Source organism: Sphingomonas sp. NIC1 (genome assembly GCF_001638925.1).
GTDB lineage: Bacteria > Pseudomonadota > Alphaproteobacteria > Sphingomonadales > Sphingomonadaceae > Sphingomonas > Sphingomonas aquatilis.
The window spans coordinates 2,034,076-2,149,418 of the sequence record NZ_CP015521.1 but is presented as its reverse complement, the minus strand read 5'-3'; the positions used below and the strand labels follow the sequence as shown (position 1 = coordinate 2,149,418).

The window sequence follows — 115,343 nt, the reverse complement described above, 5'->3', positions numbered from 1 at the left end:
AGCAGCACGACGATGCGCGGGTCCTGCAACTGGAACGCCCAGCCGACCGCCGATCCACCCGCGCGCAGCGCCAGGATCAGCGCCCCCAGTCCGACGCACATCAGCACCGTGCCCAGCATATAGCCCAAGGCATCGATCCGCGCCGCACGCTCGTCCGATCCGCCGCGCGCCAGATGCAGCGCCTTCAGGCTCAGAATCGGGAAGACGCACGGCATCACGTTCAGGATCAGCCCGCCCAGCACCGCGCCGGCAAAGGCGAGCAGCGCCGCCATCCAGCCACTACGATCGTCGGGCGACGCCACCACGCCGGGCTTGGCGGTTACGCTCAGCCCCAGATCACGGCCGATGCGCAGCACGCCCGCAATGTCGCCCTTCGGCGCGCCCTCGGTGGTCAGCAGCAACCGATCGCCGTCGCGCGTCACGCTCTGCGGCGCGGCATATTTCACCATGTCAGGGCCATAGGGGAAGAAGGCGACGTCAGAGACTTTGGCCGCGGCGGGCAGCGGCACCGCCATCACCAGCTTGCCGTCCTTCACCTGATAGGTCGCGGCGGCATCCAGCGGCTTGGGGATCGCCGCACGCCAGCGGTCGAAGTCGGCGCCATGCGACGGTGCGCCATCCCCGATCGTGAGGTCCAGGCTCAGCGCCTGCGCCTCGGGCACGCAGATCGTGTCGGTGCAGACGAGATAGTTGATCGCCAGCCGCACCGGCAGCTTGGTGCCCTTGGCCAGCCCCGCCGGCACTCGCAGCGTCGCGAGCGGCGCATAGGGCGCCTCGTACACGTAATTCATCAGCCCCGCGACGACGAGCGTCGAGGGCACCGGCCATTGCAGGTCGAGCGCGGCGGTCACGCCCTTGGGCAGCGTCCATTGCAGCGCGGGCGCGAACCCCGCATCGCCCGGATTGCGCCAATAGCCGTGCCAGCCCTTTTCAGGCTGCGTCGCGATCGCGATCGTCAGCGCCTGCCCAGCCCGCGGGCTGTCGCTCTCCGGCACCAGCTGCATGGCCAGGTGCGGCGCACCGCCCGCGGGGGCGAGGTCCGCCGTCGCCGGCACCGCCCACAGGCTCGCCAGAATCGTCATCAGCGCGCAACACAGTGCGCGCATCGCCACCACCGCCGTTCGCGGCTTGCCCATTCTTGCCCGATCCATCGCCGCCCGTCATAGCGGCGGCGGTTTCGTAACACGAGTACCCTCGATGAAAGCGCTGATCGCCGCCGCCCTGTTCGCCACCGCCGCCGCGCCGGCGATCGCCCAAACCGCGCCCGCGCCGGGCTTTCGCCCCGAACCGAGCCCCGCGCCCCGCATCCCGACATCCACCCCGGCTCCCGGCGCGACCAGCACCGCGCTAAAGACGCCGCCAAAGCTGATCGTCGCCATCTCGGTCGATCAATTCTCCGCCGACCTGTTCCAGCAATATCGCAACCACTTCACCGAAGGCTTTGCGCGCCTGCTGACCGGCGTCGTCTTCCCGTCGGGCTATCAGAGCCATGCCGCGACCGAGACGTGCCCCGGCCATTCGACGATCCTCACCGGCATGCGCCCGGCGCACACCGGCATCGTCGCCAACAACTGGGTCGAGCAAAACATCGCCCGCGCCGACAAGATCGTCTATTGCACCGAGGACGAAACCGTCCCCGGCACCGACCACGAACATTATGTCGTTAGCGACAAGCATCTGAAGGTGCCGACGCTGGGCGAGATGATGAAGGCCGCCGATCCGCGCACTCGCGTCGTCTCGGTCGCGGGCAAGGATCGCGCCGCGGTGATGATGGGCGGCCACAAGGTCGACGAACTCTGGTGGTGGGACGGCAAGACCTATTCCAGCTACGCTGGACGGCCCGTGCCCCGCGCCGTCCAGCGCGGCCGCGACGCTGTGGCGGCGCTGGTCGCCAAGCCCCAGGAACCGCTGCCGCTGCCCTCTTATTGCGAGGCACTCGACCGGCCGATCACGGTGGCGGGCAAGGTCTACGGCCAGGGCCGCTTCGCGCGCGCGGCGGGTGACCTCAAAGGCTTCCGCGTCTCGCCCGCCAGCGATGCCGCAGTGTTCGCGATCGCCGCGGGGCTGATCCAGGACATGGGCCTCGGCAAGGGGCCGCAGACCGACATCATCGATATCGGCGCGTCGGCGACCGACTATATCGGCCATGCGCTCGGCACGCAGGGCACCGAAATGTGCATCCAGATGGACCAGCTCGATCACACCTTGGGCAGTTTCCTCAACACGCTCGACAGCTGGGGCATCGATTACGAGGTCGTGCTGACCGCCGATCACGGCGCGCACGACATGACCGAACGCCAGCAGCAGCATGCGATGCCGATGGAGGAGCATGTCTCCGGCGACGCCTCGATCAAGGTGGTGAATGCCGCGCTGATGCGCGAGTTCGGCCTCACCGTCCCTGCGCTGGTCGGCGCGGAGGGCGACGTCTATCTCGGCAAGGACCTGCCCGCCGCGCTGCGCCCGCGCGTGCTGGCAGAGGCGCAGAAGCGCTTCGCCGCCATGCCGCAGGTCGCCGGCGCCTTCACCCGCGCACAGATCGCCGCCACGCCCTTCGCCACCACGCCGCCTGAAAACTGGACGCTGCTGGAACGCGCGCGCGCCTCGTTCAACCCGGACGTGTCGGGCGACCTGCTCGTCCTGCTCAAACCGCGCGTGACGACGATCGAGGAGCCGAAGGAAGGCTATATCGAAACGCATGGGTCTCCCTGGGATTACGACCGCCGCGTGCCGATCCTGTTCTGGCGCAAGGGCATCGCCGGCTTCGAACAGCCGCTGTCGGTGGAAACGGTCGACATCGCGCCCACGCTCGCGGCGACGATCCATCTGCCGGTAAAGGGCCTCGACGGCCGCTGCCTGGACCTCGACCCCGGCACCGGCGATACCTGCGCACGATGACGACCCCGCGTTTGCCCCTCCACTCGCCCGAAATCCTCCGTCACCCCGGACTTGTTCCGGGGTCCACCCAGCCGCGGGGGCAGCGTCCGAGCCTCCAGCCATTCCCCTCGCCCCACACCCCTCGTCACCCCGGACTCGGTCCGGGGTCCACCCAGCCGCGGGGGCAGCGTCCGAGCCTCCAGCCATCCCCCTCACCGCAGAGTGGACCCCGGACCAAGTCCGGGGTGACGAAGTGGGTTGGATGGCTGGCGCTCGTCATCACAGCCGCCGCTACGCCTGCACTGGCGCAGTCCCCCATCCTGCAATCGCAGTTCATCGACCCCGCCCCGCCCTACCCACAGGCGCACGCCTCGACGATCGTCGAGCTCCCCGACGGCCAGCTCGCCGCCGCCTGGTTCGGCGGCAGCGGCGAAAGCCGGCCGGACGTGAAGATCTGGTTCGCCCGCCACAGCGCCAAGGGCTGGGACAAACCCGTCGCGGTCGCCGATGGCCGCGGCGCGGATGGCAAGCTCTACCCCACGTGGAACCCGGTGCTGTTCCAGCCCGCGGGCCATCCGCTCCATCTGTTCTAGAAGGTCGGCCCCAACCCCCGCGACTGGTGGGGCATGGTCATCACCTCCACCGACGGCGGCCGCCACTGGAGCCAGCCGACGCGCCTGCCCGATGGCATCCTGGGCCCGATCAAGAACAAGATGTTCGTGACGCGCGACGGCAGCTGGCTCGCGCCATCCAGCCGCGAAGTCGGCACGCCCGAAAAGAACCGCTGGTTCCTCAAGATGGAACGCTCCACCGATCGCGGCAAGACGTGGCAGGCGGAGGCGGAAATCCCCTCGCCGATGAATATCGAGGCGATCCAGCCGAGCGTGCTGAGCTTCCGCGACGGCCGCCTCGAACTGATCGCCCGCACCCGGCAGGGCGCGCTGGCGATGAGCTGGTCGAAAGACGACGGCAAGAGCTGGTCGCCGCTCGCCGCAATCGACCTGCCCAATCCCAATGCCGGCACCGATGCGGTGACGCTGCAGGATGGGCGCCAGCTCATCATCTACAACCACGCCGCGCACCGCCCCGACACGCCGGGCGACGGCCCGCGCTGGCCGCTCAACATCGGCCTGTCCGCCGATGGCGTCGACTGGCACAAGGCGCTGACGCTGGAATCGAAGCCGATGCCCGATGGCTACGCCTATCCCGCGGTCATCCAGACCCGCGACGGCCTGGTCCACATCACCTACACCTGGAACCGCACGCGCATCCGCTACGTCGTGGTGGACCCCAAGCAGCTGCAATAGCGCCCACCCGCCGTTCGGCCTGGGCCTGTCGAAGGGCACCTTTCCACACGGGCGACGGTGCGCGGGGATACCCGCCCTTCGACAGGCTCAGGGCGAACGGGAGGGGCTTCCTCCCTCACCGCGTCTCGAACATCCGAATCCCCGGCCCCAGCCGGTTCGCCCCCACCGCCAGTCGCTCGTGGCTCAGGTCCGCGACGAACGCCGGGTTGGTCGGCGCCCCCGGTGCCAGCCGCGCGTCATTGCCCTCGATGCGCAGCCCGGCGGACGGATAGGTCTTGGCCTCCGCCGCGACGACGATCAGGCCGCTGTGATTCTCCTTGGCGCGGCCCTGCACGAAGGTGTTGCGCGTGATCAGCCCCCGCGCGCCCTCCGGCAGGTCGATCATGTAATTGGTCTTCTGCCCCGCCGTGTCGTCGAAGCTGTTGTCGCTGATCGTCACATTGGGCACGCGCAGCTTGACGTAATGCCCGCCGCGCCCGCGCTCGAACCGCGAATTGGTGATCGTCACCTGCCCGCGATTGGCGAGGTAGATGCTGTGCGCGCAATCGGGCGTCTCGTCGCACTGGCCGAGGCCGGAAAAGGTCGCATGGTCGATCCGGATGCGCTGCCCGGTCGGCTCGCCGCCCAAGATGCCTTCCTGGCTGTCGAGGAACATGGAGTTGGTAACCGTCAGGTCGCCCATTTCGGTGCGGATCCCTGCGCCATTGCCGTCCGGCACGCGATAGCCGCGGAACACGAGGCCATCGACCGTCGATCCCTGTCCGCGCAGCACCAGCCCGGCCTTGTCCTCGCACGCGGTCTTTTCGAAGATCGCGGTGCCCGGCTGCGCGGCGCGGAAGGTGATGCGCCCGCCCTGCTGCACCGCGCATTGCCGGTATACGCCGGGCGCGATGCGGATCGTTCCCGTCCCCATGCGGATCGACGACACCGCCTCCTGCAGATCGGTGAAACCCTGCCCCGTCTCGACGACGGTGAACGGCGCCTGCTGCTGGGCAAAGGCGGGGCTGGCGACGAGGGCGAGCGCGATCAGGGTACGGGTCATGGCCGCAATCCTGCCGCCCGCCCGCGCGCCGCGCCAGCGCCAATCGCGGTTAATGGATCGCCCCGTTCTTTCATGGGGTTAGCGGACACAGAACGTGTCCCAGCGCGGGTCAGAAAAAGCATTGCGGACGCGGATGGGAGGGGGCAACAAACATGCCGCAGCGCGTCGGGGGGACACGCCGCACCGGGGATATTGTCCAATCATGCACGCGATGTCGGCGACCGAGGTGTTCCTCCTCGCCATCCTGATCATCTTCACCCTGCCCTATGCCGTGTGGCGGCTGGGGCGGACCGATTATTGGGCGCCGCTGGTCGTCGTGCAGATCATCGGCGGCATCCTGCTCGGGCCAGGCATCCTCGGCGCGATCTTCCCCGATTATTACGCCTTCGTCTTCGCGCCCGCGACGATGGGGGCGCTGAACGGCATCGCCTGGTGGTCGGTGATGCTGTTCGTCTGGGTGGCGGGCCTGGAGCTCGACGTCGGCGAGGCGTGGCGGCGGCGGCGCGAAACGGGCGTCACCGCCGGCCTCGCCTTGGGCGTGCCGCTAATCGCGGGCAGCCTCGCCGCGCTCGTCATCCTGCGCTATCCCGGCTGGCGCGGGCCGAGCGGTGCGAACTGGCAGGTGGTGCTCGGCATCGGCATGGCCTGCGCCGTCACCGCGCTCCCCATCCTCGTGCTGCTGATGGAAAAGCTCGCCATCCTGCGCGCGCCACTGGGCCAGCGCGTGCTGCGCTACGCCAGCCTCGACGATATCGCGATCTGGGGCGTGCTCGCGCTGATCCTGCTCGACTGGGAGCGCGTCGGGCGGCAGGCGGGCTTCCTGATCGGCTTCGCCGTCGCGACCTGGGCGGTCCGCAAGCTGCTGCGAGCGCTGCCGGAAAACGATCGCTGGTACGTCGGTCTGATCTGGCTCGCCCTTTGCGCCTTCGCCGCCGACTGGGCCGGCCTGCACTTCATGGTCGGCGCGTTTCTGGCCGGCGCGGTGCTCGACGCGCATTGGTTCGGCGAGGCGCGAATGGACCGGTTCCGCGGCACGATCCTGCTCGCGGTGATGCCCGTCTATTTCCTGTCGACCGGCCTCAAGACGCAATGGGGCATGGGCGGCGCATCGGTGTTCGCGGTCGCCGCGCTGCTGCTCGCCGCGTCGGTGGGCGGCAAGCTCGCCGGCATTCACCTGGCGGGCCGCATCCTCAAATGGCCGAAGGGCGATGCCAGCGCGATCGGCTGGCTGCTCCAGACCAAGGCGCTGATCATGATCATCTTCGTCAACATCCTGTTGGACAAGAAGATCATCACCAGCGAAACCTTCACCGCGCTGCTGCTGATGGCGGTCGCCAGCACGATGCTGACCATCCCCGTCGTCGCCCCGCAACTCCGCCGTAATCCCGGCCTCGCAAAACGCGGATTCTAGCGCCCCCGTCATCCCGGCCCTGAGCCGGGATCCCGCTTCTGCTCGGGCAAACGAAAGCGGGACCCCGGATCACGTCCGGGGTGACGGAAGAATTGTTGGCGTCCCTCACCGGTTCGGCGGGAAATCCCGGAACGCGTCGTTGGGCCAGATGAAATTGTGATAGGTCAGCATGGCGCTGAACGACAGCGCCTCGACCTGGTGCCACCAGCCCACCGGCATGAACAGCGCATCGCCGGGGTGGATATCGACATGATAGCAGCGCGCCGAGAGCACCTCGGGATATTGCGCCACCTTGTCGTCGCTCATGATGTCGTGGACGTCGCTGAACACGAAGTCATTGTTGGCGAGCTTCGACGTCTCGTCGGGCGGCAGCAGGAACAGGCGCTTGGTGCCCATCAGCTGCACCAGCAGATTGTTGTTGAGGTCGTGATGCAGCGGCGTGAACGTGCCCTTCGGCCCGATCCAGATGCTGCCGATCCGTTCGTCCAGGAACGGCACCGGCCCGAAATCGCCCATCAGCGGCTGTAGCGCCACCGTATTGGCGACGTTGTTATAGGCGGTGATATAGGCGTCGTTGCCGGTGTCGGCGCTCGTCACCATGTCGATATAGGCGTCGAACGGCATGGTCCGCGTATGGCGCGTCTTGGCGATCTCGAAATCGGGGGCGCTGTTGCGGCCACCCTGATAGGTGATCTCCGCCGACCCCACCTTGCGCGCCAGCTTCTTGGTCGTCCACTGGCGCACCGCCGGCCATTTCGCCGCCAGCCCTTCGATCACCACCGGAATGCCCGGCGCGTAGAACAGGTCGAGGAACGTCTCCGCCGACACCGGCCCGCGGATGCGCGGCACCGCGGTCAGCACCGGGCTCAGCGCCTGCTGGCGCTGGCGCGTCCGCACCCGCCACGCATCGCGCTCCGCGGCGACCGAGGCGAAGCCCGGCAGCGCGACACTGCCCGGCACGGGTGGAAGCTGGAGGCACATATGGCAACGTCCCTTGGCGTATACGGGCACGCCCTGCGGCACGCCCTTCCTCGCCGCTGCCTATCGGGAAGTGGTTAACAATCCGGTAGCCATAGGCAACCGCAATTCCTCCCCCGCCAGGGCGCATCGGGATGAACGGCCCCCGGCCGTTCAAGATCATGCCGGGGGCATGATCGACCCGATGCGGTGGCGCCGCCGAAGGCGGTGACGGAGGGGGCGGACAGGCACGTCTCCGATAATCGGGCGCGCCCTTGCCTCCCCCTCCGTCATGCCTACGGCATGCCACCTCCCCCTGGCGGGGGAGGAATTAACATACCGCACTCGCCGCCGACCTCGCCTCAATCCAAATTCGGCCGCAGCCAGCGCGTCGCCTGCTCCACCGACACGCCGCGCCGCGTGGCGTAATCCGCCACCTGATCCTCGCCGATCCGCGCCACGCCGAAATATTCCGCCTGCGCATGGCCGAAGTAGAAGCCGCTCACCGCCGCGGTCGGCAGCATCGCGAAGCTGTCGGTCAGCTCCAGCCCGGCATTGCCCTGCGCGTCGAGCATCTCGAACAGCGTCACCTTCAGCGAATGTTCGGGGCACGCCGGATAGCCCGGTGCCGGCCGGATGCCGCGATACTGTTCGCGGACCAGCGCCTCGTTGGTCAGCTGCTCGCCCGGCGCATAGCCCCACAAGTCGGTGCGGACATGCGCGTGCAGCCGCTCCGCGAACGCCTCGGCCAGACGATCCGCCAGCGCTTTGAGCAGGATGTCGTTGTAATCGTCGTTGTCCGCCTTGAACCGCGCCAGATGCGGCTCGATGCCGTGGATGCCGACCGCAAAGCCGCCCATCCAGTCGCCCGCCGGATCGATGAAATCGGCGAGGCACATGTTGGCGCGGCCCTCACGCTTGGCGATCTGCTGGCGCAGGAACGGCAGCCGCACGCTTGCTTCCTGCGTGCGGTCGAGGTTCGGGATCTGGAAGCCTTCGGGAATGGCCGCGCCATCGGGGCTGCGATGCGCCTCGCGATGCTGCGTATAGACCCACACGTCGTCGTCATGACGATGGCACGCCCACAGCCCCGCGACGCCGCGCGCGGTCAGCCACTTCTCCGCGACGATCCGGTCGAGCATCGCCTGCGCATCGGCATACAGGCTGCTCGCGCTCTCGCCGACCACCTCGTCGGTCAGGATCGCCGGGAAGTTGCCGGCAAGCTCCCACGCGCGGAAGAACGGCGTCCAGTCGATATACGCCCGCAGGTCGGCGAGGTCCCAGTCGTCGAACACATGCACGCCCGGCTGCGCCGCCGCCGGCGCCTTCAACGCCATGTCGACGCTGAGCCCCCGCGCCCGCGCCTCGGACAGCGGCAGCAGGTCGTTCTGCCCCTTGTTGGCGCGCGCGATCCGCACCTTCTCATAATCCTCGGCAACGCCGGCGACATAGGCATCGCGCTGCGTATCGCTGACCAGCGTCGTCGCGACGCCGACCGCGCGGCTGGCGTCGAGCACATGGACGATCGGCCCGTCATAGGCCGGCGAGATGCGCAGCGCGGTATGCACCTTCGACGTCGTCGCGCCGCCGATCAGCAGCGGCATCGACATGCCGGCGCGCTTCATCTCTTCGGCCACCGTCACCATTTCGTCGAGCGACGGCGTGATGAGGCCGCTGAGGCCGATCATATCGGCGTCATTCTCGTTCGCCGCCTCGAGGATCTTCGACCACGGCACCATCACGCCCAGGTCGACCACCTCGAAGCCGTTGCACTGGAGCACGACGCCGACGATGTTCTTGCCGATATCGTGGACGTCGCCCTTCACGGTCGCGAGCACGATCTTGCCCTTGCCCTTGGCGCCGGGCTCCTTCGCCGCCTCGATGAAGGGCAGCAGGTGCGCCACCGCCTTCTTCATCACGCGCGCGGACTTCACCACCTGCGGCAGGAACATCTTGCCCGATCCGAACAGGTCGCCGACGACGTTCATCCCGTCCATCAGCGGGCCTTCGATCACCTCGATGGGGCGCGCGAACGCCTGGCGGCATTCCTCGGTATCGTCGACGACATGCGCGTCGATGCCCTTCACCAGCGCATATTCCAGCCGCTTGACGACCGGCAGGCTGCGCCATTCCGCCGCCGCCTTCTCCGCCACCGCATCGGTGCCGCGGAATCGCTCGGCCAGCGCGACCAGCCGGTCGCCCGCCTCGGGATCGCGGTTGAGGATGACGTCCTCGCACGCGGTGCGCAGTTCGGGATCGATCGTGTCGTACACGTCGAGCTGCCCGGCGTTGACGATGCCCATGTCCATGCCCGCGGGGATCGCGTGGTACAGGAACACCGAATGCATCGCGCGGCGCACCGGCTCGTTACCGCGGAAGCTGAACGACAGGTTGGAGAGCCCGCCCGAGATATGGACGTGCGGGCAGCGCGCCTTGATTGCCTTGCACGCCTCGATGAAGTCGACGCCGTAATTGTTATGCTCCTCGATCCCAGTCGCCACCGCGAAGATGTTGGGATCGAAGATGATGTCTTCGGGCGGGAAACCGATGCCCATCAACAGGTCATAGGCGCGCGCGCAGATCTCAACCTTGCGGTCTTTGGTGTCCGCCTGGCCCACCTCGTCGAACGCCATCACGACCACCGCGGCGCCATAGGCCATGCAGCGCTTGGCATAGTGAAGGAACGACGCCTCGCCCTCCTTCATGCTGATCGAATTGACGATCGGCTTGCCGCTGACGCACTTCAGCCCCGCCTCGATCACGCTCCATTTGGAGCTGTCGATCATGATCGGCACGCGCGCGATATCGGGTTCGGCGGCGATCAGCTTCAGGAAGGTCGTCATGGCATGCTCGGCGTCGAGCAGGCCTTCGTCCATGTTGACGTCGACCACCTGCGCGCCATTTTCGACCTGCTGGCGCGCAACCTCGACCGCGCGCGTATAGTCGCCCGCCATAATCATCTTCTTGAACGCCGCCGATCCGGTGACGTTGGTGCGCTCGCCGATATTGACGAACTGGGCAGAGGAATTGGTCATCGTCTTTTCTTCCAATCCTCCCCGCTCGCGGGGAGGGGGACCGCTCGGCGAAGCCGAGGGGTGGAGGGGGCTCTCCACCAGCGATATCGTGTGTGGAGAACCCCCTCCACCATACTGCGCATGGTCCCCCTCCCCGCAGGCGGGGAGGATTGGGATCACGCTGCCATCGTAAACGGCTCCAGGCCCGCCAGCCGCGTCCGCACCGGCGGCGTCGGGATCGTGCGCGGCGCAACGCCGCGCGCCATGTCCGCGATCGCCTTGATATGCGCCGGCGTCGATCCACAGCAGCCGCCCAGCACGTTGACCTGCCCCGCGCTCGCCCATTCGCCGACCAGCCCCGCGGTCGTCGACGGCGCCTCGTCATACGCGCCCAGCTCGTTGGGCAAGCCCGCATTGGGATAGACCATGATCAACGTGTCGCACGTCTCGCTCAGCGTCTTCACGTGCGGTCGCAGCTGCTCCGCGCCGAACGAACAGTTCAGCCCGATCGTCACGGGCTTGGCATGCCGCACCGCATGCCAGAACGCCTCGACCGTATGGCCCGACAGGTTGCGCCCCGACAAATCGGTCAGCGTCATCGACAGCATCAGCGGCAGGTCGCGCCCCAGCGCCTCGGCCGCGTCCAGCGTCGCCATGATCCCCGCCTTGGCGTTCAACGTGTCGAACACCGTCTCGATCAGGATGAAGTCCGCGCCGCCCTCGACCAGCGCATCGATCTGCTCGCGATACACCTCCTTCAGGTAATCGAAGTCGATCTCGCGATAGCCGGGATCGTTGACGTCGGGGCTCAGCGACAGCGTCTTGTTGGTCGGCCCAATCGCGCCGGCAACGAAGCGCGGGCGGCCATCCTTCGCCTGGAATTCGTCGGCGATGCGACGGGCGAGCTTCGCGCTCTCGACGTTGATCTCGCGCACCAGATGCTCGGCGCCATAATCGGCCTGGCTGATCCGGTTCGCCGAGAAGGTGTTCGTCTCCGCGATATCCGCTCCCGCCTCGAAATAGGCGCGATGGATCGCCTCCGGCACCTCGGGCTTGGTCAGCGCCAGGATGTCATTGTTGCCCTTCTGGTCGTGGGACAGCCCCAAAGTGCCGGCATAATCGGCCTCCGAAAGCTTCCAGTTCTGGATTTCGGTGCCGAACGCCCCATCGGTGATCAGGATGCGCTTGGCGGCTTCGCCCAGGAAGGTGTCGCGTATGGTCATCAAAGTCCGTCCTAAAACTAGTCCTCCCCCGCCAGGAGGAGGTGGCGCCGCGAAGCGGTGACGGAGGGGGCGGTAAGCGGGAGACCCGTCATCCAGTCCGCCGCTTGCCGCCCCCTCCACCATTCGGCTGGCGCCGAATGGTCTCCCTCCCCCTGCCGGGGGAGGACTTTCCTTCACGCCGCCGCCGCGTCCTGCATCGGCTTCGCCCGCACGCCCAGCAGGTGGCAGATCGCGAACGACAGCTCCGCCTTGTTGAGCGTGTAGAAGTGCAGCGACTTGCAGCCACCCGCGTACAATTTGCGGCTCAGCTCCGCCGCCAGCGTCGCTGCCACCAGCTGCCGCGCGGCGGGATGATCCTCCAGCCCGTCGAACAGCCGCGCCAGCCACGCCGGCACCTCGGTGCCGCACATCTTGCTCATGCGCACGACGCTGGCGAAGTTGGTGACCGGCATGATCCCCGGCACGATCTCCGCGGTGATCCCGGCGGCGGCCACCTTGTCGCGATAGCGGAAGAAGGTTTCGGGCTCGTGGAAGAATTGCGTGATCGCGCGCGTCGCACCCGCATCGATCTTGGCCTTCAGATTGTCCAGATCCGCCGCGACGCTCACCGAATCCGGATGGCATTCGGGATAGGCCGCCACCGAAATCTCGAACGGATGCAGCCGCTTCAGCCCCGCGACCAGCGCGGCGGCATTCTCATAGCCGCCCGGATGGCTCTCGAACTTCGCGCCCGCCGCGGGCGGATCGCCGCGCAGCGCGACGATGTGGCGCACGCCCGCCGCCCAATAATCCTCGGCGACCTGATCGATCTCCGCCCTGGTCGCCTCGACGCAGGTCAAATGCGCCGCCGCCGCCAGGCTCGTCTCGCGCTGGATGCGCGCGACGGTGGCGTGCGTGCGCTCGCGCGTCGAGCCGCCCGCGCCATAGGTGACGGACACGAAGCTGGGGCCGAGCGGCTCCAGCGTGCGCACCGCTTCCCACAATTGCTCGTCCATCTTCTCCGTCTTGGGCGGGAAGAATTCGAACGACACGTCCAGATGGCCGCCCACGTCCGCGTACAGCGGTGCCTTCAGCGCGATCTGCGCCTCTTCCAGCTGGTTCACCGAAATCGTCATGCCGCTCTTACCTCACGCAGGCTGGCGCCGGACTTGCGCCCCAGCCATAAAGTCACCGTCAATTCGCCGCCGCCCAGCGTCTCCGTCCGGGCGAGGGCGAGCCCCGCATTGCCGAACCAGCCCGCGATCTGATCGTCCGCAAAGCCCAGCCGCGTATGCGCGTTGCGCGTGCGCAGCTCCTCGCGGTCGTGCGGCGCGAAATCGACGATCAGCAGCCGCCCGCCCGGCCCCAGCACGCGCGCCGCCTCGGCGATCGCCGCGCCCGGTTGCTGCGCGAAATGGAGCACGTGGTGCAGGATCGCGACATCCGCCGCGCCATCCGCCATCGGCAGCGCATACAGGTCCGCCTGGCGCAATTCGGTGTTGGGCCGGTCGTGCAGCTTCGCCCGCGCCAGCCGCAGCATCTCCGACGACCGGTCGATGCCCAGCGCGCTGTCCGCCTGGTCGCCGAACAGCTCCAGCATCCGCCCTGTGCCCGTACCGATATCGATCAGGCTGCCGAGCGGCCCGGTGCCCAGCACCGCCGCCATCGCCGCCTCGACCTCGCTCTCGGCGACGTGGAGCGATCGGATCGCGTCCCATTCGCCGGCATGCCCCTCGAACCACGCCGCTGCGCTCGACGCGCGATCGGCGCGCACCGCGGCCAGGCGCGCGGCATCCGCCACCGCCCAATGATCGGGCTCATATTGCGTCCAGGCGTCGATCGCGCCCGCGACCGGCTGCGTCGCCGCCGCCTCGCCCAGCGCCACGAAGACCCAGCTGCCCTCCTTGCGCCGTTCGGCAAGGCCCGCATCGCACAGGATTTTCACGTGCCGGCTGACCCGCGGCTGGCTCTGCCCCAGCACCTGTGCCAGTTCGCCCACCGACAGCTCCATCGTGCGCAGCAGAGAGAAGATGCGCAGCCGCGTCGCGTCGGCAAGGGCACGGAAGATGTCGAGTGCATGGGCCATGATCGCATCAACATATAAAGATATCTTTATATGCGGTCAACGCGGACCGAAACGGTCGCAAAGGCGTTTGCGGCGGGTTAGACGTTTTCCCTGGGAGACCCGATTCATGAAGCGCCTGCTGATCCTCGCCGCCCCGCTCGCCCTTGGCGTCGCCGCCTGCAGCCAGAATGCGCAGGACCAGACCGCCGAAGCCGGCAATGCGATCGCCGCTGACGCCGCCGCGACCACGCGCAACGCGGTCAGCGATGTCGACGCCGCCACCGACGAAGCCTTCGGCTCGGCCGAACGCCACCTCGATAACGCGGGCAACGCGATCGATCGCGCCGCCGACCGTGCCGACGCACGCGCTGATCGTGCTGGCGAAAACATCGACCGCGGGCTCGACCGCGCCGGCCGGTCGATCAGCAACGCCGCCGATCGCGCCGCTGACGCCACCGGCAACACACTGGAACGCGCCGGCCGCGCGCTGAAGGACTAAGGCGAAGCGCCAAGCGTGTCAGTCCTCCCCCGCCAGGGGGAGGTGGCGCCGCGGAGCGGTGACGGAGGGGGCGGTAAGCGAAACATTGGTTGGCGTTTCCTCCTCCTCCGTCATGCCTTTGGCATGCCACCTCCCCCTGGCGGGGGAGGAATGAATATCAACCGCATCAACACACCGGGGGAATTGAGCGCCACATGTCGAACCGGATCGCCACTGCGCTCATCCCCCTGTTGCTCTCCGCATCGCTCGCCGCCTGTTCGGGCGGCAGCGACGATCCCCGCACGGTGACGCCCGATGAAGCCGCGCAACTGAACGACGCCGCCGCGATGCTCGACGCCAACAGCATCGATCTCGACGCGGTCAGCGACGACGCCGCGAACGACACCCAGCCCGCCGCCAACCCGCCCGCCGCCAACCAAATGGACGCCTCATGACCCAGCAGCGCCGCCTCGGCTCCACCGACCTCCGCATTGCGCCGCTGGTGCTCGGCGGCAATGTCTTCGGCTGGACCGCCGACCGGGACGCCAGCTTCGCCGTCCTCGACGCCTTCGTCGCGGGCGGCGGCACGATGATCGACACCGCCGACGTCTATTCGGCCTGGATCGACGGCCACAAAGGCGGCGAATCGGAAAGCATGATCGGCGACTGGCTGCGCCACAGCGGCAAGCGCGACGACGTGCTGATCGCAACCAAGGTCGGCATGATGCCCGGCGAAGGCGGCGAAAAGCTCGCCCCCGCCCGCATCGTCGCCGCCGCCGAAGCCTCGCTCAAGCGCCTCGGCACCGACCGCATCGACCTCTATTACGCGCACCAGGACGACGACACAGTCCCGCAGGAGGCGGTGCTCGAAGCCTTCGGCACGCTGATCGACGCCGGCAAGGTCCGCGTCCTCGGTGCCTCCAACTTCCACGCCGCGCGCCTCAAGTCGGCGGTCGACCTCGCCAAGGCCAGCGACCTGCCCCGCTACCACGTGCTCCAGCCCGAATATAACCTCGTCAGCCGCCACAAATTCGAAGGCGAGTTGCAGGATTACTGCGTCACCGAAAACATCGGCGTCCTCCCCTATTACGGCCTCGCCTCCGGCTTCCTCACCGGCAAGTACCGCACCAAGGACGACCTCACCCAAAGCGTCCGCGGCGGCCGCATGGGCGAATTGCTGGAGGGCAAAGGCGCCGCCGTCCTAGCCGCAATGGACCAGGTGGCCGACGAAACCGGCGCCACCCACGCCCAGATCGCGCTGGCGTGGCTGATCGCGCAAGAAGGCGTAACGGCCCCCATCGCCAGCGCGACCAGCGTGAAGCAGCTGGAGGATTTGCTGCCGGCGATGGAGCTGGACCTGAGCAAGGAGCAGCTGGAACGACTGACCGACGCGGGGGCGTAACCTCGCCCACCGCGGCGCCTTTCAATGCCCCCCCTAAAGTGTGCCGCTTTTGTTTGTTCCGACCCGGACCGTTGTCTCGCGACGACGAATATACCTTGCGACGCAATATGTCGGGTTCGCCCGAACCCGCGGTGTATCATGAGCAATACTATTGCGTCAGGTCATGGCTGGTTCGCAACCGACGTCATAACCGCGATGCGATCCTTTGCGACTGTGACCGTGGTTGGCCGATCGACATGAAGTGTTAGGCCTTCGGTGGATAAGTTGAGGCTGTCGAGCGAGTGGGTTCCGGGCGTCAAAGCGTCCAGCGTCGGGAGCTTCACCTGCGGATTGAGGGAAATGGTGTACGTCGTGACGAGCGGCTCTCCAGGTTTCGATGGCGCTCTCTCAGACATCACGGAGTAGCCCTTAAGCGCAAGCTTTATACCCGGCTGCTCAACCTGAAAGTTATTGACATCCAGAAATGCCATGGCCGACTTTCCGACGGCTATCATCTGCTTCGTGCTGCTAAACTCCTGACCATCCGCCAATCGACTACGGGGAATCGATATAGAAAGAACGAGATGACGCGAGCCTAAACGCATGAAATCTGCCGGACTCTCCAATGTTTTCGGCGCCGCGGCCAATGCCGCTTTCATGTCGAGCAAAATCTGTCCGGCGCCATAAGTCGTCTGCGCTGTCTGAGCGAGGCGCGTTCTTTCGTCACCGTCTGTGAAGCCCACGGTCTTTTCGAGCAGCATATCGAGCGGCTCCCCGCTTTGAACGCGTGCTTTCCAGTCCGTTGAGCCGAGTCGATCGAGTAGCAGGGCGATTGCTCCACCAACGTCATAAGCGCGCGTGCGAAACCAGTTACCGCTGTACGACCCCTTCGCATTGGCGAACAAGTTGCGACGCAAACCGGTCGCCAGCTGAGTAGCGACGCTACCATCTTTTCCGGTCAGCACAATGGCGGCAGCTTTGAAGCCCACGTACTGGGCCGTTCCTTCTAGGCGTTCGAAGTACCGTTCTTTGCCGACGATTGCTTCTCCCAACGTGGTCTCCCGGATTCGCCTGAGGGCCACATACTGTCGTGACAGCTCCGTCCGCTTCGCAGCCGTTTGCGCAAGGATAGCATCAGCCAGCACGCGCCTTTCCAGTTCAGCGGCTGCGGTAAAGCTGGCCCGATCCGTGATCTCTGTCAGATCAACATAGTCCCCTCCGTATCGCCGATCTTTCTTGTCGAAAGCGTCGTGCTGGAAGTCATGGAACTGTTCATGGAACAGCGTCTCGACAGCTAGTGGCCAATCGTTCTTGACCGTCATCATCATCATATTCGGTGTGCCCGCGGGATAGTCGAACACGAAGTCCGAATCCGCTCCCGGCAGCTTGCCGGCGCGATAGGTCACATTGCGTGGTTGCCCATCGGCGCCGACCAAAACGGCGCCGGAGGACGGGTCGTAGAGGATGAAGCCCTGATTTTCAGGCCAATACCCAGGCCATATCCGCGAAAGCTCCCCGGAATGATCGAGTATGAGGCTGGCCTTGCTACGTAAATCAGCTGGCGGATTGCGAACATCGCTCTGAAAAGCCATGATAAACGGCACCATCAGAGTTGCCGCCATCCATCCGTACCGGTTCCGAGCCCGCATGTTTCCCCCGATGTGGCGTGGGGATACAATTTATCATGACGACCTAATCGGTCAACACAAGAATACGATCCTTTCAGAAATCATACCGCCGATAAATTGTTTTGCACAGTGCACGTAATTGACACTTAATCCATTTTTATCCGTCAGGTCTATGACACGGTAATAGTTAGCTGCATCTCCGCCCGTTGGTTAGGCATCATATAATCGAGCCGAAAGTGGCAACATGATCGATCTTGGATATTCTTCGATGAATCGGTCGGTGATGACCGCGGTTGTGTCTCACTTCGCTCGAACGGCAAATCAGATAGCACGGCGAAGCTCTTTTCTACACGGAACAAATGTGAAGCACTCAACCCCGCACCGACTCGGCGCACCGCTCTTTCTCTCCCCACCCGCGGGGATCGCATACACAAAACCGCCCGCCGGATGACCCGGTCGGGCGGTGATAGAGGCGCCATCCGGCGCACGCGCCGGGGAAGGCATCCGGGACGTTACATACCGTCCACTTCGTCCACTTCCACGAGGCAAAACGGCCCCCGCACCGTCGGGCACGGAGGCCGCGGGGGTTACGCCGCGAATTGGTTCATCGTGTTGTGGACGCCGCCGGCCTTCAGCGCGGCCTCGCCGGCGAAATATTCCTTATGGTCGTCGCCGATGTCGCTGCCCGACATGTTCTGGTGCTTCACACAGGCGATGCCTTCGCGGATTTCGCGGCGCTGCACGCCCTTGACGTAGCCGAGCATGCCCTCGTCGCCGAAATAGGCCTTGGCGAGGTTGTCGGTGCTCAGCGCCGCGGTGTGATAGGTCGGCAGCGTGATCAGGTGGTGGAAGATACCCGCCCGCGCCGCCGCATCCTTCTGGAAGGTGCGGATACGCTCGTCGGCCTCGTCCGCCAGCGGCGTACCGTCGTAATCGACGCTCATCAGCCGCGCGCGGTCGTACGCCGACACGTCCTTGCCCGCTTGCGTCCAGGCGTCGAACACCTGCTGTCGGAAATTGAGCGTCCAGTTGAAGCTGGGGCTGTTGTTGTAGACTAGCTTGGCGTTCGGCACGACCTCGCGGATGCGGTCGACCATCGACGCGATCTGTTCGATGTGCGGCTTCTCCGTCTCGATCCACAGCAGGTCGGCGCCGTTCTGGAGCGACGTGATGCAGTCGAGCACGCAGCGGTCCGCCCCCGTCCCCTCGCGGAACTGGAACAGGTTCGACGGCAGGCGCTTGGGCCGCAGCAGCTTGCCCTCGCGCGTGATCACGACGTCGCCGTTGCCGACCTGGGTCACGTCGATCTCGTCGCAGTCGAGGAAGGCGTTATACTGGTCGCCGATGTCGCCTGGCTCCTTGCTGAACGCGATCTGCTTGGTCAGGCCCGCGCCCAGCGAGTCGGTGCGCGTCACGATGATGCCGTCGTCGACGCCCAGCTCCAGGAAGGCGTAGCGGCAGGCGCGCACCTTCGCCAGGAAGTCCTCGTGCGGCACGGTGACCTTGCCGTCCTGGTGGCCGCACTGCTTCTCGTCGCTGACCTGGTTTTCGATCTGCAGCGCGCAGGCGCCCGCCTCGATCATCTTCTTGGCGAGCAGATACGTCGCCTCGGCATTGCCGAAGCCCGCATCGATATCGGCGATGATCGGCACGACATGCGTCTGGTGGTTGTCGATCGCCTGGGTCAGCCGCTGCGCCTCCACCTCGTTGCCGCTCTCGCGCGCCTTGTCGAGCTCGCGGAACAACAGACTCAGCTCGCGCGCATCGGCCTGGCGGAGGAAGGTGTACAGTTCCTCGATCAGCGCGGGCACGCTGGTCTTTTCGTGCATCGACTGGTCGGGCAGCGGGCCGAACTCGCTGCGCAGCGCCGCGACCATCCAGCCGGACAGGTACAGGTAACGCCGGTCGGTGGTGCCGAAATGCTTCTTGATGCTGATGATCTTCTGCTGCCCGATGAACCCATGCCAGCAGCCGAGCGACTGGGTGTAGGCCGCGGGGTCGGCATCGTACGCCGCCATGTCACGCCGCATGATTGCAGCGGTATAGCGGGCAATATCGAGGCCGGTCTGGAAGCGGTTCTGCAACCGCATGCGCGCGACCGATTCGGCATCGATCCCGCCCCAGGTGGCGTGGCCGCCGATCGTCTGGCGGGCGGTGCCGATCTGCTGCTGGTAGGTCATGTCGCATATCCCTCGCTGTCTGGATGCGAGAATGTGTACAGACATTGACACGGCATTTGGAGGGAAATGCGCCGCAAATCGCGTGCAAACGTCACGCCATCAGCGTTAATGCCTGTAACTTTGTATGATTATTTTCAATCAGTCTCCCGTGAAGGTGAACCCCGACACGCCCCGATCCCGCTCGTTGATTAGCAGCGCCCGCCCCGCCGGCGGCGCCGACCGCTGCGGGCAATCGGTCCGCTGGCACGCCCGGCACCCCAGGCCGATCGGCGTCGCATCGCCCTTCAGGTCGATGCCCCGCGCCACCGCCAGCGCCCCGCCCAGCTCCGCCGCCACACCGATGCCGACCGCGAACTCGGCCAGCACGCCGCCATAGCGCCGCCGCTGCGGCGTCACCGTCCGCGCAATCGTCAGCCACCGCGCCCGATCCTCGAGCTCCACCAGCTGCACCGCAAGGCTGCCCGGCCGATCGAACGCCTGGTGCAACCGCCACAGCGGGCAGCGCCCCTCCGCCTCGGCGAGCGGCGACCCACTCGCCCCGGAAAAGCGCTTCGAACACTGCCCGGCGCGATCGATGCGAATGAGAAAGAACGGCAACCCCCGGGCCCCGACACGGTGCAGCGTCGTCAGCCGGTGCGCCACCTGCTCGAACCCCGCCCCGAACCGCCGCTGCAACAGCTCCAGGTCATACCCCGTGCTCTCGCAAGCCCGCAGGAACCGGGCATAGGGCATCATCACCGCCGCCGCGAAATAGCTGGCAAGGTGCCGCCGGAACAATCGCTCCGCCGAACGGTCCGCGAACCCCGCCCCCTTGGCGAGCGCATCGATCTCCGCCCGCGCCTCGATCTGCGCCAGCTGATACGCCGCGGCAAAGGTCCGCGACGCCGAATCGAGCACTTCGCTCAGCTGCAACTGCCGAGCATGCAGGTCGAGTCGGCGCAGCAGATCGGGCATCACGTCGACGGGCAGGATGCGGATCGTCAGCTGGTGCTTGACGCGCAACCGCTCGGCGATCGCGCCGTACAGGTCGCCTGCGCCCAGCCGCAATTCGTCCGCCAGCGCCTCGGCCAGACCGTCGAGGTCCGCGAAATGCCCGCGCCACCGCTCGATCTCGCGCCGCACTTCCGCGACGGGGTCGGCGGCATCGCCGTCACGCGCCGCCCCTGCACCCAGCCGGTCGTACGCCCGCGCAAACGCCTCCGCCCCGCCCGGCGCCCCGGCGAGCCATTCGGCGATCTCGTTGCGGTCGATCTCCAGGTCGGCGAACAGCGGATCGGCCAGCCGCCGCCGCATCGCCGCTTCGCCACCCCCCGGCTCGCCCGCGGTCAGCGCGCGCGGATCGAAGTCATACGACTCGGCCAGGCGGACGAGCAGCGCCGCCGACAGAGGCCGCTGGTTGCGCTCGACGAGGTTGAGATAGCTCGGCGAAATGCCCAGCACCTCGGCCATCGCCGCCTGCGTCAGCGCCGCTTGCCGCCGGAGCCGCCGCACCGCATGCCCCGCAAACAATTTACGCTCGGCCACGCCCCACTCCCCCACGCCACACCTGCGCTACGGGATCGCAACCCCGTGCGCTTGTCATTTTGTTACAGCATGACGCGCCCGCTTGTCCATGTGGTGGACACCATGACCCCGCTGCGCATCCGGCCCCTCTCGCCGCACCCGCCCCCACCTAGCTAACGGAATTCTCGAAAGTTTCCTGGGGAGGAAAGGTGGCCGCCGGCATCTCGTATGCCGGCGGCCATTCCCGTTCAGGGGTCAGGCGATGTGGCCGCGAAACCAGTCCGCGAGCGCCACTCCTCCATCTGCCCCGACGCCAGCGCCAGCACGCCCGCAGGCAGGATGACGCCCTGCGCGCCATCGATGGCGACGACGCGCAATGCTCTCGCGGCTTGGAGTCGGTCGGCTTGTTCTTCGCCCAATTCATACCCTAGCCTCGGGAGCCGATTTACACGCTCGCGCGTACCATGCCCGCGCCATGCGGCGGCGCAACAGGGAGCGACAATGGCAGACGGGCTGACCGCGCGGATCCGCGAGAATATCGTGCTGTACGGGGCGCTCGCCGCCAATCTCGGGATCGGCGTCGCCAAGTTCGTCGCCGCGGGCATCACCGGCTCGTCGTCGATGCTGACCGAGGGCGTCCACAGCTGCGTCGACAGCGGCAATCAGGTGCTACTGCTCTACGGCCAGCATCGCGCCAAGCGCGCGCCCGACGCCGTCCACCCCTTCGGCTACGGGCGCGAGCTGTATTTCTGGGCGTTCGTCGTCGCGATCCTGATCTTCGCGGTCGGCGCAGGCGTGTCGATATATGAGGGCTATCGCCACATCATCACGCCCGAACCGTTGCTCGATCCGCTGGTCAATTACATCGTGCTCGGCATTGCGATGGCGATGGAGGGCGCGTCCTGGTTCATCGCGATGCGCGAATTCTCGAAGGCGAAGGGCAAGGCCGGCTGGTGGCGCGCGATCCGCCAGAGCAAGGACCCGGCGGGTTTCATCGTGCTGTTCGAGGATTCGGCTGCGCTCGCCGGCCTAGTCATCGCCGGCGTCGGCGTGTGGGCGAGCCATTATTTCGTCGATCCGCGTATCGACGGCGTCGCATCGATCCTGATCGGTCTGATCCTCGGCCTCGTCGCCGTACTGCTCGCGCGCGAAGCCAAGGGCCTGCTGATCGGCGAGCGCGCCGACCCGCAGGTGGTAGAGACGGTGCGCGACATCATCGCGCGCCATCCCGCCGTCACCGCCGTCAACCACGTCCGCACCATCCACACCGCGCCCGATGCGATCTTCGTCGCTGCCAGCGTCGATTTCGACGATGCCCTTACGATGGGCGCAGCCGAGACGCTGATCGAGGAGCTGGAGGACGAATTGCGCGCCGCCGTCCCGCGGCTCAGCTCGATCTATATCCGCCCCGAAAAGCGCGAGAATGCCGCGACGCTCGCGCATCCCGTCCAGGCTTAGGGGCGCGAAAATACCACGCCGCCTCAGTGTGATCTCCGTTGCCCAAGCCCCGCCGCCGCCTGTATCATCCGCGCATGGTTCGCTCCCTCCTCCGCCCGCTGCTCGCCACCGCGCTGCTGCTGTCCTCGCTGTTCGGCGCGGCGCCCGCCTGGGCGGCGGTGACGATCACCTTCTGGAGCCACGAACTCGGCAACAGCTTCCCGCACGCCTTCTTCACGTTGCGCGGGGTGCCGGATGCGGGCGGCGCGCCGGTCGACGCCAATTACGGCTTCACCGCCAAATCGGTGTCGCCCAAATTGCTGATGGGCACCGTGGCCGGGCGGCTCGACATTTCGAAGCCCTTCTACATCGCCGGCAGCGACGCGCAGTTCTCGGTCGTCCTCACCGACGCGCAATATAACGCCGTGCTCGGGCTGGTCGCGGCGTGGGACGAAAAGACCGGCGACGCGCATTACAACCTCAACCAGCGCAACTGCGTTCATTTCGTCAAGGAAGCCGCCCGCATCGCCGGCCTGACCGACCTCGACCGTCCGAAGCTGATGAAGAAGCCGCGATCCTACCTTCAGTCGATCGCCGAGGCGAATGCCGGGCGGGTCACGTTGGTGAAGATGCACGGCAAGGCCTATCTCGCGACGCTGCCGCCACTCACGACGACGCCCGTCGTGGCGATGCCGGTAGCGGCCACGGCTACCGCGACGACGCCGGTGACGACCGCACCATAAGCCCAAACCACCCCGTCACCCCGGACTTGGTCCGGGGTCCACTCTGCGGCGAGGGGAATGGCAAGAGGCTCCAGCCGTCCCCGTGCTGCCCGGTGGACCCCGGACCAAGTCCGGGGTGACGTCGGGGGCTGGCGCGGGGGACGGCAAGAGGCTCCAGCCTCGCCCCCGCGGCCCGGTGGACCCCGGACCAAGTCCGGGGTGACGGCGGGGGGAGGAAAGCCTGCTACGCCGGCACGATCTCCATCACATCCAGCGTCGATTGAAACCCCGGAAACGGCAGCACCAGCCGCCAGCGCGCCTCGCCGATCCGCTCGACGAAGCCCGCCATGTCGCGCCGCAGATCGCGGCCGTACGGCATCGGCCGCGCCTCGTCGCCGAGCGCCAGCGTGCCGAGGAAGATCGTCCGCGAATCGGTGCTGTCGAACAGCACGCCGCTCGCCCGCTGCACGCCATCGGTGGCGAACTGGCGCTTGGGCCCGTCCCCTTCGACCCGGCACGCCGTCCAGGCGCCGCTCAGCAGCGCGCGCGGCGGCGGCGCGGTGCCGGCGAGCCGCTCGGCACCATTGCCGCCCAGCCGATAGGTGCGGCAGCGATAGGCCCCGGGCTTCAGCATCTCGCCGCGGATCACCTGATCGGGATTGAACAGCGCCGGGTCCGCCGACAGCACCGCTGCGCCCGCCGGATCGGCACGCGCCTCTGCCAGCGCCTTCACCCAGGCATCGCGCCATTCGCGCAGGCGCTGCCGGTCCTCCACCGTCGCCACCGCGCGCCAATCGACCGCGGCCGTATCGGGGTCGCGCGCATGCGCCAGCGCCGCGCCCGCCAGCACCGTTGCGACCAGCGCCGTCGCCGTGCCCAGCCACAGGCCCCTCATGCGGCCGTCCAGCCGCCGTCGACCGACAGGTTGGCGCCGGTGATCGCCTTCGCCTCGTCGCGGCACAGGAAGACGGCGAGCGCCGCAACCTGTTCGGGCGTCACGAATTCCTTGGTGGGCTGCGCGGCGAGCAGCACGTCGTTCATCACCTGCTCGCGCGTCAGCCCGCGCGCCTTCATCGTATCGGGGATCTGCGCCTCGACCAGCGGCGTCCAGACATAGCCCGGCGAGATGCAATTGACCGTGATACCGTGCGTCGCCGTCTCCAGCGCCAGCGTCTTGGTGAGGCCCGCGATCCCGTGCTTCGCCATCACATAGGCCGACTTGTTGGGGCTCGCGACCAGGCTGTGCGCGGAGGCGGTGGTGATGATCCGCCCCCAGCCCTGCCGCTTCATGTGCGGCACCGCCGCCTTGGCGACATACCAGGCCGATAGCAGGTTGATGCGGATGATCGCTTCCATCTTGTCGTCGGGAAAGTCCTCGATCGGCGACACGTGCTGGATGCCGGCATTGTTGATCGCAATGTCGATCCGCCCCGTCTCGGCGACCGCGCGGTCGATCAGCGCCGCGATCTCGTCGGGCTTGGTCATGTCGGCCGCGTCGTACAGCGCGGTCGCGCCGCTGGTGGCCGCCAGTTCGGCGCAGATCGCCTCGATGGCATCCGCATCGCCAAAGCCATTGATGACGAGGCTCGCGCCCTCTGCCGCCAGCGCCTTCGCATAGGCGAGGCCGATGCCGGAGGTGGAGCCGGTGATGACCGCGGTCTTGCCCTGAAGGATCATGCTACTCTCCTGATAACACGCCTGTCGTGGCGCCAAGCGCAGCCGGTTGCAACCGGGGGACGGGTTCGGGCATTCGTTACACACGCTAAACGGAGCCTGCCATGCGCCTCGACGATTTCGATCCCAATATTGACGTCGAGGACCAGGGTAACACCGGCGGTGGTGGCTTCGGCGGAGGCGGTGGCGGCGGACTGCTGTTCGGCCTGTTGCCACTGATCGGCAGCCGCTTCGGCTGCGGCGGCATCGTCGTCGTATTGCTGTTGTTCGCCGTGTTCGGCGGGCTTGGCAATCTCGGCAGTCTCGTGGGCGGCGGAGGCGGCAGCGGCACGCAGGTTACCCGCAGCGCCCCGTCCGAAGGCCGCGGCGCGACCGCGGTCTGTTCGTCCGATCCCGACAAGCGCGCTGCCTGCAACGCGTTCAGCTCGGCGGAAAATACCTGGGAAAAGATCTTTGCGCAAAGCGGCGAGCGCTTCCGCGCCCCGGGCCTGTCCTTCTTCAACCAGAACGGCCGTTCGGGCTGCGGCGCCGCGCAATCGGCGATGGGCCCATTCTACTGCCCGACCGACCAGCGCATCTATCTGGACACCAGCTTCTTCAACGAACTGGCCAATCGCTTCGGCGCCAAGGGTGACTTCGCGCAGGATTACGTGATCGCCCACGAATTCGGCCATCACATCCAGAACCTGCTCGGCACGTCGGACAAGGTGCAGCAGATCCAGCGCAGCAGTTCGGAGCGAGAGGGCAATGCCGCCTCGGTCCGCCTCGAGCTGCAGGCCGATTGCTACGCCGGCGTCTGGGCCGCGCAGAACCGCAGCCGCATGGAGCCGGGCGATCTGGAGGAGGGCCTGACCGCCGCCGGCGCAATCGGCGACGACACGCTGCAAAAGGAAAGCCAGGGCCGCGTCGTCCCCGACAGCTTCACCCACGGCACCTCCGCCCAGCGCCAGACCTGGCTGCGCCGCGGTATCGAAACCGGCGATCCGGCGGCGTGCGACACCTTCTCGGGCACGATCTGACGGAGATTTTGAACGGCGGTGAACGCCGCCCCACCCGCCCCGTCATCCCCGCGCAGGCGGGGATCCAGACGCGCTACCGTAGCGGCTCCATTATCGACGGTGGCGGTTATGGATCCCCGCCTGCGCGGGAATGTCGGACCGTCGGGAAAGCCCTACCGGCTCGCCATCTGCCGCGCGAAATGCACCTCGACCGCCTTGGTCACGCTTTCCGCGATCTTCTCGCGCCCCTCACTGCTGTCGAGGAAGGCGGCATCGCGCGGGTTGGAGATATAGCCCGTCTCGAACAGGATCGACGGCATGTCGGGCGCCTTCAGCACCATCAGTGACGCCATGCGATGGAACACCGGCTTGGTCGGGATCAGCGGCTTGGCCTCGCGTCCCAGCAGCCGCGCGAAGTTCGCGGACGTGTTCATCGTCTCGCGCTGCGCCAGGTCGATCAGGATCGACGTCACGTCCGCACCCGCATCGCCCAGGTTCACGCCGGAGATCACGTCCGCCTTGTTTTCGCGCGCCGCCAGCCGCGCCGCTTCCTTGTCGGACGCGACTTCGGACAAGGTGTAGACCGACGCACCGCTCGCCTCCCCGCTGCCCACGCTGTCGCAATGGATCGAGATGAACAGATTGGCCTTCAGCCGCCGTGCGATGCCATAGCGTTCGCGCAGCACCAGAAAGCGGTCGTCGTCACGGGTCAGCGCCACGCGCACCCGCCCGGTGGCGAGCAACTGGTCGCGAATCGTCCGGGCGATGCGCAGCGTCACGTCCTTTTCGCGCAGCCCGGTCACCGGGTTGATCGCGCCCGGATCGACGCCGCCATGCCCCGCATCGATCACCACCAGCGGCCGGTTGTCGTCGCCGCGCACCCTGGGCAGCGGCAGGCCGCGCGCCGGGGGCGGCACCGGCACCGATACCTTGTACTTGGGTCGCGCCGCCCAGCCGCCGATGTCGAAGGACAGGAAATTCAGCGGCCCGGCCGCCCCCGCCGCCGCAAAGCGCGCCGCGCTCGCCGGCTCGATCGACAGCACCAGGCTGCGCCCGTCCTGCTCGAACGACGCATCGCCGATGATCGCGGGCCGCGCGAGGTCGAACAGCAGCCGCGTGCCCGCACCTTGCCGCAGCTGCGTGACGCCGCTTACCGGCCCGCCGCCGCGCGCGCGCGCGCCGGGCACGGCATCGGCGATGTCGACGGCGATCTGGCGGCTGGCGGACAGAATCTCGCCGCTCGCATCCGCGACCGGGCCATCGAAGCGGATGACGATCCGCCCGTCCTGCACCGCGACACTACGGATCATCGTCGCCGCCCAGGCGGGCGCGCTCGTGAACCATCCCGCAATCAGGGCGAACAGCGTCAGCACACGGCGTCCTTGCCGCGACAGGCGTACGCGGGTCCAGCGAAAAGCCATACACAACCCCTCGGGCGATTCTGAACGCGATCGCCACGGGGCCGTTGTGACGCACAGGGTGCCAACAGGGGGTTGCCCGGCAAGGTTAATCCGGAATTCGGCACGATTTTGCCGGCCGATACGGCAAGTTCCTGCCAGTTGCGGTTCGCGCAGGCCGATGCTACCAACGGACTGCACCCGTGCGTCGCCCGTGAATACAGATCGGCGATGCGCCGGTTCTCGCGCCGTCCTGGCGCGGTCTTAACCAGGTTGACGCTCGCATGACGCACTTTTCCACCGTTCGACACCGCCCGGCCTCGGCCGGCGGCGTGTCGGGCGTGCGGGAGGGCCGTGCCCCCCGATGTGCCGGGCGAGCAGACGCATCTTTGCCACAAACCCGCGCCGGTCCGCCCGGCGCCACCTATCAACGCGCATGCGCGCCCTGCCGCCCGGTCCGTCACGGACCCGCCGCCGGAGCGCCACGCGCGCGGAGACTATTCAATGACCACGCGTATGCTGATCGACGCACGCCACCGGGAAGAAACCCGCGTCGCCGTCGTCAAGAATAACCGGATTGAAGAGTTCGATTTCGAATCCGCCGAACGCAAGCAGCTCAAGGGCAACATCTATCTCGCCAAGGTGACGCGCGTCGAGCCGTCGCTGCAGGCGGCGTTCGTCGATTACGGCGGCAATCGCCACGGCTTCCTCGCCTTCAGCGAAATCCACCCCGATTATTATCAGATTCCCAAGGAAGACCGCGACGCGCTGCTGCGCGAAGAGGCGGAGCATGCGGCGGAAGAAGCCGCGCTACGCGCCGAGCATGACGACGACGATCATGACGACGATGCGCACGACGATCGCGATCACGACGATTACGACGACGCCGATCATCACGACGACGACGATGCCGATCACGACGACGCCGAGGGCGGCGAAGGCGCCCCCGCGAAGAAGCCGCGCAATGGCAACGACGATCAGGTCGAGGCGCTGCGCCAGCGCCGCATGAACCTGCGCCGCCGCTACAAGATCCAGGACGTCATCCGCCGCCGTCAGGTGCTGCTGGTGCAGGTCGTCAAGGAAGAACGTGGCAATAAGGGCGCGGCGCTGACGACGTATCTGTCGCTCGCCGGCCGCTATTGCGTGCTGATGCCCAACACGTCGCACGGCGGCGGGATCAGCCGCAAGATCAGCAACGCCGCCGATCGCAAGCGCCTCAAGTCGATCATGGCCGACATGCAGCTGCCCAGCTCGATGGGCTGCATCGTCCGCACCGCCGGCCTGCAGCGCACCAAGGTCGAGATCAAGCGCGACTTCGATTATCTCGCGCGTCTGTGGGACGGCATCCGCGAAGCGACGCTCGGCTCGTCGGCGCCAGCGCTGATCTACGGCGACAGCGACCTCATCAAGCGCGCGATCCGCGACATCTACAATAAGGACATCGACGAAGTGATCGTCGAGGGCGAAGAGGGCTATCGCCACGCCAAGGAGTTCATGCGGCTCCTGATGCCCAGCCACGCCCGCCGCGTGAAGCAATATGCCGACGCCGTGCCGCTGTTCCAGCGCGCGCATGTCGAAGATCAGCTCGCCGCCATGTACCATCCGGTCGTGCAGCTGAAGTCGGGTGGCTATCTGGTGATCAACCCGACCGAGGCGCTCGTCTCGATCGACATCAACTCCGGCCGGTCGACGCGCGAACACAATATCGAACAGACCGCGACCGCGACCAACCTCGAAGCCGCCAAGGAAATCGCCCGCCAGCTGCGCCTGCGCGACATGGCCGGCCTCGTCGTCATCGACTTCATCGACATGGACAACAATTCCAATGTCCGGAAGGTCGAGAAGGCGATGAAGGAGGCGCTGAAGGACGATCGCGCCCGCATCCAGGTGGGCCGCATCTCGTCGTTCGGCCTGATGGAAATGAGCCGCCAGCGCCTGCGCACCGGCGTGCTCGAAGCCTCGACGCGTCCCTGCCCGCATTGCGAAGGCACCGGCCTCGTCCGCACCGCCTCGTCGGCGGGCCTCAGCGCGCTGCGTCTCATCGAGGACGAAGCGGCCCGCGGCCGCGGTTCGGTGCTCACCCTGCGCGCCAGCCAGGAAGCGACGATCTACGTCCTCAACAAGAAGCGCGCGGACATCGCCGAGATCGAGGATCGCTATGGCGTGATCGTCGAGATCGTCCCCGATCGCGAAGAGGAAGGCGCGCGCATGTCGGTCGAGGCCAGCGGCCCGCCGCCCGCGCACCCGCCCAAGATCGAGGCGCTGGTCGAGGAAGACTATGACGACGTCCCCGACGATATCGAGGACGAGGAAGAGGAAGACGAGGTCGTCGAGGCCGTCGAGGAAGAGCCGCGGCGTGAGCGCGAGCGCGAGGAACGTGGCGAGGGCGAAGGCCGTGGCCGCCGCCGCCGCCGTCGCGGTCGCCGCGGTCGCAACCGCGAGGACGAGGCTGGCGACACCGCGTCGGACGATACCGCCGAAGCACCGGTCGACGCGACCGACGCCGAGGATGCCGACACCGACGTCGAATCGGTCGCAGGCGACGAGGCCGAGACCGTCGAGGCCAACGGCGAGCAGCCGCAGGGCGAAGGCCGTCGCCGTCGCGGGCGTCGCGGTCGCCGTGGCGGTCGCCGCCATGCCGAAGGCACGCCGGCCGAGGGCTCGGACGCCGCGGTCGACAGCGCCGACGCCGATGGCGACGCGCCGGCGGCCAACGAACCGATCGTCGAGGCGGGCGATGCCGGCCCGGTGACGACCGGTCTCGACGCCCCGGCCCCCGCAAAGGTCGAGGACGCCGAGCCCGTCGAGGCGCCGCGCACCCGCCGCCGCCCGCGCGCCCGCAAGGTCGCCGACGCGGCGCCGGTCGAGGCCCCCGCCGCGGCCGAAGCGGAGCCCGCCGTCGCCGAAGCGCCGGTCGCCGCCCCGGCCGCCGACGCCGAACCGGCGCCCAAGCCCAAGCGCACCCGCAAGAAGGCCACCCCGGCACTCACTGCCGAGGAGGCTCCGGCCGCCGAGGCGCCCGCCGCGGAGGAAAAGCCCAAGCGTCGCCGCACGCGTAAAGCCGCCACGACCGATGCCGCCCCTGCCGACACGGTGACCGCTCCGGAACCCGCCGCCCCGGCCGAGCCCGAGGACGCGGAAACCCCGGCGACCGACGCCGCCACCGACACCGGCGAACAACCCCGCCGCGGCTGGTGGCAGCGCACCTTCGGCGCCTGATCGCCCACGCCCACAGCGGCCAATAAAAAACGCCCTCTTCCTCACGGAAGGGGGCGTTTTTTTATGGGGAGGAAACGGCCGATCCACACACGACCCCGCCTGCCCCAACGTCATCCCAGCGAAGGCTGGGATCTCCAGGTGACAGGACGCGACAAGAGCTGCAAAAGGTCCCAGCGTTCGCTGGGACGACGTCGGTTATGAAGCGTGCGCTGCAAACGGCGAGATCGCAGACCAAAGACCCCGCGCCGCCATGCCGGCACACTCAGCACTCGGCAGGTAGGTCACGAGACACCCGCCCCAAACGCCCCGTCATGCCGGACTAGTTCCGGCATCCACCGCGCCGCGCATGGGCAAACGTTGTGTCACGCAACGACGACCACCAGCACAACGGTCGCCGCCAGCGCCCCAAACCTGATCCCAGCCGCGCTCAAACCACCATCATTCCCGCGAAGGCGGGAATCCAGACTGGCAAACCTCACGGCGCCTGCCGCAACGGTAGCGGTTCTGGATTCCCGCCTCCGCGGGAATGTCGAAAAAGAGGGAGGGGAACGGCCCTGCAATAGACCGGTCGAACACACCGGTCCCAAACCACCCCCCTCATCCTCAGCGCAGCTTCTCGGACCCGTTCTTCAGCGCCGCCTTCTGCTCTTCGGTCATCGCCTGCGCATTCACGTCGGCGTCGTCGATCGCATCGGCCTGCTGTTCGCCGCTCTTGCGGATTTCCTTGGCCTGGTCCTTCAGATTGTCCGCGGCCTGCTCCATCGCATCGGCGCGGTTGTCGTAGGACTTCTCGACCTCGGAGCCGAGCTTGTCGTCGCCCTTGCCGCCGCACGCGCTCAGCGAAAGCGCCATCGCCACCAGCGTCGCGCCGGCCAGAATCGTCTTCTTCATGTGTCGTCCCCTGTTGTTGTCCAAGCGAAAGGGCCGCCCCGCGATGCGAGACGACCCTGTCGGTTACGCGAACTGATATATTGGATCAGATCTTGTCGCCGAGCGCGCCCTTGACGCTGCCCTTGACGTCCTGACCGGTGCCCTTGGCCTGCTGCGCTTCGCCTTCGGCCACCAGACGGTCATTGTCGGTCGCCTTGCCGACAGCTTCCTTGACGTTGCCGGCGATCTTGTTGCCGGCCGCTGCGACCTTATCGGTGAATTCGCCCATCGATCGTCTCCTGCGATTGACTGCGACCCGCCAGCCGGGCCGCTTGATCTATCGCAAGAACAACGGGCCGAAGTCGGACCGGTTCCGTGACAAAAACTTTAGCTTCTGGTGCGGAACCAATGCGATATCAGATCAAACCGGCGAGTGGACTGGAGGGATCGGCATAGCGCCGCTGCCCCATGCGTCCGGCGCGATAGGCCATCCGCCCCGCCTCGACCGCACGCCGCATCGCGCCCGCCATCAGGATCGGGTCCTTGGCCTCGGCGATCGCGGTGTTCATCAGCACGCCGTCGCAGCCCAGCTCCATCGCCACCGCCGCGTCCGACGCGGTGCCGACGCCCGCATCGACCAGCACCGGCACGCCCGCACCCTCGACGATCAGCCGGATCGTCACGCGGTTCTGGATGCCGAGCCCGGACCCGATCGGCGCGCCCAAGGGCATGATCGCGACCGCACCGGCATTCTCCAGCCGCTTCGCCGCGATCGGATCGTCGACGCAATAGACCATCGGCTTGAAGCCTTCGTTCGCCAGCACCTCGGTCGCGCGCAGCGTTTCGTGCATGTCGGGGTAGAGCGTCTTCGCCTCGCCCAGCACTTCCAGCTTCACGAGGTCCCAACCGCCCGCCTCGCGCGCCAGCCGCAGCGTGCGGATCGCACTCTCCGCGTCAAAACAACCCGCGGTGTTGGGCAGGTAGGTGACCTTCTTGGGATCGATATAGTCGGTCAGCATCGGCGCATTGCGATCGCTGACGTTCACCCGCCGCACCGCGACCGTGACGATCTCCGCCCCGCTCGCTTCGAGCGCCGCGGCGTTCTGCGCGAAGTCCTTGTACTTGCCCGTCCCGACGATCAGCCGCGACCGGAACGTCTTTCCGGCGACGCGCCACGTGTCATCGACGATCGGCGCCTGATGGTCGCCACCACCGACGAAATGCACGATCTCGATATCGTCGCCATCCTCGACGCACACGTCCTTCAACGTCGATCGCGGCACGACCTCCAGGTTCCGCTCCACCGCGACCTTCTCGGGCACCAGCCCAAGCTCGTTCGCCAGATCGGCGAGGCTGAGACCGGCAGCGACGCGCTTATGCTCGCCGTTCACGGTGATCGATACGGTGCCGTCGCTATGGGCCATGACGCGTCAAACTCCTTATGCGTGCCCCATCTAGGCGCGTGACGCCGCGTGTCCACCGTTGCTGGTTTGATTCACGCGAAGCCGCGACGCCGCGAAGAGGCAAACGAAGGTGAGGTCACGCGGAGACGCGGAGACGCGGAGGTGGCTCGCCCGCGGCAGCGGGCTTTCTCTTATCGCCAGCGAAATTGAGGCCGCTTCGCGGTGGAGCGGGGTTGTCGTCGCGTGCCCAACCCTCCGCGTCTCCGCGTCTCCGCGTGCCCCCCCTTCTTCTTCGCGTCTTCGCGTCTTCGCGTGTAAACCCCTTCTTTGCGCCGCCCGCGAAACGACGATACACCTGCGCCCATGACCGACACGATCTACGTCCTCAACGGCCCGAACCTGAACCTGCTCGGCACGCGCGAGCCGGAGATCTACGGCCACGACACGCTCGACGACATCGCCGGCCAGCTCGAAGATCGCGCCCGCGAACTCGACCTCGACATCGACATGCGCCAGTCCAACCACGAAGGGCACCTCGTCGACTGGCTGCACGAGGCGCAGGCGCGCGGCGCGAAGGCGGTGATCCTCAACGCCGGCGCCTTCACGCACACGTCCGTCGCGGTGCACGACGCGATCAAGGGTATCCGCACGCCGGTGATCGAGGTCCACCTCTCCAACCCGCACACCCGCGAGGACTTCCGCCACGTCAGTTTCGTCGGGCGTGCCGCAAAAGGCACGATCGCCGGCTTTGGCGCCCTCTCCTACATGCTCGCGCTTGAAGCCGCGGCGCGCTTCTGACAGGAGGCCTTCCCATGACCGACCAGACCAACCAGGGTGCCATGCAGGTAGACGTGAACCTCGTGCGCCAGCTCGCCGAACTGCTCGACGCCACCCATCTGACCGAGATCGAGGTGGAAGAGGGCGACCGCAAGATCCGCGTCGCGCGCAAGGCCGCCCCCCAGGCCGCGCCCGTCCATTACGCCCCCGCGCCCGTCGCCGCAGCGCCTGCCGCCCCCGCGGCCGCCGCGCCGGCCGAAGCCGGTGCGATGGCCCCGAGCGTGTCGGCCAATGCGGTGAAGTCGCCGATGGTCGGCACTGCCTATCTCGCCGCCGAACCCGGCGCGAAGCCCTTCGTCAGCGTCGGCCAGAGCGTCTCGGCCGGCGACACGCTGCTGATCGTCGAGGCGATGAAGGTCATGAACCCGATTGTCGCCGCCACCGCCGGCACCGTTCGCCAGATCCTGATCGAAAACGGCCAGCCGGTCGAATTCGACCAGCCGCTCGTGGTCGTCGAGTAACCACGCGTGACCGCTGCTCCCCGTCAGATCAAGAAGCTGCTGATCGCCAACCGTGGCGAAATCGCGCTGCGCATCCACCGCGCCTGCCGCGAGATGGGCATCCGCACCGTCGCGGTCCATTCCACCGCCGATGCCGACGCGATGCACGTCCGCCTCGCCGACGAGGCGATCTGCATTGGGCCGCCCGCCGCGGTCGACAGCTATCTCAATATCCCCAACATCATCTCGGCGGCGGAGATCAGCGGCGCCGACGCGATCCACCCGGGCTATGGTTTCCTGAGCGAAAACGCGCGGTTCGCCGAGATCGTCGAGCTGCATAACCTGATCTTCGTCGGGCCGAAGCCCGAACATATCCGCACGATGGGCGACAAGATCGAGGCGAAGCGCACCGCCGGCGCGCTCGGCCTGCCGCTCGTCCCCGGATCGGACGGCGCGATCAGCGACGTCGCCGAGGCGAAGGCGATCGCGGCGAAAGCGGGCTATCCCGTCATCATCAAGGCGGCGTCGGGTGGCGGCGGCCGCGGCATGAAGGTGTGCCATTCCGAGGACGAACTCGAAACGCTGATGCAGCAGGCCGGCAGCGAGGCGAAGGCCGCGTTCGGCGACGCCACGGTGTATCTCGAAAAGTATCTCGGCAACCCGCGTCATATCGAGATTCAGGTCTTCGGCGACGGCAACGGCAATGCGATCCACTTAGGGGAACGCGACTGCTCGCTCCAGCGCCGCCACCAGAAGGTGCTGGAGGAAGCGCCCTCGCCCGTGCTCGCCCAAGCCGATCGCGAACGCATCGGCGGCGTCTGCGCGAAGGCGATGGCCGACATGGGCTATCGCGGCGCCGGCACGATCGAATTCCTGTGGGAAGACGGCGAATTCTACTTCATCGAGATGAACACCCGTTTGCAGGTGGAACATCCGGTGACGGAGATGATCACCGGTCTCGACCTCGTCCGCGAACAGATCCGCGTCGCCGAAGGCCATCCGCTGACGCTGCGTCAGGAGGACGTGCAGTTCCGCGGCCATGCGATCGAATGCCGCATCAATGCCGAGGACCCGCGCACCTTCGCCCCCTCGCCGGGTCTGGTGAAGCAGTTCCACGCGCCGGGCGGCATGCACGTACGCGTCGATAGCGGCCTCTACGCCGGCTATAAGGTGCCGCCCTATTACGACAGCATGATCGCCAAGCTGATCGTCTACGGCACCACCCGCGAAGGGGCGCTGCGCCGCCTGCGCCGCGCGCTGGAGGAATTCGTCATCGACGGTCCGACGACGACGATCCCGCTCCATCAGGCGCTGCTCGACGATCCCGAATTCCAGCGCGGCGACTATACGATCAAGTGGCTGGAAGAGTGGCTCGCAAAGCAGGGATGACGGCGGCCGTCCCTGGGACGGCCTCCTCCTGACACGCCAGCCCCGATCGTCCCCCGCCCATAACGTCCTCCCGGCGAAGGCTGGGATCTCCCGGCAAGCGCTGCGAGAGGTTCCAGCTTTCGCCAGGACGACGGATCACGCGCCCACGCCGCACAAATCCCTGCCGCGCAACAACAATTCTTGAATACACCGGCATCGCGATAACAGTCGTTGCTGACGCCCAAGTAACGTCATCATGAATTTGCCGTTAGAATGAAACCGATATGGACATACCGGCATTTTACCAGCGCCTCTAAGGAAGGGAGACTGGAACAATGACCCGGATGTTTGGCACGATCGCCGCCTGTGCGCTTCTCGCCGTTTCCTCGACTGCCGTTGCAGCGCCGCTGCAGGTGCAGGAAAAGGCGACCATTCCCAGCCGCAGCGGCGAAGTCCGCCACGTCGACCTGCTCAAGCAGGGCAAGCATCTCGAAACCGTGACCTGCGGCGACTTCGGCCTGCTCGACGAAAGCTTCCGCCCGCAGGCGGTCGTCTATGCCGCCAATTACGGCCCGAAGGGCAAGGCGCACCCGACCGTGACGCTCGACGGCGTCGAGAATGTCGTGCCGATCGTCGTGCAGCAGTGCAAGGCCCAGCCCGGCAACCATTTCCTCACCGCCGTACGCAACGCCATGAAGGCCGCGCGTACCAAGGGCTGATCGCCTCACTCGGCCCGGTGCAGGGGGCGGCGCATCGCACATGCGCCGCCCTTTTGCCGTTCGGGCGACCAGACCCCGCCCGGCCCCGCACGCCCTCCCGCATCCCGCCGAACCGCGATATACCGCCCGCCATGCACGCCACCATCTATCACAACCCGCGCTGCGGCACCTCGCGCAGCACCCTCGCCATCCTCGAAGAGGCCGGCGCCGACGTCACCGTCATCGAATATCTCAAGCACCCGCCGACCGTCGCGGAGCTTTCGCGCCTCTATGCCGCCGCGGGCCTCACTCCACGCGAGGGGCTGCGGATGACCGAACCCGATGCCAAGGCGCTGGCCGACTCCGACGATCCGACGATCCTCGAAGCGATGACGATCAATCCGATCATCATCCAGCGTCCCCTCGTCGAAACCGACAAGGGCGTCGTCCTCGCCCGCCCCGCCGAGAAAGTGCGCGACATCCTCTAAGGCGAGACCGCCGCCCCCTCCCCGTCATTCCCGCGAAGGCGGGAATCCATCACCTCTGACGTTTCGGCTCGAGCCGCACGGCCTGCCAGTCTGGATTCCCGCCACCGCGGGAATGACGAAATTGCTTTTCGGCCCCCACCCCGTCGCCCCGCTGTCCTACACGCTCCCGCTCTGCTACACTCGCCGCCATGCCGTTCCTGCCGCCTCGCGCCACCCGTTGCCCATCGGCACCGGGCCGGGGGCGTTTTCGGACGATACGTATCGTCCACTTCGTCCACTTCCGCGCGTCGGATCGCTGCTCGCGACTCGGGCAACGGGGCACGAAATGCCCGTTTTGCAGGCAGCAAAATCGGCCGAATCCCGGTTGCCCCTCGGGCGCGGGACTGGCACGTTTGGTGCAATACCCGCGCTCGGGGCGAGGGTTTCAGTCAAGGGGCGTGGTCCGGTGAAGAAGGTCGAAGCCATCATCAAGCCGTTCAAGCTGGATGAGGTGAAGGAAGCACTGCACGAGATCGGTGTGTCCGGCATCACCGTCACCGAAGCCAAGGGCTTCGGGCGGCAGAAGGGCCACACCGAACTCTATCGCGGTGCCGAATATGTCGTCGACTTCCTGCCCAAGGTGAAGCTGGAGGTCGTTGTCGACGACGCGCTTGCTGAACGCGTGGTGGAGGCGATCGCCGCCGCGGCGCAAACGGGCCGGATCGGCGACGGCAAGATCTTCGTCATTCCGGTCGAAACCGCGCTGCGTATCCGCACCGGCGAACGCGACGAGGCTGCGATCTAGTCACCGCCTGACATCTTCGTCATTTGACGCGGCGCAACAATCTGTGTGATTGGCACGCCCGCGACGCAACATCCTTCCGGTCCCGGCCGGGTCATTACCAGAGCAAAGGGCTTTCCATGGCGACCGCCAACGACATCCTGAACAAGATCAAGGACGAGGAGATCGAGTGGGTCGATCTGCGCTTCACCGACCCCAAGGGCAAGTGGCAGCACCTCACCATGGTCGCGAGCGTCATGGGCGAAGATGAATTCACCGACGGCCTGATGTTCGACGGCTCCTCGATCGAGGGCTGGAAGGCGATCAACGAGTCGGACATGGTCCTGAAGCCCGATCTCGACGCGATCTACACCGATCCGTTCTCGGCCACCCCGATGCTGATCGTGTTCTGCGACGTCGTCGAACCCTCGACCGGCGAACTCTACGCCCGCGATCCGCGCTCGACCGCGAAGCGCGCCGAGGCCTATCTGAAGACCACCGGCGTCGGCGACACCGTATACGTCGGCCCGGAAGCCGAATTCTTCATGTTCGACAACGTGCAGTTCGACACGAACTACGCCGAATCCTACTTCAAGATCGACGATATCGAGCTGCCGACCAACACCGGCCGCGAATATGAAGGCGGCAACCTCGGCCATCGTCCGCGCGCCAAGGGCGGCTATTTCCCCGTCGCGCCGGTCGACTCGGCGGTCGACATCCGTGGCGAAATGGTCTCGACGATGCTCGAAATGGGCCTGCCCTGCGACAAGCATCACCACGAAGTCGCAGCCGCGCAGCACGAACTGGGCCTGACCTTCGGCACGCTGACGCAGACCGCCGACCGCATGCAGATCTACAAGTACGTCGTGCATCAGGTCGCGCATGCCTATGGCAAGTCGGCCACCTTCATGCCGAAGCCGATCAAGGAAGATAACGGCTCGGGCATGCACACCCACTTCTCGATCTGGAGCGGCAAGACCCCGCTGTTCGCGGGCGAAGGCTATGCCGGCCTCAGCGAGATGTGCCTGTACTTCATCGGCGGCATCATCAAGCACGCCAAGGCGGTCAACGCCTTTACCAATCCGACCACCAACAGCTACAAGCGTCTGGTGCCGGGTTACGAAGCGCCGGTGCTGCTCGCCTATTCGGCACGCAACCGCTCGGCGTCGTGCCGCATTCCGTATGGCACCGGCCCCAAGGCGAAGCGCGTCGAAGTCCGCTTCCCGGACGCGATGGCCAACCCCTATCTCGCTTATGCGGCGCTGATGATGGCGGGCATGGACGGCATCCAGAACAAGATCCATCCGGGCGAGGCGATGGATAAGAACCTGTACGACCTGCCGCCGGCAGAGCTCGCCCAGGTCCCGACCGTCTGCGGTTCGCTCCGCGAGGCGCTCGACAGCCTGGCCGCCGACCACGACTTCCTGCTGAAGGGCGACGTGTTCTCGAAGGACCAGATCGAAGCCTATATCGAGATCAAGCGCGGCGAAGTCGCGCGCTGGGAAATGACCCCCAGCCCGGTCGAATACGACATGTACTACAGCGCCTGAGGTGCGGCCACGACCGCACCGGTGCGCGCAAGCGCACAGGCGTTGTCGGCCAGCCTCGCACCGCGAGGACTGACGGCGTGGCTCCGCCACGCCGCCGCTAATGACGGAGGGGGCGCCGGACCAGATCCGGCGCCCCCTCTCTCGTTCTAGTTGGACGCCCGCCCCGCCAACCCGCTGACAACGCTCACAAAACCCAAAGCCCCTGTCCTACACGCCCCGGCTTCGCTACCGCCGACGCCACCGCAACCCGACCCTCCGCCGGTCGTGGCAACGCAAGGACGACGACGATGGCCAAACGCTTCTGGGCACAGCTGATCGAGATGGATGAGCCGATGACGCCGGCCAGCATCCCCGGCGCGACCGACCACGAGTCCGCGGCGGAAAACCTCGTCGCGGATTTCGTCGGTGCGATGGGGGGAGAGATCACCAGTGGCGCCGTGCGCGTCTGGATCGACGGCGGCCTCGCGAAAATCTACGACTGGAGCGCCGAGTTCGAGATGCCCGATACATCCGACCTGTCGGATGACGAGGAGATCGAGGTCGAGGGCGAGATCGTCCTGACCGAACGGGTGCGGCGCCCGGACTGACCGGGCCCGCCGCACCCCGCGGTTAAGTTACTTCTGGCAGGCGACGATCGCGGTGATGACCGAGATCGTCTCTTCCGGATCGCGGACGCGCACCGTGTCCAGCCCCAGTTCCTTCGCCGGATAATCGTTGCCGCCGGGGAAGATCGCGTCGCCGATGAACATCATCGCGTCGAGCGGGATACCGCTCTCGTCGCGCAGCTTCTTCAGGCCGTACGCCTTGTCGACGCCTTCCTGCGTGATGTCGATCGAGGTCGCGCCGCCCATGTTGATCGACAGGCCCGGCAGGCGCTGCTTCAGATCGGCCTGGATGACCTTGCGCTTCTCGAACTTGGGGTCCCAATGTTCCTTTTCGGCAACCGGCGCTTCCTGGCCCAGCGCGGAGAAGGTGATCTGGCTGCCGCGATCCTCGATCCGCTCGCCCCAGGTCTTTTCGGGAACGAAGCCCGTCGCTTCCAACGACTCGTCGAACGCCTTCAGGATCTTCGCCTTGGTCGCATCGTCGAACAGCTCGGCATAGACCGTCTGCCATGCGCCATCGCGGTGGACGTACAGCTTGGTGCCCGTCGTCGGCATCAGCCACAGCTTGGACAGGTCGGCGCGGGCCGGCAGGCGGCTCGCCACCTGCTTCTGGAACTGCGGCCAGTCACCGCCCGAAATAACCGCGACATGCGCCACGCCGAGCAGGTCGGCGAGCGCTTCGCCCATCGGTTCCTGCAAGGGCTGCTTGCTCTCGGCCAGCGTTCCGTCGAGGTCGAAGGCAATCAGCTGTTTCATTCGGTAGCTCCGGCACGGGGAAGGATGATGGTCTCGATGGCATGGGCGACGCCATCGGCGTCGTTGGCGGTGGTGACGTGATCGGCACGCGCCTTCACCGGATCTGGGGCGTTGCCCATCGCGATCGACAGGCCGGCGCGCTCCAGCATCGGCACGTCGTTGAACTGGTCGCCAAGTGCGGCGATCGCATCCAGCGGCTGATCGAACGCGGCGGCCAGCGCGATCAGGCCGTCGCCCTTGTTGGCCGCCAGCGCGGTCACGTCGAGGTAATAGACCTGGCTCTGCACGATCGTCGCATCCTCGCCATGGGCCGCCTTGCAGCGGTCGGCGAGGTCGCTGAGCATCGGCGCGTCGTCGCTGACGAAGGTGATCTTGTCGGCGCGGGCCAGCAGATCGCCGAAATCGTCGGTGACGATCGGGTCCTGGTTCGACGCCAGCCGCTCGTGTTCCACATGCTCACCCTGGTCGGTCGAGGCGTACCAGCGGTCGTCGGCAAAGACCCACAGGTCGACGGGGCTCTCCGCCGCGATGGCCATCACGCCCTTCGCGACGCTCTCGTCGATGACGTGATGCTCGGTGATCGTGCCATCGCGCTTGAACAGAATGCCGCCGTTGAACGCTGCCATCGGCCCGTCGAGCCCCAGCGTCTCGACGATCGGCAGGATGCCGGAGATCGGCCGCGCGCTGATGACGGTGAACCCGACGCCCGCCGCTTCCAAGCGCGAGACCGCCGCGGTGGTCGCGGCGGTCAGTTTCTTCTGCTTGTCGACCAGCGTGCCGTCGATGTCGGACACGACCAGGGCGATGGGCTTTACGCCATCGCTCACTGCGGCATCTCGACGTGCCCGCCGAAGCCGAACCGCATCGCGGAGAGGACTTTGTCGCCATAGGTATGTTCAATGCGGCTGCGATAGCGCGCGAACAGCGAGGCGGTGAGCACGTTGGCGGGCACCTTTTCCTCCATCGCGGCGTCGATCGTCCACTGGCCCTCGCCCGAATCAGCGACGCTGCCGGAGAAGCCGTTCAGTTCGCCGTCCTTGGCCAGCGCGATAGCCGTCAGGTCGAGCAGCCACGACGAGATGACGCTGCCACGGCGCCAGACCTCGGCGATGTCGGTCATGTTGAGGTCGAAGCGCTCGTCCTCGGGAAGCTTGTCGCTGTTCTTCGACTTCAGGATGTCGAAGCCTTCGGCATAGGCCTGCATCAGGCCATATTCGATGCCGTTGTGGACCATCTTGACGAAGTGCCCGGCGCCCGCGGGTCCGGCATGGATATAGCCCTTTTCGGCGCGCGGATCGGCCTGGCCCGCGATGCGGCCCGGCGTACGCTCGATCGTGCCAAGGCCGGGGGCGAGCGCGTCGAAAATTGGATCGAGCATCGTGACGGTGTCATCGTCGCCGCCGATCATCATGCAATAGCCGCGCTCGAGGCCCCAGACACCGCCCGAGGTGCCGACGTCGACATAGTGGACGCCCTTGTCCGCCAGGCCCTTCGCGCGGCGGATGTCGTCCTTGTAGAAGGTGTTGCCGCCGTCGATGACGACGTCGCCGGCCTTCGCGCCCTCGCCGATCGCGGCGATCGTATCCTCGGTCGGGCCGCCGGCGGGGAGCATGACCCACCAGATGGCGGGCGTGTCGAGCTTGCCGCGGACGTCGTCCAGCGAACTGGCGGAAATTGCACCCTCGCCTGCGAGCTTCTCCACCGCCTCTGCGCTGCGGTCGTAGACGACGACCTGATGGCCCGCCTTCATCAGCCGTCGCGCGATGTTGCCGCCCATACGGCCGAGGCCGATCAGTCCGATCTTCATGTCTGCTGCCTTACGGATGGTTGGATGTCGAAGGGTAGAACCCGGAGCAGGCCGAGTTGTTGCGGGACCGGTTCGATTTGGTGCGGGGTGGGGCCAGACAGTCAGCCCTCTCCCATCGTCATGCCGGACTTGATCCGGCATCCCGCTTCTTCCTGCCGGTCGTAGCTGGGCAAGAAGCGGGACCCCGGCTCAAGGCCGGGGTGACGGAAGGGAGTAGGTCAGACCTCGGCCGGCTGCTTCGCGGCGATCGAGCCCAGCAGGTCGTCGAACGCCTTGGCGAAGGAGGCGACGCCCTCCAGCACCAGCGTGTCGGTGACGCCCGTCAGGTTCAGCCCCAGACGCTCGGCATCGGCGAGCACCTTGCGCGCGCCATCGACGTCCTGGGTCAGCGTCTCGGCGACGGTGCCGCGTTCGCGGAAGGCATCCATCGTCGCGGGCGGCATGGTGTTGACCGTGTCGCGGCCGATCAGCGTGTCGACGTAGAGCGTGTCCGGATACGCCTTGTCCTTCACGCCGGTCGACGCCCACAGCAGGCGCTGCGGCTGCGCACCCTTGGCAGCGAGCGCCTGCCAGCGGTCCGACTTCTCGAAGTCGAGGAACCACTGATAGGCCATCTTGGCGTTGGCGATCGCGACCTTGCCGCGCAGGCCCTTCAGCGTCTCGGCTTCGGGATCGCCCTCGGCCACGCGACGGTCGATTTCCTTGTCGATCACCGTATCGATACGGCTGACGAAGAAGCTGGCGACACTGGCGATATGGTCGATCGGCTGGCCCTGGCGGACGCGCTCCTCGAGGCCGGTGGCATAGGCTTCGGCCACGCGGATATAGGCATCGAGCGCAAATAGCAGGGTGACGTTGACGTTGATGCCCTTGGCGATCGTCGCGCTGATCGCCGGCGCGCCCGCGACCGTGCCGGGGATCTTGATCATCAGGTTCTTGTGGCCGACCGCGTGCCACAGCTTTTCGGCCTCGGCGATCGTCGCATCGGTGTCGTCGGCGATGTACGGCGACACTTCCAGGCTGACGTAACCGTCCTTGCCGTCGAGGCGATCGTAGACCGGCTGCAATGTTTCCGCCGCGGCCTTGATGTCCTGGATCGCGAGATGTTCGTAACGGTCGATCGTCGCCGCGCCGGGGTTCGCCTTGTCGAAGGCGGCGAGCGTCGCGTCATAGGCGTCGCCATGGCCCATCGCCTTTTCGAAGATCGACGGGTTGGAGGTGACGCCGGTCAGGCCGTCCTCGTTCACCAGCTTTTCGAGGCCCTTGGCTTCGAGGAACTTGCGATCGACGAAGTCGAGCCACACCGCGGTGCCCGCGGCGGAAAGGTCGCTCAGCTTGCTCATCACTTGGTCTCCAGCATCTCGCGCGCCACCTTGACGACATTGTCGACGGTGAAGCCGTATTTGTCCTGCAGCTTGGATATGGGGGCGGAGGCACCGAACGTCGACATGGTGATCGTGCGGCCTTCCAGACCGACGAAGCGATGCCAGCCGATCTCGCCCGCCTGCTCGACCGCGAGGCGCGCGGTGACGCCCTTGGGCAGCACGCTTTCCTTGTAGGCGTCGGACTGGAGTTCGTAGCGATACCAGCTCGGCAGCGAGACGACGCGGCTCTTCACGCCGTCGGCGGTCAGCTTTTCGTGCGCCTCGACGACGAGGTGCAGCTCGCTGCCCGTCGCGATCAGGATCACGTCGGGCGTGCCGTCGCAATCGGCGAGGACATAGCCGCCCTTCATCACGCCCTCGGCCGAGGCGTATTTCGACCGATCGAGCGTCGGCATCGCCTGGCGCGAGAAGATCAGCGCGGTCGGGCGGCTGGCGTCCTCCAGCGCGGCGCGCCACGCATACCCGACCTCGTTGGCGTCACCGGGGCGGATCGTGTCGAGGCCGGGGATCGCGCGCAGCGTGGCGAGATGCTCGATCGGCTGGTGCGTCGGGCCATCCTCGCCGACGCCGATCGAATCGTGGGTGAACACCCAGACCGCGGCCAACTCCATGATCGCCGACAGGCGGATAGGCGCGCGCATGTAATCGGCGAAAACGAGGAAGGTCGAACCATAGCTGCGCAGATGCGACAGCGCCATGCCGTTGACCACACCGCCCATGCCGTGTTCGCGCACGCCAAAGTGGAAGTTCTGGCCGCCATAGTTCGACGCTTCGAACGAGGCCTTGCCCTTGATGTCGGTCTTGGTCGACGGCGCGAGATCGGCGGAGCCGCCGATCAGCCACGGCACCTTCGCGGCGAGCGCGTTGAGCACCTTACCGCCCGAATCGCGGGTCGCGAGCCCCTTTTCGTCGGCCGGGAATTCGGGAACGTCGGCGTCCCAGCCCTCAGGCAGCGTATCCTTGAGCATCAGGTCGAGCTCGGCGGCGAGATCGGGCTGCGCCTCGCGATACTTGGAAAAAGTCGCGTCCCATTCCTCGCGCAGCTTCGTGCCGCGGTCGGCGATCGCATCATGGAAGTGTTCGGCGACGCCATCGGGGATGTAGAAGCTCTTGTCCTCGGGCCAGCCATAGGCCTTCTTGGTCGCGCGGATGTTATCCTCGCCGAGCGGCTCGCCATGCGCCTTCTCGCTGCCCGCCTTGGGGCTGCCCCAGCCGATCACCGAATGGACGACGATGAAGGTGGGCTTGTCGTTCGTCGCCTTGAACGTCTCGATCGCAGACGCAAACGCCTTGGTGTCGTTGGCATCGTCGATGTGGATGACGTTCCAGCCATAGGCCTCGAACCGCTTGCCGACGTCTTCGTCGAACGCAAGATCGGTGCCGCCCTCGATCGAGATGTGGTTGCTGTCGTAGATCCAGCACAGGTTGCTGAGCTTGAGGTGGCCGGCAAGGCTCGCCGCCTCGGACGCGACGCCTTCCATCATGTCGCCGTCGCCGCACAGCGTATAGACGTCATGATCGAACAGCGTGAAGCCGCCCTGGTTGTAGCGCGCCGCGAGCCAGCGCTCCGCAATCGCCATGCCGACGGAGTTGGAGCACCCCGCGCCGAGCGGTCCGGTCGTCGTCTCGACGCCCGTGGTGTGGCGATATTCGGGGTGGCCCGGCGTGCGCGAGGCAAGCTGGCGGAAGCCCTTCAGATCGTCGAGGCTGAGCGCGGGACGGCCGGTCTTGTTACCATCCGCATCGATTTCCTCGATGCCGGCGAGGTGGATCAGGCTGTACAGCAGCATCGACGCATGCCCGACCGACAGCACGAAGCGGTCGCGGTTGGGCCAGTCGGGCTTGGACGGATCGTAGCGCAGGAATTGCGACCAGAGCGTATAGCCGACGGGCGCCAGTGCCATCGGCGTACCGGGGTGGCCGGAATTGGCTTTTTGCACCGCGTCCATCGACAGCGTGCGGATCGTGTCGATCGTCAGGCGTTCCAGCGATCCGTCCTCGTGGAGCGCAGTCGTCGTATCGGTCATGGAATAGGGCCCTTGCTCTTACGCTGCATCGAACGCCTGCACGCCCGATCCGTTGCGGTCGAGGGCAGCCTTTAACGGGAGGGCGCGTCCCGTTCCAGTCGCGAAACGACGCCGCCGTGCGCGATATAGGCGCCATCCACCTCGCGCAGGAACAGCCCGTGGCCGAGCGCGCCGGGCAAGGCATCCAGCCACGCTGCGGTGGCAAGAGCATCGGCAAGGTCGAGGCGACAGTCCGCAATCCAATTACCGTTGTCGGTGACATAGGGGTCGCCCTCGCGCAGGCGCAGCGTTGCGCCGTCCCCCAAAGCGGCCAGCACCGACGCGCGGGCGAAGGGCAGGATTTCGACCGGCACCGGCACCCCGCCGATGCGCGGACAATGCTTCGATCCGTCGGCGATCACCACCATCCGGTCCGACGCCGCGGCCACCACCTTCTCGCGCAGCATCGCCCCACCGGCGCCCTTCACCGCATATAATCGGTCATCGATCGCGTCGGCGCCGTCGATCGTCAGGTCGACGCGTGGCACATCGGCAAAGTCGAGCATCGCGATGCCGAGGCTGCGGCCCAGCGCTTCGCTGGCGCGCGACGTCGCGACGGCCCGGATCGTCAGGCCGTCCTGCGCAATGCGTTCGGCGAGCCGGTGGATGGCGTGGGTCGCGGTGGATCCGGTGCCCAAGCCGACGAGCATGCCGTCGCGCACCTCCTCCACCGCCGCCGCCGCGGCAGCCGCCTTGTCGGCGTCCTGCCGCACCTTGTCGCATGTCTCCGTCATGGCACTCCTTTTCCGCACTGCGACAATTTGCGACATTAATAACGGTCAACTTGACTTGCATTTCCCCGTCGATCGCCGTCTTTGCATCGCGACGAGCAACCAACCACCGCGCCGCGCATTGACGCGCAGGTCGCGGCTGCGCGAGCCGAGATTAGCGGGTGACATACTTGACCACAGCATCGATTCGTCGCCGACGGCACCTTGCCGGGGCCGCCACTGTCGCCCTCGCCCTCACCCTGACCGCCTGTGGCGGTGGTACGCATGACAAGGAAAAGGCCGGCGGCCGCGGCGCGAATCGCGGGCCGACCACGGTCGGTTATGTTGTGATGCAACCGACCAGTGCCGCGATGGTCACCGAACTGCCGGGCCGGACCAGCGCCTATGAAAGCTCCGACGTCCGCCCGCAGGTGAACGGTGTCATCCGCCGCCGCTTCTTTACCGAAGGCTCGCTGGTGCGTCGTGGCCAGCCGCTCTACGAAATCGATCCGCGCCTGTATCGCGCCGCCGTCAACCAGGCGCAGGCGAACCTCGCCAGCGCGCGGGCCAATCAGGAAGCGCTGACGATCCAGGCGGACCGCTACAAGCCGCTCGCCGCGATCGAGGCGGTGTCGAAGCAGGAATATACCAACGCCATCGCCTCCGCACGGCAGGCGACCGCCTCCGTCGCGCAGACGCGGGCGGCGCTGGATACGGCGCGCGTGAACCTGCAATTCACGACGGTGCCTGCGCCGATCAGCGGCCGGATCGGCCGGTCGCTGTTCACCGTCGGCGCGCTCGTTTCGGCGAGCCAGACCGATCCCCTGGCGCAGATCCAGCGGCTCGATCCCATCTTCGTCGATATCCAGCAATCCGCCGCGGACCTGCTGTCGCTGCGCCGCAAGCTGATGCAGGGCGGCGTCGCCCCGACCCGGGCCGAGGTGAAGCTGCTGCTCGAGGACGGCAGCGATTACGGCTATACCGGCACGGTCGAATTCGCCGAGGCGCTGGTCAATCAGGAAACCGGCACCGTCACGATGCGCGCGCGCTTCCCCAATGCTCAGGGGTTGCTGCTGCCGGGCATGTTCGTGCGGGCGCGCTTCGCGCAGGCGATCAACGAGCGCGCCTTCCTGGTGCCCGAACCTGCGCTGTCGCGCGATGCCAAGGGCAATGCGAGCGTGATGATCCTCGGCGCGAACAACAAGGTTGTCAGCCGCCGCGTCACCGCCGCCCGCACGCAGGGGCAATATTGGGTGGTGACCCAGGGGCTGAACCCCGGCGACAAGGTGATCACGCAGGGCCTCAACAATTTGCGCCCCGGCGCGCAGGTGAAGGCGGTGCCGGCGAACAGCGCGCAGGTGATCGCGCCGCCGAAACAGGGCGAAGGCAAAGGCGACGGCAAGCAGCAGGGTAACGCCCAAAGCAAGGCGGGCTGATCCGCGATGATCTCCCGCATCTTCATCGACCGCCCGATCTTCGCCTGGGTGCTCGCCATCATCGTGATGCTGGCGGGCGTCGGCGCGATCCTGAGCCTGCCGATCGCGCAATATCCCGACGTCGCGCCGCCGCAGGTATCGATCCGCGCGACCTTCCCCGGCGCGAACGCACAGACGCTGCAGAATTCGGTGACGCAGGTCATCGAACAGCAGCTGACCGGCATCGACGGCCTGCTGTATTTCAGCTCCTCGTCGTCGAGCCGCGGCTCGGTGTCGATCACCGCGACGTTCGAAAAGGGCACCGATCCCGACATCGCGCAGGTGCAGGTGCAGAACCAGGTGCAGCAGGGCGTCGCGCGTCTGCCGCAACAGGTGCAGCAGCAGGGCCTCGTCGTCCGCAAATCGAACCCGGACAACCTGCTGATCGTCGGTGTCTATGACGAAACCGATCAGAAGACGAACCAGGACGTCAGCGACTATCTCGTCTCCAACCTGCAGGACCCGCTGGGCCGCGTGCAGGGCGTGGGCGACGTCAACGTGTTCGGATCGCAATATGCGATGCGCATCTGGCTGAACCCGGCACGCCTCGCCAGCTATCAGCTGATCCCGTCGGACATCACCACCGCGATCCAGAACCAGAATACCGAAGTCGCGGCGGGCGAGGTGGGCGGCGTGCCGTCCAGTCCGGAGCAGATGCTGAACGCGACCGTCACCGCACAGTCGCACCTGCAAACGCCCGAGCAGTTCCGCCAGATCATCGTCAAGACGCTGCCGTCGGGCGCGACCGTGCGCCTGTCGGACGTCGCCCGGATCGAGCTGGGCGCGGAAAGCTACGCCGCCTTCAGCCGCATCAACCGGCATCCCGGCGCGGGCATCGCGGTGCTGCTGGCACCGGGCGCCGACGCACTGAAGACCGCCGAGCTGGTCAAGGCCGAGGTTGCGCGCGTCGCCAAAAGCTTTCCGCCGGGCCTGAAGGTCGCCTACGCCAACGACACGACCGCGTTCATCAAACTGTCGATCGACGAGGTGGTGAAGACTTTGCTCGAGGCGATCGTGCTGGTCGTCATCGTGATGTTCGTGTTCCTGCAAAGCTGGCGCGCGACGCTGGTGCCCGCCATCGCGGTGCCGGTGGTGCTGCTCGGCACCTTCGCGATCTTCCACTTCGCCGGCTTCTCGATCAACACGATGACGCTGTTTGGCCTCGTCCTCGCCATCGGCCTGCTTGTCGACGACGCGATCGTCGTCGTCGAGAACGTCGAGCGGTTGATGGAAGAAGACCCCGAGATGACGCCGCGTCAGGCGACGATCGAGTCGATGAACGAGATCAGCGTCGCGCTGATCGCCATTGCGCTCGTCCTGTCGGCGGTGTTCCTGCCGATGGCGTTCTTCGGCGGATCGACCGGCGTCATCTATCGCCAGTTCTCGCTGACCATCGTGTCGGCGATGGTGCTGTCGGTGCTGGTCGCGCTGATCCTCAGCCCCGCGCTAACCGCCTCGCTGCTGAAGCAGAAGTCGCAGGAGGAGCGGGAGAGCAAGGGCATCAAGAAGCACCTCGGCAAGGTCGCCGAATGGGGCGAGGCCGCGGGCAATTGGTTCAACCGCACGTTCGAAAAGACGGTGACGCGCTACACCGGTGCCGTGCAGACGGTGGTGGATCGCAAGTGGCAGTTCCTGCTGATCTACGTCGGCGTCGTCGCGCTGCTCGCCATGCTGTTCCTGCGCCTGCCCACCGGCTTCCTGCCGACCGAGGACCAGGGTGCGGCGATCGTCCAGTTCCGCCTGCCCCCCGGTGCGACGATCGCGCGAACGCAGCAGGTGCAGCGGCAGGTCGAAAACTATTTCGCCCAATATGAGCCCAAGAACACCTCCGTCCTGTTCACCGTCGCGGGCGGCGGTGGCGGCGGTGTCAGCGGCCAGAACACCGGCCAGGGCTTCCTCAACTTCGTCGACTGGAAGGACCGGAGCGGCAAGGAGAATACCGCCGATGCGATCACGCAGCGCGCATCCGGCGCGTTCCGCGGGCTTCGCGACGCGCAGGTCTTCGCGCTGGTGCCGCCGGCGATCCGCGGCCTCGGTTCGTCGGACGGCTTCACGATGGAGCTGCAGAATACCGGCGGCCTGACGCAGGAACAGTTCGGCGCCGCGCGCGACAAATTGCTGGCGATGGCCAATGCCGATCCGAAGCTCGCATCGGTGCGCCTGACCGAACTGCCCGACATCGCGACGCTGCGTATCGACATGGACCAGCAGAAGCTGGCGGCCTTGGGCCTGACGCAGAGCGCGGCGAATAATACGCTGACCACCGCCTGGGGTGGCCAGTATGTCAACGACTTCATCGACCGCGGTCGTGTGAAGCGCGTCTACGTGCAGGGCGACGCGCCCTATCGCGCCGCGCCGGACGATCTGAAGCAATGGTTCGTGCGCGGATCGAACGGCCAGATGGTGCCCTTCTCGTCCTTCGCGACTACCGGCTGGTCGACCGCCCCCACCACGCTATCGCGCTTCAATGGCATATCCTCGTTCGAATTCTCGGGGTCGGGCGCACCGGGTGTCAGCTCGGGCGATGCCATGGCGCGGATCAGCGAGCTCGCGGCACAGATCCCCGGCACGTCGATCGCCTGGTCGGGCCTCAGCTATCAGGAACGCCTGTCGTCGGGTCAGGCGCCGTTGCTGTACGGCCTGTCGATCCTGGTCGTCTTCCTGTGCCTTGCGGCGCTGTACGAAAGCTGGTCGATCCCGTTCGCGGTGCTGATGATCATCCCGCTCGGGCTGATCGGCGCGATCGCCTTCGTGACGCTGCGCGGCCTCACCAACGACGTCTATCTGCAGATCGGCCTGCTGACGACGATGGGCCTCGCCGCGAAGAACGCCATCCTGATGATCGAATTCGCCGAACAGGCCGAACGCAAGGGCGCGCGCGTCATCGACGCGGCGCTGGAGGCGGCCAAGATCCGTCTGCGGCCGATCCTGATGACCAGCTTCGCCTTCATCTTCGGCGTGCTGCCGCTGGCGATCTCGACCGGTGCGGGCGCGAACAGCCGCATCGCGATCGGCACGGCGGTGATCGGCGGCATGCTGTCGGCGACCTTCCTGGCGATCTTCTACATCCCGCTCTTCTTCGTCCTCGTGCGCCGCGGCGTGCGCGATGGTCTTGCCAAGCTTAGGGGCAAGCCGACCGGGCACCAGAGCCATCACGACGACACGCCCCCTGCCCCGCCGATGCCGCCCGCCGCCGATCCGGAGCCTGCGCGATGACCCGTTCGATCCTCGCCATCGCGCTCGGCGCCACGATGCTCGCCGGCTGTTCGATGGAGCCGAAATACGTCCGCCCCGACACGCCGGTGCCGACGTCGTGGCCGGTCGGCGACGCCTACCTTCGCCAAAGCGAGGCACGGCTGCCCGCGATCACCTATCGCGACGTGTTCAAGGACGCGCGGCTGCAACGGCTGATCGACCAAGCGCTCGCCAACAACCGCGACCTGCGCGTCGCCGCCGCCAATATCGCCGCGGCGCGCGCGCAATATGGCATCCAGCGTGCCAACCTGCTCCCCGCAATCAACGCCACCGGCCGCTACACTTATTCGGACGGTGGCAACGGCACGCGCGGCATCGCGAACAGCGGCAACACCGGAACGGGCACTGGCGGCACTGGAACGGGTGGAACGGGCACCGGCGGCACGGGCACGGGCACGGGCGGAACCGGCACGGGCACGGGCACCGGCGTCGATACGGGCAACGGCACGGGGACGGGCGCGGTCCTCAACACCGGCGGCGGCAACAGCGCCTTCTCCGCGCAGATCGGCACGACGGCGTTCGAGATCGACCTGTTCGGCCGCCTGCGCTCGCTGTCGCGCGCCGCGCTCGACCGCTATTTCGCCACCGAAGCCGGCGCCCGCGCGACGCGGCTGACGCTGGTGGGCGAGGTCGCAAGCGGCTGGCTGACCTACGCCGCCGACCGCAGCCTGCTGAAGGTCGCGGAGGATACCGCCAAGAGCGCCGCGGTCAGCGTGCGCCTCACCCGCGCCCGGCTGGAGGGCGGGATCAGCGCCCGCACCGACCTGCGGCAGGCGGAGCAGATCCTCGAAACCGCGAATGCCGATCTCGCCGAGCAGAAGACGCTGGTCGCGCAGGACGTCAACGCGCTGCAACTGCTGGTCGGGGCGCCAATCGATCCCGCGCTTCTGCCGGAGTCGATCGACGTCGCCGCGCCGACGATCGCCAGCCTGCCCGCCGGGCTCGACAGCGGCATCCTGCTGCGCCGGCCCGACGTCGTGCAGGCCGAATATACGCTGCAAAGCTACAATGCGCAGATCGGCGCGGCGCGCGCAGCGCTGTTCCCGCGTATCTCACTGACCGGGCTGGTCGGCTTCGCCAGCAACGCGCTCTCGACGCTCTTCACCGGCGGGGCGTTCAACTATTCGGTGGCGCCGTCGGTCAGCTATCCGATCTTCCAGGCCGGCGCCGGCCGCGCCAACGTCCGCTATACCGAGGCGCAGCGCGATGCCGCGCTCGCGACGTATGAAAAGACGATCCAGACCGCGTTCCAGGAGGTCGCCGACGCACTCGCCCGTCAGGGGACGATCGCCGACCAGTTGCGCGCACAGGCGAATTTCCGCGATGCCGCCGCCGATACGCTGCGGCTGGTCAATGCGCGCTATCAGGGGGGACTCGATACCTTCCTGTCCAGCCTCGACGCGCAGCGCAGCTATTACTCGGCGCAGCGCACGCTGATCGGCACGCAGCTGACCGCGGCCAGCAATCGCGGGACGCTCTACCGGGTGCTGGGCGGCGATTCGTCGCTCGAGGTGACGCCCGACGGTCCGCAACCCGTCTCCCCCAGCGGCGCGCCGCGCCGGGACTGAGCCTTGGCGCGGGTTGACGCCGGCCAAGTGACTGCCGATGTACCGGCCCCATACGTACGGTAGCAGACGGGCCAGGAGCGATCATGAGCCACACCATCCGCCGGTTCCGGCCGACCGACGACGACGCCGTCCTCGCCTTCACCGCGACGCTGCCCGCACATGACCTGCTGTTTTCCGGCCGCGACCTGCGCCATCCGCGGGTGATCGAGGCGTGGCAGCAGGCGGTCGGCGAAGGCTGGATCGACAGTCTGGTCGCCGAGGACGACGGCCGCATCGTCGCCACCGCGGCGCTGATCCGCGATCCCTTGGGGTGGAGCGGGCATGTCGGCGAAATCCGGCTGCTCGTGGCCCCCGACAGGCGTGGCCAGGGTCTGGGCAGCGACCTGTTGCAGGCGTTGCTCGCCATCGCGCACGCGCACGGCCTCGCCAAGCTGACCGCGACGATGACGCCGGATGCCGCAGCGTCGGTGGCGCTGTTCGAGCGGCTGGCCTTCACGCAGGAGGCGCGGCTCGCCGGTCATGTCCGGGCGAGCGACGGCGTCGCGCACGACCTGCTGATGCTGGCACGCGCGACGCCGTTCGGCTGAGGAACGGGCGGCCCCTCGCCACCCGCCCCTCGCGCGCGTCAGTCGCCCGATTTGGGCGGCGTCACCGCGTCGCGGCCGAAGCGCAGGATCATCTCGCCGATCTCGCGCGCCTGCTCCATCGAGCGTTCGCCCTGCCGGCGCAGGTAATTGCCCTGAATGCGCAGCACGTCGGTGACGTCGCGGGCCTGTGCCGCCTCGCGCATCGCCTCGAAGGCATCATGCGAATTGCGTTCGGCCTGCTCGATGATCTTGAGGCCAAGCGCCGCGCTGCCGTCGGCCACCTTCTGGCCGGATGCGCGCATCGCCTCGCCGGCGCGGCGGGCGGGATCCATCACATGATCGGTGAAGGCGCCGCGCATCGCCTCGCTCGCGCCGCGCATGGTGTCGCTCGCACGCTGCGCGGCATCGTGCATGGGGTTGCCGCCGGTTTTCGCGGCATCGTCGGTGGGATGGGTGTCGTCCGCCATTGCGCCTCTCCTGTCATGACGTCTGGATCGTATGGGACAAACGTGCTGCCCCGGTTTTTTGCTCCGCTACCCGCTTGCGCGGACGCGGGGGGTGGTTAGAGATCAAGGCGATGATGACGCCTGAGGACCAGAAGCAACGCCGCATCCGCGGCGAGCTGCTGCACCGCGCGGTGGCGCTCGGCGAAGAGCTGATGCGGCTGGCCGACGATCTCGACATGACGGTTGCGGGACTCCACGTCTGCCAGGGTGTCGAGATGATGCGCGAGGAGGCGGAGCGGCTGGTCGGCCCGACGCACTGACGCGCCGGCCCGCAGCGCCCTTGCCATCACGCGCCGCCGATGCAGCGCAGCACCAGCGCCAGCCCGTCGTCGGTCAATGCCAGTGGCGTCGCCGGATCGAGCGTGCCCGTCTTATGCACGGCACCGCGGATCAGCGCGCGTCGGGCCAGCAGGTCCAGCCAGCGGGCCAGCACCGCCGGGCGTAGCGACAGCAGGGCGCCGAGCGCCTCGCCCGTCACCGGCCGCGCCTCTTCATAGGCGACGAACAGCGTCAGCAGGATATCCCAGCCCGGCTCGCCGAACAGCTCGATCAGGTCGCCCGCCATGGCGTCGCGCTGACGGCGCTGAGCCAACAGGGTGCGCGCGCGATCGGCATCGCTCGGCTCTTCGGGGCCGGCGGGCACGGGGGCGACGATCTCGCCCCGGCTGCGCGCGGCGGAGGCCCGCACGCGTTCCAGCGCCGACACCAGCCGTTCGTATTCTTCGCGATCGCGTTCGGGCCAGCGCAGCAACCGTATGTCGGCAGTCATGATGAAGGGATGTCCGGTTGGCGCAGGGGCGACCAGTCGCGGTCGCTCCCGAACTGGGCCTTGCGCTGGCGGTGGCGCAGCGCGCCGATCGCCAGCATCAGCAGCATGGGATAGGCGATCTTGCCGCTCGCACCCGCGTACATCCACGGCACCAGCGACGGCTGAATGGCCTTCACGCCATGGATCGCCAGCGTGATCAGATGGAGCGCGCTGACGTACAGCGGCCAATAGCGGTCCGCGCGCAGCGCCACGCCCAGCAGGCCGAGCAGGATCGCGACGTCGATCGCGAGCAGGATCGGCTCGACCTGATGATAGGGGCCCGACGGATAGAAGTCCGGCACCGCAAACGTGGCCAGAGCCCCCGTGACGAACAGGATCGCCGTCCATCGTTCGGGTGCGCCGCCGGCGAACAGCGCGTAACCGCATGTCGCCAGCAGGACCAGGTTGAAGACGAGGATGTGTGTCATGGCCTGACCTGTCAAAGGAGCAGTTCGACGGTCAAGCCATGACACCTCAGGCAGCGACGCGCAGATGACTGACGTCGGCACCTGTCGGGGCGAATTCGGGCTTCGGACGTTCGTCGCCGAAGCTCGTTTCATACCCGATCTGCTTACCGATTTTTTCGATGACGCGATGGCCCGCGACGGTGTGGCCGCGTGCGGCGCCGATCGCCATGATCGCCTGGCCCAGCACTTCGAACGCCTGTTGCCCGGCGATCGCCGGCAGGTTGGCGGCGTGGCGGGCACGGGGCAGCGCCGCGAGCAACTCACCGCCGGTCGAGAAAGCCTCGTCGAGCTGCGTCTCGAGCTTCCAGAGCAACTGTGCGACGGCATCGGCCGCGGCCTTGGTATCCACAGACGACGCAGCGACCGGAGCGGTGCGCGATGCGATGATTGACGACATGATGGCGACCCTTTCCACCCCGAGCGGGGCGCTTTCGCTGACGATCAGGAAAGGTTGCGGGTCAGCGCCTCGATCAAATGGGTCAGTGCCTGGAGGCCGCTCATCAACATGCCGAAACCGACGATGGTGCCGAATGCGATGGCCTGTATCCAGATCAACCGATCCCCGACCGTCAGGTCGTTGCCCCGTTGTCCTTTCCGCCGGAAGGGCAGCCGGATCGGGAACGCCGATGACCTGAAAGGCCGGGCGCCGCCGCTGTCCGCTGCCATGACGATGGTCTCGTCCGGCACCACCGGCAGTGGCGGATCGGCGGCGAGCGGGGATAGCCGCGCAGAATGACCCCCGATTTTATCGGGGTCCCCGGCTTCGGGAATAATCGTTGTAAATTCGGCGCTTGGCTCAGCAGCCTGATCTTCATACGCCGCCCAGCGCAGCGCCGCATCGCGTCGATTGCGCGCGCCGAGCAGCTTCACCGCCTCGGTCAGATAGCTGTCGACGGTCGATTTTTCGATGCCGAGCTCCTCGGCGATCTCCTTGGAGCCCTTGAGCGCGCGCACCCCGCGCAGGCATTCGCGATGGCGGCGCGACAGGCGGTCGAACGCTGCGGCGGGATCGGGTGCCGGGCTCGCCACGGCACGCGTGCGGACGGCGCCGCCATCGCGCAGCGACGCGGCGATACCGTTCGATCCGTTCCGCCCGGTGTCGTCGCGCGCCTTCATCGTCGTCCCATGCCCAGGGCGGGTCTAGCACGGCTGGCGCGCATCACCAGCGCTTCCGCCAATCTGGGTCTATTTTGCGGCCACCTTGCGATGTTTAGCGCCCGATGCCGCCTTGCGTACCGTCGCACGCTTGCCGCGCCGCTTGGGCACCGGCGTCGCGCGGCCGCGCAGCAACGGCACGGCGAGCGCTGCGGCGGCCCCGACGACGAGCGTACCGCCGATCGCCAGCCATGCCGGCAGGCCCAGCCCCTGGCCGTTTTCCGCCCGATTCGGCTTGACAGGCCGGGCCTCCGGCGCGGGGTCGTGATGGACGGGGCCGGCATGCTTCATCGCGGAATTGGGGATATGGGACACGGCATCGCTCCTTTTTGGTCTTTTCGCTCAACCGGATAGGGCCGGACAATGTTCCTGTTTCCGGGGTCCTGTTTCCGGCTTCCCGTTCCGGTTGCGTGGGCGGTTACCGGAAGGTTGACGGGCCCCCGCTCCGTACCGCCACGGCACACCGCGATTTGCCGACTCGCATTGCCCGCGAAACGCGCCCATCCTCGCCGCTTCGTACATCGTTTCCGGAACATGCATCGTGGTTGCCCGTCGCCAGGCCATTGCGGCCAGACTGATCCTTGCCGGCGCCGTCATCGGAGTCGCTGCGATTGCCGCGGTGGCACCGCATGGGACGGCATCGGTCGCCGGACCGACATCCGCCCGGACGCCCACCGAGCAGCGCGTCACCCTCCCCTCGCCCCCGACCCATATCACCACGCCCGCCGCAGCCACCGCCAAGCCGACGCCGGCCGCCCTCTCCACGCCCACGCCCGCGCCGGAGAACATGCAGGTCAAGCGCATCCTCGATATCGGCCCGATCAAGTTCGGCGATTACGCCTGGGATACCAAGGGCGTGCCAGATGGTCCGCTGATCATCACCGTCGATCTCGCCGCGCAGACACTCTCCGTCTTCCGCGACGGCTATGAGATCGGCGCCGCCGCCATCCTGTACGGCGCCGACGAAAAGCCGACGCCACTCGGCACCTTTCCGATCCTGATGAAGGACGCGACGCACGTATCGCGCACCTATGACAATGCGCCGATGCCGTACACACTGCGCCTGACCGGCGATGGCGTCGCGATCCACGGATCGAAGGTCGAATGGGGCTATGCGACGCATGGCTGCATCGGCGTTCCCGTCGCCTTTGCCAAATTGCTGTTCGCGCAGGCGAAGGTCGGCGACCGCGTCATCATCACCCGCGGCAAGACGCTGGCGACGGGACAGGCGATCCTCCCCGCACCCACGACCTGAGCCGCCAAGCGAACGCACGCGCAGCATAGGCGCTTCCCCAACCGTAAACCCCTTGCTAAGGCCGCGGCGACATACGCTTTCGCAGCGCTCATCGCGCGCCCGCGCGGCTTTCCCGCCGCCTCCCCGAGCGCCCTCGAGCCAAATTGAAGGGACCATAATGACCGCCATCGGCCAGGACAGCCTGAAGACCCGCACGACGCTCGACGTCGCGGGCAAGACCTACGATTACTACAGCCTTGCGAAGGCGGCGGAAAAGTACGGCGACATCAGCCGCCTGCCCTTCTCGATGAAGGTGCTGCTCGAAAACATGCTCCGCTTCGAAGACGGCAAGACCGTCACCGAAGAGGACGTGAAGGCGATCGTCGACTGGCAGAATGAGCGCCGCAGCGACCGCGAAATCCAGTATCGCCCCGCGCGCGTGCTGATGCAGGATTTCACCGGCGTGCCGTGCGTGGTCGACCTCGCCGCGATGCGCGATGCGATCACCAAGCTCGGCGGCGACGCGGCCAAGATCAACCCGCAGGTCCCCGTCCACCTCGTCATCGACCATTCGGTCATGGTCGACGAATTCGGCACGCCGCAGGCGTTCGAGGATAACGTCGACCTCGAATATCAGCGCAACGGCGAGCGCTACGAATTCCTGAAGTGGGGCTCCAAGGCGCTCGACAACTTCCAGGTCGTGCCGCCGGGCACCGGCATCTGCCACCAGGTGAACCTGGAATATGTCAGCCAGGCGATCTGGTCGTCGACCGAAATGGGCGATCATGCCAGCGGTTCGGCGGCGATCGCCTACCCGGACACGCTCGTCGGCACCGACAGCCACACCACGATGGTCAACGGCCTTGGCGTGCTCGGCTGGGGCGTCGGCGGCATCGAAGCGGAAGCGGCGATGCTCGGCCAGCCGGTGTCGATGCTGATCCCCGAAGTCGTCGGCTTCAAGCTGACCGGCGCGCTGAAGGAAGGCATCACCGCCACCGACCTCGTGCTCACCGTCACGCAGATGCTGCGCGCCAAGGGCGTCGTCGGCCGCTTCGTCGAATTCTACGGCCCGGGCCTCAGCTCGATGACCCTCGCCGACCGCGCGACGATCGCCAACATGGCGCCCGAATATGGCGCGACCTGCGGTTTCTTCCCGATCGACGACAAGACGATCGAATACATGCGCCTCACCGCGCGCCCCGAAGAAACGATCGCGCTGACCGAAGCCTATGCCAAGGCGAACGGCTTCTGGCGCCACGACGATGCCGCGGACCCCGTGTTCACCGACACGCTGGAGCTCGACATGGGCACCGTCACCGCCAGCCTCGCCGGCCCGAAGCGTCCGCAGGATCGCGTCAGCCTCGGCAATGTCGACGACGTGTTCAACGGCGACCTCAGCAAGCTGTACAGCAAGACCAGCCCGAAGCGTGTCGCCGTCGCCGAGCGCGGCCATGACATCGGCGACGGCGACGTCGTGATCGCGGCGATCACCAGCTGCACCAACACCTCGAACCCGTCGGTGCTGGTCGCTGCCGGCCTCGTCGCGCGCAAGGCGAATGCGCTCGGCCTGAAGCCCAAGCCCTGGGTCAAGACCTCGCTGGCGCCGGGTTCGCAGGTCGTCACCGACTACCTCAATAAGGCCGGCCTCACCGCCGATCTCGACGCGATCGGCTTCAACCTCGTCGGTTACGGATGCACCACCTGCATCGGCAATTCGGGTCCGCTGCCGGGTCCGATCTCGACCGCGATCAACGAAAACGACCTCGTTGCCGCCTCGGTGCTGTCGGGCAACCGCAACTTCGAAGGCCGCGTCTCGCCCGACGTGCGCGCCAACTTCCTCGCCTCGCCGCCGCTCGTCGTCGCTTATGCGCTGAAGGGCACCGTGACCGAGGACATGGTCGAAACCCCGCTCGGCAAGGGCAAGGACGGCCAGGACGTGTTCCTGAAGGACGTGTGGCCGACCAACCAGGAAGTCGCCGACACGATGGCGGCGAACATCGACGACGAGATGTTCCGCAGCCGCTACGGCAACGTCTATGCCGGCGACGCCAAGTGGCGTGAGATCGACGTGACCGGCTCGGCCACCTACGCCTGGCCGGCGGCGTCGACCTATGTCGCCAACCCGCCGTATTTCGAGGGCATGGAAATGACCCCGAAGCCGGTTCACGACATCATCGAGGCCAAGCCGCTCGCGATCCTGGGCGATTCGATCACGACCGACCACATCAGCCCGGCGGGTTCGATCAAGGCGGACAGCCCGGCCGGCCAGTGGCTGACCGAGCGTCAGGTCGCGCGCAAGGACTTCAACAGCTACGGCGCGCGCCGCGGCAACGACCATGTCATGGTCCGCGGCACCTTCGCCAACATCCGCATCAAGAACGAAATGGTGCCGGGCGTCGAAGGCGGCATGACCCAGTATGACGGCGAAGTGATGCCGATCTACGACGCCGCGATGCGCCACAAGGCGGACGGCACACCGCTCGTCGTCGTCGCGGGCAAGGAATATGGCACCGGCTCGTCGCGCGACTGGGCGGCGAAGGGCACCAACCTGCTGGGCGTCCGCGCGGTCATCACCGAAAGCTTCGAGCGTATCCACCGTTCGAACCTGGTCGGCATGGGCGTCCTTCCGCTGCAATTCGCCGACGGCGTGACCCGCCAGACGCTGAAGCTGGACGGCACCGAGGCGTTCACGATCACCGGCGTCGCCGACCTGCGCCCGCGTCAGACCGTCGAAGTGACGCTGAAGCGCGCCGACGGCAGCACCGAGACGTTCGAGACGCGTTGCCGCATCGATACCGTCAACGAGCTGGAATATTTCCTCAATGGCGGCATCCTCCAGTACGTGCTGCGCAAGCTGGCCGCGTAAGGGGGCTCGTTTCCCGGAATAGGAAAGGGGAGGCGCCGCAAGGCCCCTCCCCTTTTTGTTGGGCGAGCGGATCGCCCCAATCTCGCCGTCAACCCGGACTTGGTCCAGGGTCCACTCTGCGGCGAGGGGGATGGCCAGTGTCTCTTGCCGTCCCCGCGCGGCCCGGTGGACCCCGGACCAAGTCCGGGGTGACGCAGTGGGTTAGGCGAGCGCCCGCCCCGCCACCGCGTCCAGCTTCGCCACCAGCGCCGGATCGCGCGCGCCCTTCGCGGTGATGATCGCCGCATCCAGGCACGTATCGATCGGCGACGCCGCCCGCTCGGCCGGCAACCCGCGCAGCAGCGCCAGCACCATGCTTCGCGCCTTCGCCGCATTGGCGGACAGCTGCGCCAGCACCTGCGCCACATCGACCGCCGCCTCGTCCTCGCGCCAGCAGTCGTAATCCGTCACCATGCCGACCAGCGCATAGGGAAGCTCCGCCTCACGGGCGAGCTTGGCCTCGGGCATCGCGGTCATGCCGATCACATGGCAGCCCCATTGCCGGTAGAGCAGGCTTTCCGCCCGCGTCGAGAATTGCGGCCCCTCCATCGCGAGATAGGTGCCGCCGCGATCCACGCCCGCTCCCGCCGCGTCCGCGACCAGCGCCGACAGCCGCGGGCAGACCGGATCGGCCATCGAGACATGCACGACGCAGCCGGTGCCGAAGAAGCTCGACACGCGGCCCTTCGTCCGGTCGATGAACTGGTCGACGATGGTGAAGCTACCCGGTGGCCGCTCCTCGACCAGCGAACCGACCGACGACACCGCCAGCACGTCGGTGACGCCCAGCCGCTTCAACGCGTCGATATTGGCGCGGGCGTTGAGGGCGTCGGGGCTGATCCGATGCCCGCGGCCATGGCGCGGCAGGAACGACACGCGCGCCGCGCCGATGCGCCCGGTGAAGATCGCATCCGACGGCGGCCCCCAAGGCGTCGCCACCTCGACCCAGCGGCCATCCTCGATCCCCGCGACGTCGTACAGTCCCGATCCGCCGATGATGCCGATATGCCAGCCGCTCACGCGATCTGCGCCCGACCGCGCGCATAGAGGAAGTAGACGAGCAGACCGAAAGCGTTCCAGCCGAGGAAGGCGATCTGCGTCACCACCTGCAGGCTGGTGAACAGATAACAGCAGCCCAGGATCGCAAGCGGCGCAACGATCCAGGCGAGCGGCGTGCGAAACGGCCGGCGCGCGGCGGGGTCGCGGCGGCGCAGCACCAGCACGCAGGCGGCGACCGCGACGAAGGCGCACAAAGTCCCCGCATTGGCGAGGCTGGCGATGACGTCGAGCGGCGCCAGACCGGCGATTGCGGCGACGAACACCGCGGTCATCGCGGTGATGCGCGCCGGCGTTCCGCGCTTCGATACCTTCGCCAGGCTCTGCGGCAGGAAGCCGTCGCGCGCCATGACCAGGAAGATGCGGCTCTGCCCGTACAGGAAGGCGAGCAACACCGTGGGCAGCGCGATCGCCGCCGCCGCTGCAACGATCGTCGCGATACCGCCCTGATCGATCTCCCGCAGGATCAGCGCCAGCGGTTCCGGGCTGGAGCCGAAGCGCGTGTAGCTGAGCGCCCCCACCGCCACGGCGGCGACGATCATATAGATGGCGGTGCAGGCAATCATCGATCCGACGATGCCGATCGCCAGATCGCGCTCGGGGTTCTTCGCCTCTTCGGCGGCGGTCGAGATGGCGTCGAAGCCGTAGAAGGCGAAGAAGATGATCGCCGCGGCGCCCATCACGCCATATTTCACGCCGTTGGCATGTTCCGGGCTGCCATAGCCGAACGGTGCGAACGGATGCAGGTTGGCCACCTCGAAGTGCGGCAGCGCCACCGCGACGAACAGCGCGAGCGTCACGATCTTCAGCACGACCAGCGCAGTGTTGATCCGCGCGCTTTCCCGCGTGCCGAGCATCAGCAGCCCCGCGACCACCGCAATGATCCCCACCGCGGGCAGGTTGACCACGCCGCCCAGGCCCGGCCCGTTGGCGAGCGCATTGGGCACGACGATGCCGAGCCCCTTCAGGAACCCGACCGCATAGCCCGACCAGCCGACCGCGACGGTCGAGACCACCAGCGAATATTCGAGGATCAGGCTCCAGCCGACGACCCAGGCGATCACCTCACCCAGCACCGCATAGCTATAGGTATAGGCCGACCCCGACGCGGGGATCATCGTCGCCATCTCGGCATAGCAGAGCGCCGCGCAGGCGCAGATCGCGCCGGCGACGACGAACGACAGGATCACCGCCGGCCCCGCCCGATCCGCGCCGACGCCGATCAGCGTCAGGATGCCGGTGCCGACGATCGCGCCGACGCCCAGCGCCACCAGATGCGGCCAGCCCAGCGTGCGCGCGAGCTGTTGGCCCGGCGGCTGTGGCTGGATCGTCTTGCGGCGGAACAGGCTCATGTCTTCCCCTTTGTCGTTATCGGACCGGGGTATAGGCGCTTGGTCGGGGCGTGGGTAGGTCGCTTCCCCCCGTCATCCCGGCCTTGAGCCGGGATCCCGCTTCTTGTGCGGTCGACGATAGCGAGCCACGGGTCACGTCCGGGGTGACGCAGCGAAGCTACGATCGCAGGACGTCAATCGACTTCAGAATCGCCGGGCCACGCCCGCGATCAGCTGCACGTCCGGCGTGTCGCGATTGAGCCCGGCGATCGCCGACGTGTCGAGCTGCCAATCGTCCTTCGGCTGCCACGCCAGCGTCATCGCGGCGCGTGCGCGCGTCGTGTGATCGCGCGGGTCCTGGTCGCGCGCGAGCGACGCGTCCGCGCCGACCGACACCGCCTCGCTGAGCTTCACCGTCACGCCCGCCGCGGCGCCATAGCGCACGTGCTGGCCGCCCGCGTCCTCGTTCGCCAATGCCCGGATAGCCGGCGTGACGGCGATCTCGACCGTGTCGGACACATCGTACGACAGCGGCAGCAGCAGGCTCGGCTGCGCGCGGCCTGCGCCGATCGGCTGCCGCCCGACCGGTAGCGTCACCGATGGCAGGATCGCGATCGACAGGCCCTTGCCGTCGGGATGCAGCAGCGATGCCTTCAGCCCGATCACCGCGTCACCGACGCGTTTCGCCCGGTCGATATCGCCGGTCGCGACATCGCGCGTCCGCTCATGGCCGAACGGCTGCCAGCCTGCGCGCACCTCCAGCCGATCGGTCACGCCGACGCGGACCAGCGTGTCGCCGACTAGGATCGTATCGGTCACGCCATCGCTCTGCCGATCGCGTGTCCAGTCGATCAGGCTCGATTCGATGGTCACGCGCCCGCGATCGACGATGCAGGCCTGCGTTTCCAGCCCCGGTCGCTCCGGGCAGAATTCGCGGTCCTGTGCCGCGGCCGGCGTCGCGGCGGCGAGCGCGAGCAGCGCCGCCGCGCTGCGCCTCACGACAGTCGTACCCAGGTGGGTGCGTGATCGCTCGCCTTTTCCCGGCCGCGATAGTCCTTGTCGACGCCGGCGTCCTGCAACCGGTCCGCCGCCTGCGGGCTGAGCAGCAGGTGATCGATCCGGAATCCTGCGTCGCGCTGCCAGGCCCCGGCCTGGTAATCCCAGAAGGTCCACACCCCGCCCTTGGGCTGGCGCGTGCGCAACGCATCCGTCCACCCCTGCGCCAGCAACCGGCGGTAGGCGGCGCGGCTTTCGGGCTGCATCAGCGCATCGTTCGCCATCGCGCGGACCGAGAAGGTGTCGTCGTCATTGGGGATGACGTTGTAATCACCCATCAGCACCGTCGGCACCTCGGCCTCCAGCAGCGCGCGCGCGCGGCTGGCGAGCCGCTCCATCCAGCGCAATTTATAGTCGAACTTCGGTCCCGGCTGCGGATTGCCGTTGGGCAGATAGATCGACGCGACGATCAGGCCATCGACGGCGCATTCCAGGTAACGGCTGTGCTCGTCCTCGGGTTCGCCCTCAAGGCCGCGCTGCGTTTCGATCGGAGTCTGCCCCTTGGCAAGCACCGCGACGCCGTTGAACCCCTTCTGCCCGTGCCACACCGCGCCATAACCGGCCGCCTCGATATCGGCGATCGGGAAGGTGTCGTCGGTCGTCTTCAGCTCCTGCAAGCAGACGACGTCGGGCTGCTGTTCGGTCAGATACTCGATCAGCCGCGGCAGCCGCGCCTTGATGCCGTTGACGTTATAGGTGACGAGCTTCACCGCCTCAGACCGCGAAGCTGGAGCCGCAGCCGCAGCCGGACGCCGCATTGGGATTGTCGACGCGGAACGCCGCACCGCCCAGCGATTCGACGTAATCGACCTGACAGCCGCGCACGAGGTCCAGGCTGATGCTGTCGACGACCAGACGGACGCCATCCGTCTCCGCGATCGTGTCGTCCCCTTCGGGCGCGTCGGCGAAGCCGAACTTGTACTGGAACCCCGAACAGCCGCCGCCATCGACCGACAGGCGCAGGATGGCAGGCTTGTTCTGCTTGCCCGCAATCGCCGCGACGCGCGCGGCGGCAGCGGGGGTGAGGGCGATGTCGGGCTGGGTCATGCCGCCGAGATAGGCGCGGCGGGCGAGTGGGGCAACCGGTTAGCCCCTCGCCCCTGCGCCATCATCCGTGCGAGGGACGGGATTCACGGACACGGGCGGCTCGGGGCTAACCTACCCCGTACGTCCGTCATTCCCGCGCAGGCGGGAATCCATAACCACGACGCTGCTGAATCCCGCTGGCGGTAGCGCGTCTGGATCCCCGCCTGCGCGGGGATGACGCCGTGGGAGGGACGGCGCCGCCCTCCCAAACCTTTAGTCCTGCGCGGCGGGGCCGTCGGTCGACACCGGGATCGCATGGACCGCACGGTCCTGCGCGGCGAGCAGGTAATCGGCGGTGGTCAGGAACGGCACCGGGTTCACCGCATGGCCGTCGATACGGACTTCATAATGCAGGTGCGGGCCGGTCGAGCGGCCGGTCGACCCCATCAGCGCGATCAGCTGGCCGCGCGTCACGCGCGCGCCATCGGCGACGAGGATCTTCGACAGGTGGCCGTAGCGGGTCGCGATGCCCTTGCCGTGGTTGATCTCGACCAGATTGCCGTAACCGCCCTGGCGGCCGGCGTGATCGACGATACCATCGGCGGTGGCATAGATCGGCGTGCCGACCGGACCGGGGATGTCGACGCCCGCGTGCATCGCCGCGGTGCCGCGGAACGGGTCGGAGCGGATACCGAAGTTGCTGGTGAACTGCAGGTGCTGCACCGGCTGCACCGACGGAATGGCGATCGCCCCCTGCTGCAGCGTGTCGAGCTTCTTCCAGCTCTGGAACAGCGTGCGGAACTGCGCATCGGCCTTCAGGTCCGCCTGCGCTTCCGCGCCATTGGCCTCCAGCATCGGGCCGCCCATCGCCTTGGCATTCACGCGGCTGGCGACACCGAGCGTCTTCAGCGTCGCATTCGCCTTGGCGAGGCGCTGGTCCACCACCTTCTGCGCCGCGTCGGCGAGCTGGGCCTGGCGCCCTTCCACCTTCACCAGCGGCTTGACGACATCGGTGGCGAGGCGATCGGCGGTGGGATCGATCGCGAGCGTCGCGAGCGCCAGTTCGGCCTCGTCGCCCTTGCCGGTCAGCGCCGCGGTGATCAGCGCCTGGCGCTGTTCGATCCGCTCGGCATGCAGGCGGGCGACGTCACGGATGTGCGACACGCGGGCCTGCATCGCGTCGAGCCGATGCTCCATGCCCGCAACGCGCGTATCATGCGCGGGGGCGACGACCAGCTGCGCAGCCTGTGCCGCGCCATAGCCCGAAAATCCCAGGGTCAGCGTCGCCGCGGCGGCGAGCGTCGCCTGACGACGGCCGGTCAGGCTGACGCGGCGCAGCGCGTTGCCATCGTGAAACAGGACGTCGCGTGCGACGAACAGCGAACGGATGCGGTTACCGAGTCGAGCGCTCATGGAAACGAAGCTGTTCATCAGACCCCAGTGCGATGCGCCGCAACCCGGGAGACCGGGTCCGGCCGTAATCCAATCGTCGTGATTCGCAGCCCCACCGCGCCCCAGACGCGCAGTCTCTGCCTGCAATCGATGCGCATCCACAACCCATAGGGCATGGCTCCCGCGATCAACCGGCTGACGCGCGCGCCGAGCCGATGATATGAGGTTACGCGGCCGTTCATCATGACCGTGCGATCGCCGTCGATCCCCCGCCGTTCGCACCATGACAGTCGCGTGACATGCGGGCGTGACGCGGTCGGCGCGGCGTCCTATATCGCTCGCCTGATCAAACGGATGGCCCTTATGCTCGACACCCCAACCGCGCTGGACGCACAGGTTCCGACGCTCAGCCTCGCCGACCAGGCGCGCGACCCCGACGGCTTCGCCAAGGCGTTCGGCGAATCGTTCGAACGATTCGGCTTCGCGATCGTCGCCGACCACGGCATCCCGCAGGACCTGATCGACCGTGCCTGGTCCGAAACCGAGGCATTGTTCGCGCTGCCCGAGGCGGAAAAGCGCGACTATTTCGTCGCGGGCGGTGGCGGCGCACGCGGCTATACCCCGTTCAAGACGGAAATCGCCAAGGACGCCAAGCACGTCGACCTCAAGGAATTCTGGCACATCGGGCGCAATCTGCCGGAGGGCCATCGCTACGCCGACAGCATGGCGCCCAATATCTGGCCGGCGCGCCCCGAAGGGTTCAAGGACACGTTCCTCGAACTGTTCACCGCCTTCGATCGCGCTGGCGACAAATTGCTCTCCGCGATCGCGCGCCATCTGGGCCTTGCCCCCGACTGGTTCGATCCGGCGGTGAAGGACGGCAACAGCGTGCTGCGCCTGCTCCACTATCCTCCCATCCCCGCCGATGCGGAGGGCGTGCGCGCCGGCGCACATGAGGACATCAACCTCATCACCCTGCTGCTCGGCGCCGAGGAAGCGGGCCTCGAACTGCTCGACAAGAACACCGGCGACTGGCTGGCGATCAAGCCGCCCGAAGGCGCGATGGTCGTCAACGTCGGCGACATGCTGCAGCGCCTGACCAACCACGTCCTGCCCTCGACCACGCACCGCGTCGTCAACCCGCCGGTCGAACGCCGCGGCCATTCGCGCTATTCGATGCCCTTCTTCCTGCACCCCGCGCCCGATTTCCTGATCGAGACGCTACCGCAGACGATCACCGCAGACCGGCCGAATCGTTACCCCACGCCGATCAGCGCGCACGATTACCTGCACGAACGCCTAGTCGAGATCGGGTTGATCAAGAAGTGACCGCGTGAGGGGTGGCCACACCCACCTCGTCACCCCGGACTTGATCCGGGGTCCCGCTGTTTCGCTAGGGCCGGACAGAAGCGGGACCCCGGCTCTTCGGCCGGGGTGACGGGCTAAGCTAAGGGCGTGCCTGCCCCCCGCTCAATCGAACCCGTTCTCCAGGAAGCGCGTCGCGATCGCGCAGTGCATCGCCACGCCCTTCGCCATCACCGATTCCTCGATCGTCATCCGCGTGTTGTGCAGCGGCGGATTGGTCGCGGGATCGCTGCCCACCGGCGCGACGCCGATGAAGGCGAACGCACCGGGCGTCTTGCGCAGCACGTACGAGAAATCCTCCGCGCCCATCATCGGTTGCGGCATCGTCGCGAACGGCTGGCCGAGCGTGCCCGCCACGCCCTCGATCAGCGCCGCACCGCGCGGGTCGTTGACCGTCACCGGATAGCCCGCCTCGATCCGCGTCTCCGCGGTCGCGCCATGCGCGGCGGCGATATGCTCCGCAATCCGCTGGAACGCCGCCTGCATCGTCGCCCGCGTGCCCTCCGACAGGGTGCGCAGCGTACCGAGCATCGTCACCTCGCCGGGCACGATATTGTGCGCCGACCCCGCCTCGATCTTCGTCACCGACAGTACCGCCGGATCGGTGACGGGAATACGGCGCGCGATGAAGGTCTGGAGCGCGGTGACGATCTCGCAGGCGACGGGGATCGGATCGATGCAATCGTGCGGCATCGCGGCATGGCCGCCGGCACCACGGATCGTCGCGTGGATCGTATCCGCCGACGCCATGATCGGCCCGCCGCGCGTCACGACGACACCCGCTGGCGCATTGGGCGTGATGTGCAGCGCGAACGCCGCATCGGGCTTGGCGATGGCGAGCAGCCCGTCGTCGATCATGAAGCGGGCGCCGTGATAGCCCTCCTCGCCCGGCTGGAACATGAAGACGATCGTGCCCGGCAGGCTCTCGCGGCGCGCGCACAGCGCCTTGGCCGCGCCGACCAGCATCGCGGTGTGCGAATCGTGCCCGCACGCGTGCATGCGGCCGGGGATGGTGCTGGCGAAGGGCAGCCCCGTCTCCTCCTGCATCGGCAGCGCGTCCATGTCGCCGCGCAGCAGCACGGTGCGACCGTTATCGCCCGCCTGCCCCTTCAGGATGGCGATAAAGCCGGTGGTGGACGTGCTGTCGTGGATCTCCAGCGGCAGGCCGGCGAGCGCCGCCTTGATCTTCGCGGTGGTCAGTGGGCAGTGCAGCCCGACCTCCGGCTCGGCATGGATCGCGCGGCGCAATGCGATCGTATCGTCCAGCCCCGCTTCGCCCGCAGCGGCCCAGTCGGTGGCAAACGTCTCGTCTAGGGACATGAATAGGCTCCGTTACTTGAGGCACATCGTGCGCCTCGGGAGCCGTTTTGTCGAGGTGTGGGGCGGCACGGCGCGCGGCGGAACCGCCCCCGGAGACCTCAGCCGATCTGCCCGAACACCCAGCGCAGCACCGCCTTTTGCGCGTGCAGCCGGTTTTCCGCCTCACGCCAGATCAGCGACTGCGGCCCGTCGATCACCGCATCGACCACTTCCTCGCCGCGATGCGCGGGCAGGCAGTGGAGGAAGCGCGCGTCGGGCTTGGCGCGCGCCATCAGCGCCTCATCGACCTGGAAGGGCATCATCGCGGCGAGCTTGGTGTCGGCATGCGCCTGGCCCATCGAGATCCAGGTGTCGGTGACGATCACGTCCGCGCCTTCGACCGCCTCCGCCGCGGTACCGACGACGCGCGCGCGGCCCTTACCCAGCGCGGCGTCCGCTTCGGACGGCTGATAGCCCTGCGGACAGGCCGCGACGACGTCGAACTGCATCAGCCCCGCCGCCTCCATGATCGAGGCAAGCACGTTGTTGCCATCGCCCAGCCACGCCACCTTCAACCCGGGCAGCGCCTTGCCGTCCTCCAGGATCGTCTGCAGGTCGGCCATGATTTGGCAGGGGTGCGACGCGTCGGTCAGGCCGTTGATCACCGGCACGCTGGCATGGCGCGCCATATCCTCGACCTTGGCATGATCGTCGGTGCGGATCATGATCGCATCGACATAGCCCGACAGAACGCGCGCGGTATCCGCGATGCTCTCACCGCGGCCGAGCTGCATGCTGCCGGCATCCATCACGATCGACGTGCCGCCCAGCTGGCGGATCGCCATGTCGAAGCTGACCCGCGTGCGCGTCGAATTCTTTTCGAAGATCATCGCCAGCACGTGACCGGCCAGCGGTGCATCGGCATCGACGCGGCCCTTCGGCCAGCCGGCCCGCGCCGCCTTGCGGGTCAGGGCATCGTCGAGCATCGCAGCGACGCCATCGGCGCCGGCATCGGTGAGATTCAGGAAATGACGCATGTGAAAAGTCCTCCCTCGCGCAGCGGGGGAGGGGGACCGCGGCCGTCAGGCCGTGGTGGAGGGGGCGCTTCCCCAAACGCAGCCCCCGCCGTCCTCCCCCTCCGTCACCGCATGCGCGGTGCCACCTCCCCCTGACGGGGGAGGAATCATCAATCGTCGCTCGCCGGTGCGAACACCCGCGCCGCCGCGCTCAGCTTGTCGATGCACTCGGCGACATGCGCATCCTCGATCACCAGCGGCGGCAGCATGCGCACGACATTCTCGCCGGCCGCGACCAGCAGCAGGTTGTGATTGTCGCGGGCATGCGCGACGAATTCGCGCGGCTCGACCCCAGCCTTCAGCTTCAGGCCGAGCATCAGCCCCTTGCCGCGCACGCCTTCGAAGACGTGGTCGTGGTTGGGGATCATCTGCTCCAGCGCACCGCGCAGCCGCTCGCCCATCACCGTGACGTTCTCGAGGAAGCCGTCCTCCAGCATCACGTCGAGCACCGCCTGCCCCGCCGCCATGGCGAGCGGGTTGCCGCCATAGGTCGACCCGTGCGTGCCGATCACCATGCCCTTCGCCGCCTCTTCGGTGGCGAGGCACGCGCCGAGCGGGAAGCCGCCGCCGATACCCTTGGCGACCGACATGATATCGGGCTCGATGCCGTAATGCTCATAGGCCCACATCTTGCCGGTCCGGCCATAGCCGCACTGCACCTCGTCCAGGATCAGCAGCAGGCCGTGTTCGTCGCACGCCTTGCGCAGGCCCTGGATGAATTCGGGCGTGCTCACCGACACGCCGCCCTCGCCCTGGATCGTCTCGACCATGAAGCCGGCGGTGTTCTCGTCGACCAGCGCGAGCGCCGCCTCCAGGTCGTTGAAGGGCGCATAGGCGAAGCCGGGCAGCAACGGCTCGAACCCGTCGCGCATCTTGGGCTGATTGGTCGCCGAAATCGCCCCCATCGTCCGCCCGTGGAAGGCGTTGTTGAAGGTGATGATCGTGTGCCGCTGCGGATTGCCGTTGGCGAAGTGATAGCGCCGCGCGGTCTTGATCGCGCACTCCACCGCCTCGGTGCCCGAATTGGTGAAGAACACCGTATCGGCAAAGCTGTGCGCGACGATCCGCTCGGCTAGCGCCTCGCCCTGGGGGCTGCCGTAGAGGTTGCTGACGTGCATCAGCGTCGCCGCCTGCTCGGCGATCGCCTTGACCAGATGCGGGTGGCCATGCCCCAGCGCATTGACCGCGATCCCCGCCGCCATATCCAGATAGCGGTCACCATTCTCGGAGATCAGATAGCACCCCTCCCCTCGGACCGGACGCACCCCGCACCGTGGGTAAACGGGCATGAGCGGCGTAATGGTCACGAGAGGTCTCCTCTTCTCTTCAACGAGAAAGGGCGGCCTGTGGTGGCCGCCCTTGTCGTTCATACGAGGAGCCTACCCGGCGGGTCAACCACGCCAGCGGCCTTCACAGGATCACGATCGATACAAAGGCGTCATGTCCATCGTATCAATTTCTCCTATCCGCGCGCGCACCGGCATGTGCGTGCCGATCGTCGACTGCACCACATGAACCAACGAATAGCGCTCGACACGATAAAGGCCCCGCGCCCCGACGGAGCCTTGCAACGGCGCGTATCGCCGGCCGCTAACGGCCTTCAACTTTTCGCCGAGCCACGAACCCGGCCGGGCTTCCGACTGACGAACGACGGCAAGATCGGCAACCGAACCGTCTGGCCGCACCCAGAAACCTACGTCGGCCCACTCGGGCACGCCTTCACGCGCCATTCCACCCGCGAGTTGCTGGTCGTCTGGAAGTACTTGAAGCTTCGGCTCGTCGAGCAGGATCGCAGCGTTGCCGTCGGCCGGTTGCGCAGCCGAATAGATGGCAGCCCGATCTTGAGGCTTCGCCGCCAGCGCGGCCAGTTTGGTACGGAGCAGCGACAATCCGCTGCGCATCTCGACGAATTCGGGCTCAGTCCGGTGCGTAATACGATCAGCCCATTCCTGCGCGGAATTGCGATACACCGGGTCAAGGCTGGCAAGGGTCGCATAGAGAACCGCGCCGTCGAACAGCGCCTGAGCCTCCACCGCATATTGCCCACGCTGACGGGCCTTATCGGCCACATCGTTGTAGATTTGCGTCGCTCCGATGATCCGACCCTCGCGGGCGAGCTGGCTGGCGCTGAACAGGCGCTGGCTTAGGATGGTGGGGTCACCTGAGGGGAGGCCTGCACGCAATGCGTCAGTGGCATCCACGGCTGACAGACGTGCAGAGTCGCGCCAACCATCGAGCGTCGACAAGCGGGTCAGCGCGCGATGAAGATCGGACACTTGGAGGGGATAGGTCTTGTCGAATGCCGCGTTGCGATGACGCGCGTTGAGCAACGTCTGCCGTGCTGCAGGGTAATCGCCGTCCAACATCTGCCGCGTTGCATAGACCAATGACGCCTTGATCTCCTTGTCTGGCGTACAGCGGTCCGCAATGCATGCCTCGAGAATACGCTTGGCCTCCGCAGTCGTTTTACCACTGACGATGATGTCGGGATCCGGCGTGGGTGCCGGGCCGGATGCCATCTGCGCAACCTGAAGAAGAACAGCGACTGCAATCATGGCGTGTCTCCCTATCTCGTATCGAAGACAACGCTATCCTTGCCGTTAGGTGTCGTCCAGCAAAGATATTTCACGCATCGATCGCCTCTTCGTCCATCCGCGCCGCATTTTCCTGAATGAACGCAAAGCGGTGTGCCGGATTGTTGCCCATCAGCCGATCGACCAAGTCCTTCACCCCTGCGCGTTCTTCATATTCCTGCGGCAGCGTCACGCGGATCAGGCTGCGCGTGTTGGGGTCCATCGTCGTTTCGCGCAGCTGGCCGGGGTTCATTTCCCCAAGCCCCTTGAAGCGCGCGACGTCGACCTTCTTGCCCTTGAACGCGGTGCGCTCCAACTCGGCGCGGTGGGCGTCGTCGCGAGCGTACAGGGACTTGGCGCCGACCGTCAGGCGATAGAGCGGCGGCTGCGCGAGATACAGATGCCCGCGTCGCACCAGATCCGGCATTTCCTGGAAGAAGAACGTCATCAGCAGCGTCGCGATATGCGCGCCGTCGACGTCCGCGTCGGTCATGATGACGATGCGTTCGTAGCGCAGCTGGCTGGCGTCGCAGTCCTTGCGCGTGCCGCAGCCAAGCGCCTGGATCAGATCGGCGATTTCCTGGTTCGCGACGATCTTCGCACTCGTCGCGCTGGCAACGTTCAGGATCTTGCCGCGGATCGGCAGGATCGCCTGCGTCTTGCGATCACGCGCCTGCTTGGCCGAGCCGCCGGCCGAGTCGCCTTCGACGATGAACAGCTCGGTGCCTTCCGGCGAGTCGGCGGCGCAGTCGGTCAGTTTGCCGGGCAGGCGCAATTTGCGTGCGCTGGTCGCGGTCTTGCGCTTGACCTCGCGCTCCGCCTTGCGGCGCAGGCGCTCGTCCATCCGGTCCAGGACATAGCCCAGCAGCGCCTTGCCCCGCTCCATATTGTGGCCCAGCCAATGATCGAAATGATCGCGCACCGCCTTTTCGACGAGGCCGGCCGCCTCCGGCGACGTAAGGCGATCCTTGGTCTGGCTCTGGAATTGCGGATCGCGGATGAAGACGCTGAGCATCAGCTCGCTGCCGACCATCACGTCGTCGGCGGTGATGTCCTTGGCCTTCTTCTGGTTCACCAGCTCGCCGAACGCGCGCAAGCCCCGGACCAGCGCCTGGCGCAGGCCCTGTTCATGCGTGCCGCCGTCGGGCGTCGGGATCGTGTTGCAATACCAGCTATAGCTGCCGTCGCTCCACAGCGGCCAGGCGACCGCCCATTCGACGCGCCCCGCCTCGCCCGGAAAATCCTGCCGCCCCGCAAAGAAATCGGCCGTCGCGCATTCGCGGCCGCCGATCTGTTCGCGCAGATGATCGGCTAGGCCGCCGGGGAATTGGAACACCGCCTCGGCCGGCGTATCGCTGCCCTCGACCAGTTCGGGCGCGCAATGCCAGCGGATTTCGACGCCCGCGAACAAATAGGCCTTGGAGCGGACGAGCTGGTGCAGCCGCTTGGGCTTGAAGCCGAGCTCGGGTCCGAAAATCTCGACATCCGGCGTGAACGCGACCGAGGTGCCGCGGCGATTGGGCGCCGCACCGACATGCTCCAGCGGCCCCAGCGTCTGCCCGCGGCTGAACCGCTGGCGGTACAGCTGGCGGTCGCGCGCCACCTCGACCACCGTATCGCTCGACAACGCGTTGACCACCGAGACGCCGACGCCGTGCAGGCCGCCGCTGGTCGCATAGGCCTTGCCGGCGAACTTGCCGCCCGAATGCAGCGTCGACAGGATAACCTCCAGCGCGCTCTTGTCGGGAAACTTGGGATGCGGGTCGACGGGAATGCCGCGACCATTGTCGACGATGGTCAGCCGATTGCCCGGCTCCAGCGTCACCTCGATCCGCGTCGCATGCCCCGCGACCGCCTCGTCCATCGCATTGTCGAGCACTTCGGTGGCGAGGTGGTGCAACGCGCGTTCGTCCGTACCGCCGACATACATGCCGGGGCGGCGGCGAACCGGCTCCAGCCCCTCCAGCACCTCGATCGACGAGGCGTCATAGCTGTTGGCGGGGGTAGCGGACGAAGCGAACAAATCCTGGGCCATCAGGCGGAACCATAAGGGAACATCGCGGGCGATACCAGTATGGCGCGAACGGCACATGTTGCTCGAATATTTCTACGCTGGTGCATAAAAGCCACACTGCCGCGATTTGGTTGATCTGACGCATATTTTCCGCCGGAGCGGACGTTCCTTGCCCGACTGTCACGTCTGTCGGGAGAGACATATGCGTTCTATTCTGGTCGCCGGCGCGCTTGCCGCGGCATCCTTCACCACCGCCGCGCAGGCGCAGGAGATGACCGACGATACGCCGTTCAGCGGCATCTACATCGGCGCTGCCGGCGGCTATGACGTCCAGCCGAACGACGTCGGCTCGCGCATCCTGTTCGATCGCGGGTCGAACGGCAGCTTCGGCGATACGGTGTCGACCGCGGCGGGCGCCAACGCCTTCTCGCCCGGCTTCTGCAACGGCCGTGCGCGCGGCGCGACGCCGACGCCCGGCGGCTGTGCCAACGATCGCGACGGCTGGTCGTATTATGGGCGGATCGGCATGGACTCGCAGCGCGGCAATATCGTGATCGGCGCGGTCGGCGAATTCGGCAAGAGCGAGATCACCGACAGCGTCAGCGCCTTTTCGACGACGCCCGCCAATTACGTCATGACCCGCAAGCTGGATTGGGAAGCGAGCATTCGCGGCCGCGTCGGCTACGCACCGGGCACGACGCTATTCTACGGCACGTTCGGACCGGGCTATGCGCGGATCGATCGCGAATTCACAACGACCAACACCGCCAATGCCTTCAGCCAGTTCGGCAAGCGCAACCAGTGGGGCATCGTCGGCGGCGGCGGTATCGAACAGAAGCTCGGCAAGAACTTCTCGATCGGCATGGAATACACCTATCACCAGTATCGCGACGACGATGCGCGCGTGCGAGTGACGCAAGGTGCCGCGCCGACGACGAATCCGTTCGTGCTGGGCGGAACGACGACGGACTTCCGCCGCTCGGACACGCAGTTCCGCTGGCATTCGCTGCGCGCAACGGCGGCGTTCCGCTTCTAAGGCGCAGGGCGGCCTGAGCCATGCCCGGCATGGCTCAGGACTCGCCCAAGCCCGGCCAGCGTGCCGCGCCAGCGGAGACGACTGACGACGCGGCTTCGCCGCGGCGGGCCGTTCCCACCTCCGTTCGTGCTGAGCTTGTCGAAGCACAGCTTTCCAGATGCGAGGCCATCACTCGGGGCGCCCCGCCCTTCGACAGGCTCGGGGCGAACGGGTGTGGGGTAGACGGGAGAGCATTAAACCAGGCCCGTCATGGGCAAAGCCCATGACGTCGGACGCGGCTGTCGGCCGCGCCGGCCGGGCGGACCGGGTTCGCTGGCGCTACGCGCCTAGCGGACCCTGGGTCCGCCGAACGGCATCGGCGGCGGCGGGCGGCGATCACGCCGCGGCAGCTGCGCCTGATAGGCATGGCCGCAATGTTCGACGCAATAAGGGAAGCCCGGGTTCACCTTCTCGCCGCAGAAGTGGAAATCCGGTTCGCCCGGATGGCCCAGCGGCCACTTGCAGATGCGGTCGTTGAGGTCGAGCAGCGTCGTCTTGCCCGCGATCTCGGGCGAAGGCTTGGCCGGCACCAGCCGGCGCGGCGGCGCGGGCGTGGCGGGGGGCTGCTGCTCGCCGGGCGACTGGCGCACGAAGCCACCGGGGCCGACCGACCGCAGGATCGGCTGCGGCTCGCGACGCGGCGCGGCGACGACGGCATCCGTGTCGTCGTCATCCTCGTCTTCGTCGTCGCGCACATCCGCGGCGGCGACCACCGGCTCGGGCGCCGGCGTCGGCTTCGGCGCGGGGGGCGGCGGAGCGGGCGGCGCCGCGACGACGGGTTCCGGCTCGGGGGCGGCCGGCACCGGTGCGGGGGCCGCAGCGGGCTCGTTCGGCTTCACCGGCGACGGGCGCGACTGCAACCCCAGGCGATGCGCCTTGCCGATCACGGCGTTGCGGCTGACGCCACCCAGCGCCTCGGCGATCTGGCTGGCGGTCTGGCCCGCTTCCCACATCGTCTTGAGCGTGTCGATCCGCTCGTCGGTCCAGGACATTCGTACTTCCCTATATTCTCACAGCCGGGTTGCGGGCGGCTGCGCAGGCGATTACCCGCTTCGCTCATGAGCAGCCAGCCCCCAATCGGCGAAATCCAATCGGCGATCCGGTCCGCACCCGGCGTGCCGGTGATCCGGAACGTGAATTGGGGCGGCCTGAAGACCCTCTATGTGAAGGAGGTGCGCCGGTTCTTCAAGGTGCAGCTCCAGACGGTGTGGGCGCCCGCGATCACGACCTTGCTGTTCCTGATCGTCTTTACCATCGCGACGGGCGCGAAAAGCCCGGTCCAGGTCGGCGGCACCATCGTCCCCTTCGCCGATTTCATCGCGCCCGGCCTCATCATCAGCCAAGGGATGATGGGCCCCGCCTTCGCCAATGCCAGCTTCTCGCTGCTGGTCGGCAAGATCCAGGGGACGATCGTTGATTATTTGCAACCGCCGCTGTCAACCGCGGAGCTGCTCGCGGCGCTCGTCGGCGGCGCGATGACGCGCGCGTTCCTCGTCGGCTTCATCTGCTGGTGCGCAATGGCGCTGTATCCGGGTGTCCATGTGACGCCGGCGCACCCGCTCGCGATCCTGTGGTTCGGCTTCCTCGGCGCGGCCTTCCTGTCGTTCCTCGGCGTGCTGACGTCGATCTGGGCGGAGAAGTTCGACCATGCCGCCGCGGTCACCAATTTCGTGATCGCGCCGCTGTCGCTGCTGTCGGGCACCTTCTACTCGGTCGATCGCCTGGCCCCCGCGTTCCGCGCGTTCAGCCATGCCAACCCCTTCTTCTATATCATTTCGGGCTTCCGATACGGCTTCCTCGGCACCGCCGATTCGCCCATCATGGTCGGCAGCATCGCGATATTGGCGGTGGACGTCGTGCTGGGGGTGACATGCTACGTGCTCTTACGAAAAGGCTGGAAGCTCAAGAACTGATCGCCGCGCTGGCGCTGGGCTGCCTCGCGCCCGTCACGGCGAGCGCCCAGACGCCGCCGCCCGCCGCGGCTCCCGTCGCGGCTGACGCCGATCCGGCGCTGCGCGCGCAGGCGGAGGCGCTGCTGCCCGTGCTGAACGGCGGTCCGGGATACGACACCTTGTTCGCCCCCGCCTTTCGTCAGGCCGTGCCGCTGGGTCAGTGGCAGGGGCTCACCGCGCAGTTGCGCGACTCGCTGGGGGCCCCGCAGCGGATCGCGATGCTGACCCCGAAAGGTCGCTATGCCGCGCAACTGCTGGTCGGCTACGAACGCGGCACCGCGACGATGCTGATCGCGATCGATCCCGCCGCGCCCCACGCGATCACCGGGTTGCGCATCACCGGCACGACCCGCAGCGACGACAGCGCGGCGACGATCGAAAAGGACCTGTCGGCGCTGCCCGGCACGACACGGCTCGGCATCTACGCACTGGACGGCGCGACGCCGACGCCCGTGCTGGCGATCCGCGACGCCCAGCCCGCCCCGCTCGGCTCCGCGTTCAAATTGTGGGTGCTCGCCGAAACCGCGCGGCAGGTCGCCGCGGGTAGGCATCGCTGGGACGAGGTGGTGCCAATTGCCGCGCCGTCCCTTCCCTCCGGCATCCTGCAAGCCTGGCCGGCAGGGACGCCGGTAACGCTCCAAGCGCTGGCGACGCTGATGATCTCGATCAGCGACAACACGGCCGCCGACACGTTGATCGGCGTGCTGGGGCGCAAAGAGGTCGACGCCATGGCCGCGCGCTTCGGCGCCACCGGGCCGGTGCTGACGACGCGCGAGGCCTTCGCGATCAAGGCCGATCCTACGCGCATCGCCGCATGGAAGGGCGCTGACGCCGCCGGCCGTCGCGCCCTCCTCGCCGCGCAGGCCTCTGCAATCGCGACCCAGCGCATCGACCCGATGATGTTCTCTTCGGGTCCGATCGCCAACGACAGCGTCGAATGGTTCGCATCGCCGCGCGACATGGCGCGCCTGCTTGCCCACCTGCGCGACGCGGGACCGGTGGTGCGCAGCATCATGGGCATCAATCCGGGCATCGACCCCGCCACCGCGGCGCGCTTCCGCTATGTCGGGTTCAAGGGCGGGTCGGAGCCGGGGGTGATCACGCTCAACCTGCTGGCGCAGGCACGGGACGGGCGCTGGTATGCGGTGGTCGGCGACTGGCATCGCCCCGACGCAGGCGTCGACGATGCCGCCTTCGTCGCGTTGGTGTCGCGCGCGCTGGCGCTGGTCGCTACGCCCGCCACTCGTCCCTGAGCAGGCCGTAGATCAGCGTATCGCGTACGCCGATATGCGTCTCCCACTCGGCACGCAGGCGGCCCTCCAGCACGAAGCCCAGCCGCTCGACGAGGCCGATCGACGGCGCGTTGTCGGGGTCGATGTCGGCAAACACCCGCCGCTGCCCCTCGGCGAACAGGTGCGTCAGCAGCGCGGTCAGTGCCTCCCGCGCAACGCCCTGCCCCCAGGTTTCGCGCGCGAACAGATAGCCGATCTCCGACACGCCAGTCCGGCGCTGGCCCGCCGCTACGAAGCCGATCGCCCGATCCTCGCCGCGCCACGTTACCGCCCACGCCCGCCAGTCAGGATGTGCCTTGCCGAAATGCGCGCGCAGATCCTCGACCTGCGTGAACGGCGGATAGGACCACCAGCGCATTGCCTCGGCATCCGCCATGGTCGGGAACAGCGCCTCGGCATCGTCCGCCACGCGCGGCCTGAGCGTCAGCCGCGCGCTATGCAGGATCGGCGTCACGCGGTCAGCGCGTCAACCAGCGCCTTCACCTTGGCCTGCCGCCACTGCGGCAGCGGCGCGACCAGCCAATAGCCCATACGCGACGGCTGTGCCTCGCCGATCGTCACCAATTGCCCCGCCGCGATCCCCCGCGCCGCCAGCAGTTCGGGCACCGTCGCGCGCCCCAGTCCCGCCACCGCCGCATCGATCGCGAGCCCTGCATCGGCGACCTTCACCAATGCCGCAGCGTCGCCGCCCGGCGCGCCCGGCCAGCCGATCGCCGCGTCCCCGCCGCCCGGCGCCGCCACCGTCACCATACCCTCCGACTCGAGCGCCTCGCCCTCATGCTCGCCCGGCCCCTCGCCCCAGCGGATCGCCAGGTCGAGGTTCGCCTCGGTGAAATCGCCGGTATCGTCGGCGGCGAGCAATACGAAGCGCAGCTCTGCATCCGCCTGCGCCACTTCGGCAAGGCGCGGCATCAGCCATTTCTCGGTCAGGTCGCGCGGCGCGGCGATGGTCAGCGACTTGGACGATTGCCCCGCCTGCATCGCGCGCACCGCTTCCTCGAATTGTAGGAAGCCGTCACGCAGCGCCGGCAACCCCGCCTCCGCCTCCGGCGTCAGCTCCAGTCCGCGGGTCGTGCGACGGAACAGCACCACGCCCAGCGTATCCTCCAGCGCACGGATCTGCTGGCCGACGGCCGCCGGCGTCACCGCTAGTTCGTCCGCCGCGCGCGTGAAGCTCAGGTGCCGCGCCGCCGCATCCAGCACACGCAGGCCGTTAAGGGGAAGGTGGGTGCGCTTCATCGGGCCGCCCTCACCCTTCCCACGCCGCTGCGCGTCGCGGGCCCCTTCCCTCTCCCGACGGGCGCATCGGGTGCGCAGCGCCCCGCGCTGCGCAGGACATGCCGGGGGCATGTCCGACCCGATGCGGGAGGGAGCGCCGAAGGCGCGGAAGGGTGAGGGTCATGATCTCCACCCCTCACGTCTCGACCGCCGGCGCCAGCAGCGCAAACCGGGGGATCGACGCGTCGAACGCCTGCCCGGCCTCGTCGATCAGCCGGTAGCTTCCCTGCATCGCGCCGCTCGGCGTCTGCAGCGGGCAACCCGACACGTAATCGAAGCTCCCGCCCGGTGCGATCACCGGCTGTTCGCCGACGACGCCCTCGCCCTCCACCGAATGGCGCGCGCCGCGCCCGTCGGTGATGATCCAGTGGCGCGTCAGCAACTGGATCGTCCGGTCCGACTCATTCTCGATCCGGATATGATAGGCCCAGAACCAGCGCCCCCGCTGCGGCTCCGATTGTTCGGGCAGATAGCTGACCGCGACGCGCACGGTCACGCCATCGGTTGTCGCGGCATGGGGGAACAGCTGCTTCACGGCCGCCCTACAGCCCGACCGCGCGCAGCGCCTGGTCGAGGTCGTCGATCAGGTCCTGCGGGTCTTCGAGGCCGACGTTCAGCCGCAGCATGCCCTCGGTCACGCCCATCTCGGCACGCGTCTCCGCCGACACGCCGGCATGCGTGGTGGAGGCCGGGTGCGTCATCAGCGAGCGCGAATCGCCGATGTTGTTGGAGATGTCGATCAGCGCCAGCGCGTCGAGCAGCCCGTGCGCCTGCGCGCGGTCCGCGACCTCGAACGCGAAGATCGGGCCGGTCGCGCGCATCTGGCTCATCGCGAGCGCGTGCTGCGGATGGCTCGGCAGGCCCGGGTGCAGGATCTTCGGCACGCGGGCTTCCAGGAAGCGGCCGACCGTCAGCGCGCTCTCCGCCTGCCGTGTGATGCGCAGGTCCAGTGTCTCCAGACCCTTCAACACCACCCAGGCGTTGAACGCCGACAGCGTCGGGCCGGTGTTGCGCGTGAAGGGCAGCAGCGTGTTGGTGATGAAATCCTCGGTCCCGCACACCGCGCCGGCGAGCACGCGGCCCTGCCCGTCCATCATCTTGGTCGCGGAATAGGCGGTGACATCCGCGCCCATGTCCATCGGGCGCTGCAACGCGGGCGTGGCGAAGGCATTGTCGACCACGGTCGTGATGCCGCGTTCCCGCGCGATCGCGCAGACGGCACGAATGTCGACCACGTCCATCGTCGGATTCGCCGGGGTTTCGAAGAAGAAGACCTTCGTCTCTGGCCGCACCGCGTCGAGGAATTGCTGCGGATCGCGTGCATCGACGATCGTGGTCTGGATGCCGAACTTGGGCAGCAACGTATCGGTCAGCCAGCGGCACGATCCGAACGCGGCGCGCCCGCCGACCAGATGATCGCCCGCCTGCAACTGGCACAGCAGCACCGCGGTCATCGCCGCCATGCCCGATGCCATCGTCCGGCACGCCTCGGCCCCTTCCAGCAACGCGATCCGCTGTTCCAGCATCTCGACCGTCGGGTTCTGCAGGCGGGAATAGGTCATCCCCTCCTGCTCACCCGCGAACCGCGCCGCGGCGTCGCCCGCCTTGTCGTACGTATAGCCAGAGGTGAGGAACAGCGCCTCGCTCGTCTCGCCATATTCGCTGCGGGCCGTGCCGCCACGGACGGCCAGCGTCGCGGGGCGCCAATTGGCGGTGATCGAACGGTCCTGACCTGCCTTGCGCTTCATGCCGCCCGCTTTGCCGGACACGGACGGGGGGTGCAAGGGCAGGGTACGGTTGCGCGACACGGCCGCCCCGCCCCCCCCGTCACCCCGGACTCGTTCCGGGGTCCACCGGACCACAAGGGGACGACCGGAGCCTCTGGCGCCCCCTCGCCGCGAAGTGGACCCCGGAACACGTCCGGGGTGACGGGCGGACACGGACAGCACCCGCTTGCCAACCCGCCCACTTGCCCCGACAAGCCCCCGGTGCGCCTGTTCCACCGCCCCCTGCCCGCCGCGCTCGGCCTCGGCCTGATCGCGCAACTGCTGTTCAGCTGGCGGCTCACCACGCCGCACACGTTGGTGTTCGACGAGGTGCATTACGTCCCCGCCGCGCGCATGCTGCGCGACCTCGGCGGGCCGGTGAACATCGAACACCCGCTGCTCGGCAAGACGCTGATCGCCGCCGGCATGGCGCTGTTCGGCGACGATCCGCTCGGCTGGCGGATCGGTTCGACGCTGGCGGCGACCGCGGTAGTCATCGGCGTCTTCGCGATCCTGTATCTACTGTTCGGGCGCGTCCGCACCGCCGGCATCGGGGCGACGCTGGCCATCCTCAACTTCACCGTCTTCGTGCAGGCGCGCACCGCGATGCTCGACGGCTATATGGCCGCCTTCGTCGTCACCGGCGTCGCGACCTTGCTCTGGGCGATGCAGGCACAGACGCGCGGGCAGGCCTGGCGGCGCTGGATCGCCGGCGCGGTACTGCTCGGCCTGGCGCTGGGCACGAAATGGACCGCGCTGCCCTATATCGGCTTTGCAGGCCTCGCCTTCCTGCTCGCGCACCGCACGCAACCGCGCCTCCACCCGCTCGCAGCCCTCGCCGCGCTCGGCGTGGTCGCCGCGCTCACCTACGCGCTCACCTTCTGGCCGGCGTTCCTCTACCGCACCCAGCCGCTCACGCTGTCGACGCTGCTCCCCTTCCAGCTCGACATGTACGCGCGCCAGACACAGGTTCTACCGCCCCACCCCTATCAGTCTGCCTGGTGGACGTGGGCGTTCGACTGGCGGCCGGTCTGGTATCTGTACGAGCCCGTCGACGGCGCGCAGCGCGGTATCCTGCTGCTCGGCAATCCCGTGGTGATGTGGGGCGGGCTGATCGCCGTCCTTGCCTGCCTGTACGCCTGGGTGCGCGGCAACGTCCGCGCTGGCGGCGTCGCGCTGCTGTGGGTCGCCAGCGTCGCGATGTGGGCGCTGATCCCCAAGTCGCTGGGTTTCTTCTATTATTACTATTTATCGAGCATCTGGCTGTGCGTCGCTATCGCCGCCGCCTTCGACCATTGGCGCGCGCGCCTGCGCTATTGGGACGAGGCCTTTCTCGCCGCCGCCGCGGTGCTGTTCGTCCACTTCTACCCCATCCTCGCCGCGACGCCGCTCAAAGGCCCGGACTCGTTTCACGGCTGGATGTGGCTGAAGAGCTGGATCTAATAGCGGCCCCAGACGAACTTCGACGACAGCGCGTAATTCCACACCGCGCCCACCAAGATGCCGATCAGCGCCGACGCCGCCGCGCCGCCGTTGCGGAAATCATGGACGAAGGCAGCGATGCCGACATTCGCCACCAGCCCCACCGAACAGACGACGCAGAACGACACCCAGCCGTCGAGCAGCTGGCGGAATCCCTTCAACCGCCGATCGCGATAGGTCAGCGCATTGTTGAGCGCGAAGTTGAACGTCATCGCCGCCACCGCGCCCAGGATCTGCGCGAACAGGAAGTCGGCGCCGGCCAGCATGGCGACGCCCAGCACGCTCATATGCACGCCCACGCCGAGCACGCCGATGCCCGAAAACATCGCGAAGCGCACCGGCACGAACCGGCCGAACATGCGGTCGTACAGCGCGATCAGATATTCCATGGCGACGACGTGATCGAGCTTCGATTCGCCCTCCGTTCGCACCCGGAACGTATAGGGCAGCTCGGCGAAGTTCAGCGGCCGCGTGCTCGTCGTCATCAGGTCGAGCAGGATCTTGAAACCGATCGCGGACAGGTCGGGCACCAGTTCGCGCACCACCGCGGTGCGGATCGCGAAGAACCCGCTCATCGGATCGCTGAGGTCGCCCTTCAGCACCCGGCGCGACAGCTTGGTCGCAAAGGCCGACTTGGCGACGCGATCGCGGTCCCAGTCGCCCGTGCCGCCGCCGTCGACGAAGCGCGATCCGACCACCACGTCGAGCGCCTCGTCCGCCTGCAACAGGTCGAGCATCTTGGGCAGCAGCGTCTCGTCATGCTGCAAATCGCCGTCGATCACCGCGACCACCGGCGCCGCCGTCGCGCACATCCCCTCGATACACGCCGACGACAGGCCGCGCCGACCGATGCGGTGTATCACCCGCACGCGCGGATCGATCCGCGCCAGCTCGCGCGCCACGTCGGCGGTGCCGTCCGGGCTATCGTCGTCAACGAAGATCGCCTCCCAGCGCCGCCCGGCCAGCGCCTGGTCGAGCCGCGCGATCAGCGTCGGCACGTTGGCGCGCTCGTTGAAGGTCGGGATGACGACCGCGATCTCGAGGAGCGTGCTCATGCGCGTCGCTTACAGTGCGGCGAGGACCGCGTCGCCCATCGCGGCGGTGCTCATCGTGCCGCCCAGGTCCGCGGTGCGCGCGCCGTCGCGGATCGCCCGCGCTACCGCCGCCTCGATCCGGTCCGCCGCGGCGGGTTCGCTGAGCGAATGGCGCAGCATCATCGCCGCCGACAGGATCGCCGCGCATGGATTGGCCTTGCCCTGCCCCGCGATATCGGGCGCCGAGCCGTGGATCGGCTCGTACAGCCCCTTGCCCGCGTCATCCAGGCTGGCCGAGGGCAGCATGCCGATCGACCCAGCACACATCGACGCCTGATCCGACAGGATGTCGCCGAACAGATTGCCGGTGACGATCACGTCGAACTGCCCCGGATTGCGCACCAGCTGCATCGCGGCGTTGTCGACGTACATATGGGTGAGCTGCACGTCGAGGTATTCGGCCGATACCTCGATTACCACGTCGCGCCACAATTGCGAGGTTTCGAGCACGTTCGCCTTGTCGACCGAGCACAATTGCCCACGCCGCTTCGCCGCCGCCTGGAAGCCGACATGCGCGATGCGGCGCACTTCGGTTTCGTCGTACGACATGATGTCATAGCCTTCGCGCGCGCCGTTCTTGCCCGCGCGCCGGCCCTTCTCCCCGAAATAGACGTCGCCGTTCAGCTCGCGCACGATCAGCAGGTCGATCGCCTTCGCCACCTCCGGCTTCAGCGCGCTCGCATCCTCCAGCCCCTCGAACAGGGTCGCGGGCCGCAGGTTGGAAAACAGGCCCAGATGCTTGCGCAGGCCCAGGATCGCCTGTTCGGGCCGCAGGCCGCGTTCGAGGCTGTCGCACGTCGGATCGCCGACCGCACCGAACAACAAGGCATCCGCGCGCCGCGCCACGTCCAGCGTCGCCTCCGGCAGCGGGTGACCCGCCTGATGATAGGCGACGCCGCCGACCAGCGCCTCTTCATAGGTAAGGTCCAGATCGAGCGCGTCGAGCACGCGGCGCGCCTGTGCGACGACTTCGGGACCGATGCCGTCACCGGCGAGGAGAGCGATCATTGCCATGGCCGCTGCCTAGCCGCGCGGGCCTTGCTCACGCAACGGCCCTTTTCAGCATGGCGACCAGCCGTGCGCGTGCCGCGAGCGGATCGGCGTGTCGGTCGGTCAGCACGTCGCGGCTGAGGAAATGGCCGGTGATTGCCAGCCCGGCAAAGATATCCGGCCACTCCGCCGCCCCGCCGGCATGCAGAAACGCCGGCAAAGCGAACAATTTCTCCTCATAGCCATAGGCCGCACCGCGCGACACCGCCCCCCCGCTACGCGGCGAGACATAGGCCAGATCCACATCGCCGCCCGTCACCACGCACCGGCCAAGGTCCAGCCCGAACCCCAGTTCCGCCAGCAGCAGCAGCTCGTACCGCACCAGCACGCTCGCCCAGCCACGCGCGGACGGCGCCGCCTCCACCGCATCGAGCACCGCGCCCAAACCATCGTACAGGTGCGGATAGGGCTGCGCCTCAGGCAAAGCCGCCGCGGTCAGCGCCGTCACCCAGGCGAGCGCCGCCGCCGCGAGCGGCTCGCCGTGCAAAGCGGCGCGGCTGTGCAGCGGCTCGATGGTCAGCGCCGGCAATTGCTCCCCCGTCCGCGCCCGCCATTCCCCCTGGATCGCGTTGGCCGGTTGCAGGATCGGCCGCATCTGCCGCGACCGGCCGCCTCGGACATAGCCCGGCTGCACGCCATTGTCGCGCGTCAACGCCCGCACCACCGCCCCATGCTCGCCATGCGCCCGAACGGCGAGAACGATGGCAGGCGTGCGCAGATGCATGGCCGGGATATAGGCACGCGAAGAGGAGAAGTCGCGGGGCGCTTCGAACGCGACGCTCGCCCAAAATACCCCGTCACCCCGGCCTTGAGCCGGGGTCCCGCTTCTTCAACCGCCGAGGTAGCGGGACCCCGGATCAAGTCCGGGGTGACGACGCGGGGCAAACCTTACAGCAACACTGCCCACACCAAACCGACAACCGACGACGGCCGCATCGCCCCCACAAGCCCCCCACGTCACCCCGGACTCGTTCCGGGGTCCACTTCGCTGCGAGGGGGACGGTCAGAGGCTCAAACCACGCCCCCGCGGCCCGGTGGACCCCGGACCAAGTCCGGGGTACGCGGTGGATGGGGCGACCGGAGCCCCCCCTCACCGCCGCATTAAATTCCCCAGCACGCTGCGCAGCACCGTCCCCACCAGGCCGCCGGACGACGATGACCGCCGCGATCCCGTGCCGAACACCTGCTTGCCGATCTCGTTCGCCACCTGCCGCCCGATCGACGAACTCGCCGCCCGCGTCGCCGACGTCACCGCCTTCGCCCAAGGGCTGTTCGCCGCCTCGCGTTCCGCCGCCCGCTGCGCCTGCGCCTCGGCCTTCGCCTGCGCCGCTGCGGCCCGCGCCGCTTCCTTCGCAGCCTGCGCGTCCTGCTTGGCCTGCACCGCCGCCGCCTTTTCCGCATCGTCGGCCGCCCGTGCCGCCGCCGCGGACGCCGCCGCCTCCTGCGTCTTGGCGGCGAGGATTTCCTCGGCCGACTCGCGATCCACCGCCGTGTCGTATTTGTCGCCGATCGCGTCGGTCTGAATCATCACGCCGCGCTCCTGCGGGGTCACCGGGCCGACGCGGCTCGCGGGCGGCTTGATCAGCGTGCGTTCGACCGGCGACGGCGCCCCATCGGGCTGGAGCAGCGACACCAAAGCCTCGCCGACCTTCAACTCGGTGATTGCGGTCGCCACATCAACGCCGGGATTGGCGCGGAACGTCTCGGCGGCACTGCGCACCGCCGCCTGATCGCGCGGCGTGAAGGCGCGCAACGCATGCTGCACGCGATTGCCCAGCTGCCCCGCCACCGTATCGGGAATATCGATCGGGTTCTGCGTGATGAAATAGATGCCGACGCCCTTCGAGCGGATCAGCCGCACGACCTGTTCGATCTTGTCGAGCAGCGCCTTGGGCGCATCGTCGAACAGCAGATGCGCCTCGTCGAAGAAGAAGACGAGCTTGGGCTTATCGGGATCCCCCACCTCGGGCAGATGCTCGAACAACTCGCTCATCAGCCACAGCAGGAAGGTGCTGTAGAGCTTGGGCGCCGCCATCAATTTGTCGGCGGCGAGTATGTTGACGATGCCCCGCCCCTTGTCGTCGATACGGAGGAAATCGTCCATTTCCAGCGCCGGCTCGCCGAAGAAATGCTCGCCCCCCTGCGTGCGCAGCTGGAGCAGCGACCGCTGGATCGCGCCGATCGACTGCTTCGAGACGTTGCCGTAGGTCGTCGTCAGCTCGTCCGCCCGCTCCGCGCAATGCGCGAGCATCGCCTGCAAATCGTCGAGGTCGAGCAGCAGCAGCCCTTCCTTGTCGGCGACGTGGAAGGCGATCGTCATAACGCCCTCCTGCACCTCGTTGAGGTCGAGCAGCCGGCTGAGCAACAGCGGCCCCATCTCGCTGACGGTGGTGCGGATCGGATGGCCCTGTTCGCCATACAGGTCCCAGAATTGCACGGGCGTGTCGGCATAGGCCCAGTCGCTCTCGCCAATCTCGGCGGCACGCGCGGCGAAGGCGGCGTGGGTCTTGGCGGTCGGCGATCCCGCCATGGCGAGGCCGGACAGGTCGCCCTTCACGTCGGCAACGAAGCTCGGCACCCCGATCTTCGAAAAGCCTTCGATGATCCCCTGCACCGTCACCGTCTTGCCGGTGCCGGTCGCCCCCGCGATCAGCCCGTGACGGTTGGCGCGCTTGAGGTCGAGCATCTGCGGTTTGCCGCCCTCGCCTTCGCCGGCCCCGATGAAGATCCCGTCCGCCATGCCTCGCGCTCCTGCTTGTTCTCGGCGGCAGACGTAGCGCGGCGGGCGGCCAAAGGAAAAGGGCCGCCGCCCTGAAAGAGCAGCGACCCTTTTCCCGTCACCCCAGGCTCAACCCGGGGTCTCGCTTTTCAAGCCGCCCGGCAAAGCGGGACCCCGGCTCTTCGGCCGGGGTGACGGCGTGCTGTCGTACCGGTCGCGATCACTTGACCTTGAGCGGCAGGAAGCGCGGCGCGCCACGCCCGCGCTGGACGAGCAACAGCACCTGCGGACGGCCCGCCGCCTTCGCCTGCGCCACGACCCGCGCGACATCCGCCGCAGTGCGCACCGGCACGCCGTTGATGCCCTGAATCACATCGGTCCGCTTCAGCTTGCCGGCGGCGTCGCTGCTCGGATCGACGGCGGCGATCACGACACCCTGCGTCGTCGGATCGACGTTGATCGCGCGGGCGATACCCGGCGTCAGCGGCTGCACCAGTAGGCCGAGCGGAGCATTGGTGCCCTGCGTCGTGCCATCGTCCGACCCGTCGTCGTCACCCTGGCCGTCGTTCGGCCCGAAGCCGCCGGAATCCTCGCCGCCGTTGGCGCGCGCCTGCAACTGCTCGTTCGACGGACGCGTCGCGACGGCGATGTTGATCGTCATCGGCTTGCCGCCGCGCAGGATATCGAAGCGCGCGGTCGTGCCCGGCTGCAGGTTGGAGACAAGGTAGGTCAGCGTCTGGTTCGGATTGACGTCCTGGCCGTTGATCCGCGTCACCACGTCGCCCGAGCGCAGGCCCGCCTTCGCCGACGGCCCCGTCGGTTCGACCCCGGCGATCAGCTCGCCCTGGTTCTTGGGGATGCCGAGTGCCGCCGCCGCATCGTCGTCCACCGCGCCGCCGATCGTCACGCCGATGTAGCCGCGTGTGATCTTGCCGCCCTTCATGAACGTCTCGATGATCGGCTTGGCGGTCGCCGCGGGGATCGCGAAGCCGATGCCGATATTGCCGCCCGACTGGCTGAAGATCTGCGAATTGACGCCGATCACATTGCCATTGAGGTCGAACATCGGGCCGCCCGAATTGCCCTGGTTGATCGAGGCGTCGGTCTGGATGAAGCGGTCGTACGCGCCGCCCTGTCCGGTCACGCGGTTGATCGCCGAGATGATACCCGCGGTCACCGTGCCACCCAGGCCGAAGGGCTCGCCGATCGCCAGCACCCAGTCGCCGACGCGCGCCTTGCTGCTGTCGCCCCACTTCACATAGGGCAGGTTGGTCGCGTCGATCTTGAGCAGCGCCAGGTCCGAATCCTGGTCCTTGCCGATGACCTTGGCGGTATATTCCTTGTTGTTGTTCAGCGTGACGGTGATCGAATTGACCGTCGCGCCCTGCGCGCCCGGCGCGATGACGTGGTTGTTGGTCACGACATAGCCGTCCGGCGAGATCAGGAAGCCCGAGCCCAGCGACGCGCCCTCACGCTTCACCGGCGCGCCCTGCCCGCCCATGCCCATGCCGCCGAACAGGTCGCCGAAGGGCGTGCCCGAGAACGGGTTCGCCTGCTGGCGCTGCACGATCGTCTGCTTGGTCGAGATGTTGACGACCGCCGGCTGCAGCTTGGCGACCATGTCGGCAAAGCTCATCGGCGCGCCCGAGCGCGGCACGCTCGCCTGAATGGCACCCGGTTCGTTCTGGGCCTGCTGGGCAACGCTCGGCTGCAGCGCGAGCGTGGCGGTCGCACCGCCGAGGAGAAGCGCACTGGTGATGGCGTAGGCGTAGCGCACTAGGGGGAAATCCTCTTCTTGAATGGCGTCCCGGAGCGGGGCCGTACTGGCCCCGAACGCCTGAACGCCGCTTGAATGTTCACGGCCCCGAAAGCTGGGAATGATCAGCTGGGGAGCGGGGCGCCGACAATCAACGCCCCACTGGCCTCCCCGTTACCGACCACGCCCTTCGAACTCGCGCAAGTAACTGTTGTTCGGCGACAGGATGATGTTCGTCGACCCGCTGGGCGCCGGGCCGCCGTCTGCCCCGAACGTGTGACGATACGACTGCATCGCGCGGTAGAAGTCGTAGAAGTCGGCGTCCTTAGTGAAGCTTTCGGCATAGATGCGCGCGGCCTGCGCATCGGCTTTGCCGCGGATGATCTGCGCGTCCTTCTGTCCCTGTGCGCGGATCGTGATCGCCTGCTGCTGGCGCGCCGTCGCCATCCGCGCGAGCGCCCGGTCGAGCGGGCTGCCGTCGGGCAGGTCGGCATGCTTGATCCGCACGTCGACGATCTGCACGCCATATTGGCTGGCGAGCCGCTGGAGGCGCGCCTGGATATTGTCCATCACCTGGTCACGCTCAGGGCTGAGCAATGTCGCGAACGGCTGGTTGCCGAGCTCGTTGCGGATCGAGCTGCCGAGCAGCGGCCGCAGCGCATCGGTGATCGCGCTCTCGGTCTGCGACGTGCTGCCGGTCGCGTTCACCGCCTTCAGCGGATTGATGATGCGGAAGCGCGCATAGGCATCGACCTCGAGCCGCAGCTGGTCGGACGAGAGCACCTGCTGGTTGTCGTAATCGACGTCCAGCACGCGCTTGTTCAGCCATACCAGCCGGTCGACGAACGGAATGCGCAGGATCGGCCCCGCGCCGGTCCGCCCGAACTGTTCGTTCGGCTTCCACGCATTCACCGTGCGCACCGGCTGTTCGAAGCGCAGGATCACCACCTGCTGCGTCTCGGGCACGATCACGATCGTCGCGGCGAGCAGGATGACGAGGACCAGCGCCGCCATGCCGAGCGCGATCGGGTGTCGCCAAAGCCCCTTCACTGGCCGCCTCCCGTCGTGGTGACGGGCTGGGTCGGCGTTACCGCAGCGGGTGCCGCAGGCACGCTGTCGGGCAGGCGGCGCGCGCCCTGCGACTGCAGATAGGGCACGACGTTCGACGGCTCGACGATCGTCTTGTCGGACTTGGCCAGCACGGCCTCCATGGTCTCGTAATACATGCGGCGACGGGTGACGGCGGGGGCGAGCTTATACTGCTCGTACACCTTGTCGAACTGCGACGCCTCGCCCTCGGCGCGCGCGATCACCTGCTTGGCATAGGATTGCGCTTGGTTGCGCACGCCCTGCGCGTCCTGCTGCGCGGCGGTCACGTCCTTGAACGCATCGTTGACGCGCGCGGGCGGATCGGCCTGCTTGATGCCGACGCCGACGACGACGATGCCCGACTTGTAATCGTCCAGCACCTTCTGCATCCGCTCCTGCGCCTGGTTCTCCATCTGCGCGCGGCCCGGCCCGAGCGCCGCGTCAAGCGTCTGGTTGGCCACCACTTCGCGCATCACGCTTTCCGCCGTCGCGCGCACCGTCTCGCGCGGCTTGTCGATCTGGAACACGTAATCCTGCGGGTTCGCGATCTTCCACCGCACCGCATAGGCGAGGTCGATGATGTTCTGATCGCGCGTCAGCATCAAATTTTCCGAGCCGGTCTCGGGGAAATTCTCGATGCGGATATTCTGCACGTCCACCTTCACCACGCGCGCGATCGGCGCGGGCATCGTCATCGCGATGCCGGAATCGAGCGTCCCCGAATAGCGGCCGAGATAGGTCACCACGCCGCGTTCCTGCGGCGCGATCGGGTGGATCGAGGTGTAGAGGATCCAGACGAGCAGGATGATCCCCGCCCCGATCAGCCACAGCGCGCGCGGATTGGGCGACACGGGCAGGCCGCCGAAGCCGCCGCCCCCGCCATTGCCGCCGCCGCCACCGCCGCGCGCCTTCTTTAGGAATTCGTCGAGCGCCGTCGGCTTGTTGGCGGGCTTGCGACCGCCCGGCGGCAGCGCCCAGGGGTTGCGCGGGCCACCGCCCTGATCGTCATCGCCCGATCCCCACGGGCTCTTCGGCGGTTCGGCGGCGAGAATGGGAGGGCGATTGGTGTTGCCCGGCAGGATCGTCATGCCCTCTGTTATAGGAGGGTGTTTGCGGAAAAACAGTGCCAAGCCGCAGCCGGGCCCCTATCTGCGCGCCCATGACACAAGACGTTACGATCGCCGCCGTCCGCGCCGCCGCCGGCAGCCGCGCCACCTTGCGCTTCGAAGGCGACCGCGCTGGCATCGTCCTCGACGCCACTGGCCTGTCGGCGCGCGCGCGCGCGGCGCTGGAGGCGGAGGTCCGCGCCGCCGCCGAACGCAGCTGGGCCGGCGAGGTCCGCCTCGTCGTCACCGCCGAGCGCGTGGCGCGCCGGTTGATCGCGGTGGCGAGCGGCAAGGGCGGCGTTGGCAAGTCGACGCTCGCCGCCAACCTCGCCATAGCCCTGAAGCAGAGCGGCCGCCGCGTCGGGCTGGTCGATGCCGACATCTACGGCCCCTCGCAGCCGCGGCTGATGGCCGCCGAGGGCCAGCGCCCGACCGCAAAGGACAAGGTGCTCGATCCCGTCCCCACGCCTTATGGCGTGCCGATGCTGTCGATGGGGCAATTGGTCGAGGACGGCCGCGCACTCGCCTGGCGCGGGCCGATGGTCGCCGGCGCGCTGACGCAGCTGGTCGAGGCCGACTGGGGCGCGACCGACACGCTGGTGCTCGACCTGCCGCCCGGCACCGGCGATGTGCAGCTGACGATGGTCCAGAAGCACAAGCCCGCGGGCGCCGTGATCGTCTCGACCCCCCAGGACCTCGCGCTGATCGACGCCACCCGCGCGATCGACCTGTTCGACAAGGCCGGCGTGCCGGTGATCGGCCTCGTCGAAAATATGGCGGGCTATGCCTGCCCGCATTGCGGCGCAATCTCCGACCCCTTCGGTCAGGGCGGCGCCGAAGCCACCGCCCAGCGCCTCGGCCTGCCCTTCCTCGGCCGCGTGCCGCTGGCGATCGACATCCGCACCGCCTCCGACGCCGGCCGCCCGCCCGCCGCAGACCCGAACGACACGATCTTCGCCCCCATCGCCGCGCGCGTCGCGGAATGGCTCGCCACACACTAACACCCCCCGCCCACCTCACCCCACCACACCCGTCACCCCGGCCTCGAGCCGGGGTCCCGCTTCTTCTTCGAACCTCGCCGATCAGCGGGACCCCGGATCACGTTCGGGGTGACGAGAAGAAAGCTGCGGAACGCCAACACCTCCGACCCGCCCCCAAGGAACCACCGCCCCCGGCAACGGTATAGCTCCCACCCAGCCGGAGACGCACCGATGCCCCTCACCGACGATGCCGCGATCAAGACGCTGCTCGAAACCGCCCGCACGATCGCGCTGGTCGGTGCGTCCGATCGGCCCGATCGCCCGTCGTACCGCGTCATGGCGACGCTCCAGACCCACGGCTATCGCGTCATTCCGGTCAATCCGCAGATCACCGGCGAACATCTGCACGGCGAGTTCGTCTTCCGCGACCTCGACCAATTGGGCGACCCGATCGACATCGTCGATATCTTCCGCCGCTCCGATGCGGTCGGCCCGATCGTCGATCAGGCGATCGCGATCGGCGCGAAGGCGGTGTGGATGCAATTGGGCGTGATCGACGAGGCCGCCGCCGCCCGTGCCGAGGCCGCCGGATTGCAGGTCGTAATGGACCGCTGCCCCGCGATCGAAATCCCCCGCCTGCAGGTCGCCCCGGTTAGCGCTTGATCGTCGCGCCGTTTCGGCCAACATTCGTTCCCACCAAAGCCGTTCGGGAGTACCCGTCCCATGTTCGCGCTGCTGTTGCTGATACCGTCCGCCGCCAACGACACCGTCGCGGGGTTCAAGCTGACGCCTTCCAAACCGACGCTTGGCTGCATCAGCGGCGCCTGCACGCCGCCGCCGCGGCAGGAGGATTATCGCGTTCCCTACGAACCCGATCCGCTCGCCCGCAATTCGAAGGACCGCGCCTTCGCCAATGACGGCACGAAATGTCAGGTGGTCGGCGACAAATTCTGCACCAGCCGCGGCCGCACGATCTTCAAGACCGATTTCGACGACTGACCGGGGGCGACTGACCGGAGACGATTGACCGAACGCGATCGACCCGCGACGATAGGCCCTGCCCGCATGAGGGGGATACATGATCTGGATGATGCTGCTGGCCGTACAGGCGGGGGACGATGCGCAGGGGCTGATCGGGCGATCGCGCGACGTGATCGCCGGCGAACGCTGCGTCGCCGATCCCAACACAACCGACATCACCGTCTGCGGCCGCCGCCGCGCCGACCGCTTCCGCGTGCCGCTAATCGTCCACGATGCCGGCGATCCGCGCTACGAAGCGGTCGCCGTCGAGCGCGACCGCCTGCTCCACCGCACCAACCCGGTCGAGGAACTCTCGCCCTTCAAGGTCGGCGGCGGCATGGCCGGCGTCACGATGAGCAGTCGCAACGGCCTGACCGGCACCACCGACCGGCCGCTCGCACCATGATCCTGCTCGCTTTCGCTCTGCAGGCCACGGCCGCGACGCAGCCGGCCACCGCCTCACAGCCGGCCGCCCCCCAATCCGCCGCCACCTCACCGCAGCGCTTCTCGATCCTCGCCAAGCAATGCGGCCAGCCCGACGACAAGGGCACGATCGTCGTCTGCGGCAATGGCGACACCGGCAATCGCCTGCCCCTGCCCGACGAGCGCGACCCCGCTCCCGGCCGCGGCGCCAACCCCGAACTGTCGAGCGTCCGCGCGCTGGAGTTGCAGGGAACGCCCTGCGCGGCGCGCCAGGGCGGTTGCACGGTTGGCTTCGGGCCGCCGATCGTGCCGATGGCGATCGCTGCGGCCAAAGCACTCAAATCCGCCTTCGCCCGGAAGCCCGACAAACGCGGCCGCATCGCCATCCCGCTCGACGACCCGCCGCCCACGGGCACCGTCACGGTCAAGCCGTAGGCGGCACGTCCTCCCATTCGCCGGGATGACGAAAATGGCGGTAGCAACACGCGCCAACGATGAGCCGTGGGACACTGCCCCTAACGATAACCCCCGAACGTTTCGGTTCAGGTGTTCCTGTCGTCCATCTTCCTCGAAACGGCGGACGTCACCCCAGGATCGGCATCCATAGTGGCTGGCCGGCAAGGCTCTGCGATCCGCGCAGCTTCTCCAGCGCATGCGCGACGCTGCGTTCCGGTCCTTCGTGCGTCACGATCGCGACGATGACGCTGCCGTCGGCGGCGACGCCGCGCTGGATCAGGCTTTCGATCGACACGCCGGCATCGCGCATCGCCGCAGCGATCTCGGCGAGCACGCCCACCTTGTCCTCGACCGTGAAGCGCAGATAGGCGCGGGCACGGCGTTCGCCGCTCTCCGCCTTGGGCTCCGCGGTCAGCGAGGCGGCGGGCATCGCATAGGGCGGGCCGAACTCGCCGCGCGCGATATCGATAAGGTCGGCGACCACCGCGCTCGCGGTCGGCCCTTCGCCCGCGCCGGCGCCCTGGAAGAAAAGCCGGCCGACGAAATTGCCCTCCGCCACCACCGCATTGAGCGACCCGGTGACATGGGCAAGCGGATGGTCGATCGGCACCAGATGCGGATGGACGCGCTGGAACAGCCCGTTCGCGCCGGATTCGGCGACCCCGACCAGCCGCACCTTATACCCCAGCGCCGCCGCCTCTGCGATGTCCGCCGCGATCACATGGCGCACGCCCGTCGCCGCCACGTCCGCGAACGCCGGCCGCGTGCCGAAGGCGATGCTCGCCAGGATCGACAGTTTGTGTGCGGCATCGACGCCGTCGATATCGAAGCTCGGATCCGCCTCGGCATAGCCCAGCGCCTGCGCCTCGGCGAGCACCTCGGCGAAATCGCGGCCCTCGGCCTCCATCTTCGACAGGATGAAATTGCACGTGCCGTTGAGGATGCCGTACACCCGGCCGATCGCATTAGCAGCGGCCCCTTCGCGCAACCCCTTGATGACCGGGATGCCGCCCGCGACCGCCGCCTCGAACTTCAGCGGCACGCCCGCCGCCTCCGCCGCGCTGGCCAGTTCCAGGCCATGGTGCGCCAGCATCGCCTTGTTCGCGGTGACGAAACCCTTGCCCGCCGCCAGCGTCGAGCGGGCGAGGGTCAGCGCCGGGCCGTCGGAGCCGCCGATCAGCTCCACCACCACATCCGCCTGCGGGTGCGACGCCAGCTCGCGCGTGTCGTCCACCCAGTCGAAACGGGTCAGGTCGATCCCACGGTCCTTGCTGCGATCGCGGGCGGACACCGCCACCACCTCGATCCCGCGGCCCGCGCGCCGGGTGATGAGGTCGCGGTTCGCATCGAGCAGGCGGATGACGCCGCCGCCGACCGTACCGAGACCGGACAAGGCGACGCGCAAGGGTGTGTTCGTGGTCATGGCCGCCGCCTAGCGGAAAGCAGCGTCCGCTGTCGAGATAGCGCAAGCTTATGTCGCACGGGACACCCGCCATTGCCGATCCGCCATGCAACGTGCAGAACCACGCGACACCTCCCCTTGCCGACGAGCGCCCCGATCCATGGCCACCGCCCCCTACCCCCGGTCCGACCGCACGACGCCCGTCGCCGAACTCACCGTTCGCGGTATCCTGCTCGGCGGGCTCATCACCTTGCTGTTCACCGCGGCGAACGTGTATCTCGGGCTGAAGGTCGGCCTCACCTTCGCAACGTCGATCCCCGCCGCGGTCATCTCGATGGCGATCCTGCGCTATCTGCCGGGCGCGACGATCCTCGAAAACAACATCGTACAGACGGTCGCGTCGGCGGCGGGCACGTTGGCGGCGATCATCTTCGTGCTCCCCGGCCTCGTGATGATCGGCTGGTGGCAGGGCTTCCCCTATTTGCTCACCGCCGGAATCACGATGACCGGCGGCATCCTCGGCGTCATGTTCTCGGTGCCGCTGCGCCGCGCGCTCGTGGTCGACACCGACCTGCCCTATCCCGAAGGCCGCGCCGCCGCCGAGGTGCTGATGGTCGGCGCCGGCAGCCGGGCGGGCGAAGCGGAAAGCGGCAAGGGCCTCAAGCTCATCGTCGTCAACGCGATCGTCTCGGCCGGCTTCGCGCTGCTCACGCAGACGAAGCTGGTCGTTGCAGAGGCGGCACAATTCTTCCGCGTCGGCAGCGGTGCGACCGCGATCTCGGGCGGCCTGTCGTTCGCGCTGATCGGTGCCGGGCATCTCGTCGGCCTGTCGGTCGGCCTCGCGATGTTCGCCGGCGTCGTCATCGGCTGGTGGGTCGCCCTGCCGATCCTGACGGGCCTGTCGCCTGCCGCCGCGGGCGTCGGCCTCGAAGATTGGGTCGGCGGCGTATTCCGCACCGACGTGCGCTTCCTGGGCGCGGGCGTCATCGGCGTCGCGGCGATCTGGACCTTGCTCAAGATCATCGGGCCGGTGATCGCCGGCATCCGCTCGTCGATCGCGGCCAGCGCAGCCAAGCGCAGCGGCGCGACGCTGGCGCTGGGCGAGCGCGATCTGCCGATCGGCATCGTCGCGATCGTCAGCCTTGCGACTTTGGTGCCGATCGCGGGCCTGCTCTGGTCGGTGATCGCAGGGGGCCCGCTGGCGGGATCGGCGGTCGTGCTGATCGCCGGCGCCTTGGTGTTCGTACTCGTCCTCGGCCTCGTGATCGCGGCGGTGTGCGGCTATATGGCGGGTCTGATCGGCGCGTCGAACAGCCCGGTGTCGGGGATCGGCATCCTCTCCGTCCTCGCCGCCTCGCTGATGCTGGTCGGCCTGTTCGGGCGCGGTGCGGGCGCGGACACGACGCAGGCGCTCGTCGCCTATGCGCTGATCGTCACCGGCATCGTCTTCGGCGTCGCGACCATCTCCAACGACAACCTCCAGGACCTCAAGACCGGCCAACTGGTCGGCGCAACGCCCTGGAAGCAGCAGGTCGCGCTGATCTTCGGCGTCATCTTCGGCAGTCTGGTCGTGCCGCCGGTGCTCGAACTGCTCGCCACGACCCTCGGGTTCCAGGGCGCGCCGGGCGCCGGGCCCAATGCGCTCGCCGCCCCGCAGGCAGCGCTGATCTCCGCGCTGGCGAAGGGCGTGCTCGGCGGCAACCTCAATTGGGCGATGATCGGTTACGGCGCGCTCATCGGCGTCGGCGTGATCGCGCTTGACGAGACGCTGGGCCGCACCGGCAAGCTCCGCCTGCCGCCGCTCGGCGTCGGCCTCGGCGTCTATCTGCCGATGGCGGTGACGCTGCCGGTCGTGCTCGGCGCGGTGATCGGCGCGGTGTACGACCGCTGGGCGGACCGCACGCCCGACGTCGAATTCGCCAAGCGCATGGGCGTGCTCACCGCGACCGGCATGATCGTCGGCGAAAGCCTGTGGGGCGTCGCCTTCGCCGTCATCGTCTATGTCACCGGGTCCGACGCCCCACTGGCGATCGCGCCTGCTGGATTCGATACGATCGCGCTGATCGGCGGTACGATCGCCTTCCTGGCGCTGGTCGCGGGCCTCTATCGCCTGACACGCCGATCGGTAACGCAGCCCTGATCCCAAAAAGCGACGAACCGTTCGTCGCGTCGGGAACCCTTATCGATGCACGCCGTTATGCCCTCAGAACCCGGTGATCGCCCAGCCATCCCCCCCCCCGGCCGGCGATCGCCGGGTTTGCCGTATGCGTCATTTGGGGTCAGTCGTGACATCGTCAGCACAGCAGCATCGCGATCGGTTCAGCACCGTTGGCCGTACGCTGCGTCGTAGCATGCCCGTGCCGACCGACACGTTCATCACCGATGACATTCCGTTGCTGCTGACTAAATTGTCGCAGATCCCCGCCACGCGCGACTCCCGCGACGCGCGCTAGAGCATGATGACATGGCGTTAATCCCCCTTCTCCGTTCGCCCTGAGCCTGTCGAAGGGCGGGGTGCCACAAGCGAGGTCGGCACTTGCGGGCACCTGTGCTTCGACAAGCGCAGCACGAACGGTTCTCGGTCATGGCATCCGGCTCTAGGGCGACGACGGCGCACCGCCGCCACGCTGAGAGACTCTATCCAAGCTGGGCCGGGACGACGGTGACAGTGCCGAAACTCGCCCCCCTCACACCATCGCGGCGAGCAGGTCCTTGATCGCCACGAAGGCAAAGCCCACCGAACTGTCGGCGATCCCATAAGGCAGGAACAGCGTGTCGCCGTGGCGGATCGCGCCGCAGCTGTAGACGACGTTCGGAACGTAGCCCTCGCGGTCCTGATCCTTCGCCGCGAGGATGGGTTCGCGCGTGCGGCCCAGCACCTTCGACGGATCGTTCTTGTCGAGCAGCGCCGCGCCGATCGAATATTTGCGCATCGCGCCGACGCCATGGGTCAGCAGCAGCCAGCCTTCGTCCAGCTCGATGGGCGGACCGCAATTGCCGATTTGCACCAGTTCCCACGGAAAGACGGGGGTCAGGATCTTCTCGCCCTCGTCCCAATGCTCCAGGCTGTCCGACTTCAGCAGGAACAGATTCTCGCCGTCCTGTCGGCCGATCATCATATACTGATCGCCGACCTTGCGCGGGAACAGGCCCATGCCCTTGTTCCGCGCCGCAGAGCCCGACATCGGCACGAGGTCGAAGCTGCGGAAATCGCGCGTGCGCATCAGCTCCGACTGGATCACCGACCCGTTATAGGCGGTGTAGGTGCCGATCCATTCGAAGCTGCCGTCGTCATGCTGGAAGTGGCTGATGCGCAGGTCTTCCAGCCCCTTGGACTGCGCCTGGGTGATCGGGAAGATCACCGTGCCCGACAGCGTCGAATCGCGATGGCGCCAGACCGTGACCGGCCCCGCCGGCATTTCTTCCTCGCCGCCGATCACGTCGGTGGCGGTGGCAAAGGGCGGCTCCGGGGCCAGTTCCAGTTCGTGGCCGTTCGAGATGATGCCTTCGCGGAACGCGACCGAGGAGATGTGCCCCTCGCCGACCGAGCGCAAGCTCATCAGGATGCGCATCGATCCTTCGGGCATGCCTGACTGGTCGAAATGCGGCACCGCACTGGGGTTCATCAGCGCCGCGGCGGCATAGCTGTATTCGTGGCAGAAATAGGCGCCGATCAGCTGGCGCTTTTCATCGCTGATCTCGGTGCCGTCGAGGCCGAGCAGCTCCTCGATTTCGTCGTAGCGCGTCATGAAAACACGCCGCGTCTGCCAGTGGCGCGCCTCAAAATCCTTCAGCACGGCCTCGAGCTGGTCGCGTGCTTCTTCCGTCGACATGGCAAGCACTTCGCCGACCAGGCGTTCGGTCCGGTTGGGTGCGCCGCCCTTGCCGCCCCACGCGATGTGGAACGGGCGGACGACGACGCGGGACGGATCGGCATGCAGCCGCAACCCGTGATTGAACAGATCCATCGCGCTTCAGAACCCTCGTCGACCGGTCGTTATGACGTCGTCACCCGATCGTATCAGGCGACGGCGCGCGATGTCCCTGCCACGCCTTGGGTCGCCTTTGAAACCAGATCCGCCGCGCGGTCTTCGCGCGCGTGCCGCTCCCCGCGGCCGCGCCGAACACCCCGGCCGGTCCCGCGGTCGGTGCGATGCTTCCCCAAGTCTCCGGGAACGTCGCGCCGGCCGCGCCAGGGGCGGCGGTCCCGACCGCTTCGCCGTTCGGGCCTGCGCCGGTCTCGCCGGTCGAGGCGACGGTCACCCAGTCCGCGCCGGGAGGGGTCGATGGCAGCGGCAACTGAGGCGCTGGCGCGGGTCGGTCATGCGGCTCCCACGGCGGTTGACGTCGCCGGGGACCGCGCGGCCCGCAAGGCGCTGATCGTCAAGCGGGTCCGCCAGTGGAGCGCGGTCGCGCTGCTCGGGATCGTGTGGGGCGGCTACAACTCGATCGCCGCGTGGCGCGAGACGCACGCCTTCATGATAAACGCGAGCGAGAGTCTCCCCAACTGGGCGTTCTTCATCCAGCGCGGCCGCGTGCCCGCCAAGGGCGACTATGTGTTCTTCGCGCCGCCCGAGGGCGAGCTGGTGCGCCGCCACTTCGGACCGGATTCGGGACCGTTCGGCAAGCGCGTGATCGGCGAGGCCGGGGCGCTGGTCGAGCATCGCGGGAAATGGGTCTATGTCGACGGCGTCCGCGTCGCGCACATGAAGCCGCGCTCGCGCTTCGGCGAGGTGCTGACGCCGGGACCGGTCGGGCGCGTTCCCGAGGGCTGCTATTATCCTGCATTCCCCAAGTGGCGTGGCGTTTGAGGTGAAGATCGCCTGTATCCGAGCGCTAGACAAGGATTTTCTGCCGCAAGCGGCACCTGCGGTCGCGCAGACTGCTGGATCTGGACGGATCAGACCGCGAAGCCGCTGTTTCCTTGCCCAGGGGCGGCGTTTTTCAGCGCAGCGGACAGATCTGTCCAGCCGCTTTCGTTCAGTTTGAGCGTGGATCGCGATCATGCGCATAGCGGTGGCGCTCGCAATCGGCGGATAGCGGCGAGGATGGCGCGTACCATCGTGCCGGTGACAGCGACCTCGGCCAGCTGGAAGGTGATGGTGCGGGCGTGACGGACCACACGTGCCCCGATCTTGATCAGCTTCAGTTGCAGGCTGGTCAACGACCAGTCGGCCATGGCCTCGGGCAGCTCGATGCAGCGCAAGAAGGTGGCCAGGTTGTACGCCAGGGCGTGCAGTTGCAGCCGCACCTCATTGTCGCGGAACTTCCGGCACGACAGCCGCGTCCAGCGAAAGGCGTATTTGCCCTCTTTGATGTGCTGCTCGGCGGTGCCGCGCTGGTTGTAGAACCGCACCACCCAGTCCGGCTCCATCGGCAGGTTGGTGACGATGAAGCCGACACGCGGGAACAGTTCGCCCGGATGCCATTCGATCTTGGCGATCACCCGGCGTTCCTTGTCCCAGGACGCCGCCTGATACTCGAATTCCTCGAAGAACCGCTTGACCTTGGTCAGTGACGGCCGCCCGACAGGGCGCGTTAGCCGATGCGCGATCTTGTCCTTGAGGACCGCGTTTGCGGGCAGCCGGATGGCGTAGAAGAACCGCGCTTCTTCCAATCGCTCATAGATCGCCGGGATCGCGTAGGCAGCATCGGCCCGGAAGAACCTGCCACCAAGGTCGCGCTCCGCGTAGCGCGCAATGACGGGGTCGAGAACATCACGCCAGCCATCGGCGCTGTGGACGTTGCCATGGCGCAGGGCGCAGCGTTCCAGCATCCCGAACTGGTTGAACAGAAAGTTGGGGTGATAGCAGCTACAGTCGAAATGGCCATTCCAGGCGGACCCTTCCTGGTCGCCATGGGTCGGGCTGACCGAGCTGTCCATGTCCAGAACGATGTACTTCAGCCCGTTACGGTCATGGAACCGGTCGATCCATTGCCCGTTCAGGTCGGCCAGCGCGGCACGGTTCCCGGCCAGAGCCAGCGTCTCGGTCTCGAACCGTCCCATCTGCGATGCCGAGGCCGCTTGTGCATCGACCGCTCTGCCGCCGACAACTTGGCGCATGACCGGATCGCAGGCGAGACGGTTGGCGTCGTTGACATCCTCGTATCCGGCCAGCCGCCCAAAGACTGATTGCCGGAACAGGCCGTCGAGCCGATGGACCGTGTTCTTGCCAGAGCGAGTATCGCGCAGCGCCGCTGACGCCAAATCGGACAACCCGAGCGCGTCATCAAGCTCGCGCATCACCAGAAGGCCGCCGTCGGAACTGAGCTGCGTGCCGCGAAATTCCAGCCGCACGCGAGGGTCGAAATCCACCCGATCTGCCCGTTGCAAGCCCGCACCCTCTGGGTGATCCATGAAACGCGCCCCTCGCAGCCTTCAACACCATGTTTTATATAGGAAATATAATGGTCAGGACAGCGAAATCAGCGCCTTACTTGGGAAATGTGGGTTGAAAGCCCCGAAATCGCACAACTTGCCAGCTGCAGCGCCAGGATCGACTCCGCGCCCTGATTGCGATTGAGCCCGGTCGGCATCAGGCCATCGAAACAGCCGCCGTCCGCCGCCGTCGCCAATGGCAGGTCGAGGTCGTTGTGGCCCAGATACCAGCCATACGCCCGCTCCGCCTCGGCAACCCAGCGCGCGTCGCCCGTGGCACGCCATGCGGCCAGACACGCATCGACCGTCGCCTGCGCCTCCAGCGGCTGCTGATCGAACTGCAACGGATCGGCATAGGGTCGATGGAAGCTCTCCGTGCCCACCGCGCGGAAGCGACCCTCCGGCGACGTCTGCTTGGCGACGATCCAGTCGAGCGTCTCCAGCCCGCAATCGATCAGGTCCTGTCGCCCCAGCGCCTGACCGGCAACGACCAGCGCCTGCGGCAGGCGCGCGTTGTCATAGGCCAGCACGATCTCGAACCAGCGCCATTCCGGTCGGCGCGCCGCCGCCAGCAGGGCAAGGTGATCGTCCGGGAAGCGTTGGAGGATCGATCGCGCAAGCTCATGCCCCGGCGACGTCTCCAGCATCGCTGCGGCACCCAGCATCGCGAACGATTGCGCGCGCAGCGACCCCAGCTCCAGCGCCAGACTGGCGGTGCGATCGAACATCGTCCGCGCCCAGTCGCGATGCTTGGCGTCCTTGCCGTCGCGCGCGGTGACGCCAAGCGCCCAGATCGCGCGGCCGTTCGAATCCTCAGACCCCACGTCTTCGCACCAGGTCCGGTCGAAGTTCATGAAGTTGCGGAACCGTCGCGCCTCCGGATTCCAGGCGTATTGAATGAACGAGGCATAGATCGTCGTCCATTTGTCCCGCGCGACGGGATCAAGGTCGTCCATCGCGCTCATCAGCATTAGCGCGCGGGCATTATCGTCGATGCAATAGCCGTGGCGGCGATCGGGCACCGAATAGATGGAATGCTGGAGCATGCCGGTCGCGTCACTCATTCGCTCGACCGCCGCGAAATTGGGCTCCAGCGCGCGCAGGCCATGCGGCGCCGACTGGGCGAGGCGGCGCGGGCGCGAGGCGACGGCGACCTCCAGCTCGTGCAGCGCCGATTCGGCGAGCCGGGGCCAGATCATCGTGCGGCCGCGATCGTAGGCACGCTGCGCCAGCCGCGTCCGGTCGCGCTTGCTCGACAGCAGGCGATCGATCTCGCGCGCGAACGCGGCGACGTCGCGGAAGTCGACCAGCACGCCATGGCCATCCGCCAGGATTTCGGTCGCGTGGACGTAGGGCGTCGAAACGACCGCCTTGCCGACGCCGACCGCGTACGACAACGTCCCGCTCGTGATCTGCGCGGGGTTGAGATAGGGCGTCGCATAGATGTCGGCGGCCTGCAGATAGTCGAGCAGTTCGTCATGCTCGACGAAACCGTCGATGAACGCGACATTGTCGCCGACGCCCAGCTTATCGGCGAGCGCCTTCAGCCGATCGCGATAGGCCTCGCCTTCATGCGCAACGAGATTGGGGTGAGTGGCGCCCAGCACCGCATAGAGCAGATTGGGATGCCGCTCCGCGATCGCGGGCAGTGCCTCGATGATCGTCTCGATGCCCTTGCCGGGCGCGAGCAGGCCGAAGGTCAGCACGACATCGCGTCCCTGCCAGCCGAAGCGCGGCTTCAGTGTCTCAGGATCGACGAACGCGCGGTCGGGCACGCCGTGCGGGATCATCGCGATCTGGCGCGGATTTGCGCCATAGACGCGGCGCAGGATGTCGCGACCCCGCTCGGCCATCACCACGATCTTGGCGGCGCGATGCAACAGACCTTCCAACACGCGACGCTCGTCGGCGTTCGGCTTTTCCAGGACCGTGTGCAGGGTTACGATGACCGGCAAAGTCGTGCGATCGAGCAGGCTGAGCAGATGCTCGCCGGCCGGCCCGCCGTAGATACCGTATTCGTGCTGGACCCAGATCGCCTGCGCGCCGCTCGCTTCGATCGTGCGCGCCGTCGACAGATAGGCGGACAGATCGTGCTGCGGGATCGTCCCCGTCACCGCCGGCGGATAGGCGTAACGGCCCGGATGATCGTCCATCGCATAAACGTCGACCTGCACATCGGGGAAGCGATCACGCATCGCCTGCCACACGTCGGTCGTGAACGTCGCCAGACCACATTGGCGCGGCAGGAAGTTCCCGATCAAGGCCAGATGCCGGATCGCGTCACCCTGTGCTGCCGTGGTCACCATACCTCATCCTTCGCTGGCGCAACATTACGGGCAGAGCCGTAACCTTGCCGAGGGATGAACAGCCGATCGGCCGAAAGGTTGCACTCATGTTGCAGTGCAACCTGGCAATGATGCTGATCTCGATCAACCTCGCCCGCGATAGGACGCAACGCCCTGATCGGGCAGCCACAGGTCGGCCGGCGGCGCGCTCGACTGCCAGAAAACGTCGATGGGAATGCCGCCGCGGGGATACCAATAGCCGCCGATCCGCAGCCATTGCGGCTTCATCTCGTCGAACAGCCGCTGCCCGATGCCGACGGTGCAATCCTCGTGAAAGGCCGCATGGTTGCGGAAGCTGCCGAGGAACAGCTTCAGCGACTTCGATTCGACGATCGTGTCGCCTGGCACATAGTCCAGCACGAGATGCGCGAAGTCGGGCTGCCCGGTCACCGGGCACAGCGACGTGAATTCGGGCACCGCAAACCGGACGAGATACGTGGTGCCGAGACGCGGATTGGGAACATAATCGAGCACCGCTTCTTCGGGAGAAGCGGGCAGCTGGCTGGTCTGGCCAAGATGCATCGGGGTCATGGCGGCCCATGTAGGAGACGCGAGGCCGGATGAAAACGCTTGTTCCCGTATTGGGCGACCAGTTGACGCCCACATTGTCTTCGCTGCGCGATGCCGACCCTGCCGATACGATCGTGCTGATGATGGAGGTCGGCGATGAGACGACCTATGTCCGCCATCACAAGCAAAAGATCGCCTATATCCTGTCCGCGATGCGCCACCACTCAAAGGCGCTCGAAAAGGCCGGATGGACCGTCGATTACGTCACGCTCGACGACCCCGACAATGCCGGCAGCTTCACCGGCGAAATCGCGCGCGCGGTGAAGCGGCACGCGCCCGAACGGATCGTCGTGACCGAGGCCGGCGAATGGCGCGTCGCGGCGATGCTGGAGAGTTGGGAAACGATCTTCGGCATCCCCGTCGAGATCCGCGCCGACGACCGCTTCGGCGCCACCCATGCCGAATTCGACGCCTGGGCGAGCGAACGCAAGCAGCTGACCATGGAGTTCTTCTATCGCGACATGCGTCGCAAGACCGGGCTGCTGATGGACGGCAAGAAACCCGTCGGTGACCGCTGGAACTTCGACAAGGAGAACCGCAAGCCCGCCAAGGCGGACCTGTTCATGCCGCAGCCGCATGTCTTCAAACCCGACGCGATCACCAAGGACGTGCTGGCGCTGGTGGCGGAGCGCTTTGCCGACCACCCCGGCACGCTCGACGGCTTCGCTTATGCCGTCACCGCCAAGGATGCCGAGAAACAGGCCGCCTATTTCTTGGCCAAGGCACTGCCGCAGTTCGGCGATTACGAGGACGCGATGCTGACCGGCGAGCGCTATCTGTGGCACTCGATCCTGTCGCCCTACATCAATTCGGGCCTGCTCGATCCACTCGACCTGTGCCGCCGCGCCGAAGCGGAATATCGCGCCGGCCGTGCGCCGCTCAACTCCGTCGAGGGCTATATCCGTCAGATCATCGGCTGGCGGGAATATATGCGCGGCATCTATTGGCGCGAGGGGCCCGACTATGTGACCCGCAATTTCCTGAACCATAAGCGCAAGCTGCCCGGCTGGTACTGGACCGGCGACACCGACATGCACTGTCTGAAGGAATCGATCGGCCAGACGCTGGAGACCGCGCACGCGCATCACATCCAGCGGCTGATGGTGACGGGCAATTTCGCGCTGTTGATCGGCGCCGATCCAGCCGAGGTGCATCGCTGGTATCTCGAAGTCTATGTCGATGCCTATGAGTGGGTCGAGCTGCCCAACACGCTCGGCATGAGCCAGTTCGGCGACGGTGGTCTGCTGGGATCGAAGCCGTACATCTCGTCGGGCGCCTATATCGACCGGATGAGCGATTATTGCGGGCAGTGCCGCTACGACGTGAAGAAGCGGGTGGGCGAGGATGCCTGCCCGTATAACGCCCTCTACTGGGATTTCTTGGCGCGGCACGAAGGCAAGCTTGGCAACAACCAACGGCTGCGCATGCCGTACGCGACATGGAAGAAGCAAAGCGCGCAATCTCGTAATGAAACACGCGCCCAAGCTAAAACTTTCTTACAGAGTCTCGACAGTGCAGGCGAATCCGGTTATTGAGACATCCGGGCACTCCTCCCCAGCGTAGCCCGAACGTGAACGTGCAAACGTGAATGGAGAGAGTGTGATGGACGCGTTGGTGACGACCGAATGGCTGGCCGCAGAGATGGGCGCAAGCGACCTGCGGATCGTCGATGCCACTTATGTGGACGCCGCGCTGGGTCGCGATGCGGCAGCGGAATATGAGGCTGCGCACATCCCCGGCGCCGTATTCATGAATCTCGGCGAGCTGCGCGATACAGACAGCAATCTGCCGATGATGCTGCCCTCCGCCGAAAAGTTCGCCAGCCGCATGCAGAGCCTGGGGCTGGGCGATGGCAGCCGCATCGTCCTCTACGATAATTCCCCCTGGCATACCGCAGCGCGCGCATGGTGGATGTTGCGCACGTTCGGCGCCCATGATGTCGCGATCCTCGACGGCGGCCTCGCCAAATGGCAGGCCGAGGGGCGTGAGACGGCGAGCGGCAAGGAACAGCTGCGCCACCGCCACTTCACCGTCTGGGCGGACAGGAAGAACGTGCGCGACCTCGACCAGATGAAGGCGAACGTCGACAGCCAGGCCGAACAAGTGCTCGACGCCCGATCAGCGGCGCGGTTCACCGGCGAGGAACCCGATCCACGCCCCGCGACGCACGCCGGCCATATCCCCGGATCGAAGAACCTGCCGTACACCGGCATCTTCAACGCCGATGGCACCTGGAAACAGGGTGACGCGCTGCGGGCCGCGTTCGAGGGTGCGGGCGTCGACCTGGACAAACCCATTACGCTGACCTGCGGTTCGGGCATCACCGCATCCACGCTAGCATTCGGTCTGCACTTGCTGGGCAAGGATTCGGCGCTGTACGACGGCAGCTGGTCGGAATGGGGAGCGGATCGCTCGACGCCCAAGGCCATGGGAGCCAAGGAAGCCGTTGACGCGTAACTCCGACGACGAAACCTCCCCGGAAGCTCGCCTGGGCGACGCCACGCGCGTCGTCCAGGCGGGCCGCCGCCCCGAATGGACCGCCGGGATCGTCAATCCGCCGGTCTGGCGCGCCTCGACCATCCTCTACGACACCATCGCCGATCTGCGCGCCAACGGGCATGGCGACACGCACCACCGCCTCTATTACGGCCGCCGCGGTACGCCGACGCAGTGGAGCCTCGCCGATGCACTGACGAGCCTCGAGCCGGGGGCGGAGGCGACGTTCCTCTACCCTTCGGGCGTCGCGGCGATCGCCGCGGCGTTGCTGTCCGTCCTGTCGCCGGGCGACGAACTGCTACTGGTCGACAGCGCCTATGACCCGACGCGGGGACAGGCGATGCAGCTGTTGAAGCGGTTCGGCGTCACCACCCGCTTCTACGATCCGCTGATCGGCGCGGGGATCGAACAGCTGATCGGCCCCGCCACCAAGGCGATCTTCCTCGAAAGCCCGGGCAGCCTGACCTTCGAGGTGCAGGACCTGCCCGCGATCGTCGCCGTCGCCAAGCGCCACGGGCTGACCACCATGCTCGACAACACCTGGGCGACGCCGCTGTTCTTCCCGGCGATCGAGAAGGGCATCGACCTCACCATCCTCGCCGCGACGAAATACGTCGTCGGGCATAGCGACGTCATGCTGGGGTCGGTGACCGCCGCGCCCGGCCATTATACGGCGCTGCGCGACGTCAGTTATCAATTGGGGCAGGTGACGTCGCCCGACGATGCCTGGCTCGGCAGCCGCGGCCTGCGCACCATGGCGGTCCGGCTCGCCCAGCACCAGAAGAGCGCGCTAGCCATCGCGCAATGGCTGTCGACCCGGCCAGAGGTTGCGCAGGTGCTCCACCCTGCCCTGCCCTCCTGCCCCGGCCACGACTATTGGGTGCGCGACTTCAAGGGATCGAGCGGGCTGTTTTCCTTCGTGCTCAACGGCGGCAACGAGGCGGCGCGGGCCGCGCTGATCGACGCGCTCGACCATTTCGGCATCGGCTATAGCTGGGGCGGGTTCGAAAGCCTCGCCATTCCCGCCGACCCGGCGCGCATTCGCACCGCGGCGCCGCAAGACTATGCCGGGCCGCTGGTCCGCCTGCAGATCGGGCTGGAAGACCCGGACGATTTGATCGCCGACCTCGACCGGGGGCTCGCCGCGTTTCGGACGCGTGCCTGACCGGGCGAGCGCTGCTGCCTTCACGGCGGCACCAGAGACACCATGAACGTCTTAACGGAAACGTCCGGGGTCCATCGTTTCCATGTCAAAGGGCGGACCGGTTCGTCGGTCCGCACCACGGCGGAGTGACGTCCGGCCGAACCTGAGCCGTCATCGCGAACGTAGCGCGGCGATCCAGGGCGTCCTGGTCCGGCTCTGGATGGCTTCGCTGCGCTTGCCATGACGGACTGATCTGAAGCCGTCCCGCTCCATAGCGGAATGGCCAGATGTAGGACGGCGTCGGCGACTCCGGCCGCCCTTCAAACGACTTACCCGACCGTCGATCCTATCGACGGTCGGGCAGCGTGTCCCGGACTCGGGGAAAACCTTACTTCTTGGTCGCCGCCGCACGCGCGTCCTGACCGTCGCCTTCGGGGGCGGCCACGATGTCGCGCGTCGTCGCGCCCTTGTCGACGACGTTGGTCTGCGGATCGCCGACCTCGGAACGAATGCCGGCATCCGCCGCGTCGCCGCCGGCCTGGTTGACGACGCCATTCTCCGCGGCGCTGCGGGCCGTGTTGCCGCCGAACAGCGCGTCGAGCGTCTGCGCGGTCGCCTGATTGTCCTGCGGGCGGGCGGCGCCCGGCTGCGGCGGGACCAGCGCGAAATCGGGCGGGATCACCAGCGGCGCCTGGCGCGCGACGGCGAATTCGTCGGGACGCGCACGGTCGTAGCCGCGCTTGCCGCAGCCCGAGAGGAGAACGACGCAGGCGAGGCCGGCGAGAATCGGAACTGACTTACGCATGGGGATTCTCCGAGGGAATGTCGCGCTTGTCGCGCATCAGGAGCGCGCGGACAAGCAGCACCAGCACGCCGAGGGTGATCGCGGCATCCGCGACGTTGAAGACGAGGAACGGGCGCCAATCGCCGAAGTGCAGATCGGCGAAGTCGACGACGTAACCGAAGCGCACGCGGTCGACGATATTGCCCAGCGCGCCGCCCAGGATCGCGCCCAGTGCGACGCGGTCGGGCCGCGCCGGCTCGCGCGTCATCCAGATCGCCACGGCGACGGCAATCGCACCGGTCATCGCGACGAGAGCCCAGCGCATCGTGTTGGTGTCGGCGTGGAGCAACCCCAGCGAAATGCCGTGATTGGCGACGAACCGCAGGTTGAAGAACGGCGTGACGTAGCGTTCGGCGGTCAGATCGTTGAGCCGCAAGACGTCGGTGATCGCAAACTTCGACGCCTGATCAGCGACGAAGAGCAGCGCGGCGGTGACCAGGCCGGAGACGGGCAGGTTACGCATGACCGACGACGCTCTCGCACCGCGCGCACAGGTCACCATCCACCGCGACCTCGGGCAGGTGGCGCCAGCAGCGGCCGCATTTGTGATAGTCGGTGCGCGTCACGGTCACCTCGTCGCCCTCACTCACCCGCGCGACGATGAACGTCTCGGCGAGCGCCGCCGCGTCGAGCGGCATCTCGGGCACGGTCACTTCGGCTTCCAGGCTAGACTTCACCTTCTTTTCGCGGCGCAGCGGCTCGATCGCTTCGGTGACGCTCGCACGCAAGGAGCGGACGTCGGCCCAGTCGGTGCCGAGCGGCTCGTCACCCGGCAGCGCGGGCAGCTCGGGCCATTCGAGGAAATGCACCGACCCGTCCTCGCTCGGGAAGCGCGCCTGCCACACTTCTTCTGCGGTGAAGCACAGGATCGGCGCGGCATAGCGGACGAGCGCGTGGAACAGCACGTCCAATACGGTGCGATAGGCACGGCGCTTGGGGTCGGTCGCCGCATCGCAATAGAGCGAATCCTTGCGGATATCGAAGAAGAAGGCCGACAGGTCCTCGTTCGCGAAATCGGTCAGGCGGCGCAGGTAGCGGTTGAGCTCATACGCCTCCGCCGCCTCGCGCAGGTCCATGTCGAGCTGGCCGAGCAAGGTGAGGACGTAGCGTTCCAGCTCCGGCATCGCCTCGACCGGCACACGCTCCGCCTCGGTGAAGCCATCGAGCGCGCCGAGCAGGTAGCGGAAGGTGTTGCGCAGCTTGCGATAGCCGTCGCTGGCGGTGCCGAGCACTTCCTTGCCGATGCGCACGTCGTCGAAATAATCGGTCGAGGCGACCCACATGCGCAGGATGTCCGCGCCGCTTTCGCCGATCACCTTCAGCGGGTCGACGACGTTGCCGAGGCTCTTCGACATCTTGCGCCCCTGCCCGTCGAGCGCGAAGCCATGGGTCAGCACCGCGTCATAGGGCGCACGGCCGCGCGTTCCGCAGCTTTCCAGCAGCGACGACTGGAACCAGCCGCGATGCTGGTCGCTGCCTTCGAGGTACAGGTTCGCGCGCACGTCGGCGCCGTAGCGCGCCTCGACGGTGAAGACGTGCGTCGAGCCGCTGTCGAACCACACGTCGAGGATGTCGTTCTGCGGTTCGAAGTCGGCGAGGTCGTAATCGGCACCGAGCAGCGTCTGGTGGTCTGCGGTGAACCACGCATCCGCACCGCCATCGCGGAAGGCGGCGACGATGCGCGCATTGACCGCGGGATCGTTGAGATAGTCGCCGGTCGCGCGGTTGACGTAGAGCGCGATCGGCACGCCCCAGGCGCGCTGGCGGCTGATCACCCAATCCGGGCGCCCCTCCACCATCGACCGGATGCGGTTGCGGCTGCGTTCGGGCACCCAGCGCGTATGCTCGATCGCATCGAGCGCGGTCTCGCGCAGCGTCGCGCCGTTGCTGGCGCGGCCCTCGCCGTCGTTCAGGATCGCGCGGTCCATCGGGATGAACCATTGCGGCGTCGCGCGGAAGATCACCTTAGCCTTCGACCGCCACGAATGCGGGTAGCTGTGCGCGAAATCGTCGCTCGCCGACAGCAGGGCACCCGCCGCACGCAGGTCCGAACAGATCGGGCCTTCGGCGCTGGTGAACTTCTTGTTGATGACGCTGCCCTGCCCGCCGAGCCATGCCCAGTCCGGCCGGTACATGCCCGCGCCATCCACCGCGAAGACGGGGTCGATGCCATGCGCCTTGCACAGCAGGAAGTCGTCCTCGCCATGATCGGGCGCCATGTGGACGAGGCCGGTGCCGGCATCGCGCGTCACGAACTCGCCCGCCAGGAACGGCCGCGGCTTGGCGAAGAAGCCGCCGAGGCCATGCATCGGATGCTTCGCCGTCGCGCCTTCCAGCACCGCGCCCTTCACCAGCGCGATGAACTCTTCCATCTTCAGGCCAGTGCGCTTCATGAACGCACCCATCAGGTTTTCCTCGACGAGGAACCGCCGGCCGCCGCAGCCGAAGAGGATGTAATCGAGCGCCGGATTATAGGCGAGCGCCTGGTTGACGGGAATCGTCCACGGCGTCGTCGTCCAGATGACCGCGGTCACGCCGACCAGGATGTCGGCTTCGGGCGCATGGTCGATCTCGAACCCGACGTCGATCTGGGTCGAGACGATGTCCTCATATTCGACTTCGGCTTCGGCCAGCGCGGTCTTTTCGACCGGCGACCACATGACGGGCTTGGCGCCGCGGTACAGCTGGCCGCTTTCGGCGAATTTCAGCAGCTCGCCGACGATCGTCGCCTCGGCGTCGTAATTCATCGTGAGATAGGGGTCGGCCCAGTCGCCCATCACGCCAAGGCGCTGGAACTGGTCGCGCTGCACGCCCACCCATTGATCGGCATAGGCGCGGCATTCGGCGCGGAACTGCGCGACCGGCACCTCGTCCTTATTCTGCTTCTTGGCGCGATACGCCTCTTCGACCTTCCATTCGATCGGCAGGCCGTGGCAGTCCCAGCCGGGCACATAGGGGGCATCCTTGCCCATCAGCGACTGGCTGCGGACGATGATGTCCTTCAGCACCTTGTTCATCGCGTGGCCCATGTGGATGTCGCCGTTGGCATAGGGCGGACCGTCGTGAAGAACGAACAAATCCCGGCCCCTACGCTGTTCGCGCAGGCGATCGTACACGCCGATCCGCGCCCAGCGTTCCAGGATCGCGGGCTCCTTCGCGGCGAGGCCCGCCTTCATCGGAAAGTCGGTCTTCGGCAGGAAGACGGTGTCGCGCCAATCTTTGGCAGTGTCGGGCGTGTCGCTCATAGGTCGTTACGGCTTAGCGGCAAGGTGTGAACGTGTCATTCACAATGCTCGGGCCCCAGCGGAGAGCCGCGCCCGCGCCTCGGCACAATCCGCCTCCATCTGGGCGGTGAGCGCGTCGAGGCTGTCGAACTTCGCTTCGGGCCGGATATAGTCGATCAGCGCGACCTCGATGGTCTGACCGTACAGGTCGCCGGAAAAGTCGAAGAAATAGGGTTCGAGCAATTCCTTGGGCGGATCGAAGGTCGGGCGGATGCCGAGATTGGCGGCGCCCTGCACGCGGCGCCCGTCGGGCAATCGCGCGGTGACGGCATAGATGCCGTAGGCGGGGCGGAGATATTTGCCCATGTCGAGATTGGCAGTGGGATAGCCGATCGTCCGGCCGAGCTTGTCGCCGTGCTGCACGGTGCCTTCGATCGCGAACGGGCGGGTGAGCAGGCGTGCGGCGCCGCGCGGATCGCCGGCGCGCAGCAACGCGCGGATGCGGCTGGACGACACCGTCTCCCCGTCCAGCGTGACCGCGCCGACCGTTTCCGCGGTAAAGCCGTGCACCGTGCCGAGCGCCGCCAGCATCGCGACGTCGCCGCGCTTGCCCTGGCCGAAGGTGAAATCCTCGCCGGTGACGACGCCCGCCACCTGCAACCGCGCCGCCAGCCGCTCGGCAAAGGCCTCTGCTGACAAGGCCGCCAGGGCCGCGTCGAAGGCGAAGACGACCATCGCATCCACCCCCGCCGCGGCGAACAGGCGTTCGCGCTGGTCGAGCGTGGTCAGGCGAAAGGGCGGCGTGTCGGGGCGGAAGTGGCGGACGGGGTGCGGATCGAAGGTCGCGACCAGCGCCGGCCGCCCCTCGGCCCGGGCCCGCGCGACCGCCCGCCCGACCACCGCCTGGTGCCCGAGGTGAAAGCCATCGAAATTGCCGAGCGCGACGATCCCCCCGGCCAGATGCGGCGGCACCGTCGAGCCGCCGTCCAGCCGCTCCATGTCATGCGCGCCCTAGGACCGTGGCGCCCCCGGAGCAAGAGCGGGCGCAAGACCGTTTCGCAGGAGCCGCAGCACGTTGCCTCCCATCACCTTGGCGATCTCATCCGGTGTGAAGCCGCGATCGAGCAGCGCCTGCGTGATCCCGACGAGCTGGCTGGTATCGAACCCGGTCGTCACTGCGCCATCGAAATCGGAGCCGAGGCCGACGTGGTCGACGCCGACGAGGTCGCGGACATGCGCGATGGCGCGGGCGACGGCGGCGGGATCGGTCGCGCAGACCGCCGCGTCCCAATAGCCGATGCCGACGACCCCGCCGGTCGCGGCGATGCCCTTGATCTCCGCGTCGGTCAAATTGCGGTTGACGCGGCAAGTCGCCTGCACGCCGCCATGGCTGGAGGCGACGGGGCGCCTGGCGACGCGCAGGATGTCGGCGACCGCGGCGTGGCTGGCATGCGCGACGTCGACGATCATGCCCTTCGCTTCCATTGCCGCAATCACCTGTCGGCCGAACGGCGTCAGGCCGCCCTTGGCGATGCCGTGCATCGATCCCGCGACGTCATTGTCGAAGAAATGCGCCATCCCCGCCATGCGGAAGCCCGCCGCGTACAGGCGATCGAGATTGTCGAGCCGCCCTTCGAGGTCCTGCAACCCCTCGATCGACAGCATCGCCCCGACCGGCGCGGCGGTGAGGCAATGGTCGCCATAGCATTGCGTCCACGCCTTGCGATCGGCGAGCAGGCGATCGACGTCGGCGGGCGCGCGCACCAGGCGCAGTTGTCCCCCCGATGCCGCAGCGGCGCGGTCCAGCTTTTCCGCATGCCATAGCGAGCGTTGCAGCAGCGACCCCCAGGTGCGCGGCGGCTGCATCTGCGCGATCGTGAGCAAGGTGATGTTGTCGGTGTCGGCGCCGTTGGCGTCGTAATTCTGGTGCTTGGGCGTCTTGGTGACCGACGAGAACACCTGGAGCGCGACATTGCCCGCCTGCAACCGCGGCAGGTCGACCTGACCGCGCGAGGCGCGAT

At 67.3% G+C, this 115,343-nt stretch carries 103 protein-coding genes and 1 pseudogene (2 of these 104 only partly in view); 41 read left to right on the top strand and 63 right to left on the bottom strand.

Features of this window, described 5'->3' with window-relative positions:
- Positions 1-1,136, bottom strand: partial view of a protein-disulfide reductase DsbD family protein gene (locus A7E77_RS10250; RefSeq protein WP_063687765.1) — the 5' portion only. The gene continues 892 nt to the left of window position 1, outside the view; the window shows 1,136 of its 2,028 coding nt (coding positions 1-1,136); the start codon lies at positions 1,134-1,136; its stop codon lies off the left edge, out of view.
- Positions 1,137-1,197: 61 nt separating this feature from the next.
- On the opposite strand from A7E77_RS10250, the gene A7E77_RS10245 reads away from it, so the two are divergent.
- The gene (locus A7E77_RS10245; protein WP_063687763.1) at positions 1,198-2,895 is read left to right on the top strand and encodes an alkaline phosphatase family protein; all 1,698 of its coding nucleotides are present in this window, start codon (positions 1,198-1,200) and stop codon (positions 2,893-2,895) included.
- Positions 2,892-4,181: pseudogene (locus A7E77_RS10240) on the top strand (exo-alpha-sialidase). Before A7E77_RS10245 ends, A7E77_RS10240 begins: the two are co-directional and overlap by 4 nt.
- 115 nt (positions 4,182-4,296) lie before the next feature.
- On the opposite strand, the gene A7E77_RS10235 reads toward A7E77_RS10240, so the two are convergent.
- Positions 4,297-5,223: a right-handed parallel beta-helix repeat-containing protein gene (locus tag A7E77_RS10235; RefSeq protein WP_063687761.1), complete on the bottom strand. Its 927-nt coding sequence runs from the start codon at positions 5,221-5,223 to the stop codon at positions 4,297-4,299.
- A gap of 202 nt (positions 5,224-5,425) precedes the next feature.
- On the opposite strand from A7E77_RS10235, the gene A7E77_RS10230 reads away from it, so the two are divergent.
- Entirely contained in the window at positions 5,426-6,634 is a 1,209-nt protein-coding gene (locus tag A7E77_RS10230; RefSeq protein WP_017977669.1) for a cation:proton antiporter, read from the top strand.
- A 105-nt stretch (positions 6,635-6,739) separates the two neighbouring features.
- On the opposite strand, the gene A7E77_RS10225 is transcribed toward A7E77_RS10230, so the two are convergent.
- The 5 genes from A7E77_RS10225 to A7E77_RS10205 all read right to left on the bottom strand — a co-directional run bounded on the left by A7E77_RS10225 (position 6,740) and on the right by A7E77_RS10205 (position 13,893).
- The gene (locus A7E77_RS10225) at positions 6,740-7,615 is read right to left on the bottom strand and encodes a cupin-like domain-containing protein (RefSeq protein ID WP_221204569.1); all 876 of its coding nucleotides are present in this window, start codon (positions 7,613-7,615) and stop codon (positions 6,740-6,742) included.
- A 338-nt stretch (positions 7,616-7,953) separates the two neighbouring features.
- Positions 7,954-10,641 carry a methionine synthase gene (metH, locus tag A7E77_RS10220; protein WP_264176991.1) on the bottom strand — a complete coding sequence of 896 codons (2,688 nt, stop codon included), beginning with the start codon at positions 10,639-10,641 and terminating at the stop codon, positions 7,954-7,956.
- Between the two features lie 140 nt (positions 10,642-10,781).
- Complete coding sequence (locus A7E77_RS10215) at positions 10,782-11,828, bottom strand: homocysteine S-methyltransferase family protein (protein WP_063687704.1); 1,047 nt, start codon at positions 11,826-11,828, stop codon at positions 10,782-10,784.
- Positions 11,829-12,001: 173 nt separating this feature from the next.
- Positions 12,002-12,943, bottom strand: a complete 942-nt coding sequence (metF, locus tag A7E77_RS10210) for a methylenetetrahydrofolate reductase [NAD(P)H] (RefSeq protein ID WP_017977665.1) — start codon at positions 12,941-12,943, stop codon at positions 12,002-12,004.
- Complete coding sequence (locus A7E77_RS10205; protein ID WP_063687702.1) at positions 12,940-13,893, bottom strand: metalloregulator ArsR/SmtB family transcription factor; 954 nt, start codon at positions 13,891-13,893, stop codon at positions 12,940-12,942. The genes metF and A7E77_RS10205 overlap by 4 nt, the downstream gene beginning before the upstream one ends.
- 106 nt (positions 13,894-13,999) lie before the next feature.
- Between A7E77_RS10205 and A7E77_RS10200 the strand changes: the two genes are divergently transcribed.
- The 3 genes from A7E77_RS10200 (at position 14,000) to A7E77_RS10190 (ending at position 15,752) form a co-directional block, all read left to right on the top strand.
- Positions 14,000-14,371: a hypothetical protein gene (locus A7E77_RS10200; RefSeq protein ID WP_017977663.1), complete on the top strand. Its 372-nt coding sequence runs from the start codon at positions 14,000-14,002 to the stop codon at positions 14,369-14,371.
- A gap of 194 nt (positions 14,372-14,565) precedes the next feature.
- Positions 14,566-14,805 carry a hypothetical protein gene (locus tag A7E77_RS10195; RefSeq protein ID WP_063687700.1) on the top strand — a complete coding sequence of 80 codons (240 nt, stop codon included), beginning with the start codon at positions 14,566-14,568 and terminating at the stop codon, positions 14,803-14,805.
- Positions 14,802-15,752 (top strand): aldo/keto reductase, encoded by a 951-nt coding sequence (locus tag A7E77_RS10190; RefSeq protein ID WP_063687698.1) that lies wholly within the window; start codon positions 14,802-14,804, stop codon positions 15,750-15,752. The genes A7E77_RS10195 and A7E77_RS10190 overlap by 4 nt, the downstream gene beginning before the upstream one ends.
- A 161-nt stretch (positions 15,753-15,913) precedes the next feature.
- Here the strand turns inward: A7E77_RS10190 and A7E77_RS10185 are convergent, their stop codons facing one another.
- The 4 genes from A7E77_RS10185 to A7E77_RS17965 form a co-directional block, all read right to left on the bottom strand.
- Positions 15,914-17,353, bottom strand: a complete 1,440-nt coding sequence (locus A7E77_RS10185; protein ID WP_063687696.1) for a hypothetical protein — start codon at positions 17,351-17,353, stop codon at positions 15,914-15,916.
- 593 nt (positions 17,354-17,946) lie between these two features.
- The gene (locus tag A7E77_RS10180; RefSeq protein ID WP_063687694.1) at positions 17,947-19,539 is read right to left on the bottom strand and encodes an isocitrate lyase; all 1,593 of its coding nucleotides are present in this window, start codon (positions 19,537-19,539) and stop codon (positions 17,947-17,949) included.
- Between the two features lie 138 nt (positions 19,540-19,677).
- Positions 19,678-21,063: a helix-turn-helix domain-containing protein gene (locus A7E77_RS10175; protein ID WP_063687692.1), complete on the bottom strand. Its 1,386-nt coding sequence runs from the start codon at positions 21,061-21,063 to the stop codon at positions 19,678-19,680.
- A 227-nt stretch (positions 21,064-21,290) separates the two neighbouring features.
- On the bottom strand, positions 21,291-21,461 hold the full coding sequence (locus A7E77_RS17965) for a hypothetical protein (protein WP_192929958.1): 171 nt from the start codon (positions 21,459-21,461) through the stop codon (positions 21,291-21,293).
- 82 nt (positions 21,462-21,543) lie between these two features.
- Between A7E77_RS17965 and A7E77_RS10170 the strand changes: the two genes are divergently transcribed.
- Both A7E77_RS10170 and A7E77_RS10165 read left to right on the top strand, forming a co-directional pair.
- Entirely contained in the window at positions 21,544-22,500 is a 957-nt protein-coding gene (locus tag A7E77_RS10170) for a cation diffusion facilitator family transporter (protein ID WP_063687689.1), read from the top strand.
- A 74-nt stretch (positions 22,501-22,574) separates the two neighbouring features.
- The gene (locus tag A7E77_RS10165; protein WP_063687687.1) at positions 22,575-23,222 is read left to right on the top strand and encodes a hypothetical protein; all 648 of its coding nucleotides are present in this window, start codon (positions 22,575-22,577) and stop codon (positions 23,220-23,222) included.
- Between the two features lie 223 nt (positions 23,223-23,445).
- On the opposite strand, the gene A7E77_RS10160 is transcribed toward A7E77_RS10165, so the two are convergent.
- Both A7E77_RS10160 and A7E77_RS10155 read right to left on the bottom strand, forming a co-directional pair.
- On the bottom strand, positions 23,446-24,096 hold the full coding sequence (locus A7E77_RS10160; protein WP_063687685.1) for a DUF4893 domain-containing protein: 651 nt from the start codon (positions 24,094-24,096) through the stop codon (positions 23,446-23,448).
- Positions 24,093-24,878, bottom strand: a complete 786-nt coding sequence (locus A7E77_RS10155) for a 3-hydroxybutyrate dehydrogenase (RefSeq protein ID WP_063687683.1) — start codon at positions 24,876-24,878, stop codon at positions 24,093-24,095. The genes A7E77_RS10160 and A7E77_RS10155 overlap by 4 nt, the downstream gene beginning before the upstream one ends.
- A 101-nt stretch (positions 24,879-24,979) precedes the next feature.
- Between A7E77_RS10155 and A7E77_RS10150 the strand changes: the two genes are divergently transcribed.
- Positions 24,980-25,894, top strand: coding sequence for a neutral zinc metallopeptidase (locus A7E77_RS10150; RefSeq protein WP_063687681.1), 915 nt, complete (start codon positions 24,980-24,982; stop codon positions 25,892-25,894).
- Between the two features lie 152 nt (positions 25,895-26,046).
- Here the strand turns inward: A7E77_RS10150 and A7E77_RS10145 are convergent, their stop codons facing one another.
- Complete coding sequence (locus tag A7E77_RS10145; protein WP_063687679.1) at positions 26,047-27,294, bottom strand: N-acetylmuramoyl-L-alanine amidase family protein; 1,248 nt, start codon at positions 27,292-27,294, stop codon at positions 26,047-26,049.
- A 492-nt stretch (positions 27,295-27,786) separates the two neighbouring features.
- Between A7E77_RS10145 and A7E77_RS10140 the strand changes: the two genes are divergently transcribed.
- Positions 27,787-30,489: an Rne/Rng family ribonuclease gene (locus A7E77_RS10140; RefSeq protein ID WP_063689867.1), complete on the top strand. Its 2,703-nt coding sequence runs from the start codon at positions 27,787-27,789 to the stop codon at positions 30,487-30,489.
- 603 nt (positions 30,490-31,092) lie between these two features.
- Here A7E77_RS10140 and A7E77_RS10135 read toward each other — a convergent pair.
- The 3 genes from A7E77_RS10135 to thiS form a co-directional block, all read right to left on the bottom strand.
- Entirely contained in the window at positions 31,093-31,380 is a 288-nt protein-coding gene (locus A7E77_RS10135) for a hypothetical protein (RefSeq protein WP_017977648.1), read from the bottom strand.
- An 85-nt stretch (positions 31,381-31,465) separates the two neighbouring features.
- A complete protein-coding gene (locus tag A7E77_RS10130) occupies positions 31,466-31,648 on the bottom strand; it encodes a CsbD family protein (RefSeq protein ID WP_017977647.1) in 183 nt (60 codons plus the stop codon).
- A 127-nt stretch (positions 31,649-31,775) separates the two neighbouring features.
- Positions 31,776-32,783 carry a sulfur carrier protein ThiS gene (gene thiS / locus A7E77_RS10125; protein WP_078462266.1) on the bottom strand — a complete coding sequence of 336 codons (1,008 nt, stop codon included), beginning with the start codon at positions 32,781-32,783 and terminating at the stop codon, positions 31,776-31,778.
- 342 nt (positions 32,784-33,125) lie between these two features.
- Between thiS and aroQ the strand changes: the two genes are divergently transcribed.
- The 8 genes from aroQ (at position 33,126) to A7E77_RS10085 (ending at position 39,490) form a co-directional block, all read left to right on the top strand.
- Entirely contained in the window at positions 33,126-33,560 is a 435-nt protein-coding gene (aroQ, locus tag A7E77_RS10120; RefSeq protein WP_063687677.1) for a type II 3-dehydroquinate dehydratase, read from the top strand.
- 14 nt (positions 33,561-33,574) lie between these two features.
- Positions 33,575-34,060, top strand: coding sequence for an acetyl-CoA carboxylase biotin carboxyl carrier protein (accB, locus tag A7E77_RS10115; protein WP_063687675.1), 486 nt, complete (start codon positions 33,575-33,577; stop codon positions 34,058-34,060).
- A 6-nt stretch (positions 34,061-34,066) separates the two neighbouring features.
- A complete protein-coding gene (gene accC / locus A7E77_RS10110) occupies positions 34,067-35,428 on the top strand; it encodes an acetyl-CoA carboxylase biotin carboxylase subunit (protein ID WP_063687673.1) in 1,362 nt (453 codons plus the stop codon).
- Positions 35,429-35,742: 314 nt separating this feature from the next.
- Positions 35,743-36,126, top strand: coding sequence for an HdeA/HdeB family chaperone (locus A7E77_RS10105; RefSeq protein WP_017977642.1), 384 nt, complete (start codon positions 35,743-35,745; stop codon positions 36,124-36,126).
- Between the two features lie 131 nt (positions 36,127-36,257).
- Positions 36,258-36,593, top strand: coding sequence for an arsenate reductase family protein (locus A7E77_RS10100; protein WP_063687671.1), 336 nt, complete (start codon positions 36,258-36,260; stop codon positions 36,591-36,593).
- Between the two features lie 445 nt (positions 36,594-37,038).
- Positions 37,039-37,377 carry a P-II family nitrogen regulator gene (locus tag A7E77_RS10095; protein ID WP_017977640.1) on the top strand — a complete coding sequence of 113 codons (339 nt, stop codon included), beginning with the start codon at positions 37,039-37,041 and terminating at the stop codon, positions 37,375-37,377.
- A gap of 116 nt (positions 37,378-37,493) precedes the next feature.
- A complete protein-coding gene (gene glnA, locus A7E77_RS10090) occupies positions 37,494-38,903 on the top strand; it encodes a type I glutamate--ammonia ligase (RefSeq protein ID WP_017977639.1) in 1,410 nt (469 codons plus the stop codon).
- A 287-nt stretch (positions 38,904-39,190) separates the two neighbouring features.
- Complete coding sequence (locus A7E77_RS10085) at positions 39,191-39,490, top strand: hypothetical protein (protein WP_017977638.1); 300 nt, start codon at positions 39,191-39,193, stop codon at positions 39,488-39,490.
- Between the two features lie 27 nt (positions 39,491-39,517).
- On the opposite strand, the gene A7E77_RS10080 is transcribed toward A7E77_RS10085, so the two are convergent.
- The 6 genes from A7E77_RS10080 to rpiA all read right to left on the bottom strand — a co-directional run bounded on the left by A7E77_RS10080 (position 39,518) and on the right by rpiA (position 46,256).
- Positions 39,518-40,264, bottom strand: coding sequence for an HAD-IIB family hydrolase (locus tag A7E77_RS10080; protein ID WP_017977637.1), 747 nt, complete (start codon positions 40,262-40,264; stop codon positions 39,518-39,520).
- Entirely contained in the window at positions 40,261-41,091 is an 831-nt protein-coding gene (locus A7E77_RS10075) for a Cof-type HAD-IIB family hydrolase (RefSeq protein ID WP_063687669.1), read from the bottom strand. Before A7E77_RS10075 ends, A7E77_RS10080 begins: the two co-directional genes overlap by 4 nt.
- Entirely contained in the window at positions 41,088-42,071 is a 984-nt protein-coding gene (gene gnd, locus A7E77_RS10070; protein WP_063687667.1) for a phosphogluconate dehydrogenase (NAD(+)-dependent, decarboxylating), read from the bottom strand. Before gnd ends, A7E77_RS10075 begins: the two co-directional genes overlap by 4 nt.
- Positions 42,072-42,289: 218 nt before the next feature.
- A complete protein-coding gene (gene tal, locus A7E77_RS10065; protein ID WP_063687665.1) occupies positions 42,290-43,414 on the bottom strand; it encodes a transaldolase in 1,125 nt (374 codons plus the stop codon).
- Complete coding sequence (tkt, locus tag A7E77_RS10060) at positions 43,414-45,483, bottom strand: transketolase (protein ID WP_063687663.1); 2,070 nt, start codon at positions 45,481-45,483, stop codon at positions 43,414-43,416. The genes tal and tkt overlap by 1 nt, the downstream gene beginning before the upstream one ends.
- Before the next feature lie 71 nt (positions 45,484-45,554).
- The gene (gene rpiA / locus A7E77_RS10055; protein WP_063687662.1) at positions 45,555-46,256 is read right to left on the bottom strand and encodes a ribose-5-phosphate isomerase RpiA; all 702 of its coding nucleotides are present in this window, start codon (positions 46,254-46,256) and stop codon (positions 45,555-45,557) included.
- Positions 46,257-46,423: 167 nt separating this feature from the next.
- Between rpiA and A7E77_RS10050 the strand changes: the two genes are divergently transcribed.
- From A7E77_RS10050 to A7E77_RS10035, 4 genes are all read left to right on the top strand, one after another.
- Complete coding sequence (locus A7E77_RS10050; protein WP_226341716.1) at positions 46,424-47,668, top strand: efflux RND transporter periplasmic adaptor subunit; 1,245 nt, start codon at positions 46,424-46,426, stop codon at positions 47,666-47,668.
- Between the two features lie 6 nt (positions 47,669-47,674).
- Positions 47,675-50,923: an efflux RND transporter permease subunit gene (locus A7E77_RS10045; RefSeq protein ID WP_063687660.1), complete on the top strand. Its 3,249-nt coding sequence runs from the start codon at positions 47,675-47,677 to the stop codon at positions 50,921-50,923.
- A complete protein-coding gene (locus A7E77_RS10040; RefSeq protein WP_063687658.1) occupies positions 50,920-52,530 on the top strand; it encodes an efflux transporter outer membrane subunit in 1,611 nt (536 codons plus the stop codon). Before A7E77_RS10045 ends, A7E77_RS10040 begins: the two co-directional genes overlap by 4 nt.
- Positions 52,531-52,613: 83 nt before the next feature.
- Positions 52,614-53,117, top strand: coding sequence for a GNAT family N-acetyltransferase (locus tag A7E77_RS10035; protein WP_063687656.1), 504 nt, complete (start codon positions 52,614-52,616; stop codon positions 53,115-53,117).
- Between the two features lie 38 nt (positions 53,118-53,155).
- On the opposite strand, the gene A7E77_RS10030 is transcribed toward A7E77_RS10035, so the two are convergent.
- Positions 53,156-53,584, bottom strand: a complete 429-nt coding sequence (locus tag A7E77_RS10030) for a phasin family protein (protein WP_017977627.1) — start codon at positions 53,582-53,584, stop codon at positions 53,156-53,158.
- 110 nt (positions 53,585-53,694) lie between these two features.
- On the opposite strand from A7E77_RS10030, the gene A7E77_RS10025 reads away from it, so the two are divergent.
- The gene (locus A7E77_RS10025; RefSeq protein WP_017977626.1) at positions 53,695-53,883 is read left to right on the top strand and encodes a hypothetical protein; all 189 of its coding nucleotides are present in this window, start codon (positions 53,695-53,697) and stop codon (positions 53,881-53,883) included.
- 26 nt (positions 53,884-53,909) lie between these two features.
- Here the strand turns inward: A7E77_RS10025 and A7E77_RS10020 are convergent, their stop codons facing one another.
- From A7E77_RS10020 to A7E77_RS10000, 5 genes are all read right to left on the bottom strand, one after another.
- Positions 53,910-54,392 carry a hypothetical protein gene (locus tag A7E77_RS10020; protein ID WP_226341715.1) on the bottom strand — a complete coding sequence of 161 codons (483 nt, stop codon included), beginning with the start codon at positions 54,390-54,392 and terminating at the stop codon, positions 53,910-53,912.
- Positions 54,389-54,859, bottom strand: a complete 471-nt coding sequence (locus tag A7E77_RS10015) for a hypothetical protein (protein WP_017977624.1) — start codon at positions 54,857-54,859, stop codon at positions 54,389-54,391. The genes A7E77_RS10020 and A7E77_RS10015 overlap by 4 nt, the downstream gene beginning before the upstream one ends.
- A gap of 46 nt (positions 54,860-54,905) precedes the next feature.
- Positions 54,906-55,295 (bottom strand): hypothetical protein, encoded by a 390-nt coding sequence (locus A7E77_RS10010; protein WP_018250514.1) that lies wholly within the window; start codon positions 55,293-55,295, stop codon positions 54,906-54,908.
- A 44-nt stretch (positions 55,296-55,339) separates the two neighbouring features.
- Positions 55,340-56,014, bottom strand: coding sequence for a helix-turn-helix domain-containing protein (locus tag A7E77_RS10005; RefSeq protein WP_063687654.1), 675 nt, complete (start codon positions 56,012-56,014; stop codon positions 55,340-55,342).
- Between the two features lie 69 nt (positions 56,015-56,083).
- A complete protein-coding gene (locus A7E77_RS10000; protein ID WP_226341714.1) occupies positions 56,084-56,368 on the bottom strand; it encodes a hypothetical protein in 285 nt (94 codons plus the stop codon).
- 226 nt (positions 56,369-56,594) lie between these two features.
- Between A7E77_RS10000 and A7E77_RS09995 the strand changes: the two genes are divergently transcribed.
- Both A7E77_RS09995 and acnA read left to right on the top strand, forming a co-directional pair.
- A complete protein-coding gene (locus A7E77_RS09995) occupies positions 56,595-57,308 on the top strand; it encodes a L,D-transpeptidase family protein (protein WP_226341713.1) in 714 nt (237 codons plus the stop codon).
- A 157-nt stretch (positions 57,309-57,465) separates the two neighbouring features.
- Positions 57,466-60,153 (top strand): aconitate hydratase AcnA, encoded by a 2,688-nt coding sequence (gene acnA / locus A7E77_RS09990; protein ID WP_063687650.1) that lies wholly within the window; start codon positions 57,466-57,468, stop codon positions 60,151-60,153.
- A 201-nt stretch (positions 60,154-60,354) separates the two neighbouring features.
- Here acnA and mtnP read toward each other — a convergent pair whose 3' ends face one another.
- From mtnP to A7E77_RS09960, 6 genes are all read right to left on the bottom strand, one after another.
- On the bottom strand, positions 60,355-61,212 hold the full coding sequence (gene mtnP / locus A7E77_RS09985; protein WP_063687648.1) for an S-methyl-5'-thioadenosine phosphorylase: 858 nt from the start codon (positions 61,210-61,212) through the stop codon (positions 60,355-60,357).
- Positions 61,209-62,600, bottom strand: a complete 1,392-nt coding sequence (locus tag A7E77_RS09980; protein WP_063687646.1) for an amino acid permease — start codon at positions 62,598-62,600, stop codon at positions 61,209-61,211. The genes mtnP and A7E77_RS09980 overlap by 4 nt, the downstream gene beginning before the upstream one ends.
- 183 nt (positions 62,601-62,783) lie before the next feature.
- Complete coding sequence (locus tag A7E77_RS09975; protein WP_063687645.1) at positions 62,784-63,578, bottom strand: transporter; 795 nt, start codon at positions 63,576-63,578, stop codon at positions 62,784-62,786.
- Complete coding sequence (xth, locus tag A7E77_RS09970; protein WP_063687643.1) at positions 63,575-64,345, bottom strand: exodeoxyribonuclease III; 771 nt, start codon at positions 64,343-64,345, stop codon at positions 63,575-63,577. Before xth ends, A7E77_RS09975 begins: the two co-directional genes overlap by 4 nt.
- A 4-nt stretch (positions 64,346-64,349) precedes the next feature.
- Positions 64,350-64,682, bottom strand: coding sequence for an iron-sulfur cluster insertion protein ErpA (erpA, locus tag A7E77_RS09965; protein WP_017977613.1), 333 nt, complete (start codon positions 64,680-64,682; stop codon positions 64,350-64,352).
- A gap of 252 nt (positions 64,683-64,934) precedes the next feature.
- Positions 64,935-66,074: a M23 family metallopeptidase gene (locus A7E77_RS09960; RefSeq protein WP_226341712.1), complete on the bottom strand. Its 1,140-nt coding sequence runs from the start codon at positions 66,072-66,074 to the stop codon at positions 64,935-64,937.
- A gap of 342 nt (positions 66,075-66,416) precedes the next feature.
- Between A7E77_RS09960 and A7E77_RS09950 the strand changes: the two genes are divergently transcribed.
- Positions 66,417-67,382 carry an isopenicillin N synthase family dioxygenase gene (locus A7E77_RS09950; RefSeq protein WP_063689860.1) on the top strand — a complete coding sequence of 322 codons (966 nt, stop codon included), beginning with the start codon at positions 66,417-66,419 and terminating at the stop codon, positions 67,380-67,382.
- A gap of 141 nt (positions 67,383-67,523) precedes the next feature.
- Here the strand turns inward: A7E77_RS09950 and A7E77_RS09945 are convergent, their stop codons facing one another.
- The 5 genes from A7E77_RS09945 to parE all read right to left on the bottom strand — a co-directional run bounded on the left by A7E77_RS09945 (position 67,524) and on the right by parE (position 74,401).
- Positions 67,524-68,738 carry a M20 metallopeptidase family protein gene (locus A7E77_RS09945; protein ID WP_063687636.1) on the bottom strand — a complete coding sequence of 405 codons (1,215 nt, stop codon included), beginning with the start codon at positions 68,736-68,738 and terminating at the stop codon, positions 67,524-67,526.
- A gap of 98 nt (positions 68,739-68,836) precedes the next feature.
- Positions 68,837-69,754: an ornithine carbamoyltransferase gene (gene argF, locus A7E77_RS09940; protein WP_063687634.1), complete on the bottom strand. Its 918-nt coding sequence runs from the start codon at positions 69,752-69,754 to the stop codon at positions 68,837-68,839.
- Between the two features lie 149 nt (positions 69,755-69,903).
- Entirely contained in the window at positions 69,904-71,100 is a 1,197-nt protein-coding gene (locus A7E77_RS09935; protein WP_063687632.1) for an aspartate aminotransferase family protein, read from the bottom strand.
- Between the two features lie 111 nt (positions 71,101-71,211).
- Positions 71,212-72,348: a hypothetical protein gene (locus A7E77_RS09930; RefSeq protein WP_226341711.1), complete on the bottom strand. Its 1,137-nt coding sequence runs from the start codon at positions 72,346-72,348 to the stop codon at positions 71,212-71,214.
- A 70-nt stretch (positions 72,349-72,418) separates the two neighbouring features.
- On the bottom strand, positions 72,419-74,401 hold the full coding sequence (gene parE / locus A7E77_RS09925) for a DNA topoisomerase IV subunit B (protein WP_063687630.1): 1,983 nt from the start codon (positions 74,399-74,401) through the stop codon (positions 72,419-72,421).
- A 181-nt stretch (positions 74,402-74,582) separates the two neighbouring features.
- Here parE and A7E77_RS09920 point away from each other — a divergent pair, with 181 nt between their 5' ends.
- Complete coding sequence (locus A7E77_RS09920) at positions 74,583-75,416, top strand: outer membrane protein (protein WP_063687629.1); 834 nt, start codon at positions 74,583-74,585, stop codon at positions 75,414-75,416.
- 326 nt (positions 75,417-75,742) lie between these two features.
- Here A7E77_RS09920 and A7E77_RS09915 read toward each other — a convergent pair whose 3' ends face one another.
- Complete coding sequence (locus tag A7E77_RS09915) at positions 75,743-76,447, bottom strand: GcrA family cell cycle regulator (protein WP_063687627.1); 705 nt, start codon at positions 76,445-76,447, stop codon at positions 75,743-75,745.
- 66 nt (positions 76,448-76,513) lie between these two features.
- On the opposite strand from A7E77_RS09915, the gene A7E77_RS09910 reads away from it, so the two are divergent.
- Together A7E77_RS09910 and A7E77_RS09905 are read left to right on the top strand one after the other, a co-directional pair.
- Positions 76,514-77,368: an ABC transporter permease gene (locus tag A7E77_RS09910; RefSeq protein ID WP_017977603.1), complete on the top strand. Its 855-nt coding sequence runs from the start codon at positions 76,514-76,516 to the stop codon at positions 77,366-77,368.
- Positions 77,326-78,660 (top strand): serine hydrolase, encoded by a 1,335-nt coding sequence (locus tag A7E77_RS09905; RefSeq protein WP_063687625.1) that lies wholly within the window; start codon positions 77,326-77,328, stop codon positions 78,658-78,660. The genes A7E77_RS09910 and A7E77_RS09905 overlap by 43 nt, the downstream gene beginning before the upstream one ends.
- Here A7E77_RS09905 and A7E77_RS09900 read toward each other — a convergent pair.
- The 4 genes from A7E77_RS09900 to A7E77_RS09885 all read right to left on the bottom strand — a co-directional run bounded on the left by A7E77_RS09900 (position 78,638) and on the right by A7E77_RS09885 (position 81,725).
- Positions 78,638-79,153, bottom strand: a complete 516-nt coding sequence (locus A7E77_RS09900) for a GNAT family N-acetyltransferase (protein ID WP_063687623.1) — start codon at positions 79,151-79,153, stop codon at positions 78,638-78,640. The two genes, A7E77_RS09905 and A7E77_RS09900, sit on opposite strands and share 23 nt — an antisense overlap.
- Entirely contained in the window at positions 79,150-79,938 is a 789-nt protein-coding gene (locus A7E77_RS09895) for a LysR family transcriptional regulator (RefSeq protein ID WP_063687621.1), read from the bottom strand. Before A7E77_RS09895 ends, A7E77_RS09900 begins: the two co-directional genes overlap by 4 nt.
- Positions 79,939-80,113: 175 nt before the next feature.
- Entirely contained in the window at positions 80,114-80,512 is a 399-nt protein-coding gene (gene apaG / locus A7E77_RS09890) for a Co2+/Mg2+ efflux protein ApaG (RefSeq protein ID WP_043059851.1), read from the bottom strand.
- Positions 80,513-80,519: 7 nt separating this feature from the next.
- Complete coding sequence (locus A7E77_RS09885; RefSeq protein WP_063687619.1) at positions 80,520-81,725, bottom strand: trans-sulfuration enzyme family protein; 1,206 nt, start codon at positions 81,723-81,725, stop codon at positions 80,520-80,522.
- A gap of 240 nt (positions 81,726-81,965) precedes the next feature.
- Between A7E77_RS09885 and A7E77_RS09880 the strand changes: the two genes are divergently transcribed.
- Positions 81,966-83,186: a phospholipid carrier-dependent glycosyltransferase gene (locus tag A7E77_RS09880; protein ID WP_017977597.1), complete on the top strand. Its 1,221-nt coding sequence runs from the start codon at positions 81,966-81,968 to the stop codon at positions 83,184-83,186.
- Here the strand turns inward: A7E77_RS09880 and A7E77_RS09875 are convergent.
- The 7 genes from A7E77_RS09875 to hflK all read right to left on the bottom strand — a co-directional run bounded on the left by A7E77_RS09875 (position 83,183) and on the right by hflK (position 92,021).
- Positions 83,183-84,280: a glycosyltransferase family 2 protein gene (locus A7E77_RS09875; protein WP_063687617.1), complete on the bottom strand. Its 1,098-nt coding sequence runs from the start codon at positions 84,278-84,280 to the stop codon at positions 83,183-83,185. The genes A7E77_RS09880 and A7E77_RS09875 overlap by 4 nt on opposite strands.
- 9 nt (positions 84,281-84,289) lie before the next feature.
- The gene (leuB, locus tag A7E77_RS09870) at positions 84,290-85,327 is read right to left on the bottom strand and encodes a 3-isopropylmalate dehydrogenase (RefSeq protein WP_063689856.1); all 1,038 of its coding nucleotides are present in this window, start codon (positions 85,325-85,327) and stop codon (positions 84,290-84,292) included.
- A gap of 34 nt (positions 85,328-85,361) precedes the next feature.
- Positions 85,362-86,093: a DNA repair protein RecO gene (gene recO / locus A7E77_RS09865; RefSeq protein WP_151895474.1), complete on the bottom strand. Its 732-nt coding sequence runs from the start codon at positions 86,091-86,093 to the stop codon at positions 85,362-85,364.
- A 366-nt stretch (positions 86,094-86,459) separates the two neighbouring features.
- The gene (locus A7E77_RS09860; RefSeq protein ID WP_063687613.1) at positions 86,460-88,109 is read right to left on the bottom strand and encodes a helicase HerA-like domain-containing protein; all 1,650 of its coding nucleotides are present in this window, start codon (positions 88,107-88,109) and stop codon (positions 86,460-86,462) included.
- Between the two features lie 199 nt (positions 88,110-88,308).
- Positions 88,309-89,865: a Do family serine endopeptidase gene (locus tag A7E77_RS09855; protein WP_063687611.1), complete on the bottom strand. Its 1,557-nt coding sequence runs from the start codon at positions 89,863-89,865 to the stop codon at positions 88,309-88,311.
- 153 nt (positions 89,866-90,018) lie between these two features.
- Positions 90,019-90,858, bottom strand: coding sequence for a protease modulator HflC (gene hflC / locus A7E77_RS09850; RefSeq protein ID WP_063687609.1), 840 nt, complete (start codon positions 90,856-90,858; stop codon positions 90,019-90,021).
- A 32-nt stretch (positions 90,859-90,890) separates the two neighbouring features.
- Complete coding sequence (gene hflK, locus A7E77_RS09845) at positions 90,891-92,021, bottom strand: FtsH protease activity modulator HflK (RefSeq protein WP_063687607.1); 1,131 nt, start codon at positions 92,019-92,021, stop codon at positions 90,891-90,893.
- 71 nt (positions 92,022-92,092) lie between these two features.
- Here hflK and A7E77_RS09840 point away from each other — a divergent pair, with 71 nt between their 5' ends.
- The 5 genes from A7E77_RS09840 to A7E77_RS09820 all read left to right on the top strand — a co-directional run bounded on the left by A7E77_RS09840 (position 92,093) and on the right by A7E77_RS09820 (position 94,897).
- Positions 92,093-93,040 (top strand): Mrp/NBP35 family ATP-binding protein, encoded by a 948-nt coding sequence (locus A7E77_RS09840; protein ID WP_063687605.1) that lies wholly within the window; start codon positions 92,093-92,095, stop codon positions 93,038-93,040.
- A 210-nt stretch (positions 93,041-93,250) separates the two neighbouring features.
- Entirely contained in the window at positions 93,251-93,682 is a 432-nt protein-coding gene (locus A7E77_RS09835; protein WP_063687603.1) for a CoA-binding protein, read from the top strand.
- A 60-nt stretch (positions 93,683-93,742) separates the two neighbouring features.
- Entirely contained in the window at positions 93,743-94,018 is a 276-nt protein-coding gene (locus tag A7E77_RS09830) for a hypothetical protein (RefSeq protein ID WP_017977587.1), read from the top strand.
- 79 nt (positions 94,019-94,097) lie between these two features.
- Positions 94,098-94,445 (top strand): hypothetical protein, encoded by a 348-nt coding sequence (locus A7E77_RS09825; RefSeq protein ID WP_063687601.1) that lies wholly within the window; start codon positions 94,098-94,100, stop codon positions 94,443-94,445.
- Positions 94,442-94,897 carry a hypothetical protein gene (locus A7E77_RS09820; RefSeq protein ID WP_063687599.1) on the top strand — a complete coding sequence of 152 codons (456 nt, stop codon included), beginning with the start codon at positions 94,442-94,444 and terminating at the stop codon, positions 94,895-94,897. The genes A7E77_RS09825 and A7E77_RS09820 overlap by 4 nt, the downstream gene beginning before the upstream one ends.
- A 148-nt stretch (positions 94,898-95,045) precedes the next feature.
- Here the strand turns inward: A7E77_RS09820 and A7E77_RS09815 are convergent, their stop codons facing one another.
- The gene (locus A7E77_RS09815) at positions 95,046-96,341 is read right to left on the bottom strand and encodes a homoserine dehydrogenase (protein WP_063687597.1); all 1,296 of its coding nucleotides are present in this window, start codon (positions 96,339-96,341) and stop codon (positions 95,046-95,048) included.
- Positions 96,342-96,480: 139 nt separating this feature from the next.
- Here A7E77_RS09815 and A7E77_RS09810 point away from each other — a divergent pair, with 139 nt between their 5' ends.
- Positions 96,481-98,460 carry an OPT family oligopeptide transporter gene (locus A7E77_RS09810; protein WP_063687595.1) on the top strand — a complete coding sequence of 660 codons (1,980 nt, stop codon included), beginning with the start codon at positions 96,481-96,483 and terminating at the stop codon, positions 98,458-98,460.
- Positions 98,461-98,605: 145 nt separating this feature from the next.
- A complete protein-coding gene (locus A7E77_RS17960) occupies positions 98,606-98,773 on the top strand; it encodes a hypothetical protein (RefSeq protein ID WP_156002590.1) in 168 nt (55 codons plus the stop codon).
- Between the two features lie 234 nt (positions 98,774-99,007).
- Here the strand turns inward: A7E77_RS17960 and A7E77_RS09805 are convergent, their stop codons facing one another.
- Together A7E77_RS09805 and A7E77_RS17955 are read right to left on the bottom strand one after the other, a co-directional pair.
- Complete coding sequence (locus tag A7E77_RS09805; RefSeq protein WP_043059863.1) at positions 99,008-100,288, bottom strand: glycoside hydrolase family 130 protein; 1,281 nt, start codon at positions 100,286-100,288, stop codon at positions 99,008-99,010.
- A 40-nt stretch (positions 100,289-100,328) separates the two neighbouring features.
- Positions 100,329-100,583, bottom strand: coding sequence for a hypothetical protein (locus A7E77_RS17955; protein ID WP_063686173.1), 255 nt, complete (start codon positions 100,581-100,583; stop codon positions 100,329-100,331).
- A 23-nt stretch (positions 100,584-100,606) separates the two neighbouring features.
- Between A7E77_RS17955 and A7E77_RS09795 the strand changes: the two genes are divergently transcribed.
- Entirely contained in the window at positions 100,607-101,131 is a 525-nt protein-coding gene (locus tag A7E77_RS09795) for a S26 family signal peptidase (RefSeq protein WP_226341709.1), read from the top strand.
- A 191-nt stretch (positions 101,132-101,322) separates the two neighbouring features.
- On the opposite strand, the gene A7E77_RS09790 is transcribed toward A7E77_RS09795, so the two are convergent.
- From A7E77_RS09790 to queF, 3 genes are all read right to left on the bottom strand, one after another.
- Entirely contained in the window at positions 101,323-102,678 is a 1,356-nt protein-coding gene (locus tag A7E77_RS09790; protein WP_006473457.1) for an IS1380-like element IS1247 family transposase, read from the bottom strand.
- A 68-nt stretch (positions 102,679-102,746) separates the two neighbouring features.
- Positions 102,747-105,005 carry a glycosyltransferase family 4 protein gene (locus tag A7E77_RS09785; protein ID WP_063687593.1) on the bottom strand — a complete coding sequence of 753 codons (2,259 nt, stop codon included), beginning with the start codon at positions 105,003-105,005 and terminating at the stop codon, positions 102,747-102,749.
- A gap of 123 nt (positions 105,006-105,128) precedes the next feature.
- On the bottom strand, positions 105,129-105,575 hold the full coding sequence (gene queF, locus A7E77_RS09780) for a preQ(1) synthase (protein WP_017977579.1): 447 nt from the start codon (positions 105,573-105,575) through the stop codon (positions 105,129-105,131).
- A 29-nt stretch (positions 105,576-105,604) separates the two neighbouring features.
- Between queF and A7E77_RS09775 the strand changes: the two genes are divergently transcribed.
- The 3 genes from A7E77_RS09775 to metC all read left to right on the top strand — a co-directional run bounded on the left by A7E77_RS09775 (position 105,605) and on the right by metC (position 109,275).
- Complete coding sequence (locus tag A7E77_RS09775) at positions 105,605-107,149, top strand: cryptochrome/photolyase family protein (protein ID WP_063687591.1); 1,545 nt, start codon at positions 105,605-105,607, stop codon at positions 107,147-107,149.
- Positions 107,150-107,216: 67 nt separating this feature from the next.
- A complete protein-coding gene (sseA, locus tag A7E77_RS09770) occupies positions 107,217-108,071 on the top strand; it encodes a 3-mercaptopyruvate sulfurtransferase (RefSeq protein ID WP_063687589.1) in 855 nt (284 codons plus the stop codon).
- The gene (gene metC, locus A7E77_RS09765; protein WP_063687587.1) at positions 108,061-109,275 is read left to right on the top strand and encodes a cystathionine beta-lyase; all 1,215 of its coding nucleotides are present in this window, start codon (positions 108,061-108,063) and stop codon (positions 109,273-109,275) included. Before sseA ends, metC begins: the two co-directional genes overlap by 11 nt.
- Positions 109,276-109,642: 367 nt before the next feature.
- On the opposite strand, the gene A7E77_RS09760 is transcribed toward metC, so the two are convergent.
- The 5 genes in view from A7E77_RS09760 to A7E77_RS09740 are tightly spaced (at most 39 nt apart) and all read right to left on the bottom strand, a layout consistent with a single transcriptional unit that may run on beyond the window.
- Complete coding sequence (locus A7E77_RS09760) at positions 109,643-110,059, bottom strand: DUF3035 domain-containing protein (protein WP_017977575.1); 417 nt, start codon at positions 110,057-110,059, stop codon at positions 109,643-109,645.
- Positions 110,052-110,561, bottom strand: coding sequence for a signal peptidase II (gene lspA, locus A7E77_RS09755; RefSeq protein ID WP_063687585.1), 510 nt, complete (start codon positions 110,559-110,561; stop codon positions 110,052-110,054). Before lspA ends, A7E77_RS09760 begins: the two co-directional genes overlap by 8 nt.
- Entirely contained in the window at positions 110,554-113,343 is a 2,790-nt protein-coding gene (ileS, locus tag A7E77_RS09750) for an isoleucine--tRNA ligase (protein ID WP_063687583.1), read from the bottom strand. Before ileS ends, lspA begins: the two co-directional genes overlap by 8 nt.
- Positions 113,344-113,382: 39 nt before the next feature.
- Positions 113,383-114,321: a bifunctional riboflavin kinase/FAD synthetase gene (locus A7E77_RS09745; RefSeq protein ID WP_063687581.1), complete on the bottom strand. Its 939-nt coding sequence runs from the start codon at positions 114,319-114,321 to the stop codon at positions 113,383-113,385.
- Between the two features lie 12 nt (positions 114,322-114,333).
- Positions 114,334-115,343, bottom strand: partial view of a dipeptidase gene (locus A7E77_RS09740; RefSeq protein WP_063687579.1) — the 3' portion only. The gene runs 208 nt beyond the window's last position; the window shows 1,010 of its 1,218 coding nt (coding positions 209-1,218); its start codon lies beyond the right edge, outside the window; the stop codon is at positions 114,334-114,336.

Bases quoted from the DNA above. Each gene is read 5' to 3' on its own strand.
- A7E77_RS10245 (WP_063687763.1), top strand. From the start codon at position 1,198: ATGAAAGCGCTGATCGCCGCCGCCCTGTTCGCCACCGCCGCCGCGCCG.
- A7E77_RS10235 (WP_063687761.1), bottom strand. From the start codon at position 5,223: ATGACCCGTACCCTGATCGCGCTCGCCCTCGTCGCCAGCCCCGCCTTT.
- A7E77_RS10230 (WP_017977669.1), top strand. From the start codon at position 5,426: ATGCACGCGATGTCGGCGACCGAGGTGTTCCTCCTCGCCATCCTGATC.
- A7E77_RS10225 (WP_221204569.1), bottom strand. From the start codon at position 7,615: ATGTGCCTCCAGCTTCCACCCGTGCCGGGCAGTGTCGCGCTGCCGGGC.
- A7E77_RS10215 (WP_063687704.1), bottom strand. From the start codon at position 11,828: ATGACCATACGCGACACCTTCCTGGGCGAAGCCGCCAAGCGCATCCTG.
- metF (WP_017977665.1), bottom strand. From the start codon at position 12,943: ATGACGATTTCGGTGAACCAGCTGGAAGAGGCGCAGATCGCGCTGAAG.
- A7E77_RS10205 (WP_063687702.1), bottom strand. From the start codon at position 13,893: ATGGCCCATGCACTCGACATCTTCCGTGCCCTTGCCGACGCGACGCGG.
- A7E77_RS10200 (WP_017977663.1), top strand. From the start codon at position 14,000: ATGAAGCGCCTGCTGATCCTCGCCGCCCCGCTCGCCCTTGGCGTCGCC.
- A7E77_RS10195 (WP_063687700.1), top strand. From the start codon at position 14,566: ATGTCGAACCGGATCGCCACTGCGCTCATCCCCCTGTTGCTCTCCGCA.
- A7E77_RS10190 (WP_063687698.1), top strand. From the start codon at position 14,802: ATGACCCAGCAGCGCCGCCTCGGCTCCACCGACCTCCGCATTGCGCCG.
- A7E77_RS10185 (WP_063687696.1), bottom strand. From the start codon at position 17,353: ATGGCGGCAACTCTGATGGTGCCGTTTATCATGGCTTTTCAGAGCGAT.
- A7E77_RS10180 (WP_063687694.1), bottom strand. From the start codon at position 19,539: ATGACCTACCAGCAGCAGATCGGCACCGCCCGCCAGACGATCGGCGGC.
- A7E77_RS10170 (WP_063687689.1), top strand. From the start codon at position 21,544: ATGGCAGACGGGCTGACCGCGCGGATCCGCGAGAATATCGTGCTGTAC.
- A7E77_RS10165 (WP_063687687.1), top strand. From the start codon at position 22,575: ATGGTTCGCTCCCTCCTCCGCCCGCTGCTCGCCACCGCGCTGCTGCTG.
- A7E77_RS10160 (WP_063687685.1), bottom strand. From the start codon at position 24,096: ATGAGGGGCCTGTGGCTGGGCACGGCGACGGCGCTGGTCGCAACGGTG.
- A7E77_RS10155 (WP_063687683.1), bottom strand. From the start codon at position 24,878: ATGATCCTTCAGGGCAAGACCGCGGTCATCACCGGCTCCACCTCCGGC.
- A7E77_RS10150 (WP_063687681.1), top strand. From the start codon at position 24,980: ATGCGCCTCGACGATTTCGATCCCAATATTGACGTCGAGGACCAGGGT.
- A7E77_RS10145 (WP_063687679.1), bottom strand. From the start codon at position 27,294: ATGGCTTTTCGCTGGACCCGCGTACGCCTGTCGCGGCAAGGACGCCGT.
- A7E77_RS10140 (WP_063689867.1), top strand. From the start codon at position 27,787: ATGCTGATCGACGCACGCCACCGGGAAGAAACCCGCGTCGCCGTCGTC.
- A7E77_RS10135 (WP_017977648.1), bottom strand. From the start codon at position 31,380: ATGAAGAAGACGATTCTGGCCGGCGCGACGCTGGTGGCGATGGCGCTT.
- A7E77_RS10130 (WP_017977647.1), bottom strand. From the start codon at position 31,648: ATGGGCGAATTCACCGATAAGGTCGCAGCGGCCGGCAACAAGATCGCC.
- thiS (WP_078462266.1), bottom strand. From the start codon at position 32,783: ATGGCCCATAGCGACGGCACCGTATCGATCACCGTGAACGGCGAGCAT.
- aroQ (WP_063687677.1), top strand. From the start codon at position 33,126: ATGACCGACACGATCTACGTCCTCAACGGCCCGAACCTGAACCTGCTC.
- accB (WP_063687675.1), top strand. From the start codon at position 33,575: ATGACCGACCAGACCAACCAGGGTGCCATGCAGGTAGACGTGAACCTC.
- A7E77_RS10105 (WP_017977642.1), top strand. From the start codon at position 35,743: ATGACCCGGATGTTTGGCACGATCGCCGCCTGTGCGCTTCTCGCCGTT.
- A7E77_RS10100 (WP_063687671.1), top strand. From the start codon at position 36,258: ATGCACGCCACCATCTATCACAACCCGCGCTGCGGCACCTCGCGCAGC.
- glnA (WP_017977639.1), top strand. From the start codon at position 37,494: ATGGCGACCGCCAACGACATCCTGAACAAGATCAAGGACGAGGAGATC.
- A7E77_RS10085 (WP_017977638.1), top strand. From the start codon at position 39,191: ATGGCCAAACGCTTCTGGGCACAGCTGATCGAGATGGATGAGCCGATG.
- A7E77_RS10080 (WP_017977637.1), bottom strand. From the start codon at position 40,264: ATGAAACAGCTGATTGCCTTCGACCTCGACGGAACGCTGGCCGAGAGC.
- gnd (WP_063687667.1), bottom strand. From the start codon at position 42,071: ATGAAGATCGGACTGATCGGCCTCGGCCGTATGGGCGGCAACATCGCG.
- tal (WP_063687665.1), bottom strand. From the start codon at position 43,414: ATGAGCAAGCTGAGCGACCTTTCCGCCGCGGGCACCGCGGTGTGGCTC.
- tkt (WP_063687663.1), bottom strand. From the start codon at position 45,483: ATGACCGATACGACGACTGCGCTCCACGAGGACGGATCGCTGGAACGC.
- rpiA (WP_063687662.1), bottom strand. From the start codon at position 46,256: ATGACGGAGACATGCGACAAGGTGCGGCAGGACGCCGACAAGGCGGCT.
- A7E77_RS10045 (WP_063687660.1), top strand. From the start codon at position 47,675: ATGATCTCCCGCATCTTCATCGACCGCCCGATCTTCGCCTGGGTGCTC.
- A7E77_RS10040 (WP_063687658.1), top strand. From the start codon at position 50,920: ATGACCCGTTCGATCCTCGCCATCGCGCTCGGCGCCACGATGCTCGCC.
- A7E77_RS10035 (WP_063687656.1), top strand. From the start codon at position 52,614: ATGAGCCACACCATCCGCCGGTTCCGGCCGACCGACGACGACGCCGTC.
- A7E77_RS10030 (WP_017977627.1), bottom strand. From the start codon at position 53,584: ATGGCGGACGACACCCATCCCACCGACGATGCCGCGAAAACCGGCGGC.
- A7E77_RS10025 (WP_017977626.1), top strand. From the start codon at position 53,695: ATGATGACGCCTGAGGACCAGAAGCAACGCCGCATCCGCGGCGAGCTG.
- A7E77_RS10020 (WP_226341715.1), bottom strand. From the start codon at position 54,392: ATGACTGCCGACATACGGTTGCTGCGCTGGCCCGAACGCGATCGCGAA.
- A7E77_RS10015 (WP_017977624.1), bottom strand. From the start codon at position 54,859: ATGACACACATCCTCGTCTTCAACCTGGTCCTGCTGGCGACATGCGGT.
- A7E77_RS10010 (WP_018250514.1), bottom strand. From the start codon at position 55,295: ATGTCGTCAATCATCGCATCGCGCACCGCTCCGGTCGCTGCGTCGTCT.
- A7E77_RS10005 (WP_063687654.1), bottom strand. From the start codon at position 56,014: ATGAAGGCGCGCGACGACACCGGGCGGAACGGATCGAACGGTATCGCC.
- acnA (WP_063687650.1), top strand. From the start codon at position 57,466: ATGACCGCCATCGGCCAGGACAGCCTGAAGACCCGCACGACGCTCGAC.
- A7E77_RS09980 (WP_063687646.1), bottom strand. From the start codon at position 62,600: ATGAGCCTGTTCCGCCGCAAGACGATCCAGCCACAGCCGCCGGGCCAA.
- erpA (WP_017977613.1), bottom strand. From the start codon at position 64,682: ATGACCCAGCCCGACATCGCCCTCACCCCCGCTGCCGCCGCGCGCGTC.
- A7E77_RS09960 (WP_226341712.1), bottom strand. From the start codon at position 66,074: ATGAGCGCTCGACTCGGTAACCGCATCCGTTCGCTGTTCGTCGCACGC.
- A7E77_RS09950 (WP_063689860.1), top strand. From the start codon at position 66,417: ATGCTCGACACCCCAACCGCGCTGGACGCACAGGTTCCGACGCTCAGC.
- A7E77_RS09945 (WP_063687636.1), bottom strand. From the start codon at position 68,738: ATGTCCCTAGACGAGACGTTTGCCACCGACTGGGCCGCTGCGGGCGAA.
- argF (WP_063687634.1), bottom strand. From the start codon at position 69,754: ATGCGTCATTTCCTGAATCTCACCGATGCCGGCGCCGATGGCGTCGCT.
- A7E77_RS09930 (WP_226341711.1), bottom strand. From the start codon at position 72,348: ATGATTGCAGTCGCTGTTCTTCTTCAGGTTGCGCAGATGGCATCCGGC.
- parE (WP_063687630.1), bottom strand. From the start codon at position 74,401: ATGGCCCAGGATTTGTTCGCTTCGTCCGCTACCCCCGCCAACAGCTAT.
- A7E77_RS09920 (WP_063687629.1), top strand. From the start codon at position 74,583: ATGCGTTCTATTCTGGTCGCCGGCGCGCTTGCCGCGGCATCCTTCACC.
- A7E77_RS09915 (WP_063687627.1), bottom strand. From the start codon at position 76,447: ATGTCCTGGACCGACGAGCGGATCGACACGCTCAAGACGATGTGGGAA.
- A7E77_RS09910 (WP_017977603.1), top strand. From the start codon at position 76,514: ATGAGCAGCCAGCCCCCAATCGGCGAAATCCAATCGGCGATCCGGTCC.
- A7E77_RS09905 (WP_063687625.1), top strand. From the start codon at position 77,326: ATGCTACGTGCTCTTACGAAAAGGCTGGAAGCTCAAGAACTGATCGCC.
- A7E77_RS09895 (WP_063687621.1), bottom strand. From the start codon at position 79,938: ATGAAGCGCACCCACCTTCCCCTTAACGGCCTGCGTGTGCTGGATGCG.
- A7E77_RS09885 (WP_063687619.1), bottom strand. From the start codon at position 81,725: ATGAAGCGCAAGGCAGGTCAGGACCGTTCGATCACCGCCAATTGGCGC.
- A7E77_RS09875 (WP_063687617.1), bottom strand. From the start codon at position 84,280: ATGAGCACGCTCCTCGAGATCGCGGTCGTCATCCCGACCTTCAACGAG.
- leuB (WP_063689856.1), bottom strand. From the start codon at position 85,327: ATGATCGCTCTCCTCGCCGGTGACGGCATCGGTCCCGAAGTCGTCGCA.
- recO (WP_151895474.1), bottom strand. From the start codon at position 86,093: ATGCATCTGCGCACGCCTGCCATCGTTCTCGCCGTTCGGGCGCATGGC.
- A7E77_RS09860 (WP_063687613.1), bottom strand. From the start codon at position 88,109: ATGGCGGACGGGATCTTCATCGGGGCCGGCGAAGGCGAGGGCGGCAAA.
- hflC (WP_063687609.1), bottom strand. From the start codon at position 90,858: ATGGCGGCGCTGGTCCTCGTCATCCTGCTCGCCGCGACGATCGTGATC.
- hflK (WP_063687607.1), bottom strand. From the start codon at position 92,021: ATGACGATCCTGCCGGGCAACACCAATCGCCCTCCCATTCTCGCCGCC.
- A7E77_RS09840 (WP_063687605.1), top strand. From the start codon at position 92,093: ATGACACAAGACGTTACGATCGCCGCCGTCCGCGCCGCCGCCGGCAGC.
- A7E77_RS09835 (WP_063687603.1), top strand. From the start codon at position 93,251: ATGCCCCTCACCGACGATGCCGCGATCAAGACGCTGCTCGAAACCGCC.
- A7E77_RS09830 (WP_017977587.1), top strand. From the start codon at position 93,743: ATGTTCGCGCTGCTGTTGCTGATACCGTCCGCCGCCAACGACACCGTC.
- A7E77_RS09825 (WP_063687601.1), top strand. From the start codon at position 94,098: ATGATCTGGATGATGCTGCTGGCCGTACAGGCGGGGGACGATGCGCAG.
- A7E77_RS09820 (WP_063687599.1), top strand. From the start codon at position 94,442: ATGATCCTGCTCGCTTTCGCTCTGCAGGCCACGGCCGCGACGCAGCCG.
- A7E77_RS09815 (WP_063687597.1), bottom strand. From the start codon at position 96,341: ATGACCACGAACACACCCTTGCGCGTCGCCTTGTCCGGTCTCGGTACG.
- A7E77_RS09810 (WP_063687595.1), top strand. From the start codon at position 96,481: ATGGCCACCGCCCCCTACCCCCGGTCCGACCGCACGACGCCCGTCGCC.
- A7E77_RS09805 (WP_043059863.1), bottom strand. From the start codon at position 100,288: ATGGATCTGTTCAATCACGGGTTGCGGCTGCATGCCGATCCGTCCCGC.
- A7E77_RS09795 (WP_226341709.1), top strand. From the start codon at position 100,607: ATGGCAGCGGCAACTGAGGCGCTGGCGCGGGTCGGTCATGCGGCTCCC.
- A7E77_RS09790 (WP_006473457.1), bottom strand. From the start codon at position 102,678: ATGGATCACCCAGAGGGTGCGGGCTTGCAACGGGCAGATCGGGTGGAT.
- A7E77_RS09785 (WP_063687593.1), bottom strand. From the start codon at position 105,005: ATGGTGACCACGGCAGCACAGGGTGACGCGATCCGGCATCTGGCCTTG.
- queF (WP_017977579.1), bottom strand. From the start codon at position 105,575: ATGACCCCGATGCATCTTGGCCAGACCAGCCAGCTGCCCGCTTCTCCC.
- A7E77_RS09775 (WP_063687591.1), top strand. From the start codon at position 105,605: ATGAAAACGCTTGTTCCCGTATTGGGCGACCAGTTGACGCCCACATTG.
- sseA (WP_063687589.1), top strand. From the start codon at position 107,217: ATGGACGCGTTGGTGACGACCGAATGGCTGGCCGCAGAGATGGGCGCA.
- A7E77_RS09760 (WP_017977575.1), bottom strand. From the start codon at position 110,059: ATGCGTAAGTCAGTTCCGATTCTCGCCGGCCTCGCCTGCGTCGTTCTC.
- lspA (WP_063687585.1), bottom strand. From the start codon at position 110,561: ATGCGTAACCTGCCCGTCTCCGGCCTGGTCACCGCCGCGCTGCTCTTC.
- ileS (WP_063687583.1), bottom strand. From the start codon at position 113,343: ATGAGCGACACGCCCGACACTGCCAAAGATTGGCGCGACACCGTCTTC.
- A7E77_RS09745 (WP_063687581.1), bottom strand. From the start codon at position 114,321: ATGGAGCGGCTGGACGGCGGCTCGACGGTGCCGCCGCATCTGGCCGGG.